The organism is Paraburkholderia polaris, from assembly GCF_012927345.1.
Lineage (GTDB): Bacteria > Pseudomonadota > Gammaproteobacteria > Burkholderiales > Burkholderiaceae > Paraburkholderia > Paraburkholderia polaris.
This window is the reverse complement of sequence record NZ_JABBGJ010000025.1, coordinates 57,672-143,392: the sequence shown is the minus strand read 5'-3', so window position 1 is coordinate 143,392 and position 85,721 is coordinate 57,672. Positions and strand designations below refer to the sequence as shown.

General features: G+C 62.2%; 74 protein-coding genes and 2 pseudogenes (1 of these 76 only partly in view). 44 read left to right on the top strand and 32 right to left on the bottom strand.

The annotated features are described in order from the left end of the window. The 4 genes from HHL24_RS23435 to HHL24_RS23420 form a co-directional block, all read left to right on the top strand. On the top strand, positions 1-693 hold a 693-nt coding region (locus HHL24_RS23435), incomplete at its 5' end, for an AMP-binding enzyme (protein ID WP_169487749.1). Between the two features lie 55 nt (positions 694-748). Then, positions 749-1,348 (top strand): acetate uptake transporter, encoded by a 600-nt coding sequence (locus HHL24_RS23430; RefSeq protein WP_169487748.1) that lies wholly within the window; start codon positions 749-751, stop codon positions 1,346-1,348. 51 nt (positions 1,349-1,399) lie between these two features. Further along, the gene (locus HHL24_RS23425) at positions 1,400-3,775 is read left to right on the top strand and encodes an HAD-IC family P-type ATPase (RefSeq protein ID WP_169487747.1); all 2,376 of its coding nucleotides are present in this window, start codon (positions 1,400-1,402) and stop codon (positions 3,773-3,775) included. Between the two features lie 61 nt (positions 3,776-3,836). Further along, positions 3,837-4,076 (top strand): UDP-glucose 4-epimerase, encoded by a 240-nt coding sequence (locus HHL24_RS23420; protein ID WP_169487746.1) that lies wholly within the window; start codon positions 3,837-3,839, stop codon positions 4,074-4,076. Here the strand turns inward: HHL24_RS23420 and HHL24_RS23415 are convergent. The 4 genes from HHL24_RS23415 to HHL24_RS23400 form a co-directional block, all read right to left on the bottom strand. After that, complete coding sequence (locus HHL24_RS23415; RefSeq protein ID WP_169487745.1) at positions 4,073-5,158, bottom strand: lysylphosphatidylglycerol synthase transmembrane domain-containing protein; 1,086 nt, start codon at positions 5,156-5,158, stop codon at positions 4,073-4,075. The two genes, HHL24_RS23420 and HHL24_RS23415, sit on opposite strands and share 4 nt — an antisense overlap. 68 nt (positions 5,159-5,226) lie before the next feature. After that, positions 5,227-5,751 carry a universal stress protein gene (locus HHL24_RS23410; protein WP_169487744.1) on the bottom strand — a complete coding sequence of 175 codons (525 nt, stop codon included), beginning with the start codon at positions 5,749-5,751 and terminating at the stop codon, positions 5,227-5,229. A 280-nt stretch (positions 5,752-6,031) separates the two neighbouring features. Next, positions 6,032-7,321 (bottom strand): NRAMP family divalent metal transporter, encoded by a 1,290-nt coding sequence (locus HHL24_RS23405; RefSeq protein WP_169487743.1) that lies wholly within the window; start codon positions 7,319-7,321, stop codon positions 6,032-6,034. Between the two features lie 285 nt (positions 7,322-7,606). Then, positions 7,607-8,479, bottom strand: a complete 873-nt coding sequence (locus HHL24_RS23400; protein WP_169487742.1) for a LysR family transcriptional regulator — start codon at positions 8,477-8,479, stop codon at positions 7,607-7,609. A gap of 202 nt (positions 8,480-8,681) precedes the next feature. Between HHL24_RS23400 and HHL24_RS23395 the strand changes: the two genes are divergently transcribed. The 4 genes from HHL24_RS23395 (at position 8,682) to rbsK (ending at position 13,402) form a co-directional block, all read left to right on the top strand. Continuing rightward, positions 8,682-9,644 (top strand): sugar ABC transporter substrate-binding protein, encoded by a 963-nt coding sequence (locus HHL24_RS23395; protein ID WP_169487741.1) that lies wholly within the window; start codon positions 8,682-8,684, stop codon positions 9,642-9,644. Between the two features lie 73 nt (positions 9,645-9,717). Beyond that, positions 9,718-11,418 carry a sugar ABC transporter ATP-binding protein gene (locus HHL24_RS23390; protein WP_230417542.1) on the top strand — a complete coding sequence of 567 codons (1,701 nt, stop codon included), beginning with the start codon at positions 9,718-9,720 and terminating at the stop codon, positions 11,416-11,418. A 3-nt stretch (positions 11,419-11,421) separates the two neighbouring features. After that, positions 11,422-12,423 (top strand): ABC transporter permease, encoded by a 1,002-nt coding sequence (locus HHL24_RS23385; RefSeq protein ID WP_169487740.1) that lies wholly within the window; start codon positions 11,422-11,424, stop codon positions 12,421-12,423. A 25-nt stretch (positions 12,424-12,448) separates the two neighbouring features. After that, on the top strand, positions 12,449-13,402 hold the full coding sequence (gene rbsK, locus HHL24_RS23380) for a ribokinase (protein WP_169487758.1): 954 nt from the start codon (positions 12,449-12,451) through the stop codon (positions 13,400-13,402). 26 nt (positions 13,403-13,428) lie between these two features. Here rbsK and HHL24_RS23375 read toward each other — a convergent pair whose 3' ends face one another. Beyond that, on the bottom strand, positions 13,429-14,340 hold the full coding sequence (locus HHL24_RS23375; protein WP_169487739.1) for a LysR family transcriptional regulator: 912 nt from the start codon (positions 14,338-14,340) through the stop codon (positions 13,429-13,431). Positions 14,341-14,456: 116 nt separating this feature from the next. On the opposite strand from HHL24_RS23375, the gene gltP reads away from it, so the two are divergent. The 6 genes from gltP (at position 14,457) to HHL24_RS23345 (ending at position 20,839) form a co-directional block, all read left to right on the top strand. Continuing rightward, positions 14,457-15,782 carry a glutamate/aspartate:proton symporter GltP gene (gene gltP / locus HHL24_RS23370; RefSeq protein ID WP_169487738.1) on the top strand — a complete coding sequence of 442 codons (1,326 nt, stop codon included), beginning with the start codon at positions 14,457-14,459 and terminating at the stop codon, positions 15,780-15,782. Between the two features lie 55 nt (positions 15,783-15,837). Continuing rightward, complete coding sequence (locus HHL24_RS23365) at positions 15,838-17,112, top strand: aminotransferase class V-fold PLP-dependent enzyme (RefSeq protein ID WP_169487737.1); 1,275 nt, start codon at positions 15,838-15,840, stop codon at positions 17,110-17,112. A 322-nt stretch (positions 17,113-17,434) separates the two neighbouring features. Beyond that, positions 17,435-17,638 carry a hypothetical protein gene (locus HHL24_RS23360; RefSeq protein ID WP_169487736.1) on the top strand — a complete coding sequence of 68 codons (204 nt, stop codon included), beginning with the start codon at positions 17,435-17,437 and terminating at the stop codon, positions 17,636-17,638. 319 nt (positions 17,639-17,957) lie between these two features. After that, entirely contained in the window at positions 17,958-19,202 is a 1,245-nt protein-coding gene (locus HHL24_RS23355) for a Crp/Fnr family transcriptional regulator (RefSeq protein WP_169487735.1), read from the top strand. Positions 19,203-19,273: 71 nt separating this feature from the next. Further along, positions 19,274-20,038: a flagellar motor protein gene (locus HHL24_RS23350; protein ID WP_169487734.1), complete on the top strand. Its 765-nt coding sequence runs from the start codon at positions 19,274-19,276 to the stop codon at positions 20,036-20,038. Positions 20,039-20,122: 84 nt separating this feature from the next. Further along, the gene (locus HHL24_RS23345; protein WP_169487733.1) at positions 20,123-20,839 is read left to right on the top strand and encodes an OmpA family protein; all 717 of its coding nucleotides are present in this window, start codon (positions 20,123-20,125) and stop codon (positions 20,837-20,839) included. A 24-nt stretch (positions 20,840-20,863) separates the two neighbouring features. On the opposite strand, the gene HHL24_RS23340 is transcribed toward HHL24_RS23345, so the two are convergent. From HHL24_RS23340 to HHL24_RS23320, 5 genes are all read right to left on the bottom strand, one after another. Beyond that, positions 20,864-21,238, bottom strand: a complete 375-nt coding sequence (locus tag HHL24_RS23340; RefSeq protein ID WP_169487732.1) for a GtrA family protein — start codon at positions 21,236-21,238, stop codon at positions 20,864-20,866. Continuing rightward, entirely contained in the window at positions 21,231-21,992 is a 762-nt protein-coding gene (locus tag HHL24_RS23335) for a class I SAM-dependent methyltransferase (protein ID WP_169487731.1), read from the bottom strand. Before HHL24_RS23335 ends, HHL24_RS23340 begins: the two co-directional genes overlap by 8 nt. A 60-nt stretch (positions 21,993-22,052) precedes the next feature. Next, positions 22,053-23,114: a glycosyltransferase family 2 protein gene (locus HHL24_RS23330; RefSeq protein WP_169487730.1), complete on the bottom strand. Its 1,062-nt coding sequence runs from the start codon at positions 23,112-23,114 to the stop codon at positions 22,053-22,055. Positions 23,115-23,180: 66 nt separating this feature from the next. Further along, a complete protein-coding gene (locus HHL24_RS23325; RefSeq protein WP_169487729.1) occupies positions 23,181-24,500 on the bottom strand; it encodes a glycosyltransferase family 87 protein in 1,320 nt (439 codons plus the stop codon). After that, positions 24,497-25,735 (bottom strand): glycosyltransferase family 87 protein, encoded by a 1,239-nt coding sequence (locus HHL24_RS23320; RefSeq protein ID WP_230417541.1) that lies wholly within the window; start codon positions 25,733-25,735, stop codon positions 24,497-24,499. Before HHL24_RS23320 ends, HHL24_RS23325 begins: the two co-directional genes overlap by 4 nt. Before the next feature lie 1,088 nt (positions 25,736-26,823). Here HHL24_RS23320 and HHL24_RS23315 point away from each other — a divergent pair. The 12 genes from HHL24_RS23315 (at position 26,824) to HHL24_RS23260 (ending at position 38,252) form a co-directional block, all read left to right on the top strand. Beyond that, complete coding sequence (locus HHL24_RS23315) at positions 26,824-26,994, top strand: Flp family type IVb pilin (protein WP_169487728.1); 171 nt, start codon at positions 26,824-26,826, stop codon at positions 26,992-26,994. Positions 26,995-27,188: 194 nt separating this feature from the next. Then, complete coding sequence (locus tag HHL24_RS23310) at positions 27,189-27,731, top strand: A24 family peptidase (protein ID WP_169487727.1); 543 nt, start codon at positions 27,189-27,191, stop codon at positions 27,729-27,731. A 118-nt stretch (positions 27,732-27,849) separates the two neighbouring features. Further along, a complete protein-coding gene (cpaB, locus tag HHL24_RS23305) occupies positions 27,850-28,674 on the top strand; it encodes a Flp pilus assembly protein CpaB (RefSeq protein WP_169487726.1) in 825 nt (274 codons plus the stop codon). 102 nt (positions 28,675-28,776) lie between these two features. Then, positions 28,777-30,729, top strand: a complete 1,953-nt coding sequence (locus tag HHL24_RS23300; protein ID WP_169487725.1) for a type II and III secretion system protein family protein — start codon at positions 28,777-28,779, stop codon at positions 30,727-30,729. Positions 30,730-30,749: 20 nt separating this feature from the next. Continuing rightward, complete coding sequence (locus tag HHL24_RS23295; protein WP_169487724.1) at positions 30,750-31,058, top strand: hypothetical protein; 309 nt, start codon at positions 30,750-30,752, stop codon at positions 31,056-31,058. 119 nt (positions 31,059-31,177) lie between these two features. Then, a complete protein-coding gene (locus HHL24_RS23290) occupies positions 31,178-32,386 on the top strand; it encodes an AAA family ATPase (protein ID WP_169487723.1) in 1,209 nt (402 codons plus the stop codon). 17 nt (positions 32,387-32,403) lie between these two features. Next, the gene (locus HHL24_RS23285) at positions 32,404-33,771 is read left to right on the top strand and encodes a CpaF family protein (RefSeq protein ID WP_169487722.1); all 1,368 of its coding nucleotides are present in this window, start codon (positions 32,404-32,406) and stop codon (positions 33,769-33,771) included. Positions 33,772-33,823: 52 nt separating this feature from the next. Further along, entirely contained in the window at positions 33,824-34,801 is a 978-nt protein-coding gene (locus HHL24_RS23280) for a type II secretion system F family protein (RefSeq protein WP_169487721.1), read from the top strand. Positions 34,802-34,849: 48 nt separating this feature from the next. Then, a complete protein-coding gene (locus HHL24_RS23275) occupies positions 34,850-35,821 on the top strand; it encodes a type II secretion system F family protein (protein WP_169487720.1) in 972 nt (323 codons plus the stop codon). A gap of 92 nt (positions 35,822-35,913) precedes the next feature. Next, positions 35,914-36,366, top strand: coding sequence for a TadE/TadG family type IV pilus assembly protein (locus tag HHL24_RS23270; protein WP_169487719.1), 453 nt, complete (start codon positions 35,914-35,916; stop codon positions 36,364-36,366). Between the two features lie 77 nt (positions 36,367-36,443). Next, entirely contained in the window at positions 36,444-36,899 is a 456-nt protein-coding gene (locus tag HHL24_RS23265; protein WP_169487718.1) for a TadE/TadG family type IV pilus assembly protein, read from the top strand. 36 nt (positions 36,900-36,935) lie between these two features. Continuing rightward, positions 36,936-38,252 (top strand): vWA domain-containing protein, encoded by a 1,317-nt coding sequence (locus HHL24_RS23260; RefSeq protein WP_169487717.1) that lies wholly within the window; start codon positions 36,936-36,938, stop codon positions 38,250-38,252. An 88-nt stretch (positions 38,253-38,340) separates the two neighbouring features. Here HHL24_RS23260 and HHL24_RS23255 read toward each other — a convergent pair whose 3' ends face one another. From HHL24_RS23255 to HHL24_RS23205, 11 genes are all read right to left on the bottom strand, one after another. Beyond that, complete coding sequence (locus HHL24_RS23255; RefSeq protein ID WP_169487716.1) at positions 38,341-39,519, bottom strand: MFS transporter; 1,179 nt, start codon at positions 39,517-39,519, stop codon at positions 38,341-38,343. After that, complete coding sequence (locus HHL24_RS23250; protein ID WP_230417545.1) at positions 39,516-40,286, bottom strand: DeoR/GlpR family DNA-binding transcription regulator; 771 nt, start codon at positions 40,284-40,286, stop codon at positions 39,516-39,518. The genes HHL24_RS23255 and HHL24_RS23250 overlap by 4 nt, the downstream gene beginning before the upstream one ends. A 185-nt stretch (positions 40,287-40,471) precedes the next feature. Further along, positions 40,472-41,383 carry an HvfC/BufC N-terminal domain-containing protein gene (locus HHL24_RS23245; RefSeq protein WP_169487714.1) on the bottom strand — a complete coding sequence of 304 codons (912 nt, stop codon included), beginning with the start codon at positions 41,381-41,383 and terminating at the stop codon, positions 40,472-40,474. Beyond that, positions 41,367-42,263 carry an MNIO family bufferin maturase gene (bufB, locus tag HHL24_RS23240; protein WP_169487713.1) on the bottom strand — a complete coding sequence of 299 codons (897 nt, stop codon included), beginning with the start codon at positions 42,261-42,263 and terminating at the stop codon, positions 41,367-41,369. Before bufB ends, HHL24_RS23245 begins: the two co-directional genes overlap by 17 nt. 37 nt (positions 42,264-42,300) lie before the next feature. Continuing rightward, the gene (locus HHL24_RS23235; RefSeq protein ID WP_169487712.1) at positions 42,301-42,564 is read right to left on the bottom strand and encodes a BufA1 family periplasmic bufferin-type metallophore; all 264 of its coding nucleotides are present in this window, start codon (positions 42,562-42,564) and stop codon (positions 42,301-42,303) included. Positions 42,565-42,719: 155 nt separating this feature from the next. After that, positions 42,720-43,169, bottom strand: a complete 450-nt coding sequence (locus HHL24_RS23230) for a copper chaperone PCu(A)C (protein ID WP_169487711.1) — start codon at positions 43,167-43,169, stop codon at positions 42,720-42,722. Between the two features lie 36 nt (positions 43,170-43,205). After that, a complete protein-coding gene (locus tag HHL24_RS23225) occupies positions 43,206-44,762 on the bottom strand; it encodes a PepSY-associated TM helix domain-containing protein (RefSeq protein ID WP_169487710.1) in 1,557 nt (518 codons plus the stop codon). 131 nt (positions 44,763-44,893) lie between these two features. Continuing rightward, on the bottom strand, positions 44,894-47,272 hold the full coding sequence (locus HHL24_RS23220) for a TonB-dependent receptor (protein WP_169487709.1): 2,379 nt from the start codon (positions 47,270-47,272) through the stop codon (positions 44,894-44,896). Between the two features lie 83 nt (positions 47,273-47,355). Further along, entirely contained in the window at positions 47,356-47,757 is a 402-nt protein-coding gene (locus tag HHL24_RS23215) for a DUF2946 domain-containing protein (protein ID WP_169487708.1), read from the bottom strand. Positions 47,758-48,063: 306 nt separating this feature from the next. Beyond that, positions 48,064-48,522, bottom strand: coding sequence for a GNAT family N-acetyltransferase (locus tag HHL24_RS23210; RefSeq protein WP_169487707.1), 459 nt, complete (start codon positions 48,520-48,522; stop codon positions 48,064-48,066). Positions 48,523-48,632: 110 nt separating this feature from the next. After that, a complete protein-coding gene (locus HHL24_RS23205; protein WP_169487706.1) occupies positions 48,633-49,589 on the bottom strand; it encodes a LysR family transcriptional regulator in 957 nt (318 codons plus the stop codon). Between the two features lie 104 nt (positions 49,590-49,693). On the opposite strand from HHL24_RS23205, the gene HHL24_RS23200 reads away from it, so the two are divergent. The 5 genes from HHL24_RS23200 (at position 49,694) to HHL24_RS23180 (ending at position 55,200) form a co-directional block, all read left to right on the top strand. Next, entirely contained in the window at positions 49,694-50,809 is a 1,116-nt protein-coding gene (locus HHL24_RS23200) for an aryl-sulfate sulfotransferase (RefSeq protein WP_169487705.1), read from the top strand. A 30-nt stretch (positions 50,810-50,839) separates the two neighbouring features. Beyond that, positions 50,840-52,168: a uracil-xanthine permease family protein gene (locus HHL24_RS23195; RefSeq protein ID WP_169487704.1), complete on the top strand. Its 1,329-nt coding sequence runs from the start codon at positions 50,840-50,842 to the stop codon at positions 52,166-52,168. An 87-nt stretch (positions 52,169-52,255) separates the two neighbouring features. Beyond that, entirely contained in the window at positions 52,256-53,362 is a 1,107-nt protein-coding gene (locus HHL24_RS23190) for a porin (protein WP_169487703.1), read from the top strand. A gap of 293 nt (positions 53,363-53,655) precedes the next feature. Further along, positions 53,656-54,204 (top strand): carboxymuconolactone decarboxylase family protein, encoded by a 549-nt coding sequence (locus tag HHL24_RS23185; RefSeq protein ID WP_169487702.1) that lies wholly within the window; start codon positions 53,656-53,658, stop codon positions 54,202-54,204. A gap of 138 nt (positions 54,205-54,342) precedes the next feature. Further along, positions 54,343-55,200, top strand: a complete 858-nt coding sequence (locus tag HHL24_RS23180) for a helix-turn-helix domain-containing protein (RefSeq protein ID WP_169487701.1) — start codon at positions 54,343-54,345, stop codon at positions 55,198-55,200. Positions 55,201-55,349: 149 nt separating this feature from the next. Here HHL24_RS23180 and HHL24_RS23175 read toward each other — a convergent pair whose 3' ends face one another. From HHL24_RS23175 to HHL24_RS23160, 4 genes are all read right to left on the bottom strand, one after another. Then, positions 55,350-56,543, bottom strand: coding sequence for a porin (locus tag HHL24_RS23175; protein WP_169487700.1), 1,194 nt, complete (start codon positions 56,541-56,543; stop codon positions 55,350-55,352). Positions 56,544-56,723: 180 nt separating this feature from the next. Then, positions 56,724-58,097 carry a c-type cytochrome gene (locus HHL24_RS23170; RefSeq protein WP_169487699.1) on the bottom strand — a complete coding sequence of 458 codons (1,374 nt, stop codon included), beginning with the start codon at positions 58,095-58,097 and terminating at the stop codon, positions 56,724-56,726. Then, positions 58,094-59,872 (bottom strand): GMC family oxidoreductase, encoded by a 1,779-nt coding sequence (locus HHL24_RS23165; RefSeq protein ID WP_169487698.1) that lies wholly within the window; start codon positions 59,870-59,872, stop codon positions 58,094-58,096. The genes HHL24_RS23170 and HHL24_RS23165 overlap by 4 nt, the downstream gene beginning before the upstream one ends. Continuing rightward, a complete protein-coding gene (locus HHL24_RS23160; RefSeq protein WP_169487697.1) occupies positions 59,872-60,603 on the bottom strand; it encodes a gluconate 2-dehydrogenase subunit 3 family protein in 732 nt (243 codons plus the stop codon). The genes HHL24_RS23165 and HHL24_RS23160 overlap by 1 nt, the downstream gene beginning before the upstream one ends. A 706-nt stretch (positions 60,604-61,309) precedes the next feature. Here HHL24_RS23160 and HHL24_RS23155 point away from each other — a divergent pair. Next, the gene (locus tag HHL24_RS23155; RefSeq protein ID WP_206002982.1) at positions 61,310-62,551 is read left to right on the top strand and encodes an ammonium transporter; all 1,242 of its coding nucleotides are present in this window, start codon (positions 61,310-61,312) and stop codon (positions 62,549-62,551) included. 21 nt (positions 62,552-62,572) lie between these two features. Here HHL24_RS23155 and HHL24_RS44115 read toward each other — a convergent pair. The 4 genes and pseudogenes from HHL24_RS44115 to HHL24_RS23135 form a co-directional block, all read right to left on the bottom strand. Then, positions 62,573-62,686, bottom strand: a pseudogene (locus HHL24_RS44115) (TetR family transcriptional regulator); the annotation flags it as partial. Positions 62,687-62,711: 25 nt separating this feature from the next. Beyond that, the gene (locus HHL24_RS23145; protein WP_169487696.1) at positions 62,712-66,074 is read right to left on the bottom strand and encodes an efflux RND transporter permease subunit; all 3,363 of its coding nucleotides are present in this window, start codon (positions 66,072-66,074) and stop codon (positions 62,712-62,714) included. A 10-nt stretch (positions 66,075-66,084) separates the two neighbouring features. Beyond that, the gene (locus HHL24_RS23140) at positions 66,085-67,359 is read right to left on the bottom strand and encodes an efflux RND transporter periplasmic adaptor subunit (RefSeq protein WP_169487695.1); all 1,275 of its coding nucleotides are present in this window, start codon (positions 67,357-67,359) and stop codon (positions 66,085-66,087) included. Positions 67,360-67,434: 75 nt separating this feature from the next. Next, positions 67,435-68,919, bottom strand: a complete 1,485-nt coding sequence (locus HHL24_RS23135; protein ID WP_329606723.1) for an efflux transporter outer membrane subunit — start codon at positions 68,917-68,919, stop codon at positions 67,435-67,437. Between the two features lie 510 nt (positions 68,920-69,429). Between HHL24_RS23135 and HHL24_RS23130 the strand changes: the two genes are divergently transcribed. From HHL24_RS23130 to HHL24_RS23105, 6 genes are all read left to right on the top strand, one after another. Continuing rightward, positions 69,430-69,717 carry a DUF1330 domain-containing protein gene (locus HHL24_RS23130; RefSeq protein ID WP_169487693.1) on the top strand — a complete coding sequence of 96 codons (288 nt, stop codon included), beginning with the start codon at positions 69,430-69,432 and terminating at the stop codon, positions 69,715-69,717. Positions 69,718-69,783: 66 nt separating this feature from the next. After that, a complete protein-coding gene (locus tag HHL24_RS23125; RefSeq protein ID WP_169487692.1) occupies positions 69,784-70,215 on the top strand; it encodes a hypothetical protein in 432 nt (143 codons plus the stop codon). Between the two features lie 96 nt (positions 70,216-70,311). Next, positions 70,312-71,214: a LysR family transcriptional regulator gene (locus HHL24_RS23120; RefSeq protein ID WP_169487691.1), complete on the top strand. Its 903-nt coding sequence runs from the start codon at positions 70,312-70,314 to the stop codon at positions 71,212-71,214. A 106-nt stretch (positions 71,215-71,320) separates the two neighbouring features. After that, the gene (locus tag HHL24_RS23115; RefSeq protein WP_169487690.1) at positions 71,321-73,285 is read left to right on the top strand and encodes an aconitase family protein; all 1,965 of its coding nucleotides are present in this window, start codon (positions 71,321-71,323) and stop codon (positions 73,283-73,285) included. A gap of 136 nt (positions 73,286-73,421) precedes the next feature. Beyond that, positions 73,422-74,876 carry an MFS transporter gene (locus tag HHL24_RS23110; protein ID WP_169487689.1) on the top strand — a complete coding sequence of 485 codons (1,455 nt, stop codon included), beginning with the start codon at positions 73,422-73,424 and terminating at the stop codon, positions 74,874-74,876. Between the two features lie 353 nt (positions 74,877-75,229). After that, positions 75,230-76,348, top strand: coding sequence for a patatin-like phospholipase family protein (locus tag HHL24_RS23105; RefSeq protein ID WP_169487688.1), 1,119 nt, complete (start codon positions 75,230-75,232; stop codon positions 76,346-76,348). Between the two features lie 28 nt (positions 76,349-76,376). Here HHL24_RS23105 and HHL24_RS23100 read toward each other — a convergent pair. Next, positions 76,377-76,952 (bottom strand): annotated as a pseudogene (locus tag HHL24_RS23100) (NAD-binding protein); the annotation flags it as partial. A 15-nt stretch (positions 76,953-76,967) separates the two neighbouring features. Further along, positions 76,968-78,239, bottom strand: coding sequence for a glucarate dehydratase family protein (locus HHL24_RS23095; RefSeq protein WP_169487687.1), 1,272 nt, complete (start codon positions 78,237-78,239; stop codon positions 76,968-76,970). A 529-nt stretch (positions 78,240-78,768) separates the two neighbouring features. On the opposite strand from HHL24_RS23095, the gene HHL24_RS23090 reads away from it, so the two are divergent. The 5 genes from HHL24_RS23090 (at position 78,769) to HHL24_RS23070 (ending at position 84,231) form a co-directional block, all read left to right on the top strand. After that, the gene (locus HHL24_RS23090; protein WP_169487686.1) at positions 78,769-79,521 is read left to right on the top strand and encodes an SDR family NAD(P)-dependent oxidoreductase; all 753 of its coding nucleotides are present in this window, start codon (positions 78,769-78,771) and stop codon (positions 79,519-79,521) included. Positions 79,522-79,604: 83 nt separating this feature from the next. Next, the gene (locus HHL24_RS23085) at positions 79,605-80,369 is read left to right on the top strand and encodes an HpcH/HpaI aldolase family protein (protein ID WP_169487685.1); all 765 of its coding nucleotides are present in this window, start codon (positions 79,605-79,607) and stop codon (positions 80,367-80,369) included. A gap of 34 nt (positions 80,370-80,403) precedes the next feature. Then, positions 80,404-81,696 carry an MFS transporter gene (locus tag HHL24_RS23080; protein ID WP_169487684.1) on the top strand — a complete coding sequence of 431 codons (1,293 nt, stop codon included), beginning with the start codon at positions 80,404-80,406 and terminating at the stop codon, positions 81,694-81,696. A gap of 303 nt (positions 81,697-81,999) precedes the next feature. Beyond that, positions 82,000-83,229, top strand: a complete 1,230-nt coding sequence (locus HHL24_RS23075; RefSeq protein ID WP_230417540.1) for a porin — start codon at positions 82,000-82,002, stop codon at positions 83,227-83,229. 174 nt (positions 83,230-83,403) lie between these two features. Continuing rightward, a complete protein-coding gene (locus tag HHL24_RS23070; RefSeq protein WP_206002981.1) occupies positions 83,404-84,231 on the top strand; it encodes a sugar phosphate isomerase/epimerase family protein in 828 nt (275 codons plus the stop codon). Positions 84,232-84,280: 49 nt separating this feature from the next. Here HHL24_RS23070 and HHL24_RS23065 read toward each other — a convergent pair whose 3' ends face one another. Beyond that, positions 84,281-85,339 (bottom strand): LacI family DNA-binding transcriptional regulator, encoded by a 1,059-nt coding sequence (locus tag HHL24_RS23065; protein WP_169487753.1) that lies wholly within the window; start codon positions 85,337-85,339, stop codon positions 84,281-84,283. A 169-nt stretch (positions 85,340-85,508) separates the two neighbouring features. On the opposite strand from HHL24_RS23065, the gene HHL24_RS23060 reads away from it, so the two are divergent. After that, a protein-coding gene (locus HHL24_RS23060) for an NAD-dependent epimerase/dehydratase family protein (protein WP_169487683.1) crosses the window boundary here: on the top strand, positions 85,509-85,721 show its 5' portion. Its footprint extends 636 nt past the window's final position; only the first 213 of its 849 coding nucleotides appear in the window; its start codon is at positions 85,509-85,511; the stop codon falls past the right edge of the window.

Here is an 85,721-nt window from a genome sequence, read left to right as displayed (position 1 = left end):
ACGGGTGGCCACATGATCGCGCCGATGCCGGGCGCCACGCCACTGGTGCCGGGTTCGTGCACGCTGCCGCTGCCGGGCATCATGGCCGCGGTCGTCGACGAAACCGGGCAGGACGTGCCGAACGGGCAGGGCGGCATTCTCGTCGTCAAACGGCCATGGCCGTCGATGTTGCGCGGCGTCTGGGGCGATCCGGAGCGCTATAAGCAGAGTTACTTCCCTGAAGATCTCGGCGGCAAGCTGTACCTCGCCGGTGACGGCGCGGTGCGTGACGCGGACACCGGCTACTTCACGATTACCGGTCGTATCGACGATGTGCTCAACGTATCGGGCCACCGGCTCGGCACGATGGAGATCGAGTCGGCGCTAGTCGCGAACCCACTGGTCGCCGAAGCCGCGGTCGTGGGCCGCGCCGACGACACGACCGGTGAGGTCGTCGTCGCGTTCGTGGTGTTGAAGGGCGAGCGGCCAACCGGGGACCAGGCGATCAGAATCGCGACCGAATTGCGCAATTGGGTCGGCAAGGAGATCGGACCGATCGCGAAGCCCAAAGAAATCCGCTTCGGCGAGAACTTGCCGAAAACACGCTCGGGCAAGATCATGCGCCGCTTGCTGCGCTCGCTGGCGGCCGGCGAAGAAATTACGCAGGACATATCCACGCTGGAAAATCCGGCGATTCTCGATCAGCTCGGGTGAGGGTTCGCGAAGGATGCGAGATTGCCGGAACGTTTTTTATCTTCAGGAGCAGGCCATGGCCAGCGCACCGATCCGAACCACATTAGCGAACCCCGCGCCACTGGGTCTCGCCGGCTTTGCATTGACGACGTGGCTGCTGAGCATGATCAACGCCGGCTGGTTTTCTGGCGAATCGATGGGCCTCGTGCTCGCCTGCGCGCTCGCCTACGGCGGGACCGCGCAGGCCATTGCCGGGATGATGGAGTTGCCGCGCGGCAACACCTTCGGCGCGACGGCCTTTCTGAGCTATGGCGCGTTCTGGTGGTCGTTTGCGCTGTTCGTGCTCTTTCTGCACGACAAGGTGCCGCCCGCGTTCGTCGGCTGGTATCTGTTTCTTTGGGGTGTCTTCACGTTCTACATGTGGCTGGCCACCTTTCGCTCGCCTCGCGCGCTGCAGTTCATCTTTCTGGCGCTCTGGATCACCTTCGGCCTGCTGGCTGGAGGAGAGTGGACGGGTTCAGGTCTGGTGCGGATGGCCGGCGGCTATATGGGGCTCGTCACGGCGGCGCTCGCGTTCTACCTGTCCGCAGCCGATGTGATCAACGAGGTGCATGGGCGGGTGGTTCTGCCGGTTGGCGATCCGCGGATACTGAGCCGGCATGCTGTGGCGCTCTGATCGTCTAAAACGGGCGTCGGCTGCGGATTGTTTCGACCCAGGAGAGTGAGTGTGACGTCTGCGGTAGCGCCCGTGCCGATCATTGAAGCGGCAAACCAGCCGGATGTAGCGATCAAAACCGGTCTGAGCAGCACTGAAGCGCGCCGCAGGCGAGCCGAGTCGGGCAAGAACACGCTTCCCGACACGTCGGCGAGCACGTGGCGCATGGTGCTTGAGAAATTCTGGGCGCCCGTGCCGTGGATGCTTGAGGCCGCCGTGATATTGCAGTGCGTGCTCGGCCGCTTCGTCGAAGCAGGGATCATTGCCGGCTTGCTGGTGTTCAATGCCGTTCTGGGCGTTTTGCAGGAAAGTCGTGCACAGGCGACGCTGACCGCATTGAAGTCGCGCCTCGCGACGAACGCCTCGGTACTGCGCGATGGGACATGGTCGATCGTCCCGGCCGCGGATCTGGTCGAGGGCGATGTCGTCAAGCTCTCGCTCGGCGGCGTGGTGGCGGCAGACATGCGGATCGCGTCCGGCAACGCGCTGCTCGACCATTCGATGCTCACGGGCGAATCTGTACCGATCGAAGCAACGTCCGGCACGCTGACCTTCGCCGGGGCCCTGGTGCGGCGCGGCGAGGCAGTGGCGCTCGTGACCGCTACCGGCGCGAACACGCGATTCGGCCGCACAGCGGAACTGGTCCGTACCGCGCATGTGGCGAGTTCGCAGCAAAAGGCCGTGTTGCTGGTGGTTCGCAATCTCGCAGCGTTCAGCGTGGCCGTGATCGCTTTCCTGGTGGGCTATGCGCTATATCTCCATATGCCGCTCGCCGACATCGTGCCGCTGATCCTGACGGCGGTGCTGGCGTCTATCCCTGTTGCACTGCCGGCTACCTTCACGCTCTCGGCCACGCTCGGCGCGCGTGCGCTCGCAGCGCAGGGCGTGCTGTCGACACGCCTGTCCGCCGTCGACGAGGCTGGCACCATGGACGTGCTGTGTTCCGACAAGACCGGCACGCTGACCTGCAATGCGCTGAGCGTGAGCACGGTCGCGCCGATGCCCGGTTTCGACATAAGCCACGTGCTGACGTTGGCGGCGCTGGCGAGCGCTGAAGGCAGCCAGGATCCCGTCGACAAGGCGATTCGCGACGCGGCGGCGCGTCTTGCGCACACCACCGAAGACGGCGTGCTGAAACTGGTCGCGCTCAAGCCGTTCGATCCGTCGACCAAGACATCCGAAGCGAGCGTGGCCGATCCGTCCGGTGCGATCCGGCGCATCGTCAAGGGGGCATCGGCGGTCGTCATCTCGCTGTCGCAAACCTCGGCGACGGCGCGGGCACGCGTGGCAGAACTCGAAGGTCAGGGCCTGCGCGTACTGGCGTTAGCGGCGGGCGTAGCCGATGCATTGCAACTGGTGGGCCTCGTCGCGCTGAGCGACCCGCCGCGCGCCGACTCGGCGGCGTTCATCAAGGAGTTGCACGGGCTCGGGGTGCGCGTGGTGATGGTATCGGGCGATGCGCCGGCCACGGCCGCGATCGTCGCGCAGGCAATCGGCCTATATGGTCCGATTTGCCCACCGGGCAGCCTCCCCGATCAGGTTGAACCGCAGTCATTCGCTGTGTTTGCCGGTGTCCTGCCCGAAGACAAATACAAGCTCGTCAAGGCTTTCCAGCAAACCGGCCACACCGTCGGCATGTGCGGCGACGGCGCCAACGACGCGCCCGCGTTGCGCCAGGCGCAGATCGGCATCGCGGTTTCGACGGCGACGGATGTGGCCAAATCGGCGGCGGGCATGGTGCTCACGGAAGCGGGCCTCGGCGGCATCGTCACGGCTGTCAAGGAAGGGCGCCTGACGTTCCAGCGTATCCTCACGTACACGCTGAATTCTGTCATCAAGAAGATCGCCACTGCTTTCCTGCTGGTGATCGGACTCCTCGTAACCGGTCATGCGATTCTGACTCCGCTGTTGATGGTAATTCTGATGATCGCGGGTGACTTCCTCGCAATGTCGCTCACGACCGATCGCGTCGAACCGTCCCCGTCGCCGAATGCCTGGCGCATCTCGAATCTGACCGTGGTCGGCGTATTCATCGGCTTTGCTCTCGTGGCGTTTTGCAGCGGGGCGCTCGCTATCGGCAAGTTTGCGATGGACCTGAATATCGACGCTTTACGCACGCTGACCTTTGTGGTCCTCGTGTTCGGCGGGCAGGCCACGTTGTACGCGATTCGACATAGGCGGCGCATGTGGGGCAAGCGGCCAGGCGTGTGGATGGTCGTTTCGTCGGTTGCCGATGTGCTGATCGCCGCCGGCCTTGCGATTGGCGGCATCGCGATGGCGGCACTCCCGCCGGCTTTGATTGGTGAAGTATTCGCGGCGACCGTGGTGTTCGCGTTTGTGCTCGCCGCGATCAAGATTCCCGTGTTTGCGCGTCTGAAGATCAGCTAGGCAGCGTGCGAATGCGGGGCGTCGAACTCCAGGATGTTGACTCTGCGCGAGGCAAAATTTCATGGACATGTCAGGGAAGGTGGACGGCGGCGGCTGGACGGTCACGGCTTGCGCACGCGAAAGCGGCGCTGAATTCGGCTGTCTGATCGGCACCTGCATTGCCGCGCCGGATGGTGCCGTTGTGCGCGAATTCACGCACGACCGAACTTTCGGCACGCCGCAGGAGGCCGTGCTGGAAGGGTTGAAGGAAGGCATGTCGTGGGTGGACCTGACGACATCGAACACGATTAGCGCCTGCTAGTGACGCTGTATTTCCCGGCGCGCCAGCCAGACGCCGGGCAGCATTGGCAGCCAGAAGGTCAGGCCACGCAGCAGGAGTGTGCCGGCCAGCGCGGCTTCTACTGAAACGCCGAGCAAACTCAACATCCCCACGGAGGTCGCCTCGAAGGTTCCCAGGCCGACCGGAATGGGCCCGATCGTTGCCACCATCGACGCGATGATGAAGCTCACGAACACCACCCACAGCGGTGGTACTTCGCCGATCGCGTTGAACGCAAGCCAGAGCGTCAAGGCATCGAATACGAAGATGGCTAGTTGCAGTCCCACCGTCTGCATGAGCAGGCGCGGGCTGCGCAGCAGGCGGGTGGGCGCGTCGGTCAGTTCCTGAAGCAGCGTAGTGACACCCAGCCACCTGCTGAGCCACGCGATCGGCGCACGTGTGCCCCATTGTTTGAGTCCCAGCACGGCAGCCGGTACCGCCACCGTGACGACCACGAAGATCGCCACACCGGCGATCAGCGCCACGTTCATCCGATGCTGGAACCACAGGACGCTGGCGCTTGCGAGCACCACGATCAGATAGGCGATGTCGTAAGAAACCATACCGACCAGCATCGCAGCCATCGCAATCTCGGCAGGGACGCGCCGCCCGATCAGGCCGCGCACCACGAGCATCGTGCCGCTGATGCCGCCGCTCGGCAGCACCTGGTCGGTGAAAACCTTGGCGATACCGAGCGGAACCAGGGTCCGTAGAGGCAGCGGATGTCCGGCCCGGTGCAGGGCCTCGCGCCATACGAACGCGGCACTGATATAGGTGGCCGACTGTACGGCAAGCGCGACAAGCAGCCAGCCAGGCCGTGCCGATCGCACCAGTTCGGCCATCTTTTGCAGCGAGCCGAAATGCAGCACGACCAGAATGACGGCCAGAAAGCCCACCAGTCCTACGATCCAGAACATCAGCGAGCGCAGCCGCGACGTTTTGCCGAGCAGCCCGGGGGCAACGTGCACGAGGCCGGTCTCGGTGGCGGCCGTCCGCTTCGGCCGCGAGGCGTCGCTTCCCGGCCTCAGCGGGGCGTGGGCGGAGCGGATCTGCGGAGTGCTCATTGGATGGGATGCGATTGAAGGTGCTGCAAGATGGCCTAGCCGATCGCCGCGACGGTACGGATGCCGCGCTAGCGCGGCATCTCGTACATCGCTGCGGCGACGTCGGCGTGGCCAGGGTTGGCCGACTCTACATGCGTGGTTTGTGTCTGGCGGCTCGGCACCAGCAACACCGGACAGCAGGCACTGCGCACCACGCGCTCGGCAACGCTGCCGAGAAACAGGCGCCTGAAGCCGCGCCGGCCGTGCGTGCCGAGCACCAGAAGGTCCGCATTGAATTCGTTGGCCGTGATGCGGATGCGCTCCGAAATATCCTCGCCGATCGGCGCGACGTCCACCATCCGCGGTGTGCCGGCCACATTCTCGTGCTTCATGCGGGCCAGTGCGTCCGCCAGCAATCGCTGACCTTCTTCCACGAACGCGTCGCGCAGGATCGTCGGATCGTAGCCGGAGGCGTCATACGCCATCAGCGGGTTGTCGACGACATAGAGCGGTTGCAATTGCGCGCCGCTCTCGTGTGCGAGTTGTAAAGCGGCGTCGAATGCGTGTTCAGACGTTTCGCTGCCGTCGATCGCTACCAGAATGCGTGCGTACATGTGGACCTCGATGTGAGTTCGTTCAAAGAGTCGCCGTGCCGTGTTGCGCACGCCAAGTCCGCAGGCCAACAAGCCTGTTGCGCGAAAGCGGTTGGGGAATTGCTGGCGCATGCACGGCCAGCAACCACTCTGGCACGCATCGTGAATCGTGTCTGTACGGTGACGTTCACGACGGCTTCCGCACGGCACCCGCAACGCATGCAAGCCGCCCAAAGCTTAGCCGCTTCGACGATAGAGGCAGATCGCTACGGCGCCGCGAGCGCCTTTGCGCGCACGCGGCTCACGCAACCCACGAGACACCCATCGCCACGACCGTAACCGCCATCACACCCGTCGCAACCCAACCCAGAACGCGCAGCGTCAACGGCAATGTGAAGCGCGACATGATGCCAGTGCGCATCGACAGATGCATCATGACGATCATGACCGGCACGGCGACTACCCCGTTGAGCACCGCGCTCCAGAAGAGCGCCTTCACCGGGTCGATCGAGGTGAAATTCAGGCCGACGCCGATCGCTGTCGCTGCGGCGATCACACCATAGAACGCCTTTGCCTGCAGCGGCAGGCGGGCAAGACCGACGCGCCACGCGAACAGTTCGCCCACCGCGTAGGCACCCGAACCGGCCAGTACCGGCAGCGTCAACAAACCGGTGCCGATAATGCCTGCTGCGAAAATGACGAACGTGAGCGGTCCCGCAACCGCTCGCAGCGCTTCTGCCGCCTGGGCCGAGGTCTGGATATTGGTGAGCCCGTGAGCATGCAGTGTCGCCGCCGTAGTTACGACGATAAAGAACGCGATGGTATTCGACAGCGCCATGCCGAGATAGGTGTCAATGCGAATCCGCGCGAACTCGGCCGGGGCTTCCCACGGCGCGTGCGTGAGCGGATGGGCGCTGGGCCGTTCCAGTTCGTCTTCGACTTCCTGCTCGGCTTGCCAGAAAAACAGGTAAGGGCTGATCGTAGTACCCATGACCGCAACGATGGCCACGATGTAATCCGGTTTCAAGGAGAGTGGCGGCCAGATCACCGCCCAGCCCACCTGGGTCCACGGCACTTTGACGACGAATGCGCAGATCACGTAGCTGAAGAGCGACAGGCATAGCCATTTGAGTATCGATACATAGCGCGAGTAACGCGTAAAAATTTCGAGCGCGACCGAGAGCAAGCCAAAACCACAGACATACAGCAGCGCGGGACCCGAGATCAACAGCTTGAGCGCCGCGCCCATCGCGCCGAGGTCGGCCCCCAGGTTGATGATGTTCGCAATCAGCAGCAGACTGACGACGCTCGTGGACAGCCAGCGCGGATAGTGCCGCCGCAAATTGCCGGCGATGCCGCAGCCGGTGACCCGCCCGATGCGCGCGCTGATCTCCTGGATCGCGGCCATCAGCGGATAGCTGAACAGCAAGGTCCACGCGAGGCCGTAGCCGAACTGCGCGCCAACCTGCGAGTAGGTGGCGATGCCGCTCGGGTCGTCGTCCGAGGCGCCGGTGATGAGGCCTGGGCCCATCACCTGGAGCAGTTTGGGACGAGTCGGCTGCTTGACCGGATCGCGGGTGAGGGTATCCATGGCCGGAGGCTCCTGATGGCCGGCGCGACCGTATCCGCACGTCAGATCGTTGCGGGCGCCGCCGGTTCATGCGCTGTCACGCCTTCATGCCGACGCGGTAGCGTGAAGCGGCGCGGGCAACCTAGGGCTGTTTGCCGCGCTGTTTTGTCAACACGCCGCGTGACGGATCGAGGGTGCGCCTATTTGCCGAAGCAGTCGGTACGGTGTCGTACCACGCGACCCAGCTACCCACTCTGTATGTGTCCGGTGAAGCTGCCTGAGCCGCGCGAACGCCTGGGCCCCGGCCTAACGGAAGATCTCGGCGATGAGGTTGGCCACGGTCCGGATGCGCTCGCTATCGCGCAGGGCGGGATGCAGCACCATCCACACGTCCTGGTCGAGCGCCTTGATGTGCTTCTCGACACAGACGAGATCGCTCGTGGTGTCGCCCGCAAGCTGGGCCAGCACGCCGAGCCCGGAGCCGCCCAGCACGCCGTCGAATACGCCCATGCCATAGCTGCTTCGTAGCGACGGCGCAGGCGCGCCGGGCAGGGTTTTCAGCCATTGCGTGGCCGGATGATCGGGCTGCCGGTCGTCGTAACCGACGAACGACAGCTTGTCCCATTCCTTCCTCGTGATCGCTGCCTTGTGGCGCAGATAGTAATCGCGCGAACCGAACAGCCCGAAGCGGATTCGGCCGATTCGCCGGACATACAGATCGCCCTCGTCGGGGCATTCGGACCACAGCGCGATGTCCGCTTCGCGGCGGGCAAGGCTATACGGCCGTCGTGAAGTCAGCACTTCGATCGCGAGGCCGGGCAGCCGGTCCTGGAACGAGCCGAGCAACTTAAGCAAAATGTAAGACGGCCATTCGACGGCGTTAATCCGCACCGTGCCATGCGCGCCCGCGCCACCGGTCACGTCCGCGGCACGCTCGATCTGGTGGGCGAGATACTCCATCTGCTCGGCCCAGGCCAGCACGCGCGCGCCGAACGCCGTTACCGTACAACCTGACGGCACCCGGTCGATGAGGGGCTCGCCAAGCCGCCGTTCAAGCTCGCTCAGGCGGCGCGACAGGGTCGGCGCGCTCAGATCGCATGCCGCCGCAGCGGCTCGCATGGTCCCGCCGCGCGCGATCTCCACCAGAATCCGCAGGTCGTCCCAGTCTACGTGTTCCATTTTTGAAACGCTCGATTTTGAAATTGGGCATAGCATAACGTGGATCGCGAGGATAGCATTGGATCTGGCCATACTCGTCCCAGCATCTGGCAAAGAAACCTGAGGGTTTTATCGGCAGCCGGCGGCAAGTTTGGCGAACCTGCCCATCACACGACTCAACGGCTATCAGTACGTAGACCGAACGAGCGATACGGAGACATCAATGATTCGTCATTTCCAACCGGCGCGGCGTCGCGCCATCGTAGCCAGCGCAGCCTTCCTCGCAGTGTCGATCTTGCCGGGCGCAGCGTTCGCGCAGGCCGCTCACAAGCCGAAAGTCGCCCTGGTGATGAAATCGTTGGCGAATGAGTTTTTCCTGACCATGGAAACCGGCGCGAAAAACTATCAGAAACAGAATCCCACGAAATTCGATCTCGTCACGAACGGCATCAAGGACGAAACCGATACGGCTAACCAGATCCGCATCGTCGAGCAGATGATCGTGTCCAAGGTCGACGCGCTCGTGATCGCACCGGCCGATTCCAAGGCGCTGGTGCCGGTTCTCAAGAAGGCGGTCGACGCCGGCATTATCGTGGTCAATATCGATAACCAGCTGGATCCGGACGTGCTCAAGTCGAAGAACCTGAACATCCCGTTTGTCGGCCCGGATAACGCGAAGGGCGCGCTGAAGGTGGGCGACTATCTGGCCAAACACCTGAAGTCGGGCGACAACGTTGCCATTATTGAAGGCGTGTCGACCACCACCAACGCGCAGCAACGCTCGGCCGGCTTCAAGCAGGCCATGGCGACGGGAGGCATGAAGGTCGTCTCGCTGCAATCGGGCGAGTGGGAGATCGACAAGGGCAACGCCGTCGCGAGCCAGATTCTCAATGCGAACCCGGACGTCAAGGCGCTGCTGTGCGGCAATGACAACATGGCAATCGGCGCGGTCTCGGCCGTGCGCGCGGCAGGCAAGGCCGGCAAGGTGCAGGTGGTGGGCTACGACGACATCGATGCGATCAAGCCGATGCTCGCCGACGGCCGCGTTCTCGCCACAGCCAATCAGTACGCTGCCAAACAGGCCGTGTTCGGTATCGATACGGCGCTGAAGGCCCTTGCCGAACACAAGAAGCAGTCGGAATTGTCGGGCGTCGTCGAAACGCCTGTCGATCTGGTCACCAAGTAAGACTGACACATCGCGTGGCCCGTGTCGCATGATGGGCCACGCTGCCTGATCTTTGTCTGGCTTTATCAATCTGATGTCTACTCCCATCCAATCCCTTGCTGATGCCCCGCCTGTGCTGAGTGTTCGCGGCATCGGCAAGACCTACGCCGGGCCGGTGCTCGCCGATATCTCGCTGGAACTGTACGCGGGCGAGGTGCTGGCGCTGACCGGCGAAAACGGCGCGGGCAAGAGCACCTTGTCCAAGATCGTCGGCGGTCTCGTCACGCCCACTACCGGCACCATGACGCTGGGCGGCGCGGCTTACACGCCGGCCAGCCGCAAGGACGCCGAGGCGCTCGGTGTGCGCATGGTCATGCAGGAGTTGAACCTGCTGCCGACTCTTTCGGTGGCGGAGAACCTGTTCCTGAACCGCTTGCCGCAGCGCGGCATGTTCGGCTGGATCGACCGCGCCAAACTGCGCGAGGACGCCCGGCACGCCATGGCGCAAGTCGGGCTCGACGCGATCCACCCTGACACGCTGGTGGGCACGCTAGGCATTGGCCATCAGCAGATGGTCGAAATCGCGCGCAATTTGATCGGCGATTGCCGCGTGCTGATCCTCGACGAACCCACTGCGATGCTGACCGCCCGCGAGGTGGACCTGCTGTTCGAGCAGGTCGAGCGGCTCAAGGCGCGCGGCGTGGCGCTGGTGTACATCTCGCACAGACTGGAAGAGTTGAAGCGTATCGCGCGCCGCGCCGCCGTGCTGCGCGACGGGCGTCTCGTGCATGTCGACGAGATGGCCAATCTCTCGGCCGACCGTCTGGTCACGCTCATGGTGGGGCGCGATATCGGCGAGCGGATCGATCTCGGCGAGCGGCGCATCGGTGAGGTGGCGCTCAAGGTCGCGGGCATGACCCGCGAGCCGGTTGTGCGCGACGTGTCCTTCGAAGTGAAGGCGGGTGAGATTTTCGGCATCAGCGGTTTGATCGGTGCGGGCCGTACGGAATTGATGCGGCTTATCTACGGGGCCGATCGCGCGGATGCCGGCACGGTGTCGATCGCACATGGCGGCGGCCCGCTCGAAGCCGTGCAGGTCTCGTCGCCAGCGGACGCCGTGAGGAACGGTATCGCGCTGATTACAGAGGATCGCAAAGGCGAGGGCCTCCTGCTGACGCAGCCCATTGCCGCCAATATCTCGCTCGGCCATCTGCGTGCGGTGTCGAAGCACGGCGTGGTGGACGGCCGTCGCGAGGCGGCGCTTGCGCGCAAACAGATCGACGCGATGAGCATCCGCAGCGCGGGGCCGTCGCAACCGGTGTCCGAGCTCTCCGGCGGCAACCAGCAGAAGGTGGTGATCGGGCGCTGGCTCGCGCGCGATTGCACGGTGCTGCTGTTCGACGAGCCCACACGCGGCATCGACGTCGGTGCGAAGTTCGATATCTATGCCTTGATGGGCGCGCTCGCGCGGGAAGGCCGCGCGTTGGTGGTGGTGTCGAGCGATCTGCGCGAGTTGATGTCGATTTGCGACCGGATCGGGGTGATGTCGGCAGGACGGATGACAGGCATGTTCGAGCGCGGAAGCTGGACCCAGGACGCACTGCTCGCAGCGGCGTTCGCGGGCTACACGAAACGCGACGCGCTGCTGCACGATCCGATCGAACCCGACGCACGGGCGCCCCACGCGAATGCGCCCGACGCAGCGGCGCCCGACGCAACGGCGCCCGACGCAACGGCGCCCGACGCAGTGGCGCCCAACGCAACGGCGCCCGACAAAAAATCTGTGGAGTATTGAAGCATGACCGCACCAACCAGCCTGCCTTCGTTGCAGAACGAACCGCCCAAAGACGCGAAGCCGATCGGCACGCGCCTCGGATTCTCCAACTACCTCGGCCTGCTCGGCGCGTTGCTCGGGATGATCGTCTTGTTCTCGCTGCTGAGCTCGCACTTCCTGAGCTACGACACCTTCAGCACGATCGCGAACCAGATTCCCGATCTGGTCGTGATGTCGATCGGCATGACCTTCGTGCTCATCATCGCCGGGATCGATCTGTCGGTCGGTTCCGTGCTGGCGCTCGGCGCGGCGCTCACGAGCGTCGCGGCCTTGCAGTGGCACTGGCCGGCGTTGCCCGCGGCCTTGCTCGGCATGGCGGGGGCGGCTCTGACGGGCTGCTTGACTGGCATGATTACCGTGGCCTGGCGGATTCCGTCGTTCATCGTGTCGCTCGGCGTGCTCGAGGCGGCCCGCGGTCTCGCATATCAACTGACCAACTCCCGCACGGCCTATATCGGCGACGCGTTCGATTTTCTGTCCAACCCGATTGCGTTCGGCATTTCGCCGGCGTTCCTGATTGCCATCGTTGTCATGATCGTGGCGCAGTTGGTGCTGACCCGCACGGTCTTCGGGCGCTATCTGATTGGCATCGGCACGAACGAGGAAGCGGTGCGCCTCGCGGGTGTCAACCCGCGGCCTTACAAGGTGGCGGTCTTCGCGCTGATGGGCCTGCTGGCCGGTCTGGCGTCCCTGTTCCAGATCTCGCGGCTTGAGGCCGCGGACCCGAACGCTGGCCAGGGCATCGAATTGCAGGTGATCGCGGCCGTCGTGATCGGTGGCACGAGCTTGATGGGCGGACGCGGCTCGGTGATCAGCACCTTCTTTGGCGTGTTGATCATCTCGGTGCTGGCCGCGGGTCTCGCCCAGATCGGGGCGACCGAGCCGACCAAACGCATTATCACGGGCGCGGTGATTGTCGTGGCCGTCGTGCTGGATACCTATAGAAGCCGGCGTCGCGCCGCATGAATTGACCATTAGCGACCATTCGTGGATGGTCGGCAGGAGAGTGAACGTGTCGAAAGAAGTGAAGCCGGGCCGCGTGCTCGTGGTGGGCAGCATCAATACCGACCTGGTCGCCCGCGCGCCGCATTTGCCGCGGCCGGGCGAGACGATCAGCGGACAGGAGTTCTCGCAGGTTGCGGGCGGCAAGGGCGGCAACCAGGCGGTGGCGGCCGCCCGGATCGGCGCGCGCGTGGCGATGGTCGGACGCGTGGGGAAGGACGCGAATGGGGTTCAGCGGGTCAAGGATCTGGAAGCGGAAGGGATCGACTGCGCGGGTATCGAGGTCGACCCGGCACAGCCCACCGGCGTTGCGATGGTGACCGTGTCGGACGACGGACAGAACACGATCGTGGTGGTCGCGGGCAGTAACGGCGAACTCACCCCTGAGAGCGTCGCGCGCCACGAAGCGGCGATCAAGGCCAGCGACGTCGTGGTCTGCCAACTGGAAACACCCTGGGATTCCGTCCACGCAACACTCGCGCTCGCCCGGCGCGTGGGCAAGATCACCGTGCTGAACCCGGCGCCGGCAACCGGCCCGCTACCCGCGGAATGGCTGCCTCTCGTCGACTATCTCGTGCCGAACGAGGTCGAGGCCGCGATACTCGCCGGCTTGCCGGTCGAATCGCAAAGCGGCGCGAGACGGGCGGCCCTGGAACTGCAACGCGGCGGCGCTCGCAACGTGATCGTCACGCTCGGTGCGCAAGGCGCTTACCTGCTGCCGGAAGGCGGCGAAGGCACGCATTTTCCCGCGCCGCAGGTGCGGGCGGTTGATACGACCGCGGCCGGCGACACCTTTATCGGTGTCTTTGCCGCGCAACTCGCCGCCCGGCAGCCGCTGGAAGGCGCGATCAGCCTCGCACAACGCGCGGCTTCGATTTCCGTCACGCGCGCGGGTGCGCAGCCGTCGATTCCGACTCGCGCGGAAGTGGAAAGCGCAGCCTGAAATGACTCATAGGGCCGAGGTCTCGCTCAGACCCGGCCCGGATCGAGCAGGTTCGAACTGAAATCGCAGCACTGAGCGGCGAGCCGGGCGATTTCAGTATTGAGCGAATGCGGCTGTTCCGCCCGATGCATCGCGACGTATGAGACGGGCGGCAGCGCGGGCCGCGTCTGAATCATGCCGAGCGCGCCGCGTGTGACCATGTGGTTCAGGCAGGCCTTGGGCAGATAGCTGACGCCGAGGCCCGACAGTGTCAGCCCAATCTGCGCGATCAGGCTGTTGCTTGCAAGAATTCTTTGCATGCTGACCCCGTGCTCCTGTAGAAAACGGCTATAGATAAAGCCCGTTCCCGACAGGCCGCCCTGCAGGATCAGCGGAAACTGCGCGATCTCGGCGAGCGAAAGGGCCGCCTTCTTCGGCGCCAGTGCGGGCGCACACATCCACGCGTTGTCCACTTCACCGACCTTCGTCATCGAGAAGGGCTCGGTGCTGTGGATTTGTGGAACGACGATGATGTCGATCGTGTCGTCGGCGAGCCGGTCGCGCAGCGTCGCGTTCAGATCCACCTCGGCTTCGACGACAACCTTCGGATACTCGGCCTGGATCGCGCCGATCAGGCGAGGCAGCCACGTCAGCGCCGTCAGTTCAGTCACCCCGATGCGGATCTGGCGCACCAGCGCCTCTTTTGAGCTGATCCGCTCGACAATCTGGTCACGCCGTTCGAGCAGTTCTTTGGCGTACGAGAAGAACTCGGCGCCTTTCTGGGTCAGCCTTGCGCTGCGATGCGCGCGGTCGAATACCGTCAGGTCGAAGGCGCGCTCGAGTTCCTGAATCCGCTTCGAGACGGCCGACTGCGTGGTGTTGAGCCGGCTCGAAGCCGCTTCGAACGAGCCGAGCTGAACGATCCAGTAAAGCGCTTCCATCTGCTTGAACGTCAGCATCGCGCCGCCCTTTGCATGAGATAAAGCGATAGTTTCTCATATAAAAAAATCGCTTTTTTTACTTATTTCGGCTGCTTAAGGTTCCTCCGTCGCCCCGCCCCCAATCTGGAGAGAGCATGGATACCGTTATCGAAAGCCCACCCGCCAACCACATCGAGCGCAAACCGCGTATCGGCCTCGCGTGGCAAATACTGATTGGTCTGATCATTGGCATCGCGGTCGGGCTGGTGTTGAACCACTTCCCGCAGATGCGGGACGCGACCGTTTCAGGGCTCTTGCAGCCAGCCGGCGACATCTTCATCAAGCTGATCAAGATGATCGTTGTGCCGATCGTGTTCACGAGCATGGTGGTCGGGATCGCCGGCGTTGGAGACGGCAAATCGCTTGGGCGCATCGGCCTGAAGACGCTGGTGTACTTCGAGGTGATCACCACGATCGCGATCCTGCTCGGTCTCATTCTCGGCAACGTGCTGCAGCCGGGCGTGGGCACCGATATGTCGCAACTCGGCCATACCGACATTTCCCGCTATCAGCAGGTGACCCAGCAGGTGCAGGGGCATCACGGATTGATGGCCCTCCTGCTCGGCGTGATTCCCGACAACATCCTCGCTTCGATGGCGAAGGGCGACCTGCTGCCGGTGATCTTCTTTTCCGTGCTGTTCGGCCTCGGCCTGCAGTCGGTCCCGGAAGAATTCCGCAAACCGGTGATCGCGATGCTCAAGGGCGTTGCGGAAGCGATGTTCAAGGTGACGAACATGGTGATGCATTACGCGCCGATCGGTGTGTGCGCGCTGATCGCGGTGACGGTTGCGAGCTTCGGTTTCGGGTCGCTGCTGCCGTTGCTCAAGCTGGTGGCCGTCACGTATCTCGCGATCGTGCTGTTTGTGCTCGTCGTGCTCGGCATCACGGCCCGGCTATTCGGCTTTCGTATTTTTACGCTGCTGCGCGTCATTAAGGACGAGCTGATCATCGCGTTCTCGACCTGCAGTTCGGCGACGGTACTGCCGCAACTGATGAAGAAGATGGAGGACTACGGCGTGCCGAAGAGCATCGCGACCTTCGTCGTGCCGACCGGCTATACGTTCAATCTCGACGGCGCGTCGATCTACCTCGGCATCGGTACGCTGTTCGTCGCGCAGCTATATGGCATTCATCTCGGCTGGCAGGAGCAGATGGTGCTCGTATTGACGATGGTCGTGACGTCCAAGGGTGCGGCTGGCGTGCCGGGCTTTATGTTCGTGATTCTTCTCGCGACGCTTGCAAGCGCGGGGCTGCCGCTCGAAGGGCTCGCTTTCATCGCCGGCGTGGACCGTGTGATGGACATGGGACGTACCGCGCTTAACGTGGTGGGCAATGCGCTTGCACCGCTCGTCATCGCCAAATGGGAGCGCCAGTACGACGCGGAAAAGGGCAAAGCGTATCTCGCGTCGCTCGACGCCTGAGCAGGCACGGTTCGTAGCACGACAATCATTTAGCAGACAGATCAGGAGCATTCAGATGAGCAGTAGCCAAGGCGAGTTTTTTTCCGCGTCGTTGATTGAGGAGATCAAAGCACGGTTTCACCATGTCGACCACGACATCGACGGGCGTGCGCGACTCTTCTTCGACAACGCGGGCGGCTCGTTCCGCCTCAAGGCGGCCGTGGACGCGTTCGCACGAATCGATGCGCTGCCCGATTGCCCGGAGCGTATCCACGCGCGCGCACGGCATCTTCAGGACATTCAGGCTCGCGGCGAGGCGGATATCCGCACGATCCTCAACGCGAAGGACGGCAGCATCTACACGTCGTTGACCGCGTCGGGCGCGATGTTCGACATGGTGCGCGCGATCATGGAGAACGTGCCGGGCACCAATGCCGTCACGACGATCCTCGAACATCCGTCTTCGTTCGACGCGATGACGTACTACGCACAACGCACGGGCAAGTCGTTGCGCGTTGCGCCTAGCAATCCGGAGACGGGCGGGGTGGACGTGGACGCGATTCTGTCGTTGATCGACGCGGACACGGCGCTGCTCAGCGTCATGTATGCGTCGAATATTTCCGGCGCGAAGTTCGACATCGCGACACTCGTTGAGCGCGCTAGAGAGAAGAAGCCCGGACTTTACATCGTCGTGGATGCGGTCCAGCACGCGCCGCATGGTGTCATCGACCTGCAGAAAACGCCAGTGGACGGCATCAATTTCGCGCCCTATAAGTTTTTTGGCTGCCGCGGCTCGGGCATCTCCTGGTTGTCGCCGCGTGCGGCCCTGCTGCCGCATCACCGCCTCGACGCCAAGCAGGAAGGGGTGTGGGAGCTCGGCAGCCCGGCGCCCGCGCAGTTTGCTGTCGTCACCGAGATCGTCGACTACGTGACGTGGATCGGTGGTCAATTTGGCGCTGCGGACACTCCCCGTGAGCGCTTCGTGGAGGGCATGAAACGCATCGAGTTGCACGAACGTGCGCTGCTCGCCGCCATGCTCGACGGCTACGGCGGGCGGCGCGGCCTGCGGCGGCTCGACGGCGTGGACGTCTTCTGGGATCACGCCGATCTGACGAAGCGCGACTTGATCCTCGGTATCGGCTTCGCGAACCTGAGCCCCACCGACGCCGTGCGCGAATACGAAAAACGTGGCGTGATCGTCTACGAGCGGATCGCGTCAAGCCTGTACTCCGGCCGGATGCTGAAGTCGTTCAATCTCGCCGGCGCAGTGCGGATTTCGCCGCTGCATTGTCATGCACCCAGCGACGTCGAGCGCTTTCTTTCGATTACCGAAGCGCTGACGACACTGTGAGGCGACGGTCCGGATCCTCCCGGACCGCGCCGTTGAGCGTTTAAGCGGGCTTGGCAAACTGAATGAAAGCAAGACCGGCGGCAGACCTGACCCGCCGGTCCCGCGACTCATGCGCAGACCCCAATTACGGGGCGTACGAAAAGAGTTGCGCCACTTTACTCACTCACTTCCCACACCGCCTGTGCCGCAAGGCACGGCGACGGTTTGCCGCCGACGTGTACAGCGCTGCAGGTAATCCACTGAAACACAACCGTAGTCGAACTGTAGTGTCGCGTGTCTAGGATGTCTCCATCGCCCATGTATCGATCTATGGAGGTGCCGGATGCTCAGTCATCACGAACTCGCGACACTCATGCTGCTTGGCGACCCAGACAAGCGGCTGGAAGCTTTCGATCCGGATGTGCTGGCCTTACGCCGTTACGAGCTCGTGGAAATACGGCAGCGTGATCCGCAAGGATCGACGCTGCAACTTACCCGCCAGGGCCGTGAATTGCTGGAACGTCTGCGCACGGGCGCAGGGGGATGAGCGGGGCGCAGGCCGCAACAATCGCACTGACGCCGCTTGGCGGCTCACTGTGAACTGCCAACTGCTTGACGCGAAGCCCAAGCGCTATGGGATCGAGGTGAGCGACTCGCCACGCGAGGGCGATGAGGGTGGGGAATAGCCAAGGCGAATGGCCTGCCAAACGTTTGCGCCGTTGCAGCTATTACTCTGACGATTGAGATGGTTAAAGATTTGCGCTTTGCATGTCGTTATCCAGTCCAATAAGTCAGGACCATCGCACCTACCCGCGCCTCATGAAGAAGCGGGATGCGCGAGCAATAGCTCTTCGGGGGAATGAATCTTGAATCACCAACGATCGCCATGGTCGCGCGCAGCGGCTCCGGGCGAAGTCATCTACTCTGAAGGCTTCGCAGGCGACGCCGTCATCTACGTGATCGCAGACGGCAAAGTCGAAATATCCACTCAATGCGACGACAAAAAAGTCATCCTCGCCACGCTCGGCAAGGGCGAGTTTTTTGGCGAAGCATCCTTGTTGCCCGCCGAACCGCGCGCGCACACCGCGAAAGCCATTAGCTTCTGTCAATTGACCGTGATCGCGGCAGGCGTCGTGGAAGAAGAACTCGAGCGTGTATCGCCGCTGCTGCGCCATATCGTGCGCACCATGATTCGACGCGTGAAAAAGAAGGACGATGTTCTCGCCACCAATACGCATGCTGATTTTCTGCCAGGCGTGCTCTCATACGCGCATGTTCTGTCGCTGATGGCAGGTGTCGAGAGCGTAGACCGGGCGGACGGACGCGCGCGCCGCGCTCAAGGGGAGGAGTTCTCGGTGCCCCTGCCTGAAGTCATCAAGAAGTGCAATGCCATTGCCGGTCATTCCCGTCCGCATGTGATGGCAATGCTCAAGCGCATGGAAAAACTCAACCTCGTTACGCTCGAGCCGGGCCGCTCAGATCGCCTGAGCACGATGTCCGCACGATATTCGGCGCACGACGGCGCAGCAGGGCGGCAGCTCGTGACTTTCGATCCCGTGCGGATCACGGAACGGGCTCAGCAGGTGGCGGACCACGATCTCGACGTTTCGATCAACAGCGAACTGGAACTGATCGAGCTGGCCGACCTGGAAGCGCTGATCGGTGTCGAGAAGAATCTGATTCTCAACAAGCTCTCGCATGCGGAAATCGCAGAAGACATCTTCGCGTTTCGCAAGACCAAGGTGTTGAACTACGTCGAGGAAAAGGGCATCACGTATTTTTCCCGGCGCAATCCCCGTGGTACCAGCGAGATCAAGTCTCTGGCCGATCTGGAGTTTGTCGACCAGCGCACCTTGTTCGAAGCCGTGAGCGCCTTCGATACCTACGACCTCGCGAAATTGCTCGCTGCCGTGACGGGCGAGCCGGTCTCCGATCGTTTGTTCTCGGTGATGACCGAGGCGCGAAAGAAAGAGGTGTCGTGGGTCATGCGTCGTGAAATCAAGATCGATCCGCTCGAAATTGCCGAGATCGAGGAGCGATTCATTGAGACCGTACGCGCGATCAAATCGTCGGCCGTCACTGCGGCGCCGCTTTCCAATGTGGATGCCTGACACCGGGTGGTCGGACAACGGGCCGCTTTCAGGTCCGGTCCGATGATTGCGGCGGCCGTTCGAGAGGATGTATGGATCTTTTGACGCTATTTGGCGCCCTGTTTGGCGTAACGGCCATTGTGGCCGGATTTTCGCTCGAGGGTGGTCACTTCACCTCGCTGTTTCAGCTGGAGGCATTCGTCATCGTATTGGGCGGCACGTTCGGCGCGGTGATGATCCAGAACACGTGGGCCAGGTTTTATGACGGCCTGAAGCAACTGCGACTCGCCTTTGTGAAGGCGCGGCAGGTCGACCGGGAGAGCTTGTCGGTCCTGCTCGAGTGGGGCGATCAGGCGAAGCTGAACGGCATGCTCGTGTTCGAGTCGATCGAGGCGGGAGGCATCAATCCGTTTGCCAAACGCGGGCTGGAGCTGCTGGCCAATGGCGTGTCGACTGCCGTGCTCGAAGACGCCTTGCAACGAGAACTGGACGCCTATGAACGCAATCACATGGCGGCCGCGCGGATCTGGCAGCAGGCGGGTGGCTATGCGCCGACGTTCGGCATCCTGGGGGCGGTGCTCGGCCTGATTCAGGTCACCGGCCATATGCTCGAGCCGGCGCAACTTGGGCAAGGTATTGCTGTCGCGTTTGTGGCAACGCTGTACGGTCTCGCGTTGGCGAATCTGGTCTTTTTGCCGTTGTACGGCAAGATCAGGGCGCAGGTGGATAGCGAATTGCGCTTCAGACGTTTATATCTCGATGGGTTGCTTGCGATTTCGCGCAAGGAGTCGCCCCACACGATCGAAACCCGGCTGGCGGGCGATATCCGGGAAAGATCGGCTGAGTTGCTGGGCTAATCAACTTCGAAGCCAACCTCGATCGGTTGGCGCCGGCGCGCCAGGCGCCCATTCAAACGCAATTCGGAAACAGACGTTTCGAGCATGAGCACCTCTTCGGGTAACAAGCGCCTTGCGGCAGACAAAACCGGCTCTCAGCACTACTACGACGAGGGCGACGGCGACGGCGAGGCGCAGTCCGGGCGTTGGCTGATTTCCTATGCGGACCTCATCACCACGCTGATGGTGTTGTTCCTTGCGCTCTACGCGTTGGAGTTGGCGAAAAACCGGGAACTCGAAATAAAGATGCTCGAGCGCCGCGAGGTGAAAACGGAGGCGGCCGCCGGCAGCGCTCACGCGACTGTCGCCGTGCCTGGCGCGCCCGATGCCGCGAGGCGGCAGCTTCTTTCTTTACTGGCGCCGCTTCAGGACAACCGGCAGATTACGATTTCGAATGCCTCACAGGGCGTGGAAATCGCCATCAACGCGAAAGTGCTTTTCAACTCGGGCGACGCGCGTTTGTTGCCGGAATCTTTCGGGGTGTTGGATCAGATTGCCGGGGTACTGCGCGACCGTTCGAAAAACAATATCCTCGTCGAAGGACACACCGACAGTGTGCCGATATCGACCGCGAAGTACGAATCCAACTGGGAGCTGTCGTCGGCACGGGCCGGTGCTGTAGTTCGATTCTTTGCCGATAAGGGAGTCGAACCTCACAGGATGGCCGCGATCGGCAGGGCGGACAATTTCCCGCTGATCATCGGTGACGATGCGGCAGCGCGAGCCGCGAATCGCCGCGTTACCATTCTTGTGGAATATTGAATCGCGAGCAGCATAAAGACAGTTTCACCGATACGTCCACCACCGATGCGCGATGAACGTAACAGGGGGTACGACGCAGACCACCATTGCGATGCCCAATCCCGGACCGCCGCCCGCGAGTTCCGTGGCATGAGCCACTAGCGCAGTCAGCGTCAGGCCGCCGAGAGAAACTGTCGCGAAGCGCCAGACATTCGCCAGAGCGGGAAAAGACGAAAAACTCCAGAAGGTATTCATGAGATAGGAGATTCCCGTCGAACACGCGAAGGCGAGCGCGTTCGCCAAAGCTGGTTGGGTACCGGCGCGCATGATCAGCGTCATCGCGACGGCGGCGTGCAAGCCGGTCGCAAGCAGTCCGGACACGCCGAAGCGCAACACCTTGATCCGCTCGGCCCTATTCACCGGCGTCCTCCCGCGGCTGGCGCAGGATGGCAAGCAAGGACACCCCATAGGGCAGCGAGCCATGCGCAAGCCAGTGGCGCTCGGCACTGAACAGGTGATAGAGCGCAGCGTTGAGCGGGTGAGCCGGAACGGCGTCGCCGGTCGAGTTGCTGCGCCCGAAAAGACGGTCGAACCAACGCGCGGCCACGGCCAGAGGGAATAGCAGCGTGTTGAAATACGTCACGCGCTCGACTTCATAACCGGCAGCGGCGATACATTGCGTTAGCGAAGCGCGGCTGTAGCGGCGGTAATGCCGCAGAAACACGTCGTGCGCGCTCCACAGACTCTGGCAGGCCGGCACTGTCACGACGATCACGCCGCCTGGCGCCAGCAACGATTGCATGCGGGCCAGCGAGCCGACATCGTCGGCGATATGTTCGAGACAATCGAAGAAGCAGATCAGGTCGAAGCGTTCGCTGCGTTCAATGCCGAAGGGCACGTCGTCCGGACAGCGTCCCGCGCGGACGTTGAAGCGGTCGTTGGTTTTTTGCGAGCACAACGCGCGCGCCGTGCTGTCCATCTCAAGGCCGCTCACGGTGCCGAATTCGGCCAGCATGTCGAGGTTGCCCCCCGTGCCGGAACCCACTTCGAGCACGCGCGCTCCTGGCGGCAGGGCCAGTCCACGCAGTATGGTCTGCAACACATTGCGCCGGCCGCGGAACCACCAGTGTTCTGCTTCGGTTGCGGCCATTTCCAGATAGGCATCAGGGGACATCGCAGGCTCCTTGCGCTAAGCGGCTCATTAAGCGGCTGATCAAGCGGCTGATCAAGCGGCTCATTGACCAACGATCCGCACGCTCGGCGCAACGCGCCTGCGGACGACCTCGGGGCGCGGCGCATGGACCGTGCGTGGCTGATAGCGCTCGCGGTGCAGCACTGAGACTTTGCTCTTTGCCTGATAGCGGCGCCGCACGAGATAAACCGGGCGCTTTTTCGACTCGTAGTAAATGCGGCCGACGTATTCACCCACCACGCCGATACCGATCAGTTCGATCCCGCCCAGGAACAGCATCAGGGAAATCGTGGATGCGTAGCCGGGAACGGGATTGCCCGACCACAGCGTGCGGCAAACGATAAAGCCACCGTAAAAAAATGCCAGTGTGGCAATCGACAGGCCGATGTAGGTCCAGGCTCGCAGGGGTACGGTGCTGAAGCTCGTGATGCCCTCAAGCGCGAAATTCCACAGCTTCCAGCCGGAGAACTTCGAGTGTCCGGCGCTGCGCGGCTCGCGCTCGTATTCGACGATGACGGTCCGATAACCGACCCAGGCAAACAGGCCTTTCATGAAGCGCCGGCGTTCAGGCAGGCTGCGCAGGGCATTGACGACCTGACGGTCGATCAGGCGAAAGTCGCCGACGTTTTCGGGCAGCTTGATCTCGGAGAGGGCGTTGTGCACGCGGTAATAGAGCGCTGCCGCGGTGCGTTTGGCGAAGGTATCGCAGGCCCGGTTGCTTCGTTTCGCTGCCACGACCTCGGCGCCTGCGCGCCAGTGTTCCACCATCACGTGAATCAGGCTTGGCGGATCCTGCAGGTCCGCATCGATCGGGATCACGGCGTCGCCGACCGCCTCGTCGATCCCGGCCGTCAGGGCTGCTTCCTTGCCGAAGTTGCGGGTCAGGTCGATGACCCGGATGCGTCGGTCCTCGATGCTGGCGGCGACCAGCTTGTCGAGGGTCCCGTCGTTACTGCCGTCGTTGACGCAGACGATTTCAAAGCGCGTGCCTTCGATCGATTCGAGTACCGGCACGACGGTGGCGAAGAACCGGTCGACTGCCTGATACTCGTTGTAGAACGGCACGACAAGCGAAATCAATGGCGTGTTGATATGAGCTGACATGGCATTTCCCCGTTTTTTATCCTGTTCGTATGTGATGCGATGCAATGCGTTGGCATCGCAATGTCTCTATGGCGACAGCCTCACGCCGCATTCAATTACCGGTGCCCGCGGCGTAGCGTCGCGTCCTGCAGCGCGCCTCCCATTGCGTTCGAGTGCGACGCGCCGCACCAGCATGCCGAGGGTCGTCACGGTGAGAAGCGGCAGAAACTGGAACTGCAGACGGGTGATAAGCACCATCCCCGCCAGCGGTGCGAGCCACAACACGACCAACCATTCGCGTTCCCCGCGTTGCCATCCGTGGCCCATGCCGTAGCTGCAATACCAGGCGATGAGCACGCCGTACCAGGCGAGGTCGTAGTCATACAGGTACGGACTGACGAGCAGGCTGGCGCAGACCAGGGTCGCGGCGCGCAGCGCGTAGGCGCACCCGCTATGCCACGCATACCAGACAGCGGCAGCCGCCAGCGCTGCACTGATTGCTTGAGCCGCGTAGGCGAACGCCGATGGTGCATGCGCCAGTTTCGCGAGAGCGAAGGCGGTCGGCACGCGGGCCATGACGGCGCGTCCCGATTCGACAAAACCGGCTGCCATGCCGGCGTTGTGGAGGAACGCGGCGAACGTACCGGGGCCGAACAACAGGGCCGCCAGCGCGAGAGTCGATACGGCCGTTAGCGTGAACGCCAGCAGTGCGCGCCATGAGCGGGAGCAGAGCAAAGCAAACGGGAATAGCAGCACGAGATGCGGCTTCATGCATAGCAATCCAAAACATATTCCTGCGACGACTGGCCGGCGGCGCAGCGCAAGCAGTCCAGACGCTGCAAGCGCCGCGGTCAGCATGCCGTTTTGTCCCATCAGCGCAACCAGCGCGACGCCGGGGAAGGCGAGCGTGACGAGGACCGTCTGCCAGCGTGGCACGATCGAGTGAATCGCTTTGGCGAACAGCGCAAACGTGCCGGCAATGAAGGTCACGGCGGCGGCCTGAAACGGCAGCAGGGCAAGCGGCGACATGATCAGCAGCGAGTTGGGCGGGTATAGCCACGGCAGAATGCTGCCCATCGTGCGGAAATACGGCGCAGCTGCCATCTCGACGTCCGTCAGCGCCTTGAGGTTGTAGGCGTCGACAGCGTGGCCGTGCTGCACAAGGAACGACGCGCTCCAGAACGGCAGGAAGTCCATCGCCAGGGGTGGAAAATCGGCGCGCTGCTGCCACACCACACGGTACAGGTAGACCGTGAGGAAGACGGCATAGGCGGCGAGGGCTGCGATCGAATAGAGCGACAGGCGTCTGCTGTCGAGCCAGTGCGCGCGAGGTGCTGCGTTCACCTCCGGCAATCCGGCCGGCTCCGCCCGACGGCCTGACACCTTGTGCGATGGCTTCAGATTCATGACGCCACCTCTTGGGAGATTCGCGCACGGCGCAGGATGAGCAGCAGCATCAGGAGCAGGACGACCGGTCCGATCTGCGGCAATGTGAACAGGCGGTTGAAGAACTCATAGACCGGCAGCAGCCAGGCCAGCACCAGCACCACCTGTTCACTGCGCCGCCAGCCCGTATCGAGCCCGATCGCCATGAGACAGGAGATGGTGATACCGAGCCATGCCAGCTCGTAGTGCCACACGTAAGGATTCGCGAGCAAGGTGGCGACGGTTAGCGCCGCGCCGCGCAGGCGGGCGTCGCGTGTGGACTTCCAGATGTAACAGGCCGCGGCCATGGCGAGCAGTGCCACGCATGCTTGTGCCGCATAGGCTGCGGCGAGCGGCGCACCGCCTTCGCGCAGAACCGCAAACGTGGTGGGCGAGGCGAGCCAGTAGTGGCGACCGTGTTCGAGCATGAGTTCGCGTGCGAGCGTGGTGACGACCACGAACCGGTGCAGCGACTGCGCGCCACAGATCAGTACGCTGAGCGCGCCGAACAGCGACGCGCTCAGTGCGGCGACGCCAAAAGCGCGCCATGCGCGCGCTGCGATCAACACGAACGGAAACAACAGCGCCATTTGCGGTTTGATCGCCAGCAAGCCAACACACAGTCCGGCGCGAGCCGGATGGCGAGCGATCCAGTGGACAGCGAGCGCTGCGAGCGCAGCGGTCAAGAGCGAATTTTGCCCGAAGAGGGCTGGCACGAATACGCACGGACAGGCTGCGACAAGTAGCCAGCCACGAGGGGAAGTGCCCATGCTGGAAGCGATTCGGGACAGGCGAAGCGTGGCGAAGACGAACAGTAGCGCGCTGATACCGACAAACACAAAATAGGCGACAACGGGTGGCATCAGGACGAGTGGCTTGACGAGCACGAGGAAGGTCGGCGGATACAGCCACGGTAGGAAACTGCCATGTGGAAACTGGAACAGCGCCGTTTCGATCTTCTCGAAGTAGGTGTAGTCATAGACCTGCCATGCCGGGCCGTGCTGCATCGCATACGAGGCAGACCAGAAAACCGAAAAGTCGATACCCGGTCTCGAGAAATCCATCGCAGTGAACCCGTTGCTCGCCCGCGCCCAGATCGCCAGAAACAGGACGTACAGCACCAGCATCGCAGCGCTGTACACGACCACGCGTTCAGGGGTGAGCAAACTGTGAATACGATTTTCGCCGCCACGAGCGCCAGGCTGTGAAACTTGCATGATCCCCGCCTTCTCTGTTATCCGGATGTGATCCAGTGGACCATCCAGTCATTCTGATTTATTGATTCAGATTCCTAAGCGATGATCCATAACGTCGCATGAAGAATCTCGTTCGTGCATTACCGGTCACCTCATTGTTGGAAGAAAATTAATCGACTTGCAAGATGGCGTTTTCCTGCGTGAAGCGCGAGAGATATCAAAGGCCGCTCTTTGAGCTGAAAACGGCCCCGCTTATGTGGGCAAGCGCACGTACGGGTCTCACGGCTGCGACAGTTTGTGCGGCCACCCCTCGCGAGATGTGCCCGTTTTCGCGGAAATCGATGCTAGTGCTAAATCAGGGTATGTCCTGGGTAAATTTCTCAAAGCCACGGCCAGCGGGGTTTTGCGACCATTTCGCCGGTTTTCGCTGACGCTGAAAACTGTCGCGGACGCGAGACGTTCCGTGCACGAGCGTGGGATCTCCGGCGCAAGCCATCAGGCCGGGAGCATTATATTTCCTGCCTTTTCGTGTAGCTGGCCCTACCCTTGCTATGGAGAGAGTGCGGAACTCGACGACGTGAAGACCGGACGATTCGAAGCAGTAGCCAGACCGAGAAGAATCGCCGCGCAAGCAACCCTCGGGGTTGTCCCGCCCAGTTCGATGCTGCGGAGCTCAACTGGCAGCGCGAATGAGGGCAAGACACAGGGTGGTCGTCGACTGACTAGCGGGCGCCGGTTTCGACCGGACGCCGAGAACGAGTTGTGGAATACGGGGGAAACATGAAAAACCAGTCGAAGAGACGACATGACCGTCACAGCTGCGGCGCGGACCGGACGCTCACGCGCCAGCAATGGCTCATCGCCGGCGTGCATCTGCTTGCCCGGTGGTTGCGGCCCCGAATCGAACGAGCGGCCACGCTGCTTTGCTCACCGAGCTTTTCTCACCCCACGTTGCTGAAGGTTGCGCCACTGCGGGTCAGCACCCGTAGCCAGGCGGACGTCCGGCGGACGTAGTTTCATATCGCCAGTTTTCTTGTAGTGCCGGTAGTACGTCCCCTCAAACCAATCATGGTTAAGGGTTTTTATTTAGATATGCGAAGGAGTCTGTCATGAAGAATTTTATCGCCCAAGCAGCACGTTTTGTTCGCGACGAAGACGGCGTATCGGCCATCGAATATGGTCTTCTCGCCGCGCTGATCGCCCTTGTCATCATCGGGTCGGTTACCACGCTTGGTTCGAACCTCAAACTGGTTTTCAGCGATATCGCGGGATCGGTCTAGGGCACCCGCCGGCGGACGAACGTGGGCTCCCGGTTCGTCCGTCGATCTTCAGGTGTTTCTGGCATCGGGCTGGTTTGCGGTCGGGCGCGCATATCGCGCCGGGCTGCCCGACCAGCGAACTCTATTCGGCGTGTAGCGGACCGTATTGCTACCGCCATGGCGTGAACAATCAGTTTGACGGAGCGAGGCCTCTCATGACAGTGCCACCCCTGCCGCCGCAACCCGTGCCCCTGTGCGTGATCGTGCTGGTCATCGTGGCGGCCAGCACGGACATCGCCGCGCGCCGGATCCCGAATCGCGTCATCGCGATCGGCCTCGTCGCGGCGCTCTGCGTGCAGATCTGGTTACGCGGACCGCTGAACGGCGGCCTCGAGTGGCTGGCGGGCGCCGCGTGTGGCTTCGCGCTGCTGTTGCCGTTCTATCTGCTGCGCGGCATGGCCGCCGGCGACGTCAAGCTATTGCTGACCATCGGTGCCTTTGTCGGCCCCGCCGTAACTTTCCGCATAGCGCTCGCCACCTTTCTGATCGGCGGGGTCTGGTCACTAGGGCTGGCGGTGAGCCGCGGCCGCTTCCGGCAACTGATCGCCAATCTGCGGCAGATCGTGGGTTCGTGGCGCCTGGTGTCGCCGCAGGCTTCCGCGAGCAGCATCGTTTCCCCTGGGTCGGTCGGGGCGATTCCTTACGGCGTCGCGATGGCGGCCGGAACGCTGGGTGTGTTGTTCGCGGCAACTTTCTAGCCGTGCAATCAGGACGAGCGGGTGGCTTGCGATCAGCAAGAGCCACCTTGGGCGGCAGTATCGGAAGCGGGCATCCGGTCAATCCGGACGTTGTTACGAACCATGCAGGAGTGTTGCCATGAAAAACAGTCGCGCTTTAGTCATGCTTGCGTTTGCCATGCTGGCGGGTCTCGCTGCCGTGGTTCTGGCCTCGCGATGGCTGGTGCAGACGTCGTCGAGTGCCGTCACGCCGGTGACCGTGGCCGCCGGCGTCATCAATCTCGGCGAGCCGCTGACGCCTGGCCTGGTTCACACGATCAACTGGCCGACAGGGAGCGTGCCGCCCGGTGCCTTCACGGACGAGAAGGCGCTTGAAGGGCGCGTGGTGCTGACGAGTCTTGCGCCGGGCGAGCCGGTGCTCGAATCGAAGCTTGCGCCGATCGGCACGAAAGGCGGCCTGTCGGCGGTGATCGGCTCAGGCCACCGGGCAATTACGGTGCGCGTGAATGACGTGGTCGGCGTCGCCGGCTTTGCGTTGCCGGGTAACTACGTCGATGTGATCGTGAATACGCAGCAAGCCGCTAAGGCCGACGCGCAACAGAGCATCTCGAAGATCGTGCTCGAACAGATCCTCGTCCTCGCGGTGGCCCAGCAGGTGAGCCGCGACGACACGGCGCCGAAAGTGGTCAACGCGGTCACGCTCGAAGTGACGCCCGAGCAGGCCGAGAAGCTCGACCTTGCACGCAGCGTCGGCACGCTGTCGCTGGTTCTGCGTAACCAGGTCGACAAGCAGACACCCACGACGGACGGCGCGACCAAACTCACCTTGCTCGACGTGCCGGCATCGGCGCCGGTGGCCGAGCCGGTCCATCCGGTGCGGGCGCGCTATACGGCTCGCCCGGCCCCGAAGCGCGACTGTGTCGGCGTGCTGTCGGGCGTGACGGGCAGCGTCGAATGTTTCTAGGTCGGCCATGGTGGGCCTTTTAATAAGGCACCGTGACCGGCACAACGAAGGCAAGAACCAAAGTCTCGGGTTACACGCATCGAGCAACGGGGGCATAAAGACATGAAAACAGAACTGGGGATCTCATCGGGCAGGCACGCGCGTCGCCGCTCGCTGAACGGCACGGTACTCGCGGTGGCGCTGTGCGCCGGAATGGTCGTCGCGCAGAACGGCGTCGCGCAACAGATCAACGGTATGTCCGCGCCCGGCAAAGGCGGCGTGAACCCGGCGTTGCCGGTGGGCCAAGGGCCGGTACCGATGATGATCAGCATGGCGCCGATGCCGTCCGCTCCGGGAGCTAGCGGGAAATCGGTCGGCGCCGTGCCGTTGAGCGGGCCTAACTGCAGCGGGGAGATTCGTGATGAATCGAGTGTCGCCGTTGCGGTAGGCAAGTCGGTCCTCGTGCCGCTCGCCGAACCGGCGCGCAACCGCACCCTCGGCAACCCGACCATTGCGCAAGCGACGCTGGTGTCGCCGCGCACGCTTTACCTCGTCGGCATGACGGTTGGCACGACCAACATGATCGTCCAGGGACGCAGCGGCCAATGCCAGATCATCGACGTAATCGTGAATATCGACGCGGACGGGCTGCAGCGAACCCTGCAGCAATTGTTGCCCGCCGAGCGCGGTATCAGGGTGTCGAGCGCCGCCGGCAACTTCGTGCTGGCGGGCCGCGTGTCAAGTGCGCCAGCAGCCCAGCAGGCGATGGAGATCGCGAACGCCTATGCGGGCGCGCAACCCACCCAGCAGCAGCAGGCGAGCACGGCGAACTTCGCTAACAGCGGTTCCAGCCTGAGCCAGCAAAGCTCGAGCGTCAGTAAGGCTTCCGAAGTGATCAACATGATGACGCTGGATGCGCCCCAGCAGGTGATGCTCGAAGTCAAGGTCGCCGAGGTCTCGAAGACCTTGCTCAACCAGCTCGGCGCGGCGGTGAACATCCAGGGCGGTTTCGGTTCATGGACGGGCGCGCTAGTGAGCAGCCTGCTCGCCGGTGTGGGCAATGGCATTGCCGTCAGCAAGGCGAACAACCTGCCTTTCAATGTAGCGATCGACGCCCAGAAGACCGACAGCCTCGGCAAGATTCTCGCGGAGCCTAACCTCGTGACCCTCAGCGGGCAGGAGGCCTCATTCCTCGCCGGCGGCAAGGTCTTCATTCCCGTGCCGCAAAGCAACGGTACCGGCGGCTCGACGATCACGCTGCAGGAAGAGGAGTTCGGTGTGGGCCTCAAGTTCACGCCGACCGTGCTGGCGGGCAGCCGGATCAACCTGAAGGTGGCGCCTGAAGTGTCCGAGCTGTCGCCAACGGGGGTGACGGTAACCGCGACAGGGGTCAGCGGATCGGCGATTCTGCCGCTTATCACGACACGCCGCGCCTCGACCACGGTGCAGATGAACGACGGCGAGAGCTTTGCCATTGGCGGGCTGATCCAGAACAACATCACGGGGTCGCTCAAGGCACTGCCTGGTCTCGGCGAGGTGCCGGTGCTGGGCGCGCTGTTCCGCAGCACGTCGTTCCAGCAGGATCGCACGGAACTGGTTTTCATCATCACCGTGCATCTAGTCAAGCCTTTGCCGAGCAACGACTATCCGCTGCCGACCGACAGTTTCAACCCGACCTCGGACGCGGCCGTCTATGCGACCGGCAACATGGAAGGCCGCCGGCCTCAATCCGCCGCTCCGGCCGCAGCACCGCAGACACAGGTACCGGCACCGGCACCGGCACCCATTCCCGTACCAGCACCCGCACCGGCAGCAGGGACGAGCACGCCGGCTGCGTTGCCGCCGCGCGATACGCAGGCCGACCGGCCAGTGCCGGTCGTGACCGGTCCGCCCGAACGTACCGCGGCACCGGTGGCGACGCCACTGCCAGGCGCCGCGACATCGTCCACTACGGGCGCCGAGGCGGATACAGGGGGGATTGCCGGGGTGGCTCCCGACGCGGCGAAGCGTGCCGCAACGGCTAGCCAGCAGATGGTCGCCAAAGTGGGCGCGGCCAATCCGGCAGAAGAACATTGATGCGTGGTCAGGGGACTCTCATGAAAATCGAACATCTTGTTTTGACGGGTCGTGCGGCGCTCACGCTGACACTGGGCGCGGCGCTTGGCGGTTGCATGACGAGCACGCCCACGTGGGACACGCATTTCGGTGAAGCGGCGCGCACGGCCAGCCAGATGCAGATCATCGATCCGCATGCGGCCGAGCATACGCCGTCGACACCGGGCGTCGACGGCAAGGCGGCGGTGGCGGCACAGGACGCATACGACAAATCGTTCCAGGCGCCAGTAACCACCCCGAATGCTTTCGTGATCGGCATTGGCAATGGCGGCGGGTCCAATGGTCAGTGAACGCCATGCATGCGGGCGACCGTCATGCCTCGCGCCCAGCTTGATGAACTCGCTGGGCGTGCACTTCCGGCTAACGGCAACGTTCGCCAGTTATCTTCGTTTGTCCAGTTGAGAACATCATGATCAATGTCCTGGCTCTCTCTGAAGACGGCACGCGGCTCGCGCAGATCGTGCGGCTGATCGGCGAATGTGGCGGTTGCCGGACCACCCGGGCGACCGGCAAGCCGTCGCGGCTCTGCGAACGGGGGGATAGTCTCGATGCATTCGATGTTCTGATCGTCGACGCTGCGTCCCTCAATGACGTCGAACTCTCCATCATCGAAAATCTCCACCACGCACACGCGCGGCTCACGTGCATCCTGGTGATTCCCGATACGTCGTCGCAGACGTTGATCGCTGCGATGCGCGCGGGCTTTCGCGATGTACTCAGCTGGCCGATCGAGCCGCGCTCGCTAGGCGAAGCGCTGCGGCGCGCGCAGGCCAAGTGTGTGCCGGGTAACGCGCGCGATACCCAGATCCTATCCTTCATGTCCTGCAAGGGCGGCGCGGGAACCAGCTTTATCGCCTGCAACGTCGCGCACGCGATTGCGCGCCTCTCACAAAAGCGGGTCTTGCTGATCGACCTCAACCAGCAGTTTGCCGATGCGGCATTCCTCGTGTCCGACGAGACTCCGCCATCGACGTTGCCGCAGATCTGCTCGCAGATCGAGCGCATGGATGTCGCATTCTTCGACGCGAGCCTCGTGCACGTCAGCGACAACTTTCACATCCTGGCCGGTGCGGGCGATCCGATCAAGGCGGCAGAATTGAAGGAAGACCGCCTCGAATGGATTCTGGGCGTTGCCGTGCCGCGCTACGACTTCGTGCTCTTCGATCTCGGACAGACCATCAATCAACTGTCGATGCTGGCGCTCGACAGCAGCGACCAGATCCATATCGTGCTGCAAGCGAGCATGCCGCATGTGCGGGCGGCCCGCAGGCTGCAGGAAATTCTCGGCTCGCTCGGTTATGCGTCCGACCAGATGCGGCTGCTGCTGAACCGTTACACGCGTCACGCCGAACGCGCCCGCGCGGCGCTCGAGCAGGTGCTGGGCATGCAAGCCTGGCAGGTGATTCCGGAGGACCCGGTCGTCGTGTCCGACGCCATGAACCAGGGTCTGCCGATCTCGCAGACCGCGCGAAACAGCGGTGTGTCGCGCAGCCTGCAAACACTCGCCGAAAACATCGTAAGCGGCGCGTCGACGCCGGGCCGGGGACGTGCCGGACGCACGTCCGTGTTCTCAAGGCTGCTCGGCCGCCACGCAGCGCCAAAACTTGAAATGATGTAAGGCCAAAGGGGACCATCATGTCGCTTCGTGAGCAGATTTCCGCGCAACGCATCCAGCCCTTGGGCGAGTCTTCGGACCAGGCGGGTCAGCAGGGTGGCATGATGCGCGCCGCGTATCAGAAACTGAAGCGCGAGGTTCATCAGGCCGTGCTCGAACGCGTCGAACTGGAACGCCTCTCGCGCTTGCCCCCTGAGCAGGTTCGGCAGGAAATCGCCGCGCTCATCGGGCGCATCCTCGAGGATCAGAAAGCACCGGCGAACGATCTCGAGCGCAGGCAGCTCGTCGTCGACGTGCATGACGAGATGTTCGGGTTCGGACCGCTGGAGGTGCTGTTGCGCGACCCTACCGTATCCGACATTCTGGTGAATACGTACCGCCATACATACGTCGAGCGCAGAGGGCGTCTCGAAGCCACTGACGTGACGTTCTATGACGACGCGCATCTGATGAAGGTGATCGAGAAAATCGTCTCCGGCGTCGGGCGGCATATCGATGAATCGAGCCCGATGGTCGATGCGCGCCTTCCGGACGGCTCGCGCGTCAACGCGATCATCCGGCCGTGCGCCGTCGACGGCCCGCTGCTGTCGATACGGCGTTTCGCCGCCAACCCGCTGCAGGTGTCCGACCTCGTCGAACTGCAAAGCCTGACGCCGCCAATGGCGGAAGTGCTCGATGCATTAGCGCGCGCCAAGGTGAACATTCTGGTGTCGGGCGGCACGGGCAGCGGCAAGACCACGCTGCTGAACGTCCTGTCGGGTTTCATTCCCGGCGACGAACGCATTGTCACGATCGAAGACGCCGCCGAGTTGCAACTGCGCCAGGAGCATGTGCTGAGGCTGGAGACGCGTTCGCCGAACATCGAAGGACGCGGTGAGATTACGCAGCGCACGCTGGTGCGCAATGCGCTGCGGATGCGTCCCGATCGCATCATTCTCGGCGAGGTCCGCGGGGCTGAGGCACTCGATATGCTCAACGCGATGAACACCGGGCACGAGGGCTCGCTGTCCACGATACATGCCAACACCCCACGCGATGCGCTGACGCGCCTTGAAAACATGATCAACCTCGGTGGGCTTTCGTTGCCGACCAAAACCATGCGTCAGCAGATTGCCTCGGCGATCTCGGTGGTCGTGCAGGCCACGAGACTGACCGATGGCCGCCGCAAGATCATCAGCATTTCGGAGTTGACCGGCATGGAAGGCGACATGATCAACATGCAGGAGATATTCGTTTTCAAGCGCTCCGGCGTCGATTCGAAGGGAAGCGTTCGCGGGCATTTCTGTGCGACCGGGGTACGGCCGAAGTTTGCCGAGCGATTGCAGGCATTCGGCGTCGCGCCGTCGGACCAGGTCTACGACCCGGCGCGGCGCTTCGAAACGACATGACGTGCATGGCTATAAAGCGTAACCCGATCGCCCGGCGTTTCAGGAGACTCGCATGACCCCGATTTTTTATGCGTCGATCATTCTTTTATTCGTCGCCGTGGCGCTGGCGATGGAAGGCGCTTACGAATACTGGAACAGCCGGCATGGACCGGTCGCGCGCCGGGTCGATTCGCGGATTCGCGCCGTGTCCGCAGGCGGACAGGTCAGCCGCGAGCGGCTCTCGATTCTCAAGACTCGCATGCTGGCCGGCTCGTCGTTGCCCGCGAGGCTCCTGCTGCGTGTGCCACGCGTGCATGCAATCGATCTGTTTCTGCAGCAGTCGGGCATGACATGGACTGTCGCGCGACTCATTGGAACGTGTGCCGCATTGCCGCCACTCGTGCTGCTCCTGGGCACCTTGTTCGCGGTGCCGCTGCTCTTCACTGCAATTGGCGCCGCGCTCTCCGCCATGCTGCCGGTCCTGTATGTGCAACGCAGGCGCAACAGGCGCATCCGCCTGCTCGAACGTCAACTACCGGACGTCTGCGACATGCTGGCCCGTGCCTTGCGCTCGGGGCATGCCTTTACCGGCGCGATCGACATGGTGAGCACTGAGTTCTCGGAGCCGATAAGCGGCGAGTTCCGCATCACGTTCGACGAGATCAACTACGGCGTCTCGATCAGCGAAGCCTTGACGAACCTCGCCACACGCGTGCCGATCCGTGATCTGCGCTATTTCGTGATTGCCGTGGTGATTCAGCGCGAAACCGGCGGCAACCTCTCAGAGGTGCTGGACGGCATCGCCGCGCTGATTCGCGAGCGATTCAAGCTGTTCGACAAGGTTCGCGTCCTTTCTGCTGAAGGCAAGATGTCCGCCTGGGTGCTTGGATTGCTGCCGTTCGGCACGGCGGCACTGATGATGCTGGGCAATCCTGGTTTTCTCGATGTCCTGTGGCACGACCCTGCGGGGATAAAAATGCTCGGTACGGTGCTCGTGTCCATGGTGTTCGGGGCGTTCTGGATGCGGCGCGTCGTCAAGATCCGGGTTTAACGCCACCGGTTCGCCATAGAGCGTGCGACACATTATTGGGGAGGGGTCATGCAGACGCTAAACACCACGCAGATTCTGTTATTGATCGGTGTGTTCGCCGTTGTGTTCGCCACCGCATTCGGCGCGATGCATGTTTTAGCACCGCGAGACCTGCAGCGCCGGATCGAGCAGGCCGGTGGCGCGAATATGGCGTTCGGGGCGGATAAGAGCGCGGAATTGCCGGACATCTCCTGGTTTGAAAAGCTCGCGGAGATTTCCCAGCCCATTTCGAAACTGTCCGTTCCAAAGGACGGCTGGGAGAATTCCGCGCTGCGCCTGCATCTGATGAACGCCGGCTGGCGTTCGTCCGGCGCTGCCCCGATCTATTTCGCCGCCAAGACTGCATTGGCGATTGCATTACCGCTGCTGGCGATGCTCTGGCTTGTCGGCTCGTCCATTGCAGTGACGACGTATGAGCGTCTGGTGGTCCTGACCATCCTCGGCGCAATCGGGTTCTATTTGCCTAATGTGGTGCTGACAAAACGCATTGCCTGGCGCAAGCGCGTGCTGGTGGAGGACTTTCCTGACACGCTCGATCTGATGACCGTCTGCGTCGAGGCGGGGCTGGGTCTGGATGCGTCGCTCATGAAGGTGGGCGATGAGATCAGGATGCGTAGTCCAGTGGTGGCGAGCGAGCTTGAACTGATGCTGCTCGAAATGCGTTCAGGTTTCTCCAAAGAAAAAGCGCTGCGCAATTTTTCGCTCCGCACGGGCGTGGAAGATATTGATTCGTTCAGTGCGATGCTGATTCAGGCGGAACGCTTTGGCACGAGCGTCGGTGCTTCGCTGCGGGTGCTTTCTGACACGCTGCGCACCCGGCGGCGGATGCGCGCTGAAGAAAAGGCCGCCAAGATCGCGCTCAAACTGCTGTTCCCACTCATTTTTTGCATCTTTCCGGCGCTCCTCGTGGTTTTGATGGGGCCGGCCATGATTCATATCTACCGGGATCTGCTCCCCACCATGATGGGCTCGGGCGGATGACGGCGGCGCGTTGGCAAGGACCGTCCAAGGCGCTAAAGGAAGCGGCTCGCGCTCGAGGTCTTAACGCGTTCATCGACGATTGGGGAGGGCATATGAAACGGAAAAATCAGCGTGGCGTGGCGGCAGTGGAGTTTGCTCTTGTGCTCCCGATCCTGCTTGCATTGTTGTTCGGCACCGCGCAATTCGGCTGGCTGATGAACAACTACATTGTGCTAACGAATGCAGCGTCGCTGGGCGCTCACCTGCTTGCATCGGAACGTGGCTACGCCACGCCCTATACGGATACACAGCAAGCCATACTGGCGTCGACGGCGGCATTGAAGAGCGCGCTGACCATCACCATGAGCGTTGGCGGCACATCCTGTTCCAGTGACAGCACTTGCGCAACCGCGCTGGGGACTTCCACTCAGGCACCGGCGGCAGGAATGGAGGCGCGAGTGTCGCTCGGTTATTCGTTTACGCCCCTTTTCATTGGCGCTTTATACAGTCTCAAGTCAATCATGCCGTCCAGTTTGAGCGCGAACATGTCCGAACTCGTGCAATGAATGCCTGCAAATGTCATGTCCGGCAACGCACCGGTCTCGTTGGCAACCGCTGCGATTTCATAAGGGGGGAGGCGACCATGATGCTAAAGAAACAGAAAGGAATCGCGGCGGTTGAGTTTGCCCTGCTCGTCCCGGTGCTTCTCGTGATCGCGCTTGGCCTCGCGCAGGTCGGCTGGTTGCTCAGCAATTACGTGATGGTCGCCAACGCCGCATCGGCGGGCGCACGCTATTTTGCGTCGCAACGTGGCACGACGACTCCCTATACGGGGACGCAAACTCAGGTGCAAACGTCGGCAGCGGTGCTGAACACCGGCAACCTGTCAATCACGGCTTCCGTAAACGGAGGCAACTGCACGAGCGATTCAGCTTGCGCATCGGATCTGACCAGTGCCGCAAGCGCATCGGCCGTAGCAACCGCGGCTGTGACCGTTACCTACAGCAACTTTTCGCCCCTGTTCAAGGGGTCGTTGTCTGGTCTCTATTCGATGATGCCGTCTGCGCTCAATGCCACAGCAGTCGAGCGAGTGCAATAAGAAGACCGGTTCAACAGTTTGGGAGGGCGTGAAATCATGAGAAAAGACCTTAGGCTTCGTGGCGCGCCGTCAGGCCAGCGCGGTTCTGTCTCCGTTGTGGTGGCGCTTTCTCTGGTCGTCCTTTTGGGGTTTGCGGCGCTTGCCGTCGATTACGGCTATCTGGCGTTCAGCCAAAGGCGCTTGCAGAGCGCCACCGATGCGGCGGCACTGGCCGGTGCGGTGGATCTGTGGACCAAGCCATGGGCGACCGCTGCCAGCGACGCGCAGGCGTTCACGGCAGGGCAAGGCAATACCATGCCAGGCGGCGTCAGCCCCGCGACCGCCACCGTAACGGGCTTGACCTTGTCCAGCATCACATTGCCGTACAAACAGGCAGCATCCGGATACAACGGCATCAAGGTGACGCAGCAAGCGACTGTGCCGCTTTTCTTCGCCAAGGTATTCGGTATGAACTCTCAAAAAATCAGTGCAACCTCGGAGGCGGGCGCGGGGGGCGGGGCGGAGCCCGCGCTCTATAACGTAATGATCATCCTCGACACCACAAGATCGATGAGCACCACTACCGACAGTAACTGCAAGAATTCAAACGGCGTAGCGCAGACGAGACTGCAGTGTGCCGAGGCTGGCGCAATGAAGTTGCTGACCGGCTTGACCAACGCCGGTGACAAGGTTGGATTGATGGCATTTCCGCCGCAAACATCGTCAACCTATAGTTTTTCGTGCTCTGGGAAGTCGCCGACGATTGCCAGCAGTTATTCGGCATCAGGTGCCAGCTATCAGTACGCTTCCGCGAGCTCGGGTTATCTTGGCAGCAACCAGCAAGTGAATACCAGTTCCGGTATCGTCCAGGCACTCGGTGGCGGCAGTTGCGGCGGTCTCCCGGCGCCGGGCGGGCTGGGCACGTTCTACGCGCAGGCGATCACGGCGGCGCAAACTTCCCTGGCTGCGACTGCCGCGACCGAGAGTCCACCCGGACAGAATGTGATCATCCTGCTGAGCGACGGTATAGCGGCGTCCACGACGAGCCAGCTCGGCAGTACCTATAGCAGTACCTATGGAAGCGAGTGTCAGGCGGCCATCAACGCAGCGTCCGCCATCAAGAGCAACACGGGCACCTTGATCTACACCGTTGCTTATCTGGGTGGCGAGGCCGCGTCGGCGCCGAGTTGTGGCGACGGTAATGACAAACTCACTGCCTGCAATACGATGGAATCGATAGCGACAAACTCGTCGTATTTCTACTCGGATACGTGTGCGAATGCCGCCGGTGGAACCAACAGCCTGAATACCCTCTTTGGGCAAATCGCATACAGCCTGACGAAGCCGCGGCTGATTCCGATGAGTGCATCGTAAGGCGTTGCGACAAAAGCAGACCGCTTCGACACCAGCGTCCGCGATCCGATGGTGGGCGTGCTGTTCAAGGTCGAGCCGTGGGCCTGTTCTAGCCAACGCTCGCCCTGCGCACCGCTTTGCCACCCAGCAGGCACACGATCAAGGTAGCCACGACGAGTACGCATAACGCAACGCGCAAGCCGAGCAGGCCCGCGCCGAATCCGATCAACGGCGGGCCGACCAGGAAGCCGGCATAGCCCGCCGTGGCCGCCATCGACACACCGATAGCCGGCGTGACGGAAGAGCGGCCCGCCGCACTGAAGATGACCGGGACGATATTCGCGAGGCCGACGCCGACCATGGCGAAGCCCGCGAAAGCCGTGAACACGGTCGGCAGGCCCAGTACCAGCGCGAGCCCGGCCGTCGCCAGAAGACCGCCGAGGCCGACCACCTTGCCCGAACCGAAGCGGCGCACGAAGCCGTCGCCGACGAAGCGGCAGGCGGCCATCGAGAAAGCGAACGCGGAATAACCGACCGCGGCGACGCTGGCCTCTTCGTTCAAGGCCGAGCGCAAGTACACCGCGCTCCAATCGGCCACTGAGCCTTCCACCAGCAAGCAAAGGAACGCGAGCAGCGCAAGTTTCATCACACCGGCATTGGGCAAAGCAAATCCGCTGGAGGACGCGGCCGCCCTGGGGCCGAGATCGCGCAACGCGAGCACTGCAGCGGCGAGAATGAGGCCGGCGATGAACAGGTCCGGCAGAACGAGACCGCCGATTACGCCGACGCCGCCTTTCTGCAGCATGCCGCCCGTTGCTGCGCCGAGCAGGCCCCCCGCACTCCACGACGCGTGAAACGACGACATGATCGGCGACTTCCATTGCGTTTCGATCGCGCTGGCGTGGCCATTCATCAAGACGTCGAGCGCGCCGTTCGCTGCACCGAGCGCGAGGAGCACGATGCACAGCGTCGCCAGGTTCGGCGCGAAGGCGGGGAGCGGCAGCGCCACGACAAACGCCGCGCCGAGCAGCGCGGTAAGCCGGCCGCTGCCGAAGCGCGGCACCAACTGTCCGGCCAGCGGCATCGCCACGATGGCCCCCAGCGCGAAGGCGAACAGCGCGATGCCCAACGAGGTGTCGCTGAGTGACAGGCTTTCCTTGATGCGAGGCACTTCGACCGCCCAGGCGCCGATCCCGAATCCGTTGGCGAGAAACACGCCGAGGGTGGCCACACGCTCCTTGAGCGGCTTGGTGCCTGGCTGAGCGAACGGCTTGGCGAGTGCTTTCATGAGCGCGCCACCATGACGTTGTCGCAGACCGTTTCGAGCAGGGCGCGCCGCTCGGCCGTCACATCCGCTTCGACAAACAGATAGTCCACGGCGCGCGCCGGCGCAACGGAAAACGGCGCAGCGGTCACCAGCTTTTCCGACGTCATGGCAATGGCGACCTGGCTGCTTGCTTTTACCATCGCCCGTTTCAGTTCGGCCTCTTCGGCGTCGAACGCGGCGACGCCTTCGTCTGGATCGAACGCGCACGCGCCCAGAAAGCAAAGATCGGCCTTGATCTGCTGGATCTGCAGCAAGGCCGTGGCGCCGGTCGAGCCGGCCGCGTGCTGAGCGATGCGCCCGCCGATGAGAATGATGTCGAACCCCGGCCGGTTCAGGAGGCGCGCGCAAGCCTCAGGCGAGTTTGTCACGACGGTTAGATCCGCGTTGTCCGGCAGCGCCGCGGCGATGGCGACGTTGGTCGACCCGGTGTCCAGCAAAATGACGTGCTTTGGCCGGACGATCGATGCAGCAACGACGGCGAGACAGGCCTTTCGGTCCACGGCTTCGCGCATACGAACCGAGGCGCTTTCGCCAGCAGGTGAGATCAGCAGGGCGCCGCCGTAGACGCGCTTGCAATGACCCTGGTCGGCCAGCTCGCGCAAGTGACGGCGCACCGTGTGTTCGGAGGTCTGAAGTTCAGCCGCGAGTTCGGATGCCAGGACGCGGCCCTGCGCTCGCAGCCGTTCCAGAATCAGCCGTTCCCGTTCCTCGGGCAGAAGCCCGTCCATTGCGTCTTGTCGCGTTCGTTGCATGACTTCACCCTGCTCGATTGTAAAACGATCATAATCGAGCACAATGTATCGCAAACGAGCAGATTATGCAACGGTGGCAATGCGGGAGGCGGCAAGGCGCCCAGGCGGCTGGGTTGTCGATGCAGTCGAAATTCTTCTGAATGGACCGCGTCGGCAGGTCGTCAAGGCGCTGGCGCAAGCGTAGGTGGGGCGTTCTGCGTACCGGGCTGGAGGCCTGTAATCGCCGAGGCCGCGATCCATGCGCGCCATTGCGACGTGAAATTGAATTCGACATCGATCGCAAATGCCGAGTCGAGCGCTTCATTGAGCGTGGCTCCGCGCTGCAACGCATCGAAAGCCGCATGTGCGGCGGCACATTGAATGAGTATGTGCGGCCGCCATAGTGGCCTCACAACCAGTGCATAGGTCGGGGACTCAATATCTGCCGGAAAAGAGCCCGCTGGTTGATGCGCTGTCCAGATCCCGGCGATCGTATAGCGCGACGAGATGAGTGCGCAGGCGGGATGGACGGCCAGTTTCGCATCGAGCAGGTCCTCGGGGCGGATGGCGGCCCATTCCGGTTGCGTCAGCACGTTAGCGTCCGCGGCAAAGTAGGCCAGATGCAGCGACCATTCGAGACGCGCGAGGTCGGCGAAATAACGGAAACGGGGTGCCGGTTCATAGGTTTCGATGAAAGCCGGTAGCGCTGCGCCGAAGCGATTGAGGTCGCCGCTCTGCGACGGGTGCGCTTGCGTGTAAGCCATTGACAGCGCATCGAAGTAGGCTGCGCCGACCAGCGCCAGCAAGACGGGATAGGCGCTCGCGAGTGCCGTCCGCCGATTGGCGCGAATGCTGCTGCAATAGAGGTCGAGGCGCTGGCGCAGGTTGTCGGTGAGTCGGTCGCCGGTGCCGTTGCCGGTGCCGGTGCCGGTGGAGCAGGGTGTTTGTCCAGTGGCACATGTAGGGCTGTCGGCGCGAGCTTGCGCGTGATCGACTTCGCGCGCCGTGCATTGCAATCGCGAGAGCACGGGTCGCTGTTCGCTCTCCAGCGATTCGGCAAACATGCGCTGCAGTGACTCAAGCGGCGTTAGCATCGCGGGCGTCGTGTTGAGTCGAAGAGGCGAGGGCCGCGCGCCTCGCGTGAACGGTGTTCTGAATATCACGGGCGCGGCTGGCTTCATCGAGCACGATGCTTAACGCTGGTATGTCGGTATCCCACTCGATCAGCGCCGGTATCGTGCCGAACCGCTGTAGTGCGTATTCATAGAGCGCCCAGACTTCGTTGGCGACACGCGAGCCGTGATCGTCGATGACGGCGATGTCCGTCACGCGATGACCCGCAAGATGAATCTCGCCAATCGTGCCGATCGCCAGCGCGTTCATGGCCGCAATGGCGTCCTCTCCATGATTGCGTTGATTCACATACAGGTTGTTCACGTCGAGTAATACGCCGCAACCCGTGCGGGACGCGAGTTCGGCAAGGAATGCCGTCTCGCGGTACTGATCGTCGCGGAATCGAACGTAGGTGGAGACGTTTTCCAGCAGAACCGGCCGGCCCAGCGCGTCCTGCAATTCGCTGACCCGCGAGGAGAGCAGCGCGAGCGCCGCCTCGGTCAAGGGCATCGGCAAAAGATCGTTCAGATGGCCGGTTGACGTCGCGCCCCAGCACAGATGTTCAGAGACAACGGCCGGCTCGATCCGCTCGATCAGACGTTTGAGCTTCGCAACGTGAGCGAAGTCGAGTGGCTTCGCCGAGCCAAGGCCGAGACCGACCCCATGCAAACTGACGGGCAGGTCGCGTCGCACGGTGTCGAGCACGTGCAGGTCGAAGCCACCGTCGCCGAAATAGTTTTCACTGTGCACCTCGACCCAGTCGACTGGCGGCGTGGCGTCGAGGAAGTCGCGGTAGTGGGCATGACGCAAGCCGATACCGATGCCGGGCGGCGCGCCGGCAGAAGGGGCGAAGAGATGCATCAAAGGCCTCGCGTGGCACTGGAACGCCGCTTTGGCATCAGGAATGCTGTTCGTCGATTTTGCCGCCCATCTTCTCGCAGGTTCCTTTCGGGACGGTCTTGAAGTCGCCTTTATCGTTGTCGACTTTGGCCTCACCGGCGCAGTCATGCACACCGGTCTTGCTCGCGCAGTCGTTCTGACCGGCCTTGGCGATGCCAAAACACTGAACCTTCTCGTCAGCATGCGCTGCGCTGATGCCGGTGGCCGCGAATCCTGCGAGGGCCGCGGCGATCAATGCCGGCCGGCTAAGTTTCGAGTTCATATTGTTTCTCCTGAGTAAGCGGCGATGGATCGCCGCACCACTTCAACTGTCGCTCCGCCATGGGCTGCCTCGGGGCCGGTGCGTCGCACCTGATTCGCAGCGCCGGGAGCATTTGTAAGCCGATTTTAAGCTCGCGACATTGCCTGGCCGGTATGTTACTGACTCATCGTACTCGCGCTTTTCACGGCGCAGGCGGCGGTGACTTTCTCGCCGTCGCTGAACGAGAACGTCAGCGGGATCGTCGTGCCGATCTTGAGCGGCTGTTTCGGATGCTCCAGCATCACGTGATAGTTACCCGGTGCAAAGACGAGCGAGCCGTGCGCGGGCACCGCAACCTGTTCGACCATCGCCATCGACGACGTGCTGCCCTGGCTTTGCGTCTGATGCAGCATGGCCATGCCGAAAGCATCGGCGCTGACACCGACGAGATCGAGCGGTTGGTCACCCGTGTTGCTGGCCTTGAAATAGCCGCCCGACGGCAGATCGCCCGGCAAGGCGCGGATCCAGCAGTCCGATATGCTCGCAGTTGTCGCTGCGCCCGCGAAGGCCTGAATGGATGATCCGCACAGCAAGGCGGTGAGTAGAAGTTTGCGTGGTGTCTTCATGACGTGGTCCTCGGTTTTGACAGCGGGAATGAAGCGTTAAGCAGGTTGCCGCGTGGCGCGGCCAAAAATCGTGCGGTCGGCGAGCCACACCGCGAGCAGCGTGGCGCCCATCAACGGGAAGACGATGCCGAGCAGAACGAGGCCGGCTTTCCAGCCACGCATCGGCGGCGCGGCGCGCTCGCGCGAGGGGGCGCCGAGCGAGCGCTGCGGCCGCCGCTTCCACCACAGCACGCAACCCGTCACGGCCATCCCCGCTAGCCCTAGTGAAATCGCGGCGCAGAGAATCTGATTGGCGACGCCGAAATAGCGGCCCATATGCAACGACGTGCCATACGACACTGCTTTCGACACCGCGCCGTAGTCGCCATAACGGATATCTTTCAGCACCGCGCCGCTGTATTGGTCGATGTACAGCGTGCGTTCGTCTTTCGGGTCGGCGGGAAAGTACGAGACGGTGTAGACGCCTGTAGCGGAGGCGGGCAGCGCGATGTTGTAGCCGCTCGGGATACCGAGCGATGCGACGAGAGCGACGATGCGTCCGAGCGGCAGCGCCTGCGTCGCGTGCGCATCGTCGGATTGCGGCACGGGGACGTTGCCGACGGCCCAGGGTGTGAGCGGCAACGGCAGGTCGTCCATGACCATGCCCGGCATCGAGTCCATGTTCGCTTCGTGCGCGCTGTGCTCAGCGTGTTCACCGCGCTCATCGTGGCTAGCGTGCGCTTCGTGCTCATCGTTCGATGCGTGGGTGCCGTGTGCCGATTGCGTCTCGGTGCTTGTATTCGCAATGCCCGCATGTTCGCTGGCACGCACGCCTGGGAGTACAGAGCGCAACGGCAAGCCGCCCCACGACCCCGGCGGCGCGCCGAGATTGGCGGCGGTCGCGAGCGCCTTGAACTGCTTACCCCATGAACCTGTCCACGGCAGACCGCTGAGCACGAATACGAGCGCGCCGAGCGCGAGCCAGATGCCCATCACGGCGTGAAGGTTCTTCCAAAGCGCGCGTCCTTGTAGAGAGAAACGTGGCATCAGCGCCGCGCGTACGGCGGTTTTCTCGCGTGGCCACCAGAGTGCGATGCCGGTGCCGATCATCACCAGCGTCCAGCACGCGGCCAGCTCCATCAGCAACTCGCCTGGTTTGCCGAGCAGCAGCTTGCGGTGAAGCATGCGGTCCACCTGCATAAAGCGGCGCTCGACGCTCAGCGTGCCCAATACTTCGCCGCTGTACGGGTTCAGATAGACACTCTGTTTTTCGCCGTCGGCGAGACGAAAGATGAACTCGGTGCTGCGGTCCGGTGCACTCGCGATAGGGGCCGTCACCGCGCGCGCATTGGCCGGCATCGCCGCGCGCGCTTTGGCAAGCAATGCATCTTCAGTCAGCCTGGGCGTGGCTTGCGGTTCGACGACCTGGCGATGCGGGTAAAGCAGTGGCTCGATTTGCGGCTGGAAGCAATACAGCGTGCCGGTGATCGCAAGCACCACCAGAAACGGCATCACGAAGAGGCCTGCGTAAAAGTGCCAACGCCAGAGCGTCCGGTAGCCGGCGCTCGCCGTGCCTGTTGCCGTGGTCGTGCGTTGAGCGGTGGTGGTGGACATTCCATCCTCCTGCAGCAAATAATGGGTCGATCGGTTTTCGCAGCGATGCACGCGCTGGATTGCGACTCGCGAGTGCATCGACTACACGGCGAGCACCAGACGAACGCAATCTGCGCGTGCCAATCACGTGTTCACATGCGCAGCTTCGCTTCGACGTAGAACGTGCGGCCCGGATACGGGTGATAGACGAAATAGCGCGCATCGAACAGGTTGTCCACGCCGATGCCGACTTCACTCAGTTTTGTCGGCTTGAACGTGAACTTCGCGTCCGCCACCGTGTACGAACTGGTGCCGCCGAATACGTCGGGATTCGTGTCGGTATTGGTGAGCGTGTTGTATTCGCGGCCGGAGTAGCGCGCGGCGAGCGTAACCGCCGCGCGTTCGTCGATGTGATACGTCGCGGCGAGATTGGCGCGCCACAGCGGAATCCGATAGAAGTACTTGCCGACGGTCGCCGGGTTCTGCGCATTCGCGATGATCTTCGACTGCGTGTACGCCACGCTTGCCAGCAGATCGAGACCGCGTACGAACACATCCTGACCGGAGTAACTCGTTTCGACGCCACGCGAGCGCACCTTGCCGATATTCTGGAAGTTGGTCACGTTCGGAATCACGGTCGTGTCGGTCTGGCTGAAGATCGTGTTCTTCACATCGTCCTGAAACAGCGAGAAGCGGAACACGCCATTCCAGTGCGCCCATTCGGCGGTCAGCTCTTTCGAGAGATCGTCTTCGGGCTTCAGATTCGGATTGTTGTTGATGATCGACGAGCCGTTGATTTGCCCCTGGAACATCTCACCCACAGTCGGAAACCGATAGGCGCGGCCGACGGAAGCGCGCAAGCTCAGATCGTCGGTGACATCGAACGACAATGCGGCTTTCGGCGAGAAGTGGTGCTGATTCGCGTCGTTGTACGGAATGGCTTTGCCGGGCAGCGCGTTCGAGCCGCCGTAGGCTTGCCAGTCTTCGTACCGCACGCCGTAGACCAATTTCCAGCGCGGCAGAAAGTGCCATGCGTCCTGCGCGTACAGCGCCTGAGTCTGCGTCTTGCCGGCGAACGCATTGGCAAATGACGTAGCCGCGCCGTCGCGCCAGTTCAGCGTGTTGTAACTCTCGTTGTCGAGGAAGTAGTTGTCGTAGTGATAGCCGAAGCTCAGCGCGTGGCTCGTCAATCCCGCTTGTGGCGTGACGGGCGTGTACGTGGTGCGCAGATCGAGCGTTTTCCAGCCGGTGCCGTCGCCGAAGATCACCGTGCCTGGGCCGTTGCCCGGCGCACCTGAGTTCGCGGTGCGCGCCACGCTATTGCCGATGTCGTAGTACGAAGCGATCGCTTCGCCGTTCCAGCCGGTGGCGTTGCGGGTCTTCAGCGTGACGCCGTATAGCCAGTTCTCGCTGTGGCCGAGACTCGGGGCGAGGGCGGCCGCCGGAATGGTGTATTCGTAGCCGCCGATCGCGACCTTGCCGCTGTATACCGGGTTGCCGTTCGCGTCGCGCAGGAAGCTCGACGTCTCGCTGTTGTAGGTCTGGTGCCAGTAACCTAGCGTGAAGGCGGCCTGCAGTGTCGGCGTGAAGTCGTACTGCATCTTCAGCTTGAACTGGTCCTGCACCGTGTGTTCGATCCCTTCGCCGTTGACGCCGAGCACCGCGGTCGGCGTATTGGTCTGGTTGTTGTAGAAGTACGCGCCGGTAACCGGCATGTCGCCGGCTTTCGCGGGCACGCTGGACTTGGCGAGCGTCGCGAATTGCAGCGGCTGGCTCGTGTTTTCCAGGTGATTCACGCCCAGCAAATACGAGAACTTGCCGATCCGGTCGCCGATCGACGCGCTCGCTTCGCTGCCGTTGAAATTCTGATTCACGCCGAACAGGCTGAAGTGCTGAGTGAAGGCTTTGACGTCCGCGTCCGCTTCAAACTTCTTCGGCATGCGAGTGCTGATGAGCACCGTTGCGCCCAGCGAATTGCCGGGATAGAGCGCCGAAAACGGCCCGTAGATCACGTCCACCTGCTGGATCTCGTCGGGAAACACCATCGACCAGCGTGGCGGAAACGAATAACTGTTGCCGAGCAGATTGCTGAGCAGCAGGCCGTCCGCGTAGACGAGACCACGCGCGCTCTGCGTGTTGCTGGTACCGCGTACGGCGATGATCGAATTCAGATCGCCGATAAAGCGCTTTCGCACAGCGAGGTTCGGCATGTACTTCAAGACGTCTTCGGTGTTGACGACGTTCCAGTTGTCGAACTGTTCGCGAGTCACGGTCTCAACCGAGGCCGGCAAGTTAGGATCGACGGCGCGCGGGGTGGCGACGGCATTGGCGGTGACACTGACAGCGGGGAGGGTGGCGTCGGCGGGGGCGCTCTCCGCGTGGGCCGGGGAGGCGATAAATGCCGGCACGAACGCCGGAACTAACGCTGGAAAATACGCCGAAAAATACGACAGCGGCCGCCGGCCGGATGGAATGCGCCTGGCGCCGCGGCGGGCGCAAAAGGGCAGCCTTCGCAGAGCGAAGTTGAACATGAACGTTTCCTTGATGCATTGAACAGGCGATCGCGCGCCCCCTCAACGGGTGCGACGAGATGCGCGATCAGGAACAACAGCGATCAGGAAACGGCGGGTGGGTCTCGTGGGCGTCCGGACGGGAACGCGCCGAGCGGTGTGAAGCGGGTGGAGAGGGCGGGCGGCGCGGTGCCGGCAAGCGCGAGCGCGGCCGGCGGATCGACGGCCGCAACGGTCGGCATGGCGACGTGATGTTGGAGCAGATGGCAATAGCCGCAAGCGGCGAAGGCGTCGTCGTGGCTGAGATGGACCGGCGGCGGGCTGGCTTGGGTAGACTGGCTCGCCAGGCTCTGGTTGGTCGGCTGTAGCGCCGAACAGAGTGCCGCGAAGGGCTCGTGCGTGCGGTTCGATACCACCATCTGACTCACGATCGGCGCGAACACGACGAGCCACATGGCGATCAGGCCAAGCCATGCGGTCATGCGGTTGCGGGAGCCTAGGGTCATGTTGGGTGAGCGTAAAGGCGCGGGCGATTCTAGCACTACCGCGCGGTCTTTTCTCGTGTGATTCTGTTTATAGCGTTGGATTAGAAGCCCGAAACCCGCTCATTTCCGGGCGTTACCGCTTGACCGTTTCCCGTGAGCTGCGTGGTACATGTTGCGCTTTCCAGACCCGCGCTTCGCCGTGGTATCCGCACACGCTGCGGCTGTTTCGCCGGGCGGCGGGCGAAGGCTGGTCCGTTACTGTCGAGAGAGTGAGGCAGGCGTGTGTGGAGCGATTTTCCGCCGAGGATGCGACCGAACTCTGCGGCGCTAAAGAATGATCTTGTAACCCTCGTGGCTCGCAACGAAGCCGAGTTTTTCATAGAACCGGTGCGCGTCCGGGCGGCCCTTGTCGGTGGTGAGTTGCACCATTGCGCAGCCGCGTGATTTGCACTCAGCGATCGCCCATTCGAACATGTGCTGGCCGATGCCCGTACTGCGATACGCCGCGGCGATTCGAACGGCTTCGATTTGCCCGCGCCATGCGCCGCGGCGAGCGATGCCGGGTATGAACGAGAGTTGCAGTGTGCCGATCACGATCTCTCCGTCGACCGCAACGACGAGCTGCTGATTCGAGTCCGCTTCGATGGCCTTGAACGCAGCAACATAGCGTTCGTCCGGCGGGTTGCTGACAGTTTCGCGCTGGCTGCCGAGCTTGTCGTCCGCCAACAGGTCGATGATGGCCGGAAGATCGGCGAATACTGCGGTCCGGAAGGTGAGGTGTTCCATGGTGGAGTCGTGGATCGTGCCGCTATGAGGGAAGGAAAAGTATAGCGCTGTGCCTGAGAGCTCGACCCGAGCCGAACTGAGTTGAACTGAGTCGAATGCCTCCGGATTCCTCACTTAACCCGCTGCGCACGCTTGCGGCCCGATTGCGCCGTAGCGTGGAACTGGCTCTCGGTCGTCTCGATCGCGTGGCCGAGGAACTGCAGAAACATGCTCATCGCGACGGTCGTGGTCAGATCCGAGCGTTGATAGAGGCAACTGAACGACTTCGCGCCGGCATCGGCGAGCGGGGTCCACGCGAGCTTGCGCTGCGTCACGTCCTCCGCGACGTTCTCCGCAATCAGGAAGCCGATACCGACACCGTCCGCAACGAGCCGGCGGACCATCGAAACCGAACTCGTCTCCACCAGCGGACGTGCCTTGCGCTGCTGCCGGTGGTCGATCTGATCCACCATGGCCCGCAATTCCGTATCCGGTGTCATGAGGATGAGCGGGTAGTCGAGACAGTCGCGCAGCCGGGGCCGCTTGCCGAGCTTCGTCAGCGGATGTCCAGGCGGCGTGACGAGCCCGAGGTGCTGCGAGAAGGCGCGCACTTCCACGACGCCAGGCGGCGGCTTGCGACGCAGGCCGTAGCCAATGTCGGCTTCGCCGGTCTCTACCCACTTGAGGATGCTCTCGCCGTTGCCCGAGCGCACGCTGTAAGTCACGCCCGGATAACTTTTCATGGCCGCCTGAATGGCCTCGGGCACCAACTGCTCGGCTGACGAAGGCGACACCGCCAGGTTGATATGCCCGCGGCGCAGTGAGCGCAGGTCTTCCACCTGAGTCATCGCGTTATCGAAATCGCGCTGACCGCGCCGCACCGCGGCAATGATGATCTCGCCGGCTGTGGTGAGCTGCATGCCGCGCGGCAAACGGTCGAAGAGCGGCGAGCCGACCTGCTCTTCCAGGTTGAGGATTTGCTGATGCACTGCGGCTGCGGTCAGGTGCAGCGATTCGGCCGCTTTGCGGATCGAACCGCGCCTGACCACCTCGTCGAAACAGCGGAATGTCTGCGATATTGGACGCATAAATCAACCGTATGGTTTTTCCATACGGGCCGTAAAGAATAATCAGATTTTATTGACGGATCGGATAGCCTAGATTTCGCTTCATCATCTTAACGGAGCGAACCGTGACCACGACAGTCGATCAAATTACCCAGCGGCGCCGCGGCGTCGGCCTCATCGCTCACGACCCCGAGGCTTCAGCCGGCGGCTACACGCTGATTGCGCCGCAAACGGCGGCCGGCCACGTCTATCTCATCGATATCGACGGCACAGTCGTTCACGAGTGGAGGATGCCGGTGCGGGCCGGACGCCACGCCGTGATTCTTCCCAATGGCAATCTCGGCTACAACGGCAACCATGCCAAATCGGAAAACCGCTACGCGCCGTGGTCGATGTGGCATGGCGGCGATTTCTCCGAAGTCACGCCTGAAGGCGAGGTGGTCTGGCACTACGAAGATCCGGCGCATCACCATGACGCGCAGTGGCTCGCCAACGGTAATCTGCTTTACGCCGCGTGCGCACCGGTGCCGGCGGGGTTTGCCGAACGCGTGCCGGGCGGCACGGCGCACGGCCCCGACGAAGTCATGTACGCCGACGTGATCCGCGAAGTGAATCGCGCGGGAGAACTGGTGTGGGAATGGAAAGCGTGGGAGCACCTCAAGCCCGAGGACTTTCCGATCGCGTCCGGCTTCGGCCGGTATCACTGGCCGCTCGTGAACGGGCTCGGCGTGAATGCGAAGGGCGAGGTGCTGATGAGCCTGCGCACCACGTCGGGCATCATCGCCGTCGACCGCAAAACCGGCGGCGTCACGATGCACATTCCGCCGAGCGTGGTGTCGCACCAGCACGCACCCGTAGCGCTCGCCAACGGCAACATTCTCACGTTCGACAACGGCAATTTCCGCAGCGGCGCGCACGTGGCTTTCTCACGCGTGCTCGAGATCAATCCGACGAACAATGAAGTGGTGTGGTCGTACGCCGACGACATGGTGAATGCGTTCTACAGCGCCTTCATGGGCAACGCTCAGCGCCTCGCGAATGGCAACACGCACATCACCGAGTCGGCAACGGGCCGCCTCTTCGAAGTGACACCCGCGGGCGAGGTGGTGTGGGAATACGTGATTCCCTGGTTCGGCGAGTACCCGGACGAAGCGGCGCGCAAAACCGGCCCCGGCCAGTTGAACAGCGTCTTCCAGACTTTCCGTTACAGCCGCGAGCAATTGCCGTGGCTGCGCGCCTGAACGCTGCGTTTTCGATCTTCCGGGGGTAACGTGAATCCTGACCCAGCCACACATAGCGTCGATGCGCGCTTGCCCGCGTGGCAACTCGTGCTGTTCGGCTTGCAGCATGTCCTGTCGATGGCGGCTTCGCCCGTTACCGCGGTTTTTCTGGTGTCGCGGATGTTGTCGCTCTCATCGGGCATGACCGTGCAACTGATCGGTGCGACCTTCTTTGCCTGCGGCGCCGGCACACTGCTGCAATCGCTCGGGGCGGGGGCGATCGGTTCACGGCTGCCCTTCGTGATGGTGCCGGGCGGCGCGCCCGCCATGCTGTTCGCCGTCATCGCCACGCAGACGGATCTGCGCACCGCCGCGGGCGCGGCGATTCTCACCAGCTTGTTCTACTGGCTCGTGCTGCCGGTATTCGCGCGCTGCCTGCGTTTTTTTCCGCGTGTGGTGGTGGGAACGATGCTGCTGCTCGTCTCGGTGAGTCTCATCAAGATCTACGCCGGCATCATTGTCGGGCAGCCCGGAACGCCCGGTTTCGCGCGGCCGCAGTCGCTTGGTCTCGCGCTGCTCACGATCGTGGCCACGCTGGCCGTGGCGCGCCTCTTCAAGGGCACGGTGGGGCGGCTTGCCGTGCTGATCGGCCTCGCGATCGGCACGTGTGCAGGCTGGGCAAGCGGGCTGATGCCGGCAGGCGGCATGTGGGCCGGTCCGCTCTTCACTCTACCGACGCTGCTGCCCTTCGGCATGCCTCGCTTCGACGTGCTTGCCGCGCTGCCGATGCTGATCTTCAGCGTCATCTCGATGGCCGAGGCAACGGGTCAGACGGTTGCTGTCGGCGAGATCACCGGCAAGAAGATCGACATGCGCCGCGACGTGCCGAGGACCATTCGCGGCGATGCGGTGGCGTCGCTGCTCGGCTCGCTGCTGGGCACGTCGCTGATCATCACGAGCGCGGAGAATATCGGCGTGGTGCAGACCACCGGCGTGCGCTCGCGTTTCGTGACCGCGACGGCCGGTGCGATGTTGATGGTCATCGCGCTGTTTGCGCCGCTCGGACGCTTCGCTTACGCGATTCCCGCGCCGGTGGTAGGCGGCACGGCGCTGATCGTATTCGCGATGATCGGTGTGATGGGCGTCAACCTGCTCGGCAAGCTCGACCTGCATGCACGTGGCAATCAATACACGCTCGCTGCGGCGCTTGTTGTGGGCTTGCTACCGATTCTGGTCCCCAACGTGTATGCATCGTTCCCCGGCTATTGGCAGATCGTATTGGGCAACGGCATGGCGGCGGGGACGCTCACCGCAATCGTCGTCAATCTGTTTTTCGGCGCATGGCGCCTCGGGCCCGCGGAGAAGATCCAGACAGTCTGATCGCGAGCTTGAGTTTCTAACGCATTTTTAGTGCACTTTTAACGCACGCCCTTGCAGTCCTTCTTCCAACGCTTCAACCCACACGCAATGAAAACCAAATTCGCTTTTTACGCGACCTCAGTCGCGTGCTCGGCTGCGCTCGTCGTTTCTACGGCCGCTAACGCCCAGAGTAGTGTCACGTTGTACGGCAGTCTCGACGCAGGCCTCGGTTACGTGAGCAATCTGCACGGCGCTCAGGCTTTCATCGCCGAGCAGGGCACCCTTCAAGCCGACCGCTTCGGCTTCCAGGGTGTCGAAGATATCGGCGCGGGCCGTTCGGTGGTATTCAGGCTCGAAAGCGGCTTTGTCACGACGACCGGTGCGTCTGCCAGCAGCAGTACTTTTTTCAATCGCCAGGCCTACGTGGGGATGTCCGATCCGATGTTCGGCACCGTGACGCTCGGCCGTCAGACCGACTGGAATTTCGATTGGCTCGGCTCGGTCTCGACCGGTCAACTGCTGGGCGACTTCTCTGCGTTTCACCCTGGCAATCTGGATGGCCTCGGAAGCACCTTGCCGGTGCAGTTGTCGAGCACGGTCAAATGGAAAAGCGCGAATTACAGTGGACTGAGTTTCGGCGCGCTCTATGGGTTTCCCGGCTCGGCTGCCAGTAATACGAATGGGCGGACTATCAGTTTCGGCGCTAACTATACGAATGGGCCGCTCAAGCTGGTGGCGGTGTATTCCGAATACCACGACCGTTTGCTGCCGCTTTCCAACGGACTCGGCCTGACGTCGTTCGAAGGGCAGACATTCGCGCCCGGCGCAACCTTCAACGCGCAACAGGTGCGCGATATGGGGATCGGCGGATCGTACCGCTTTGAACGTGTGACGCTGCATGCGCTCGCTACGGATGTGCGGATCCAGTCGGACGGCGACAGCGAGCACTTTCGCACGTTCGACGGCGGCGTCAACGTCCGCTTGACGCCTGCGGAGGAAATCGCGGCGGGGGCGTGGTCCGCGACACTCGCCGGGCGTCGCTGGACGCAATTCACCGTGGCGAACGTGTATTCGCTGTCAAAAGCGACGCAAGTCTACGCGGACCTGATGTTCGAGACCGCGGGTGGCGGGGCGGTGGCGAATACGCTTGGGATCGGCGCGGCGTCAGGTGGAAGGCAGACTGTGTTTCTGAGCGGGATACACCATCTGTTCTGAGTGGGCGGGCCGCGGAATGTTGCGCTTGCTTCGGGATTCGGAAGAAGAGCGGACGTAGGTGATGAAACCGTCGAGCCCATTATCGTCGTGGAATTGTCGCTGCCGGTGTTACTGCATGTGTCCATGCGCGACCAGTCGCGCGCCAAAGGCACTCGCAGAGGCCGCATAGCCATGGCAGTGTGGCACGACTCAAACCTATTACATCCGAGGTAATTGGCGAGCCGCTCCCTCGCGCCTAATCTTCGGTCATCGCGCAACTCATCCCGAGCGGCGCCTACGATCGAGGACACGCCATGTCGACGTTTCACATTCATACGATTGAATCCGCGCCGGAGCAATCCAAGCCGGTGCTTCGGCAACTGCAGCAAAACTTTGGCCTTATCCCCAACATCGCGGGAGCCATGGCTGAATCGCCGGTGCTGATCGGCGGCTTCATCGGTATCTTCCAGAAAGTTCACGCAGGCACTTTTACGGAAGCGCAGATACAGACTCTGTTGCTGACTAACGCAGTGACAAATTCCTGCACATGGGCGGTTGCGTTTCACACGGCCCTCGCGTTGAAAGAAGGACTTTCAGCCGCCGACGTCGAAGCGATTCGCAATGGCCGGGCGCCTGCTGATCGCCAGCATGCAGCGCTGTCGACCCTGACGAAAACTGCGATCGAGAAGCGCGGACACCTGGATAACAAGGACGTAAATCAGTTTCTGGAGGCCGGCTTCCGTCAGGATCAAGTGCTCGAAGTTTTGGCGGTACTGGCCGCGTCCACAATTACGAACTACGCTGGCAACATCACTAAGCCCCCGCTGGAAGCGCCGTTCCAGGACTATGTCTGGAAGGCGTAGATCCCGTCTGGAAAGATCCAGTCAGCACCAGGGAGTATGCTGACCGGCGCGGTTCCAACGACCGGTTGGCGCCGAACATCCACGATTCTCCGGCGCCATCGCTCACTGAATCTTATCTACCATGCGGACAGGAGACCGATGAATCCTGCAAATCCCGAAAGAAAGATGCCGCCGAACGAGCTCGGCGCATTGTTGCGTCACTGGAGAGACGTGCGCGGCATCAGCCAGCTGGACTTGTCGTTCAACGCGGGTGTCTCGCAGCGGCACATCAGTTTTATCGAAAGCGGACGCAGCGTGCCGAGTCGTCAGATGCTGATGGATATCGCTCAAACGCTCGACATTCCTCTGCGCGAACGCAACACGCTGCTACTGGCAGCAGGCTACGCGCCGATGTATGCCGACAGTGCCTGGAACGCGCAGGAAATGCAGAGCGTCACCAAAGCGCTCGGGCGAATGTTGCGGCAACACGAGCCGTTTCCCGCGCTCGTCATGGACCGCTACTGGAACGTACTGATGACCAACGAATCCGCGCCGCGCTTTTTCAATTGCTTCATCGATATGGCTGCGCGCAAAGGGCCTCGCAACATGCTGCATCTGATTTTCGATCCGGATGGGATGCGTCCGTTCGTTGCCGATTGGCAAACGGTGGCGAATAGCCTTATTCAGCGTGTCTATCGGGAGTCGGTCGGTCGCCTGGTCGACGATCAGACGCATGAGTTGCTTGCCGCGCTGCGTGCTTATCCGGACGTGCAAGCTGACGTGAAGTCTTCTCAGCGCACCTTGGAAGCCGGGTCCACCGCAGCGGCGATGCCGGTGGTGCCCATCGGTTTCGTCAAGGACGGCAAGGTCCTGAACTACTTTTCAATGGTCGCCACCGTGGGCACGCCGCAAACCGTCGCTGCGCAGGAACTGCGTATCGAATGCATGTTCCCCGCAGATGACGAGACAGAAGCGCGTCATCTGGAGATGATCAACGCGGTCCCGCAACAGCACTGAGCGGCAGAGGCAGGCGAATCACTACCGCCGCTTTCTCATCAATCCACCGCCGACTGCCGCGATCGCCGCTGGACAGCGGTGACGCATTCCAGCGCGCCGGGTAGCACAACGGCGCCGGCCAACAACCGCTCCAGCGCCGCGCAGCCTCATCAGAACCGGTGCCGCAAGCCAATACTGACAATGGCCTGCGACTGCGCGTCCGACGAGTGGCTGTTGCCCTTGTCGCTGACCGACGCGGTCGCCGCGACCGGATTACCGAGCGCATCCAGCGTGACACCGGATGCGTGCTGATAGCCGCCCATCAAATAGACCGTGGAGCGCTTCGAGAAGTTGTATTGCGCGCCGAGCGACACGTTGTGATATTGCGCGCGTTCATCCACGCCCTCTACCTCGCCACCACGCGTATAGCTATAACCCGCGAACAGTTGCACGGCCGGCCGGATCGTCCACTGCCCGAACACGCCCGCGATGTTGAACGTCGCATGCCCGTTGAACAATGAATCCGCACCCGAACGGTATTGCACGTTGCTGTAGTTCACACCGACGATCGCTGGGCCGAAATCGTACGTAGCGCCGGCGGCGATGATCTGCTGCGATTGCGCGCTCGCGTAGCCCTCATTGATCGATGAATTGAACAGACCGTCGTCCGTACCGCTCCATTTCCCGACCGTCGAGTCTTTCGTCCCGCTCTTGCTGTTGTCCGAACGCTCGTAGCCGACGCCCACATGAAGCGGCCCGTTGCCATACGCCGCGCCCACGCTCCACGTGTTCTGCTGTTTCAGGCTGCCCGGTTGACCGCCGAAACCATACAGCGCGCCGAACGTAAAGCCTGAGTAATTCGCGCTCGTGTACTTGACCGAGTTGTTGACGCGCGCGGTCTGATCAAGATCGTCAATGTCGCCCGGATGCGCACCGTAGCCGCCGACCATCGCGACCGGCGCAACAGGCGAGACGAAGTCGTTCAACGAGGTGTACTGGCGGCCGAGCGTGACCGTGCCGTATTGCTGGCTGCCGATACCGACGAATGCCTGACGGCCAAACAGCCCACCGTTCTGGCCGGTCTTGCCATTCGTGACGTCGAAGCCGTCTTCAAGCTGGAACAGCGCGTTCCAGCCGCCGCCGAGCTGCTCCTGGCCCTTGATGCCAAAGCGGCTGCCGGAGAGGTTGCCGCTCGTCAGCGCGACGTTCGAGTGTCCCGTGTAAGCGCCAGTGGAGCCGGTGCGCTCGTTGCTGCGATACATAATGCCCGCATCGACGATGCCGTACAGCATCACGGAACTCTGCGCGGACGCGATGCCGGCGAAGGACAACAGCAGGGGTGCAGCAATCAATTGCTTTTTCATCGTTTTATAGCTCGGTTGGATCGTCTATCTCAAGTCGCCTGAATGGCGATCTCTCTTTTTTCCGCGCGCACGCAGTCCGCTCCTGACTAACGGAGCAGACTGCGTGAAGCGGGGGAGGTGGCTTGCGTGATCCTTGTTACACGCCCTGATTGCGGACGCGTTGCAAGGGGCGGCGCGATGTTAGTGGCTTAGTGCAGCGCCGGGCGGCATCTCGGGCGCATGCACCGTGACGGTCTTGCGGACCTTGGCGACATCGGTCGCGCTGACCGTCGAACCGGTGTTGCCCCAACTGTTGCGCACGAAGTTCGTGACGTCGGCGACTTCCTGGTCGTTCAGGCGCCAGCCAAAGGCCGGCATCGTGAACGAGGACGGCGCGGTCTTCGTGCCTTCGAGCGTGCTGCCGGTCAGTAGCACATGAATCAGCGAGGTCGCGTCCTGGCCCTGTACGACTGGATTGCCGCCCAGTGCCGGGAAAACGCGGGTGTAGCCGCGGCCGTCGCTGCGGTGGCAGGCGGTGCAGTTGTCGCGGTACACGGCGGCGCCGGGGGCGGTGGCGTCGCCGGTACGCAGGGCGTGAGCCGCCGTATCGTTGTACACGTACGGCGTTTCCTTCGGGTCGGTCGACGGCAGCGTCTTCAGGTAACGCGCGATCGCGGTCAAATCGGCGTCGCTCATGTGCTGCATGCTGTGCTGTACGACGTCCGTCATGCCGCCGAATGCCGCGGTGTGCTGCGTGCGTCCGGTCTTCAGGAATTGCACGATATCGGCTTCGCGCCACGAACCGATGCCGGTGCGCGGATTGCCACGCAGGCTCGACGGAATCCAGCCGTCAATCGTCGCGCCGCCCGCGAGAAACGCGGTGCCGTCGAGATCGCTCAGCGCGCGTTCCTGCATCGTCGCCGCACGCGGCGTGTGGCAGGCGCCGCAGTGGCCGAGGCCCTGCACCAGGTACGCGCCGCGTGCGACCACCGGATCGGCATAGTGCGTCGAATTGAACGCGACGGGATCAGGCGCGAACAGGTAACGCCAGATACCGAGTGGCCAGCGCATCGACAGCGGCCAGACGATATCGACCGCGCGGTTCGCCTGGTTCACCGGCGCGACACCTTGCGTGAAGTATGCGTACAGCGCATGCATGTCGTCTTCGCTCAGGCGCGCATACGAGGGGTACGGCATCGCCGGATACAGCGTGTCGCCGTTCGGCCGCACGCCAGCACGCACCGCACGATCGAACTGCGCGAAAGTCCATGAGCCGATACCGGTGTTGCGATCGGGCGTGATGTTGGTCGAGTAGATCGCGCCGATCGGCGTGTCGAACTTCAGGCCGCCCGCAAACGGTTTGCCCGATTGCGCCGTGTGACACGCGATGCAATCGCCGGCACGCGCGAGGTATTCACCGTGCGCGATCAAGACCGCATCGGTCTGAGGTTGAGTTTGTGTCTGAGTCGCTGCTTGCACGGCGAGCGGTGCGGACAACGCCACCGCGCAGACCGACGCTGCGCCCACGCGTTTGAATGCCTGACCCAGGCGTTTGATATCGATCTTATTCTTCATACGCTCACCAGCGGCCCGGGGTTCTTCAGATACTGCGTGCGAATCGCACGCGCCGACCAATAGGCGAGCGCGGCGACGAGGCCGGTCGGGTTGTAGCCGATGCCTTGCGGGAACGCTGACGAACCCATCACGAACACGTTGTGCACGTCCCAGCTTTGCAGATAGCGGTTCAGCACGCTCGTCTTCGGATCGGTGCCCATCACCGCCCCACCGACGAGGTGAGTGGTCTGATAGCGGCGTGAATCGAAGTGCGCGCCGAATTCGCGCGTATAGACGCTGATGTCCTTCGGCCCCATCTGCTGCGCGATCTTGTGCATCTGTCCGGTCACGTAACGCGCCATCTTGATGTCGTTGTCCTTCCAGTCGAAGGTCATGCGCAACAGCGGCTGACCGTATGAATCGCGATAGGTCGGATCGAGGTCGAGGAATACGTCGCGATACGACATGTTGGAGCCGTGTGCGTCCATCGAGATCGTGTGCGCGTAGTGGTCCTTCACCGACTTCTTCCAGTCCACGCCCCAGTTCGGCGTGCCCGCCGGGGTCGCGATGCCGCTGATCGGCTTGGTGCCGGCCTGGTTCACCCACAACGGCGAGCCGCCGACAAAGCCGAGCGGACCGTGATCGAAGTTGTCGGCATTGAAGTCGTCCACAGCGACGCCGTTACCGCCCGCGCCGATGAACGGATTGGTGAATGTGTCCTTGTCGAAGAACGCGGTGATCGTCGAGAGGTTCTGATACGCGAAATTGCGGCCGACGACGCCTTCGCCCGAGATCGGGTCATACGGCTTGCCGATGCCCGACAGCAGGAGCAGGTGGACATTGTGATACTGGAACGCCGCGACGATCACGAGATCGGCGGCCTGAAAGACTTCGTTGCCCGCCGGATCGACGTACGTTACGCCCTTGGCGCGTTTTTTCGTATCGTCGAGTTCGACGCGCAGCACGTGGCAACGCGAACGCAGTTCGAAGTTCGGCGACTGCTTCAGCGCGGGCAGGATGTTCAGATTCGGCGACGCCTTCGAGTACATGTAGCACGCGTAGCCGCTGCAGAATCCGCAGAAGTTGCACGGTCCCATCTGCACGCCGTACGGGTTCGTGTACGGACCGGACGTATTCGCCGAAGGCAAGCGGTATGGGTGCAGTCCGAGTTCGTGGGCGGCTTTGCCGAAGCGCTCGGCCGAGTACGTGTTCAACTGCGCGGCGAGCGGGAAGTTGTCGCTGCGTGGCGCTTCGAACACGTTGCCGTCGCCGACCACTTTGCCGTTGACCTTATAAGCCTGGCCCGAGGTGCCGAACACTTTCTCGGCGAAGTCGAAATGCGGTTCGAGTTCGTCGTAGCTGACGCCGTAATCCTGGATCGTCATTCCTTCCGGAATGAAGCGCTTGCCGTAGCGTTCTTCGTAGTGGCTCTTCAAACGCAGTTCTTCCGGCGTGATGCGGAAATGCACGCCCGACCAATGCAACCCGGCGCCGCCGACGCCTTCGCCCGGCAGGAACGCGGCAAGCTGCCGATAAGGCAGCGCCGTATCGCCGACGTTATGACGGATCGACACGGTGGTCTTGGAGAGATCGAGGAACAGCTTCTTGCGGACGTTGTAGGTCAGCTCGTCGATCGTGTTCGGATACGCGCCGTCCGGATAGGTGTCGCGATACTCGCCGCGTTCGAGCGCGACCACTTTGAGGCCGGCCTCGGTGAGCTCCTTCGCGAGGATCGCACCGGTCCAGCCGAAGCCGACGATGACCGCGTCGACGTGCGGTTTGGTTTGCGTGGTCATCAGGTGCGTTTTCCTTGGATCGATACAGGGCCATACGGATACGCCTGGCCGTTCTGGTTGACGAAGTCCATGAAATCGGCGCGCGCGCCGGGGAAGCCGATCATCTTCCAGCCGCCCATGTCGCGATTGCCGCCGTGGATCGGGTCGCACAAGTAGCCTTCGCGGGTGTTTTGCAGCAACTGGCCGAAGAAGACGCCAGCCGGGACGTCCGCGAGATCGATCTTGCCTGTCTCGAGCGCGGCCAGCACGGTGTCGCGCGTGGGCGCGTCGAGGGCGTCGAACGTATGCGAGTAGGTCTTCGTGCAGTAGGCGTTGACCGCGGCGATGCCCAGACGATAGAGATCGCGCGGCACGAGCTTCAACTGATAGCCGAGTTCCGGCGCGCCTTGCGTGAACGGGCCTTGCATGTACCAGAGCGCGCCGTGTGCGTACGGCGTGTCCATCTGCCGGTCGATGAATTCGGGCACGCCGGCTTCGACCGCGCCCGGGCCTTCGCTATCCGCTGGGATCAGACGGTCGACGGCCGCATGGACGAACGCCCATTCCTTCGCGTCGAAGAAGTGCGGTTTGTAGTCGGCGCCGGAGGCTTGGCCCGCGGAAGCGGGGCCGTTCGAGCCCTGGGCGGTCGTGGCGGATTGCTTGACTTCACAGCCGGCGAGGGTCCCGGCAGGGACCAGTGCGACGGCCGTGCGTAAGAAGCCGCGGCGAGTAGTGAGAGGAGATTGAGCCATATTGTTCTTTATCACGAGATGGGAGTGGCGCTATGGCGCCCCCGGGCAGTCGTCGGATTGCGGCGTCATGGTAAATGGAACCGGTTCCAAAGTCTTTTTACTTTTTTACAATAAGCTGTTTCATGAAGTGATGAAATGTCGCTTTTTGCGAAAAATCGCTTTCAAATCATAGATGTTTTTAGGCCGGGGCGGCCGATGCGGCGATTCGGGCGAGTTCGTCACGATTGACGCGAAAAAGCGACGTTTTTTGCAGTCGCACGGCTATCAAAGGCCGGTCGACCTCGGGCGACGGCGACGCGAAGGCTCAAACCCATCGCGATCATCGGCTGGGTACCGAACGCTGCGCACCAGGAAGTTTTCGTCAGGGGACCAATGGTCAGCGGGTCCGGTGCGATACCCGATGTCTGGTCACGCTCAATCGAGGCGGTCGCATGGACGTGGTTTACCCGCGCTTACTGCGCGCCTGCGATGGCGAGTGGTTGCCAGCAGTGGCCGGCACTGGCCATATGGGTCACGTGAATCCCGCTATATCGTCCAGCCATATTGCGCCGCGCCCGGCGTGGGACTACTTTTCGCCTGCTGCAAACCGGCGAAAACCGATGAACCCTACAAATTGCAAGCAAGTTCTGCGCTGAAGGGCTCTTTTCGACGCCAGTGCCACGCGCTGCCGGGGCACACATCACGACGATAATCAAGGAGACAAGCTGTGCTTCCTGCAACCATGCCGATCAACGTCGGCAATACCGCTTTCATGCTGCTCTGCGCGAGCCTCGTCATGCTGATGACGCCGGGTCTCGCGTTCTTCTACGGCGGCCTTGTCGAACGCAAGAACGTGCTGGCGATCATGATGCAGAGCTTCATCTCGCTCGCATGGACCACCGTGCTGTGGTTTATGTTTGGCTACTCGATGTGTTTCGGCCCAAGCTGGCACGGCATTATCGGCGACCCGACCTACTATGCGTTCCTGCGCGGCATTACGCTGCAAACTATGTACACGGGCAACGACGCGGGCATTCCGCTGGTGGTCCACGTCGCCTATCAGATGATGTTTGCGATCATCACGCCGGCGCTGATTACCGGTGCGTTCACCAACCGCGTGACGTTTAAAGCGTACTTCCTGTTTCTGACCGGCTGGCTGGTGCTGGTGTATTTCCCGTTCGTACACATGGTATGGAGTCCGGATGGACTGTTCGCGAAGTGGGGCGTGCTTGATTATGCCGGCGGTATTGTCGTCCACAACACCGCCGGATTCGCCGCGCTAGCGTCAGTGTTGTATGTGGGGCGCCGTCAGACCGTCTCGCACAAGCCGCACAACGTACCGTTGATCGCGCTCGGCACGGGACTGCTGTGGTTCGGCTGGTACGGTTTTAACGCCGGCTCCGAGCTGCGCGTCGACGCCATCACGGCTTCGTCTTTCCTTAACACCGACGTCGCCGCTTCGTTCGCTGCCATTACGTGGCTGCTGATCGAATGGGCCAACGCGCGGCAGCCGAAGTTCATCGGCTTGCTGACCGGTTCGGTCGCCGGCCTCGCGACCATCACACCCGCAGCCGGCTATGTGTCGTTGAGCACAGCCGCCGTGATCGGGATTTCCGCGGGGGTGATCTGTTATTACGCTGTCGCGCTGAAAAACCGGCTCGGCCTCGACGACGCGCTCGACGTGTGGGGCGTGCATGGCGTGGGTGGCCTGGTCGGTACCGTTCTGCTCGGCGTGTTTGCATCGAAGGCGTGGAATCCGAATGGCGCGGACGGCCTGTTGTTGGGCGGCGGCGCCTTCTTCGTCAAGCAGTGCGTTGCGGTGCTCGTGTCCGGCGTCTGGGCGTTCGTGTTCACGTGGGGCATGTTATGGCTGATCAACCGCGTGACACCCGTTAAGGTCGATGCAGCCGCTGAGCAGCAGGGGCTTGATGCCGAGTTGCATGGCGAAGCGGCTTATCTGGACGCGTAAGCGTAAGCACGAGGCCGATGCCGAGACCAGCATCTCCATCGGCAACATGACGCGGTTCGTCATAGAGACGAACCGCTCGCTCTTGTTGCGAAAGTGTCCGTAAATCGCGCCGCGCGTGAACCCCGCCCGCACCGCGCCGTATCTGGCGCGCGCCGGTTCGCTAGGCAGGCGTGCCCTCTCCCGCAGAACTGGCGCCCCCGCCACCCGTTCCACCGCCGTCATGAGCGCCGCCACCTCCCGGTGTGTCACCGTCGTGCTCGCCATGGGCGCCCCCGTCTTCACCGTCGCGATGGCGCATTGTGTGCGACACCTCGTCGAGCTTGTCGCCCAGCAGCTGCCGGACGACCACATAGAACACCGGAATCAGCAGCAAACCGAAGATGGTGGCGAACAGCATGCCGCCGATCACGCCGGTGCCAATTTCATGACGCGAAGCGGCGCCTGCACCCGATGAGACAACGAGCGGGAACACGCCGAGAATAAAGGCCATTGAGGTCATCAGGATCGGACGCAGTCTCAGCCGTGCCGCGGTCAGGACGGCGTCGCGCAGCGTCATGCCACGTTGCTGACCCTCCACCGCGAACTCGACAATCAGGATCGCGTTTTTCGCCGCGAGACCGATCACGGTCACGAGACCGATCTTGAAGTAGATGTCGTTCGGTACACCGAACGAAAGACAGAATGCCAGCATGCCGAGCATGCCGAGCGGCACGACCAGCAGCACTGCAGCCGGAATCGACCAGCTTTCATACAACGCGGCGAGACACAGGAACACCACCAGGATCGACAGCATCAGCAGCGTCACCGCCGACGAGCCCGACAGCAATTCCTGGAACGACTGGCCGGTCCAGTCCGCCGCGAAACCCACCGGCAACTGGTGGTCCACGATGTTCTGCAACACATCGATCGCCTGACCGGTCGAATAGCCAGCGGCCGAGTTGCCGACAACCTCGATCGCCGAGTAGCCGTTGTAGCGCGGTAGCACGGTCGGCCCGAAGCTCCATTTGGCATTCACCACACTAGAGAGCGGCACCATGTTGTAAGGGCTGATCGACGTGTTCGCGGGCGACGGATCGGCGGGCGTCGCGAAGCCGTTCGATACGGTCGCACTATTCGATGACAACTGGCTCGCGGCCGTGCTCGTGCCGCTACCGGTTGTGAACAGGCTCGGCGTATACAGGTGCTGGAGCGCATCGAGCCCCATCCGGTACGGCGCGTCCGCCTGGATATAGACACGCTTCACTCGCCCGCCGTAAGTGAACTGGTTGACGTAGAACGGCGCGAGCTCCATCTCGAGCGTATCGTAGACATCGGTCAGCGACAGGCCCATCGCTTCGGCCTGGGTCCGGTCCACCGCGACGTCCAGTTGCGGCGCACTCGGCAGCGAGTTGGGGCGGATCCCGAATAGCACAGGGCTCTTCGACGCGTTGCCGAGCAGCGTGGCCGTGGCCTGGGCAAGCTCCGCGCGCGACTGGCCGGCACGCGCCTGCAGATACATATCGATGCCGCCAAACTGGCTGAGACCGCGGATGGTCGGGAGATTTACCGCGAAGATCTGCGCATCGGGAATGGAATGCAGGATCTGGTTGATCTGCGGAATCAACTGCATCGCGGTGTCATGGCGCTTGTTCCAGTCCGCCAGCTTGATGAACGACATACCGACGTTTTCGCTCGTGCCGACAAAGCTGAAGCCTTCCGGCTGAAAAATGCCGACGATTTCCTTGCCGACCGCACTGTGTTCGAGCTTGTCGCGTACCTCGGCCATCACGTGATCGGTGCGCTGCAGCGTCGAGCCGGGCGGCAGATTGATGAGTGCGAGCACGAAGCCCTGGTCCTCGTCGGGCACAAAGCTGGTCGGCAGTTTCGTGTACAGGAAACCGGTTAGCACGACGACGAGCACAAACACGATCATCCAGCGCGGCGCATGGTGCACGGCGCTGCCGGCATGGCCGAGATACTTTTTCGACGTCCAGTCGAACGTGCGGTTGAACCAGCGGTAGATCGCGCTTTTCTTGTCCGGGTGTTCGGGCCTCAGGATCGCCGCGCATAGCGAAGGCGTGAACGACAGCGCGAGGAACGCGGAGAATCCCATCGACACCGCGATCGTCAGCGCGAACTGCGCGTAGATGATGCCGGTCGCGCCCGGCTGCAGCGCGGACGGGATGAACACGGCGGAGAGCACCACCGTGATCGCAACAATGGCGCCGGTGATCTGGCCCATTGCCTTGCGTGTCGCCGCTCGTGGCTCCAGATGCTCCTCGCTCATGATGCGTTCGACGTTTTCGATCACGACGATCGCGTCGTCAACCACAATGCCGATCGCCAGCACCATGCCGAACAGCGTCAACTGGTTGAGCGTGTAGTGCAGCGCCGACAGGCCGATGAACGTACCGAGCAGCGCCACCGGAATTACGAGCGTCGGGATGATCGTGGCCCGCAGATTCTGCAGGAAGATCAGCATGACGAAAAATACCAGCACGATCGCCTCAATGAGCGTGCGGATCACGTCGACGATCGACGCGGTGATAAACGGCGTGGTGTCGTAGGGCACGCTCCACGTGACGCCTTGCGGCAAATCCCGCGCCAGCGTCGCCATCTCGGCTTTGACGGCCTTCGCGACCGCGAGCGCATTCGCACCCGGCAGCAGGAAAACCGCCATCCCCCCAGCCGCCTTGCCGTTATAGACCGGCGCGAAGCCATACGTCTGCGAGCCGAACGAAATACGCGCCACGTCGGAGAGCTTGACCGTGGTGCCGTTGTTGTTCGCCACGATAATGATGTCCTGGAACTGCTTGAGCGACGAAAACAGGCTGTCGCCCGTCACGTTCGCCGTAAACACCTGTCCTTTCACGGCCGGATCCGCGCCCAGCGAGCCGGCTGCGAACTGTGCATTTTGCGAGCTCACGGCATTGAGCACCTGGCTCGTCGATAGTCCGTAGCTCTGCAGCTTGTCCGGGTCGAGCCAGATGCGCACCGCGTACTCCGAGCCAAGCAGCGTGGTATTGCCGACCCCGTTCACACGGCCGATGTTAGGCTGGATTTGCGAGGCGAGAATATCGGAGAGCCGCCCGGCATCGATCGCGGGATTATCTGACTGCAGCGCGACGAACAGCAGGATGTCCGGGCTTGCCTTCGCCACAACCACACCTTGCTGGGTGACCTGCGAAGGCAACAGAGGCTCGGCGAGCGTGACCTTGTTCTGCACCTGCACCTGGGCGATGTCCGGGTTGGTGCCGGTCGCGAACGTGAGGGTGATCTGGGTCTGGCCGTTCGAGCTGGAGTTCGAACTGAAATACAGCAGATTGTCGATGCCGGTAAGCTGCTGCTCGATCACCTGGGTCACCGTCGATTCCATCGTCTGGGCGCTCGCGCCCGGATACTGCGCGGTGACGGTCACTTCCGGTGGTGCGATGTCCGGGTACGAATCGATCCCCATGCCGTGCACCGCGATGATGCCGAACAGCGAGATCAGGATCGCGATGACCCAGGCGAAGACGGGACGGTTAATAAAAAAACTCGGCATGAGCGGTCTCCTACTGCGTCATGCCGGCCGAAGCCGATGATGCTGCGGAAACCTGCGCCGCTGCGGGACCCGACGCCGCCGCCGGGCTTGACACAGCCGGTGTCGTGATCGCAGCCGAATCCGCAGCCGCCCCCGACGCTGCCGCAGGCGCCTGCCACGCGACGGTCTTCACCTGCGCACCTTCCCGCACCATCTGTACGCCTGTCGCGATGATCTGGTCACCTTCTGCCAGCCCGTGGGTGACGACCCAGTTGTTGCCAAGACTATTGGTCGCCTCGACGTCCTTGCGTGTCACCTTGCCGTCCGCGCCGACCACAAACACGTATGCACCGACCGTGTCGCGCTGCACTGCCTGCTGTGGAATCAGGAACACATTGTTCTGCTGGCCGAAATTAACGGTCAGCGTTACATACATGCCAGGCAGCAGGCGCCGCTGCGGGTTCGCGACGAGCGCACGCATATTGATCGAGCCGGTTGCGGCATTCACCGTCACGTCGGAGAAATCGAGGGTGCCTGCCGTGCCGTACGACGTATGATTGGGCAGCCCGATCCGCACCGTGGTCTGGTTCTGTTGCTGCAGATTGATCGAGCCGTTGCTCTGGGACTGCTGCAGCGTCGCCAGATCGGCCGAACTGATCGTGAAGTTCACGTACATCGGATCGATCTGCTGGACCGTCGTCAGCAGCGTGCCGCTGCCACCCGTGTCGGACGTGCTGGTGCCGACCACCGCGCCCGCCGTCACCTGTTGCTGTCCGGCGATACCGCTGATTGGCGCCGTCACGCGCGTGTAGTTAAGCGAAACCCGTGCGCTTTCGACGCTTGCCTCGTCGGCCTTGACCTTGGCCGCGGCGCTGCGTTCGGCGGCATCGGAATTGTCGACCGTCTGCTGCGAGACCGAGCCGATTGGCAGCAGCTTGCGGTTGCGCACGGCGGTGACGTGGTCGTTGACGTAGGTAGCCTGATCCTCGGCCAGCACCGCAAGGTCGTTATTCAGCTGCGCGCGGTAAAAGACCGGATCGATTTCGAACAGCAGTTGCCCCGCGCGAATCTGCGAGCCTTCCGTGTAGGTGCGCCGCAGCAGCACGCCGGACACGCGCGCCGTCACATTGGCGCTGTAGTAAGGCGAAAGCCGGCCGACAAACTGACGCTCGAGCGGCACCGTCTGCGATTGCGCCTTCACTACGGCGACTTGCGGCGGGGGAGGCGGCGGCGCGTGTTTCGAGCAGGCGGCGAGTACGATCAGACACAGGTACGACAGCGACGCGCGCTGAGAACGTGACTTCATGAGAACTCCGCTCTTGCTTAAGGCCGGCACACGCGTGCTGCGAGCGATGCCAGACCGTATGGAACAGCATGTGAGTCAGTCGGCAGACTGCGCCGAGGCAGGTCGTACAGCAGTTTCGGAAGCGGGCGAAGCAGCGGCGGCCGGCACCGAAACGACCTTGGCGTCATCGCGCTGCCAACCGCCGCCAAGGTTTTTGACGAGTAACACGTTGCTCTCGGCGAGTAGAGCCTGCGTATCGCGCAGGTTCTGCTGCGCCTGGACCAGGGTGAGGCGCTGCGTCAGCACGTTCTGCTCGCTGGACGCGCCGGCATTGAACTGCGCCTGTTGGCTGGCGAACAGCCGGCTGCTGCTGTCGAGCACCTGCGCGAACGCGCTTTCCTGGGCCCGCAGGTGATTCATCGATGAGAGGCTGTCCTCCACGCTCTGGAACGCCGTCAGCACGGTATTGCGGTAGTTCGCGACGTCTTCGTCGTAGGTCGCGCGCGCCTTGTGTACCGCGGCTGTGCGTTCGCCGCCGTCGAAGATCGTGGCGGCGAGATCGGGGCCGAGCGTCCAGAAGCGGCTCGGCACCGTGAAGAGATGCGCGAACGTGTTGTGCGCAAAACCGCCTTCGGCCGAGAGCGTGAGGGTCGGAAAGTACGCGGCTTCGGCGACGCCGATGGTCGCGTTGGCCGCCGCCGCCGTGCGCTCGGCGCTCACCACGTCGTAGCGCCGCTCCAGCAGTTGCGAAGGCAGCGCGGGTGGCACGTCCGGCTGAACGAAGGGGTAGTCAGGATCGGGGGCGATGCTGAATGACTCGGGCGGCGTGCCGGCCAGCACGGCAATCGCGTGCTCGTCCTGCTCGCGGGTCGTTTCGGTTGCCTGTAGATCGGCGATCACCGTTTGGAGGTTCTCCTGCGCGTTGAGCACGTCGTCGCCCGACGCCGCGCCTTCTTTGAACCCGGTCTGCGTCATCACGAGAATGCGGCTGTAGATGTACTGCTGCTCCTTCAGCGCGCGAATGTCGTAGTCGGCCTGGCGTAGCTGGAAGTAGTCGGTCGCGACACTGGCCGCGATCGAAATGCGCTCACCAGCAAGCTGCGCATCCGACGCCTCGGCGTTCGCTTTCGCTTCCTCGATCTCGCGCCGTATCTGTCCCCACAGGTCCAGCTCCCAGCTGACGGTCCCGGTAGCAGCCACGGCGTTGCCTGCCGAGGCCGACGAGCCGGTACTTGCTGAGAGCCCCTGGATATTGCCGCCGGAGCGCGCACCGGCGAGGCCTGCCGTGACAACTGGAAACAGGCCCGCGCGGCTGGACTCCACGGTCGCGAGCGCGACGCGATAGGCAGCTTCAGCCGCCGCGATCGACTGATTTGCCTTCAACGCCTGCTCGACGAGACCATTGAGCTTGTCGTCGCCATACATGCGCCACCAGGTGCTTGAGATCGCCGCCTGCGGATTCGCCTCGGCGCGCTGCCAGTCCACGCCTTCCTTGAACCCTTCCGGCACCTGGAGCTCAGGCCTGCGATAGTCCGGGCCGACCATGCACGCCGCAAGGGACGTGACGAGCACGAGCGCCACGCCGCCTTTCATCGCGCGTCGCGATCGAAGGTGTGTAGCCTTTTTGCAAGCAAATCCCAAGGTGCGTGAATGACTTCTCAAGTGCATTCTCCGGTCCCATGTAAGGCACTTACACTGGTTCCATACAGATTCGTTCTGCACACCGGATCAGCAATCCGGCAACGAGATGACACCTACTTTAGCGGGATTAAACCAACTCTGCAGCGCGGCGCCACCAGAAGAAAATTGCAATGGCGACTGCCACTTCGCACTACCCCGGCGAAAACTTCACCAGCCGCGGGAGCGGCTTGGCCGTGCCGACCGGCATATGTCATTTTCAGGTGACGGGACGATACCTGCGCCGACGCTGCATATCGAGGCCCAATGCGGAGGCCCAATGCGGAGGTCCAATGCGGAGGTCCAATGCGGAGGTCCAATGCGGAGGTCCAATGCGGAGGTCCAATGCGGAGGTCCAATGCGGTTCCATGGCATTATCGTGTGCACTTTCACACCACCGCAGGAGCGTACGCCATGGCGACCTATATTGTCTTCACGAAAGAAAGCACGCAGGATCAGGGTGAACTCGACATCTACCAAAGCAAGGTGGGCGAGACCTTCAAAGGTCATCCCGTCAAGATTCTCGCTGCCTATGGACCTCAGCAGATCCTTGAGGGCGACGGGCCAGAGGGCGTCGTGATCGTTGAGTTTCCGTCAACGGCGGCCGCGCGGGCATGGTACGACAGCCCTGCGTATCAGGAGGTCGTGCAGCACCGGTTCAAGGGCGCGCGCTATCGTGCCGTTCTCGTCGAAGGCATGTGACGAAAGACGGCGACGATCGGGCGCGTGGCGTTCAGCCGGCCTTGGCCTACGACTCTAAAAGGAAACATGAGACGACTGTTCCTCGCTGCGCTCGCAGCCACCGCTTTCTCGACGTGCGTTCATGCACAAAGCAACGCGTCCGGCCCGCTCGTCACACCCTCGGGCCAACTGCAATTCGTGCGCGTCGACCGCGATTTCGTGGGGATGCTCGGCAACGAGATTTTCGATCGCTTCGGTGCGAACACGCTCGCGCATTTCGATGACATCAGCAATGCAAATGACACCATCACGCGCACGCTCGTGCAGACTGATTCCGGCCCGGTGCTTTACGACTTTCGCCACCATCCGCCACTTGTGCAGCGCTCGGGTGAGCGCATCACGGTCAAGCGCGTGTTCTGGCAAGGCGATGAAGTCGTGATGCAAAGTTCGCAAGGCTGGTTCCGATTCAAAGGCGGCGTACTGACGAAGCTGAAGTCGTCTACGACGACGTACCATTGATGATGCGCGTACCTCGAACACACGCTCGCCAGCGATGACATACATCGCCTCACGCGAACTATTTTGGATTGCTGATAAATGTGAAGCGCAACACCCATGGAAAACCTCCTCAAGAAACTCGATCTCACCTCGCTGCGCCTGTTCGTCGCCGTCTGCCAGGAACAGAACATCGCGCGCGCGGCCGAGCGCGAGTTCATCGCGTCGTCCGCGGTGAGCCGGCGCATCGCCGAGATCGAGGCGCTGATCGGCTTGCCGGTGATTCAGCGCCAGTCGCGCGGTATTACGGTGACGCCCGTCGGCGAGACCGTGCTGCGCTATGCGCTGGCGATCATCGGCAACATCGAACAGATGAGCGCCGAGTTGTCGCGCTTTTCGTCGGGGGCGAAGGGGCGGGTGCGGGTAGTGGCGAATCTCTCGTCGATCGTGCAGTTTTTGCCGGAAGACGTGGCGGCGTTCGGGCGCGCGTTTCCGGAGGTGTCGATCGAACTGGAAGAGGAGAACAGCGCGGACGTGCTGCGCATCGTCGACGAACACGGCGCGGACTTCGGCATCTGCAATCCGGTGACCGGCAGCGAAGCCTTCGAGCAGGTGCCGTATCGGGAAGACCGCCTGGCCGTGCTGGTGCCGGGCGGACATCGTCTTGCCAACGTGTCGCGCGTGGCGTTCGACGATCTGCTCGACGACAGCTTCGTCGGCCTGCGCAGCGAGAGTGCGCTGACGAAGCTGCTCGCGCAACAGGCGGCCGGTACGGGGCGGCAGATGGATGTGAAGATCCGCGTCAGCAGCCTCGATGCGCTGTGCCGGATGGTTCACGCCGGCCTCGGCATCGCGGTCGTGCCCGAGCAGGTGGGGCTGCTCTATGTGAATGCGCTTGACGTCCGGTTGCTGTCCTTGAGCGACGCCTGGGCCGTGCGGCGCCTCATCATGATCTTCAAGGCGCGTGATCAGTTAAGCGCGAGCGCGGCGGCGCTGGTGGGGTTCCTCGGCAGCAAGCCCTAGCCTGCGGGACGCAGCGCATCATTCTCCAAACGAGACGTCTGCGTTGCTGGACTGGCACTTCGGCATCGCCTGCGCGCGCCGTATAGTGAGCGCAAGGAGAATGCAAATGAGCGATACGATTCGTCTGGACGGCCGCGTGCTGTACCTGTCACAGGACCCCGCGGTGATCGAGGCTCAACTGGCCGGAGACAATTTCACGCGCGCGAGCGCCGGCCCGCTGCGCGATAACGTGTCCACCGACGAAATCACGCCGGTCACCGTCATGCTCACCTATGACGAACGTCTCGGCCAGTATCCGTACGTCGGCTTCAAGGCGGGCGAGCGCCTGCCGATTGGCCGCAATGCGGTCAAGGACGGCGGCTTTCAGGTGACGGTGGCGGGCAAGCGCTACGGCAAGGGTTCGTCGCGCGAATCGAGTCCGTTGGCGGAGTTGTCGGCGGGTATCCGCCTGATCGTCGCGGAGAGCTTCGAGCGTATTTATCAGCAGAATTGCGACAACATCGGCATTCTCACCACCACCGATTTCTCCGTGCTCGAACGTCTGATCGACGGAGAGACGGTGCCGATCGACGAGTTTCTCAAAGGCCGCGACGCGCTCACGCAGCAGATCATTCGCAGCGGCGGATTGCTCGCGTACAGCAAGTTCGCGGACTGGCCCGCGCCGCGTGTGCGGGAGATGGCAAACGCGGCAAACGCCGCGAACGTGAACGCAACCGAGCCGAAGACACTGGTCGAGAAAATCATCGAGCGCCATCTTCATCCTGGCATTGAAAGCGCGCAGCGCGGGGACGGCGTGTTCATTGCCGCCGACTGGCGCTTTAGCCACGACTACTTCACCGGCATGTGCGCGCATCTGATGCATCGTGCGTTCGGCAAGCCGGCGCCGCTGCATGCGCCGGATCACATCATCGCGTTCCAGGATCATCTGGTGCTCGCTTCGCAAAGCATTCCGCACGTACGCGACGGATTGCTGCCGGGCGTGGCCAACCTGATGGAAGGGCACACGTCTTTCTCGCGCGACTATCCGGTGCGCTCGCACGGCGCGCTCGATAATTCGCCGGGTTCCGAAGGCATCTGTCATGCGCTGATGGCCGAGCAGTACGCGTTGCCGGGGCAGGTTGCCTGCGGCACCGATTCGCACACGCCGCATTCGGGCGCGCTTGGCTGCCTCGCATTCGGTGCGGGTGCAACGGAAATCGCCAATAGCTGGGTGACGGGCTACGTGCGCTGCAAAGTGCCGGAGACGTTACGCATCGAAATCGACGGTGCGTTGCGCGACGGCGTTACTGCGAAGGACGTCGTGCTGCATCTGTTGCAGATGGACGCGATCCGCTCGGGCGGCGCGATCGGCCTAGTGTTCGAATACGGCGGCGCGGCAGTGCGCGCGATGTCGATCGACGAACGCGCCACACTGACCAACATGGTCGCGGAGCTGGGCGGCTTCACGGGCATCGTGGAACCGGACGAACGCACGGTGGCGTTCCTGAAGGAACGGCGCGGCGTCTATTTCGCCCTTGAAAACTGGATGAAAAGCGATCCGGGCGCTACGTATCGCGACACGATTCGCATCGATGCCACCGCCATCGAACCGATGCTCGCGCGTCCAGGCGACCCTGGCAATGGCGTGCCGGCGCCGCAACTGGAGCAGGACGTCGCGATCGATATCGCGTATGGCGGCTCATGTACGGCGGGCAAGCGCGAAGACTTCGACTTCTATCACGAGGTGTTGCGCTGGGGCGTGGAGCAGGGCATGCGGGTGCCCGAGGGCACGCGTCTGTTCCTGCAATTCGGCACCATGGCGGTGCGCGCGTATTGCGAGAGCCAGGGCTATTTGCCGGTTTTCGAGCGCGCGGGCGTGACGCTCGTGATGCCGGGCTGCGGTTCGTGTGCGAATTGCGGACCGGGGCAGTCGGCCAATGCGAACGAGGTGACGATCAGCGCGATCAACCGCAATTTCCCCGGCCGTTCAGGGCCGGGCAATGTGTGGCTCGCGAGCCCGTACACCGTTGCGGCGAGCGCGCTGGCCGGAAAAATCAGCACCTTCGAACAATTGAAGCGCGCCCGCGGCTAGAATGCTGGCCGGACCTTGCGGCCCGGCATCGTGGTGCGCGTGACACGCGAAAGTACCCAAGGCCGGCGCAAGACCGGCCCCGGCGAGCATCTTCGTGCCTCGCCTGCATGACCTGCATCACCAGGAGACAAACAATATGGCATCCCCCGATCACGCCGGGTCCGTCGCGCGCAGCGCCGGCGGCGCGGAGTCCTCCGCAACTGCTGCGGCGTCAGTTACGCTCGACGCCGGCAGCATCTCCGCGCGCCTCGACCGCTTGCCCGCCACGCGCTCCATCTGGAAGCTTGTGGTGCTGCTGAGCCTCGGCTTCTTCTTCGAACTGTACGACCTGCTGTACTCGGGCTATGTCGCGCCGGGCCTCGTCAAAAGTGGCCTGCTGACCGCGACTACTCACGGCCTGTTCGGCTCGACCGGTGTCGCGAGTTTCATCGCCGCGTTGTTCAGCGGGCTGTTCATTGGCACGATCGCGTGCGGTTTTCTGGCGGATCGCTTCGGACGCCGCGCCGTGTTCACGTATTCGCTGCTGTGGTACACGGCGGCCAACGTCGTGATGGCGTTTCAGGAAACGGCTACCGGTTTGAATTTCTGGCGCTTCGTGGCGGGGATCGGCATCGGCGTCGAACTCGTGACGATCGGCACGTATATCTCGGAGCTGGTGCCCAAGCAGATTCGCGGCCGCGCTTTCGCGTGCGAGCAGGCGGTCGGTTTTACGGCGGTGCCGGTGGTCGCGTTCCTGTCTTATCTGCTGGTGCCGCGCACGCTGCTTGGACTCGACGGCTGGCGCTGGGTGGTGCTGATTGGCGCACACGGTGCGCTGTTTGTCTGGTGGATCCGGCGCGCCTTGCCGGAAAGCCCGCGTTGGCTCGCGCAGCAAGGGCGTCTCGCCGAAGCCGATCGCGTGATGAGCGAACTCGAAGCGAAAGTGCGCATCGAGTATGGCCGTGAACTGCCGCCGCCCGCGCCGCCGGTCCCGGTCGCGCCGCGCGGCAGCTTCCGCGATATGTGGGTGCCGCCGTACCGCAGCCGCACCCTGATGATGACGATCTTCAATATCTTCCAGACGGTCGGCTTCTACGGCTTTGCGAACTGGGTGCCGACGCTGCTGATCAAGCAGGGCATTACGATCACCACGAGCCTGATGTACTCGAGCGTGATCGCACTGGCCGCGCCTATCGGTCCAGTGATCGGCCTTTTTATCGGCGACCGCTTCGAGCGCAAGACGGTGATCGTGGTGATGGCGGCCGTGAACATCGTGTGCGGGTTGTGGTTCAGCCAGGCGGCGGGCGCGGTGCTACTGGTGAGCCTCGGCGTGTGTTTGACTCTGGCGGGCAATATCATTTCGTACAGCTTTCATGCGTATCAGACCGAGCTCTTTCCGACCAGCATCCGCGCGCGTGCGGTGGGCTTCGTCTATTCGTGGAGCCGCTTTTCGGCGATTTTCACGGCGTTTCTGATTGCGGCGGTGTTGAAGCACTTCGGTACCACCGGCGTGTTCGTGTTCATCGCCGGTGCAATGCTGATCGTGATGCTGGCAATCGGGTTAATGGGGCCGCGGACAAAGGGGCTCGAGCTGGAGAAAATATCCCGGTAGCCTGCAGACTCAGGGTGATGCAGAGAGCGGACCACAGCATCCGGAGGATCCCTTGCGGTCAATGGCGACGCAGCTTTCGCGAAAGGCAGGAGCGTTCTCCGCCTGAATCTCCATCGCCCTGGTTCGCCGGCGGAAGGTATGCCGCATCGTGGCGGCCGCGACTTCTAGTGGAGCGAAGGGCCGCGACCCACCCCAGAGATCTTGAATTTTCGCCGTCAAACTCAGTCCTGATACTAGCGTTATCAGAATTGGGAATTGATGCGCCCGTCCGCATATTTGTCTATCCTTCAGGGAGTGTGCTGACGTCCCGAACCACGTCGGCGAAGCAGGACAGCCCGTCGGGGGAGCCGAATATGCCGGATACCGGATCGAAACGGACGATTGGCCTCGCCCTTCAGGGGGGCGGAGCCCACGCAGCCTTCACGTGGGGCGTACTGGATCGCCTGCTGGATGAAGTGGCGAATGGCGGGTTGGTTATCAAGGCGATCAGCGGCACCAGCGGGGGCGCGTTGAACGGTGCGGCGTGCGCCTATGGTTTGCGTGACAATGCGGCGGAAGCCAAGCGATTGCTCGAGCGACTCTGGAACGCCGTCGGTGCCAGATCGTCCTGGTACCCGCTCCTCTTCAACTCGCCGACGGCAGAGCTGGACTCGCCGCAGCGATGGAACGTTGACTCCAACCTGTTCGTGATCGGACAGGGCATGCTAGAACAGATCAGCTCGCCGTACCTGACGCCCTGGCTACCGGATCCCATCGGCTCGATCATGGACGAGGTCATTCCTGATTTCGACCGGCTCAATCAGCATAACGACGACGCGCCCGACCTGTATGTCGCGGCGACGAATGTGAACCGCACTGCGTTGCGCATCTTTGGTCCGGGGGAAATCACGTCAAAGGCACTGATGGCCTCCACGTGTTACCCGACACTTTTCCAGGCGGTCGAAATCGGCGGTGAATTCTATTGGGACGGAGGATACATGGCCAATCCTGCGCTCAACCCGCTCGTCGATTCTGTGGACGATCTTCTGACTGTCCTCATTGATCCACTCTGTGTAGAACATGGACCACCGAAGCTGCCGCGACAAATCGTCAACCGGATCAACGAGGTGAGCTTTGGCTCGTCCTGGGTAACGGAAGTTCGACAGATCGAGTTGATCAACCAGCTCATCAGAGACAAGGTTATTCCTCACGAGGCTCCGAATGGCAAGACCTACGCCGAGAAGCGATTCCACGTGATACGAGCAGACGGCTTCATGGAGGAGATTGGAGCCGCGTCGAAGAACACGCCGTCACTCGGGTTCTTTCTCGCTTTGAGAAAGGCAGGATGGAAGGCGGGAAACGCATGGGTGCAGGATCACCTTGGCGATGTCGGCGTGAAGTCAAGTTTCGACCTGGACACGGAAGTGAAGAGCCGGCTGACCGGATCCGCGGACACGATCCGGTCGCTGCGGCCTGCAAACGGAAAGTCGTGATGACGCCTGGCATCAGGATCCTACGGCTTCAGGCCACCGTTTTATTGGCCATAATCTCGAGCGCGCGCACCATGGCGGAGTGATCCCACGCTTTGCCGCCGTTTGCCGCGCAGACGCTGAACAGCTGCTGGGCGCTTGCTGTGTGCGGCAGGGCGATGCCGAGCTTGCGTGCGCCGTCGAGCGCAAGGTTCAGGTCCTTCTGGTGCAGTTCGATGCGGAAGCCCGGATCGAAGGTGCGCCTGGTCATGCGCTCACCGTGCACTTCGAGAATCCGCGACGAAGCGAAGCCGCCCATCAACGCTTTGCGCACACGCTCCGGATCGGCGCCTGAGCTTGCCGCGAACAGGAGCGCTTCGGCCACGGCTTCGATGTTCAGTGCGACGATGATCTGGTTCGCAACCTTGCAGGTCTGGCCCGCGCCGTTGTCACCGATGAGCGAAATGTTCTTGCCCATCAGTTCGAACAGCGGCTTGGCCAATGCGAAGGCCTTCTCCGGGCCGCCCACCATGATCGTGAGTGTCGCTTCGCGTGCGCCCACTTCACCGCCTGACACCGGCGCGTCGAGATAGTCGCAGCCGAGTGCATTGATTCTCTTCGCGAAGGCTGTGATTGCCACGAGTCAATAGCGCGGCTTCTTGCGTGTCCAGTCGGGGCGGAATGTACGCATCTGGGCAACGTCGTCGCGCTGCGTGATGCCGCAACGCAAATATTGCTCATGCAGTGCGGCCAGCGCATCGCGATCCAGTTCGACGCCAAGCCCCGGTGCGTCGGTCAGTGTGACGCAGCCGTTCTCGATGGCGATCTTGCCGCCCTTGATGACCTCGTCGTCCTGCCACGGATAGTGGGTGTCGCACGCATAGGTCAGGTTGGGCACGGCCGCGGCCAGATGCGACATCGCCATCAGGCTGATGCCGAGGTGCGAATTGGAGTGCATCGACAGGCCAAGGCCGAACGTCTCGCACATGACCGCGAGCGATTGCGTCGCCCGCAGGCCGCCCCAGTAGTGATGATCCGACAGCAGGATCTGCACGCCGTTGAGCGTGACGTTGCGGCGGAATTCCTCCATGTTCGTCACGACCATGTTGGTGGCAAGCGGCAAGCCTGTCGCCTTGTGCAGTTCGGCCATGCCTTCAAGGCCGGGTGTGGGGTCCTCGTAGTAATCGAGATCGCCTTGGAGGTGCTTCGCCATGCGGATGGCGGTGTCGAGCGACCAGTTCGCGTTCGGATCGATCCGCAGGGGGTGATTGGGGAAAGCCCGCTTGAGGGCCTTCAGGCATTCGACTTCGTGCTCGGGGGCGAGCGCCCCCGCCTTGAGCTTGATGCTGCCGAAGCCGTAACGGTCGATCATGGTGCGCGCCTGCGCGACGATCTGATCTGCGCTGAGCGCCTCGCCCCAGGTGTCGGGCCGGTACGACGGATCGACGTCGCTCGCGAATTTGAAGAAGAGGTAGGCCGAGAACGGCACCTGCCGGCGCACGGCACCGCCAAGGAGTTCATGCACGGGAATGCCGAGTGAGCGTGCCTGCAGGTCGAGCAGGGCGACCTCGAACGCACCGAAGGTCTTGTGACCGGCCTTGTTCTGCTGTGAGCCGGGTGCCAGGTCCAGTTCGATGGCGTGCGTGCCCGTCTCGCTGGGACCGGCGCTTGACGCCACCTGGCGCCACAGCCCGTTCAGGTCGAACGGGCTGTGTCCGATGAGGCGGCCCTTGACGCGCAGCAGCGCATCGAGCACGGGCTTGTCACCATAGGTTTCGCTCAGACCGATCAGGCCGTTGTCGGTCTCCACCTCGATGATCGAGCGCAGGGCATACGGCTCGTGAACGCCGCTCGCGTTGAGTAGCGGCGGGTCGGAAATGGCTATGGGCGTGACGCGGACGGCGACGATCTTCATCTGCTAGCTCCCTTTCAGGTGGTGTGGCGCGGCCTCTGGACGCGCTGTCGGGTTGGTGCTGTTTGCGCCGGCGGCGCGGTACTGACGGACAGACTGGCTACCGCGGCAGCATTGCACTGCGCGCCAGATACTTTGCTTAAAGAGGAAAACGTTATCGCTGACATATTTAAATAACGTTTTCCTGAATTGTACACAAACGTTGTCGGCAAGCAAGTTTCGGGTTACATCGCGCCGCCTGATCGGAATGTAGGTGAGGGCGGTATCGCGATAAAACTTGGTAAAATTATAAAAATACTAATAAAAAACTTAAAAATGTGAATTTTGTAGAATGTTTTACCAGATTTAACGGATCACAGCGACGTGTAATGCAACTTGCTGGGTCCTGTCAATCGTGGTTTGTTCGGTCGGATCGCGCTAGGAAAACGTTTGACTTGATGTCAAAATTTTACGATATTAGTAAAACGTTAGATTTTCCTTGCTCTCCCGTGGCTTGTGACCCCTCTCTTCCCGAATTTCAATGAATACAGCTATGCAAGCGCAATTTGATTTCAGCGACAAGGTGGTGGTAGTGACCGGCGCGAGCGGCGCAATCGGCATGGCCATCGCCCGGCGCTTTCATCAGGCGGGTGCGCATGTTGTTGCGACCGGTCGGCGTGAAGATGCGCTGTCGGCCCTGTCGGCCCAACTCGGCGAGCGCTGCGAGCTGGTTATCGGCGATCTGGCCGATGCCGCGCACCGGCACGACATTCTTGCCTGTGCGGGGCGCCTCGGCGGGGCGGACCTGCTGATCAACAACGCGGGCATGACGCAGACGAAAATGCCGACGGCCGAAGCGAGCCTTGAAGACTTCGATAGCATCGTCGGCGTCAATCTTCGGGCGACGTGGGCGTTGAGTCTCGATGTGATTCGCGACTGGATTGGCCGTGGACATCAGGGCGCGATCGTCAATGTGTCGTCGCCGGGTGCGCAGCGCGCGCATCGCAACAACGCGATCTACGACATGACGAAAGGCGGGGTGGACGCGCTGACGCGTTGCCTGGCGGCGGATTTTGGTAGTCACGGTATCCGGGTCAATGCAATCGCGCCCGCGCAGATTCCCCATTCACATGTGCGTGAGGTGAACCCGGCCGCGGCGCGTGGCTTGCCACTGCCGCGCCATGGCGATCCGGACGAAGCCGCGCTGCCTGTGTTGTTCCTCGCATCCGACGCCGCGTCGTTTATTACTGGGCATGTACTGCCGGTGGACGGTGGCCTGCTCGCCCAGCTCCGCACGCCGGCATGACGCGACGGTGTGACATGTGAGATGAGGCGGCAGGTGCTGGCTTCGCTATTCGTCAACACTACTAAAAATATCAGGAGACTTTCATGCAACGCAACCGGTTCAAGACGCAATTGCTGGCGCGTAAGCAGCAACTCGGCATCTGGAGCATGCTCGCGTCGAGCAATGTCGTAGAAGTTCTGACCCAGTCCGAATACGACTGGATTCTCCTTGACACCGAGCACGCGGCCAATGAGGTGCCGATGGTGCAGGAGCAGTTGCGCAGCGTCGCGCAATCGGACGTGTCCGCGGTCGTGCGTCCCAGCACGAACGACACCGTCCAGATCAAGCGCCTGCTCGACATCGGTGCGCAGACGTTGCTCGTGCCGATGGTCGACACGCCGGAGGACGCGCTTCGCGCGGCGGCGGCCGTGCGCTATCCGCCGGTGGGTATTCGCGGAGTGTCGTCAGCGACCCGTGCGAACCGCTATGGCCGTGACAGTGACTACCTGCAGCAGGCCAACGATGAGGTGTGCCTGCTCGTGCAACTGGAAACCGTCAAGGCGCTCGCGAATCTGGAGCGGATCGCCGAGGTGGACGGCGTCGACGCGCTCTTCATCGGGCCGTCCGATCTTGCGGCGGCGCTCGGTCATCTCGGCGATTTTCGGCATCCCGAAGTACAGGCCGCGATCCACGATGCGTTCGCGCGTGCGCAGCGGTGCGGCAAACCGATCGGCATCCTGATGCCGGACCCAGTGCTGTCGGCCGAGTATCTGCGCAGCGGCTTCGACTATGTTGCGCTGGCAACCGATATCGGCTTGCTGCGCAACGGCGCGCAAGCGGTGCTGAAACAGGCAGCGGTACAGAATTAACCGCCGCGCCGCGAATGAAAATGGAGAGAGACTTATGACAATCAAGGTAAAGGGCTTGCGCTGGTGGATGATCGGCCTGCTGACGCTGGGCACGATCACCAACTACCTCGCGCGCAGCTCGCTGAGCGTTGCCGCGCCCACAGTCATGGCGCACCTGCATATCGGCACCCAGCAATACGGTTGGATTACGGGTGCGTTCCTGGTCATGTACCCGATCGGGGCGCCGCTCACAGGCTATCTGATGGATCGCGTCGGGCTGCGGATGGGCTTTTTGATTTGCGGTGTTGCGTGGTCGTTCATCTGCATGGCGCACGGTTTTGCGAGCGGATGGGTGGGACTGTTTGTGATGCGCGGCATGCTCGGTCTTGTAGAAGCGTCGTTTATCCCTGGTGGTATGCGTGCGGCCGCCTACTGGTTTCCGTCGCACGAGCGCGGCACAGCGGCGGGTGTGTTCAATCTGGGTACCTCGACCGGCGCGATCCTTGCGCCGCCGTTGATCGCCTGGTCGATCCTGCACTATAGCTGGCAGGCCGCATTCATGATTGTTGGCGCTCTCGGTCTTGCCTGGTCGATGCTGTGGCTGGTGCTCTACCGGCATCCGAGCCGGCACCCGGCTTTGTCGAAGGAGGAGTCGGTGTATATCGGCGGCGGGGAGGAGTTGGCGTTGCGCTCGAGCGACGATCCCAAGCCGTCGCTGCTCGATATCCTGAAGGACCGGAATTTCTGGGGCATCGCCATGCCCCGCTTCTTCGCGGACCCGGTGTGGGGCACGCTGGTCTACTGGATGCCACTGTATCTCTATCAGGCGCGTGGCTTCAATCTGAAGGCGATCGCCCTGACTGCATGGCTGCCCTTCGTAGCCGCCGATCTTGGTTGCATGGTGGGCGGCCCGTTGTCGGCCTGGCTCAAGAGGCGCTTCGATACACCGATCGTCAATGGCAAGCGAATCGTGTTCACGATGGCAGCGGTGCTGATGATTGGGATGGCCGGCGTTGGGGTGGTGAGCAGCCCGGCGATGGCGATATTCCTGCTGTGCCTGGGCGGGTTTGCCCACCAGACGCTATCGATTACGGTGATCTCGATGTCGGCGGACCTGTTTCCGCGCCGTGAGGTCGGCACGGTCACGGGGCTCGCGGCGCTCGTCGCAGGGCTTGGCAATTTCACTTTCACGATGACGATGGGTTGGTTCGTGAGCCGGGTGGGGTACACGCCGTTCTTCGTTGCACTCGGCATTGGCGATCTGATCGGCGCCACGTTGTTGTGGACACTGGTCAAGCCAGCGCCCGCAGTCCAGCACCCGAATGCCGCGCCAGCGGTGAGCACCTGAAACGGCCGCCCAGCTATGGGATGCCGTCAGTTGATGGGCGCTGGCAGCACACACGGGCGGCAATGCCGTACTTAAAGAAGGACTTTGAGACGCCTCGTCCGTTCTGCCAGTTTGATCGAGCGTCAGATTGAAATCTGAGCTGGTCTTACCCTTTCTTTCCGGGCGCGCATGCTGCAGTGCGCATCCCGGTTTGAAGCGTTGTTGAAATATAAAAAATTGACGAATGGTTTGGAGACTCGATGTAACAAACATTCAGATCGATTGCGATGCCCAGTGGCATGCCGTCCGTCGCATGACCCGTCATTGAATATTTTCGAATCTAATAAGGAAGAAGTTATGAAGCTAAAGGCTATTGGGAGCCTTGGGTTATGCGCCGCCGGTATGATTTCGTCGAGCGCGATGGCTCAGTCAAGTGTCACCATGTATGGATTGATCGATACTGGTATTGGCTACGTCAGCAATCAAGGGGGGCATTCGAATCTATCGCTGGTGCAAGGCGTTAAAAATGGCGACCGATTCGGATTTACGGGAAGTGAAGATATCGGCGGCGGAACCCATGCGATTTTTACACTGGAAGGAGGCTTCAATAGCCTTACTGGGGCGCAAGGCGCAACCGGATATATGTTCAATCGTCAGGCATTCGTGGGCGTGACGAATGATACTTACGGAACCCTCACCTTAGGCCGTCAATATACGCCTTACTTTTTTACGGTTGGTGCATTATCAGGACTGGGCGGCGGTAGTACGCTAACTGGTTGGGCGGGCGCGCATCCTGGCGATATCGACGGCGAGGATACGGGACTTAGAATCAATAATTCTGTTCTGTATAAAACGCCCCTCGTAAAAGGTCTTCAGGCCAGCGCAATGTATGCGTTTGGTGGTGTCGCGGGAGACATAAACTCGGATAGTGTGTACGGTGCTGCCTTGCAGTATGGCAACGGCCCATTTGAAGGCGCTATCGGTTTCAATAAATTGAATAACAGCGGGAAAAATCTGGTGACAAGCCCAACGTTGGGTAATTTTGCCACCAGCGCGATTAACGGTGGGTATCTCACTGCAGAGAGCGTGCGGATCATCGGCGCTTCAGCTCGCTACACGGTCGGCAAGCTGATGGTTGGTGTCAGCGGATCCAATGTGGTTTATGCGCCAGGTCAATATTCACTGTTTGCGGACAAGGCTATATTCAATACCGCAGCTGTGTTCACCGCTTATAGAGCGAGCCCTGCGCTGACTCTGGGCGCGGGGTATGCTTATACGCATGCCAGCGAGTCAAACGGCGTTACAGATTCCGCCAGCTACAAGCAGATTACATTCGGGGAAATATACTCACTCTCGGTGCGTACGAGAGTTTATTTTCTCCAGGCCTATCAACGGGCTAGCGGGCAAACCTTGTATGCACCACCGACTTCCGGGGTGCCTTCAGCACCTGTAATTGAAAATGCGGTGGCGAGCATTGGTGACGGACAAAATAGCACTCCGTCATCGGGACGTAATCAGTTTACTTTTGTGGCTGCGATCCAGCATACGTTTTAATGTGTCGACATTGACGTAGCTCTGTAAAGCTTCGGAGCAAGGATCAATCACATTTTATTGTTGGTGCATTGATTCTTTCATTCCGAAGCTTTTCTGCAATAAGGTTTTCAGCGCGGCACATCATCCTTGTTCTTTATGCTTATTGAGAACCCCGCACATCGAGAGGACATCGATTTGTCATATCTTGCACGTTCAGATGATTTTAAATTCGAGCGGGCCTTCTCGTCGCTTGGCTGCGGGGAGAATGAGTTGCCGGAGGTCATGGCGATCGCGCAACGCCATGAAATACCCTGCGTAGAGTTGCGCACGCTGGGCGGAATGGTGGATTTGCCTGGCTACTTTGCAGCGCGTCATGCCGTGCCGGGAAAACTCGCGGATCTGATGGACTCGTCGTCCGTTCGAATTGTGAGCCTGGGCACCTCATTGCGTTTGATTGGCAATACGGCTGAAAGCCGTGAGGCATTTCTCCGGTATGTCCCTTGGGCGGAAGCCTGTGGCGCGTCGACCTTGCGAGTGTTTGACGGTGGAACCGGTGGCAACGCCGACGAAATCGAATCTGCACGGTCCACGTTGCAATGGTGGCAGGAACTGCGTGCCGACAACGGCTGGAAAGTCGATATCGCAATCGAGACCCACGACGCGTTTGCGATCGAAGAGAACCTCCTTCGTTTTCTGGACGGTAACGTGCAATGCCACGTGCTGTGGGATGCTCATCACACCTGGCGCAAGGGAGGTGCAGATCCTGTCCGCACCTGGGCCATCGTGCGCGATAACGTGCGGCATATCCACGTCAAGGATAGCGTCGCCAGTGCACAAAAGGCCGCCGGGTATGCGTATGTCCTTCCTGGGGAAGGCGAATTCCCAATGTCTGCTCTGCTTGCCGCGCTGTGCGCCGACGGATACGACGGGGTATTGAGCCTGGAATGGGAGCGGCATTGGCACCCTGAGTTGCCGCAGCTTGATGCTGCACTATCCGCTGCGCGGGAGCGATCGTGGTGGTAAGGCTGCTCCGCGCTCGCGATTGTCGTCCGTAGGCCACGGCGGCAGATCTTTATCTGCTGGTTCCTCCTCGGGGCGGGTTGGCGCGGCCTTCAGGCGTGCTGTCGGAGTGGGGTGCGCCAGCGCGGCGCGGCGTGGATTCGCGTACGACGAGGCGTGGTTCGAGCAGCGAGTATTCGCTGTCGCTTTTGCCGGCGAGCGCGTCGATCAGTTTGAGCATCGCCAGTTCGCCCATCCTTTCGCTTTGCAAATCGACCGTGGTGAGCGCGGGGGATGCGTATTCGCCGTAGGGCACGTTGTCGAAGCCGGCTATCGACACGTCCTGCGGCAGCGCGAAACCAAGCGCGCGCGCTTCCTTGATGAAGCCAAGCGCGATCAGATCGTTGTAGCAGATCACGGCATCGGGCCGCTGCGGCCCGAGCATGATGGCCGAGCAAGCGCGCTCGCCGGCCTGCGGCGACGGCGCAGCCGCGTCGTACACGGTTGCGGTCAATCCCTGTTCATCGAGGCAGGCCTGCACGCCGCGAATCCGCTCATCGTTCCAGCGCGACTGGCCGAAGCCGAGATAGGCGAACTGCCGATGACCCTGATTCACCAGATGGCGCGCAAGCATGTAGGCAGCCAGATAGCTGTCGGTGCCGACGCTCGGGATCGGGAAATTCGGGTTGCGGCCGAACAGCACCACGGGCTTGTGCAGCTCAAGCATCCACTGCACCGAATCATCGGGCATCCGGGAACTTACGATCATGCCGTCGACGCGTTGTGCGAGCGCTTCGATCAGCGGCCGCTCGCGCGCCTGGCTCTCTTCAGTGTCGACCAGCAGCAGCGTGTAGTCATTTTGCAGTGCGATCCGGTTCGCACCCTTCACGATGTTCGTGAAGTGCGGGTTGCGGATATCGAGGATCGCGAGGCCGATGGTGCGCGTCTCGCCGGTAATCATCGAGCGCGCCAGCGGATTCGAGCGATAGCCAAGTGATTCGATGGCGCTCTTGAGTTTGGCCTCGACCGGCGCAGAAAAGCGTTGCGAACCATTCGTGTACTTCGAGACGGTAGCGACGGAAACACCGGCGGCTGCCGCGACATCACGGATCGTAGGGGAGGTTTTCTTCATCTTCTTGAGGATAACGTTTTCCAATTATAGATGATCGTCTGGTGATGGGAAGAAGTTGTGGCGGGGCTAGAAACAGGAAAACGATTGACTGGCGGATTCTCGCCTATTATATTTGGAAAACGTTTTCTATTTCGATCCAGTGCACGGAAAAAACAACCAGACTGAGAACATGAACACGAACGACAGGAAGGGCGATCAAATGCAGCAATCCAAGCCGTTTCGCCGGCTGCTTCTGACCGGCGCGGCCGGTAACCTCGGGCGGCAGTTGCGCGCTGCGCTGCCCGCGTGGGCCGATACCGTGCGTGTCAGCGATATCGCGCCGCTTGGCGAGGTAGCCGAACATGAGGAAGCAGCGGTCGTCGACCTCGCGGATCGAGACGCC

Excerpts from the sequence above, each read along its gene's own strand:
- HHL24_RS23095 (WP_169487687.1), bottom strand. The coding sequence starts at position 78,239 with ATGAAGATCGTCGCCGTCCGCGTCACGCCCATAGCCATTTCCGACCCG.
- HHL24_RS23350 (WP_169487734.1), top strand. The coding sequence starts at position 19,274 with ATGGATCTTTTGACGCTATTTGGCGCCCTGTTTGGCGTAACGGCCATT.
- HHL24_RS23235 (WP_169487712.1), bottom strand. The coding sequence starts at position 42,564 with ATGAACTCGAAACTTAGCCGGCCGGCATTGATCGCCGCGGCCCTCGCA.
- HHL24_RS23300 (WP_169487725.1), top strand. The coding sequence starts at position 28,777 with ATGAAAACAGAACTGGGGATCTCATCGGGCAGGCACGCGCGTCGCCGC.
- HHL24_RS23365 (WP_169487737.1), top strand. The coding sequence starts at position 15,838 with ATGAGCAGTAGCCAAGGCGAGTTTTTTTCCGCGTCGTTGATTGAGGAG.
- HHL24_RS23360 (WP_169487736.1), top strand. The coding sequence starts at position 17,435 with ATGCTCAGTCATCACGAACTCGCGACACTCATGCTGCTTGGCGACCCA.
- cpaB (WP_169487726.1), top strand. The coding sequence starts at position 27,850 with ATGAAAAACAGTCGCGCTTTAGTCATGCTTGCGTTTGCCATGCTGGCG.
- HHL24_RS23270 (WP_169487719.1), top strand. The coding sequence starts at position 35,914 with ATGAAACGGAAAAATCAGCGTGGCGTGGCGGCAGTGGAGTTTGCTCTT.
- bufB (WP_169487713.1), bottom strand. The coding sequence starts at position 42,263 with ATGCATCTCTTCGCCCCTTCTGCCGGCGCGCCGCCCGGCATCGGTATC.
- HHL24_RS23295 (WP_169487724.1), top strand. The coding sequence starts at position 30,750 with ATGAAAATCGAACATCTTGTTTTGACGGGTCGTGCGGCGCTCACGCTG.
- HHL24_RS23130 (WP_169487693.1), top strand. The coding sequence starts at position 69,430 with ATGGCGACCTATATTGTCTTCACGAAAGAAAGCACGCAGGATCAGGGT.
- HHL24_RS23410 (WP_169487744.1), bottom strand. The coding sequence starts at position 5,751 with ATGTACGCACGCATTCTGGTAGCGATCGACGGCAGCGAAACGTCTGAA.
- HHL24_RS23325 (WP_169487729.1), bottom strand. The coding sequence starts at position 24,500 with ATGAATCTGAAGCCATCGCACAAGGTGTCAGGCCGTCGGGCGGAGCCG.
- HHL24_RS23265 (WP_169487718.1), top strand. The coding sequence starts at position 36,444 with ATGATGCTAAAGAAACAGAAAGGAATCGCGGCGGTTGAGTTTGCCCTG.
- HHL24_RS23125 (WP_169487692.1), top strand. The coding sequence starts at position 69,784 with ATGAGACGACTGTTCCTCGCTGCGCTCGCAGCCACCGCTTTCTCGACG.
- HHL24_RS23255 (WP_169487716.1), bottom strand. The coding sequence starts at position 39,519 with ATGAAAGCACTCGCCAAGCCGTTCGCTCAGCCAGGCACCAAGCCGCTC.
- HHL24_RS23330 (WP_169487730.1), bottom strand. The coding sequence starts at position 23,114 with ATGTCAGCTCATATCAACACGCCATTGATTTCGCTTGTCGTGCCGTTC.
- HHL24_RS23275 (WP_169487720.1), top strand. The coding sequence starts at position 34,850 with ATGCAGACGCTAAACACCACGCAGATTCTGTTATTGATCGGTGTGTTC.
- HHL24_RS23285 (WP_169487722.1), top strand. The coding sequence starts at position 32,404 with ATGTCGCTTCGTGAGCAGATTTCCGCGCAACGCATCCAGCCCTTGGGC.
- HHL24_RS23245 (WP_169487714.1), bottom strand. The coding sequence starts at position 41,383 with ATGCTAACGCCGCTTGAGTCACTGCAGCGCATGTTTGCCGAATCGCTG.
- HHL24_RS23405 (WP_169487743.1), bottom strand. The coding sequence starts at position 7,321 with ATGGATACCCTCACCCGCGATCCGGTCAAGCAGCCGACTCGTCCCAAA.
- HHL24_RS23395 (WP_169487741.1), top strand. The coding sequence starts at position 8,682 with ATGATTCGTCATTTCCAACCGGCGCGGCGTCGCGCCATCGTAGCCAGC.
- HHL24_RS23415 (WP_169487745.1), bottom strand. The coding sequence starts at position 5,158 with ATGAGCACTCCGCAGATCCGCTCCGCCCACGCCCCGCTGAGGCCGGGA.
- HHL24_RS23250 (WP_230417545.1), bottom strand. The coding sequence starts at position 40,286 with ATGGACGGGCTTCTGCCCGAGGAACGGGAACGGCTGATTCTGGAACGG.
- HHL24_RS23140 (WP_169487695.1), bottom strand. The coding sequence starts at position 67,359 with ATGAAGTCACGTTCTCAGCGCGCGTCGCTGTCGTACCTGTGTCTGATC.
- HHL24_RS23190 (WP_169487703.1), top strand. The coding sequence starts at position 52,256 with ATGAAAACCAAATTCGCTTTTTACGCGACCTCAGTCGCGTGCTCGGCT.
- HHL24_RS23315 (WP_169487728.1), top strand. The coding sequence starts at position 26,824 with ATGAAGAATTTTATCGCCCAAGCAGCACGTTTTGTTCGCGACGAAGAC.
- HHL24_RS23180 (WP_169487701.1), top strand. The coding sequence starts at position 54,343 with ATGAATCCTGCAAATCCCGAAAGAAAGATGCCGCCGAACGAGCTCGGC.
- HHL24_RS23420 (WP_169487746.1), top strand. The coding sequence starts at position 3,837 with ATGGACATGTCAGGGAAGGTGGACGGCGGCGGCTGGACGGTCACGGCT.
- rbsK (WP_169487758.1), top strand. The coding sequence starts at position 12,449 with ATGGTCGGCAGGAGAGTGAACGTGTCGAAAGAAGTGAAGCCGGGCCGC.
- HHL24_RS23220 (WP_169487709.1), bottom strand. The coding sequence starts at position 47,272 with ATGTTCAACTTCGCTCTGCGAAGGCTGCCCTTTTGCGCCCGCCGCGGC.
- gltP (WP_169487738.1), top strand. The coding sequence starts at position 14,457 with ATGGATACCGTTATCGAAAGCCCACCCGCCAACCACATCGAGCGCAAA.
- HHL24_RS23115 (WP_169487690.1), top strand. The coding sequence starts at position 71,321 with ATGAGCGATACGATTCGTCTGGACGGCCGCGTGCTGTACCTGTCACAG.
- HHL24_RS23335 (WP_169487731.1), bottom strand. The coding sequence starts at position 21,992 with ATGTCCCCTGATGCCTATCTGGAAATGGCCGCAACCGAAGCAGAACAC.
- HHL24_RS23080 (WP_169487684.1), top strand. The coding sequence starts at position 80,404 with ATGACAATCAAGGTAAAGGGCTTGCGCTGGTGGATGATCGGCCTGCTG.
- HHL24_RS23090 (WP_169487686.1), top strand. The coding sequence starts at position 78,769 with ATGCAAGCGCAATTTGATTTCAGCGACAAGGTGGTGGTAGTGACCGGC.
- HHL24_RS23390 (WP_230417542.1), top strand. The coding sequence starts at position 9,718 with ATGTCTACTCCCATCCAATCCCTTGCTGATGCCCCGCCTGTGCTGAGT.
- HHL24_RS23385 (WP_169487740.1), top strand. The coding sequence starts at position 11,422 with ATGACCGCACCAACCAGCCTGCCTTCGTTGCAGAACGAACCGCCCAAA.
- HHL24_RS23110 (WP_169487689.1), top strand. The coding sequence starts at position 73,422 with ATGGCATCCCCCGATCACGCCGGGTCCGTCGCGCGCAGCGCCGGCGGC.
- HHL24_RS23280 (WP_169487721.1), top strand. The coding sequence starts at position 33,824 with ATGACCCCGATTTTTTATGCGTCGATCATTCTTTTATTCGTCGCCGTG.
- HHL24_RS23320 (WP_230417541.1), bottom strand. The coding sequence starts at position 25,735 with ATGCAAGTTTCACAGCCTGGCGCTCGTGGCGGCGAAAATCGTATTCAC.
- HHL24_RS23215 (WP_169487708.1), bottom strand. The coding sequence starts at position 47,757 with ATGACCCTAGGCTCCCGCAACCGCATGACCGCATGGCTTGGCCTGATC.
- HHL24_RS23375 (WP_169487739.1), bottom strand. The coding sequence starts at position 14,340 with ATGCTGACGTTCAAGCAGATGGAAGCGCTTTACTGGATCGTTCAGCTC.
- HHL24_RS23120 (WP_169487691.1), top strand. The coding sequence starts at position 70,312 with ATGGAAAACCTCCTCAAGAAACTCGATCTCACCTCGCTGCGCCTGTTC.
- HHL24_RS23400 (WP_169487742.1), bottom strand. The coding sequence starts at position 8,479 with ATGGAACACGTAGACTGGGACGACCTGCGGATTCTGGTGGAGATCGCG.
- HHL24_RS23310 (WP_169487727.1), top strand. The coding sequence starts at position 27,189 with ATGACAGTGCCACCCCTGCCGCCGCAACCCGTGCCCCTGTGCGTGATC.
- HHL24_RS23260 (WP_169487717.1), top strand. The coding sequence starts at position 36,936 with ATGAGAAAAGACCTTAGGCTTCGTGGCGCGCCGTCAGGCCAGCGCGGT.
- HHL24_RS23105 (WP_169487688.1), top strand. The coding sequence starts at position 75,230 with ATGCCGGATACCGGATCGAAACGGACGATTGGCCTCGCCCTTCAGGGG.
- HHL24_RS23205 (WP_169487706.1), bottom strand. The coding sequence starts at position 49,589 with ATGCGTCCAATATCGCAGACATTCCGCTGTTTCGACGAGGTGGTCAGG.
- HHL24_RS23290 (WP_169487723.1), top strand. The coding sequence starts at position 31,178 with ATGATCAATGTCCTGGCTCTCTCTGAAGACGGCACGCGGCTCGCGCAG.
- HHL24_RS23065 (WP_169487753.1), bottom strand. The coding sequence starts at position 85,339 with ATGAAGAAAACCTCCCCTACGATCCGTGATGTCGCGGCAGCCGCCGGT.
- HHL24_RS23160 (WP_169487697.1), bottom strand. The coding sequence starts at position 60,603 with ATGGCTCAATCTCCTCTCACTACTCGCCGCGGCTTCTTACGCACGGCC.
- HHL24_RS23170 (WP_169487699.1), bottom strand. The coding sequence starts at position 58,097 with ATGAAGAATAAGATCGATATCAAACGCCTGGGTCAGGCATTCAAACGC.
- HHL24_RS23175 (WP_169487700.1), bottom strand. The coding sequence starts at position 56,543 with ATGAAAAAGCAATTGATTGCTGCACCCCTGCTGTTGTCCTTCGCCGGC.
- HHL24_RS23430 (WP_169487748.1), top strand. The coding sequence starts at position 749 with ATGGCCAGCGCACCGATCCGAACCACATTAGCGAACCCCGCGCCACTG.
- HHL24_RS23225 (WP_169487710.1), bottom strand. The coding sequence starts at position 44,762 with ATGTCCACCACCACCGCTCAACGCACGACCACGGCAACAGGCACGGCG.
- HHL24_RS23165 (WP_169487698.1), bottom strand. The coding sequence starts at position 59,872 with ATGACCACGCAAACCAAACCGCACGTCGACGCGGTCATCGTCGGCTTC.
- HHL24_RS23230 (WP_169487711.1), bottom strand. The coding sequence starts at position 43,169 with ATGAAGACACCACGCAAACTTCTACTCACCGCCTTGCTGTGCGGATCA.
- HHL24_RS23085 (WP_169487685.1), top strand. The coding sequence starts at position 79,605 with ATGCAACGCAACCGGTTCAAGACGCAATTGCTGGCGCGTAAGCAGCAA.
- HHL24_RS23145 (WP_169487696.1), bottom strand. The coding sequence starts at position 66,074 with ATGCCGAGTTTTTTTATTAACCGTCCCGTCTTCGCCTGGGTCATCGCG.
- HHL24_RS23210 (WP_169487707.1), bottom strand. The coding sequence starts at position 48,522 with ATGGAACACCTCACCTTCCGGACCGCAGTATTCGCCGATCTTCCGGCC.
- HHL24_RS23345 (WP_169487733.1), top strand. The coding sequence starts at position 20,123 with ATGAGCACCTCTTCGGGTAACAAGCGCCTTGCGGCAGACAAAACCGGC.
- HHL24_RS23185 (WP_169487702.1), top strand. The coding sequence starts at position 53,656 with ATGTCGACGTTTCACATTCATACGATTGAATCCGCGCCGGAGCAATCC.